Here is a 111405-nt window from a genome sequence, read left to right as displayed (position 1 = left end):
GGTTCGGCGGGCCTCCAGGCGAGCCGCTCCCCGACATTGAGGACCGTGGTGTCGTGCGGCATACGCGGGCCAATGCACTTGGGCTGAAGGCGGTTCGAGACGGGCAGCGTTCGCTATCACAGTCGGAATTTAGGTCTCTCGACGGCCTGGAAGCGGTGATCGAGCAATTGTTCGGAATTGAACGTCCGAAATCGTAACCCCATCCGGACCTTCACTTGCATCAATCCCAGTCCCGATGATGATGGTGGTAGTAGCCGCCACCACCGTAATACCCGCCACCATCAGGCACCACGATACAGCCGCTCAACAGCACGGCGACGCCGGCAATCAGCAAAAGGGTCTTCTTCATCGCGTTCACCTGCATGGGTTCAATATGAAACCCAGCATAGCGAGCGCCTGCAACACCGGCTGTAAGCGATCGTTTCCCTGATCCGCAATCCGTAACGGCGGATTATTCCGGTCACAATGACCGTAACAAATCTCCGAAGAATCCCTGAAACCGCAGACGTTTTCAGGCGGTGACGACCCTGTTTCGCCCCGTATCCTTCGCACGATACAGCGCGGCATCGGCGGCTTCGATCAATGCATCGGGCGTCGACAGATCGTCGGGCGACACGGTCGCGCAGCCGACGCTCACGCTCACGCGTCCGGCGGGGGCTGCCGGCATCGCGAGATCGAGCCGCAGCACCGCTTCGCGCGCTTCCTCGGCGACCAGCCGCGCACCGCGCGCCCCCGTGTTCGGCAGCACGATCGCGAACTCCTCGCCGCCGTAACGCGCGACCATGTCCGCTGGCCGCCGCACCGCGCCGGCCAGCGCATTCGCGACCGCGATCAGGCACGCGTCGCCCTTCACGTGGCCGAACGCGTCGTTGTACGCCTTGAAGCGATCGACGTCGACCATCAGCAGCGACAGCGGTTCGCCTTGCCGTCGTGCCTGCAGAAACAGCATGTGGAAATGATCGTTGAAGTGCATGCGGTTGAATGCGCCCGTCAGGCCGTCGCGTGCGGACGAACGGATCAGTGTCGCGTGTGCCTCGAACAGCCGCTGGTACAGCATCGTCACTTCCCACGCGAGCACGCACACGAGCACGCCCGGCGTGAACATGCTGAACACGCGCGCGAGGTACCAGCCAACCGTGAAGCGATGGGTGCTCATCAGGTTCAGCGTCGTGTCGGTGAGGCACGCGAGCACCGCGATCGCGAGCCACAGGTCGAGCGTCGTACGCAGCCGGCCGGTGGCCAGCACGGCCACGAGCGCCAGCGCATTGAGCAGCCACACGATCAGCGCGACGGCGTTGACGGGCAGCACGGCCGCGTCGCCCGGCGGATGAAACGCGGGCGGCAGCGACACGTTCAGCGCGAACAGGCACAGCAGCCCGGCGACGACCGCCGGCCCGCCGATCAGCACGACCGTCCACCAGCGTGTCTGCTGCGCGCCGATCGGGGCGCGCGCCAGCCGCTCGCGCGCGAGCAGCGCGACCATCACGAAACCGGGGAAGCCGGCATGCCAGAAGATCCACATCCACGCGGCGCTTTGCGGTTGCGCGCCGAACAGCCCGTGTGGCGCGAACACGCCGGGAAAGGTGAGCAGCTGCAATGCGACGGCGAGCGCGGTAAACGCGTAGGCGCCGCCGAGCGCGCCGAGCACCGGCTGGCGCGTCACGGTGAACTGCGCGCCGAGAAAGAACGCCGCGATGCTCGCGGTGGTGAACACGGTGAGCGCGCACATCGGCATGAACGGCTCGACGGCCGGCAGCTCGACGTTCGCGTGCGGCGCGGCGATCCCGAGCGCGAGCACGATGACGAGCGCCGTCAGGGCGCCGAACCAGAGCTGACGGCGTGTCGTGTGCTGGATCAGGATGCCTTCCATGGAGTTCCCCGGGCACGTAGGCGGAAACACCCGGTCTTGCGCCGGGCGACAGGCAACCGGCCGCTGCGCGACCGGTGCGGCCTGATCCTATCGCGTTATGGGTGCGCGCTCAAACCCCGAGGCCGGGACCGAAGTTGCCGGCGACCCACTGGGTGACGGCATTCACGTCCGCGTAGTCCTGCTCGGGCAGGCCGTCGAGCATCGACAGCACTTCGTTGCTGGCGCCGGCGTCGCGCGCGGCATCGACGATCGCATCCTTGTTGGCCGGGTAGTGGACGGCCGCCAGCACGTCGGCGATCTGCAGGTCGATCGTTTCGCTGGGAATGTCGTGCGGAGGTTGGGCGGGCTGGTCGTTCACGGCGGCGTCTCGCGGAGTGAGCGGATCAAGTGGGAATCGGATCGAGGCGAAATTCGGGGGCTTAACAGGGCACGTCACGCGTTCACATGCCAGGGCGGCCGGGCCGGCACGCCCCGCGGATGAACGGCAATCGACTCAATGCCCGCGTCGCACGCGGCGCCACGGATGCTTCCAGTCGATGTGCGGTGCGTTTTCGTCGCGCGGATGCTGGCGCCGATGTTCCTGCCAAAGTTCGTCGGAAAACAGCGCCGCGACGATCACGAGCGGCAGCACGAGGAATATTCCGAGTATGACTTGCTCGAACACGATAGCCTCCTTGCGGTGGCAGGAACCCTTGCTCCCATTCTAGGCTCTGAACTTCGCCCGCGTTCAATTTCTTACAGTGCGAAACAGGCCCGGATGCGGCCTTGCCGCACGTGCGCCGGCATCAAAAAGGACATGAACATGCAACTCCAGAACGATACCAACACGCTCGCGCTGCGGCCCCTGGAACGCCAGGACCTGCGCTTCGTCCACGAGCTGAACAACGACGCAAAGATCATGCGCTACTGGTTCGAGGAGCCGTACGAAACCTTCTCGGAACTGTCACAACTGTACGACCGCCACGTGCACGACCAGCGCGAGCGCCGTTTCGTCGCGGTCGATGCGCAAGACGAACTGGTCGGCCTCGTCGAGCTGATCGAGCTCGACTACATCCATCGCCGCGGCGAATTCCAGATCATCATCGCGCCGCAACGCCAGGGGCGCGGCTATGCGGGCCAGGCGACGCGTCTTGCGATCGAGTACGCGTTCAAGGTGCTGAACATGCGCAAGCTGTACCTGATCGTCGATACGTCGAATGCGGCGGCGATTCACGTGTATGAGAAATGCGGATTCCAGCACGAGGCCGAATTGAAGGAAGAATTTTTCGGAAACGGCGCGTATCACAACGCTTATCGCATGTGCATTTTTCAGCGCGATTATTTCGAACGCCAGCAAGCTACCCAGAATAAGGCAGGGTAAACACGCTGGCCAAATGCGCTTGCGGCGGGGCTTTCGCGGGCGCTGAAACCATGCGGCGAAGTACGGATAAATACGGATGCGCTTATACCTGGCATTTTTCTTGTATCAGGTAAATGCGATTCCGCGTTGCGGTAAAGTCGAATCGTTTCGGATGACTTTATGTGCGGCGCATCAAAATGATCCGGATAGCGAAATGGATTATCCAAACCGTTCAATCGCCGCATTGTAACTTTGATGAAAGTCTTGCTGAGTAACGCTTTCCGCCCGGCGGCGCGAGCCTGTTCGTCGGGCGGTGCGCGTCGTCGTGTTTACGCAGGGTGAGAAAAACAGGCTGCGCACGGGGTGCGACAATCCGCCGCTATTGCGGTCGCACAACAAATGTGCTTGCTATCGCTTGCCGGTCTTCTAAAGTGAAAAACGCGGGTTCACGATCACCTTTAAACACATAGCTAACCCAAGCCTGGTGCCCGCAAGCCTGGAGACAGAACATGATGAAACGTACCGGTATCCTTTTTGCCCTCGTCGGCGCATTTTGCGCGGTGTCGATTGCCCAAGCCGGCGGCGATTCGGCCGTCAAGCCGAAGCAGGAAATCCAGTTGACGAAGAACGCATGGGGCTGCCTGTCGAAAGACAATCTGGACTCCGTACTGAGTCACGAGCGTGACGGCAAGTCGCAGGCGAAGCAGCAATACTTCGACGATTACCGGTGCCTGTCGGTGCCGGAAGGCCAGCGCTTCCGCGTGGTGTCGGTCGACCAGGGCGACGTGCAGTTCGTCAGCGCCGACAACAGCGACCAGCAGGGTCTCTGGACCGATTCGCGCTTCGTCAAGCAGTAACCGCTCATTCATCGCGCCGTCACACGACGCGCGAGCGCGCCGGCCAGATGAGCCGGCGGCGCGAACCGAACACGGCCCGGCCCATGCCGGGCCGTTGCGCTGTGGGTAGTGCATGACACGCGCCGGACGGCCCGCATTCGGTATCATCACGGCCCGACCGAACCGAATGCCCGCCCGGGCCGACTCCGCATGGCGCTGAAATCCACGATCTACAAAGCCGAACTGCAAATCGCCGACATGGATCGGCATTACTACGCCGATCACGCGCTGACGGTGGCGCGCCATCCGTCCGAAACCGACGACCGGATGATGGTGCGCATCGTCGCGTTCGCGCTGTTCGCGCACGAGCGGCTCGAATTCTGCAAGGGGCTGTCGGACGTCGACGAGCCCGACCTGTGGCAGAAGGACCTGACCGGCGCGATCGACGTCTGGATCGAAGCCGGCCAGCCCGACGAGCGGCGCATCTCGAAGGCGGCCGGCCGCGCCGGGCAGGTCACGGTGATCGCATATGGCGGCAAGACGTCGGATATCTGGTGGCAGGGCGTGCGCAGCAAGGTCGAGCGGCTGCGCAACGTGCAGGTGCTGTCGCTGAACGACGGTGTCGCGGCCGCGCTCGGGAAACTCGCGGAGCGCACGATGCGCCTGCAATGCACGGTGCAGGACGGCGCCGCGTGGATCTCGAGCGCCGACCACGATCCGGTGGCGGTCGAGTGGACGGTGCTGAAGGCGCGCGCGGACGCGTGACGGCCCGCGTGCCGGCCGCGTTCAGCCGATCGCGGCCGGCGGCCCCTTGAATTCGAGCATGTTGCCTTCCGGGTCGAACAGGTAGATCGACGGCCCGTAGCCGCCGGCGCCGTAGCGCTCCGCGGGCGCGCCCGGCCGCGCGCCATGCGTGGCGAAATGGGCGGCCAACGCGTCGGGATCGAACGGCTCGACGCGCAGGCACAGGTGATCGAGATTGCGTCCCGTGCCGGGCGGGCCGCTGTCGGGACGGTCGATCGGGCCGCCGACCGACAGCAGGTCGATCAGCGCGTCGCCGGCGCGCAGTTGCACGAGGCCCAGATCGGGCTGTTCCTTCTCCACATGGCAGCCGACGGCGTCGCAGTAAAAGCGCGTCATCGTGGCCATGTCGGTCACGCGCAGCACGATGTGATCGATCGCGCGGATGGTCGGTTTCATGGGCAAGGCTCTCCTTCGCAGTCCACGAGCATCGAGTGTAGACGCATCGCGCCTGCGCCGCCGGCCGGAACGCGGCACAATCGGCGGACGAAAAAAAGCCCGTTCACGCAGAGCGGAACGGGCTTAATCCATATCAGGAGGAGACATGGAGGAGACAGTTCCAACTATACACACGGCGATGGTGCGACGCAATATTCCGAATGCAAAAAAACGTCAGGACGGCGATTTGTCGCATCCGCACTGCAGCAAAATGGTGACGGGACAATGACGAAAACCGCGCCGGAACAGCCGGCGCGCGCGGTTTGTCGGGTTTATTTTCAGTCGATTCGCCCCCGATTATCGGGCCCGAATCACAGAGCAAGATTCAGGGCGCGACGGCACGTGCCGATGTCTAGAGTAGGCACCATCTACACTAGAGAGTGCGAGGTTCAGATGAAAACCGCCTATCCGACCGATGATGCCCGCTGGGGCGCCGTCACCGAGCGCGATCCGCATGCGGACGGCGCGTTCTTCTACGCCGTAAGCACGACCGGCGTGTTCTGCCGCCCGACCTGCGCGTCGCGGCTGCCGCGTCGCGAAAATGTGTCCTTCTACGCCGATACGGCCGCCGCGCGTGCGGCTGGCTTCCGGCCCTGCAAGCGCTGCCAGCCGGAAGGGCTGCCGCGCGAGCTCGAGATCGTCAACCGCGCGTGCGCGGTGCTCGACGCGCAGGCCGAACGGCTCACGCTGCAGCAACTGAGCGACGCCGTGCACGTGAGCCCGTTTCACCTTCAGCGGCTCTTCAAGCGCGTGGTCGGCGTGTCGCCGCGGCAGTACCAGGCCGCGCAGCGCGGCGCCGCGCTGCGGCAGGCGCTGCAAAGCGGGCAGCCGGTCACGCAGGCGGGCGTCGACGCGGGCTTCAACTCGCCGTCGCGGCTCTATGCGTCGGTGCCGCGCGAGCTCGGGATGGCGCCGTCGGCGTTTCGCCGGCAGGGCGCGGGGCTGCGGATCGACTATGCGACCGCATCGACGTCGCTCGGCACCGTGCTCGTCGCCGCGACCGGGCTGGGCATCTGCCGGATCGCGTTCGGCGACGAGCCGGCCGCGCTCGTCGGCGAGTTGAAGGATGCGTTCGCGCGTGCCGAACTGGTCGAAGCGTCGACACGGCTTGAGCCGTTCGTCGCGCAAATCCGCGCGTATCTGGATGGCACACGGCACGCGTTCGACCTGCCGCTCGACATCGCGCCGACCGCATTCCAGCAGCGCGTGTGGGAGGCGCTGACGCATATTCCGTACGGCGAAACGCGCAGCTACTCGGAGATTGCCGAGGCGCTGGGTGCGCCGCGCGCGGTGCGCGCCGTCGCGTCCGCGTGTGCGTCGAATCCGGTCGCGCTCGCGATCCCGTGCCACCGGGTCGTACAGAAGGGTGGCGCGCTTTCCGGGTATCGTTGGGGCGTGCGCCGCAAGGCGACGCTGCTCGCTTCCGAAGCGCGTCATGTGCACGACGATCAAACCGAATCCGTTGCGGAGGGCAGCGCAGTTTGAGCATCGCAAAAACAACCATCACTTCCATCGTGAACGGCGGCCATGTGCCGCCGTCCGCGCAAATGGAGCTGCGCTTCAATGCGCCTTACGACTGGGCGCGCGTGCTGCGCTTTTTCAGCGGGCGCGCGATTCCGGGTGTCGAGCAGGTGGCGGACGGCGTGTATCGCCGCATCGTCGACCTGCACGGCGATGCCGGCCGGCTCACGGTCGCGAAACATCCGCGCAAGCACTGCCTGGTCGCGACGGTAGAAGGCGCGGTCGCACGTCATGTCGATGATGCGTTCGCCATGCGCGTCGCGACGATGTTCGACCTCGGCGCCGATCCGGCCGCCATCGGCAGCGGGCTCGCGCGCGATCCATGGTTCGCTCCGCTCGTCGAGGCCGCGCCAGGGCTGCGAGTGCCGGGCGCGTGGTCGGGATTCGAGCTGGCCGTGCGGGCGATCGTCGGCCAGCAGGTGAGCGTGAAGGCCGCGACGACGATCGTCGGCCGGCTCGTCGAACGGGCCGGCGAGCGTGTGGTTCAGGAGGACGACGGCATGCCCGCGTGGCGTTTCCCGACGCCCGATGCGCTGGGCGCCTGCGATCTCGACAAGATCGGGATGCCGGGCAAGCGGGTGGCGGCACTGACGGGCGTGGCGCGCGCGGTGGCGGCTGGCGACGTGCCGGTCGATCGCGAGCACGCCGATCTCGCGACGCTGCGCAGTGCGTGGCTCGATCTGCCCGGCATCGGCCCGTGGACCGTCGAATACATCGCGATGCGCGCATGGCGCGATCCGGACGCCTGGCCGGCCTCCGATCTCGTGCTGATGCAGTCGATCGCCGCACGCGATCCGGCGCTCGACCGGCTCGCGACCCAGAAGCACCGCACCGAAGGCTGGCGGCCGTGGCGCGCGTACGCGGCGCTGCACTTGTGGAATGAGGTGGCCGACCGGGCGGGCGGCGCGCGCGGCGGGTGATCGCGGTGGCCTGCGGCCGGGTGCGACCTGGCGAGGCCGCGATGCAACCCGTTGCGCAGGTCATGCCGACCTGCGTAGGCTGACCGCCGGACACCGGACACCGGACACCGGACACCGGACACCGGACACCGGACACCGGACACCGGACACCGGACACCGGACACCGGCCGTCACGGCAATTCCGCGCATCCGTCGTCGGCCGGATGTGGGGCGCGCGATGCCCACTTACCGCGCTTTCCGCGATCGGTTCAGCGGCAGGGTTGCACCTGCCGCCACCCGTTCGCGCATCACGTTCCGTCAGACGAATTCGCGTAACCGGCGTGCCCGTTGGCGCCGCATGGAACCGGTCGCAGAGGTGGCGACCGCCGCGACCGGCCCGTCCGGCGGCCCGCTCCGGCCCGCGCACCGTGCCCGGCGCCACCTCAAGCGCGTGTTTCGGCGAGATGTTAAAGTGCCCGCTACCAACGAAGCGACCAACAATCCAGCCGGCCGCGCGCGGCGTTCTGCGCGCGGCCGTCACGCACTTGCGTCTCCATGTCGAACACCATGACTCACCGCCAGTCCGAACTGCTGCTGAATCGCCTCGACGCGCTGAGCTCGGGCCCGACGCGGCAGCATCTGCCCGACGGCCTGCGCGGCATCGAAAAGGAAAGCCTGCGCGTGACGCGCGACGGGATGATCGCATTCACGCCGCATCCGCGCGCGCTCGGTTCGGCGCTCACGCACCCGTCGCTGACGACCGACTACTCCGAAGCGCTGATCGAGCTGATCACGCCCGCGGAAGGCGACGCCGCGATCACGCTCGAACGCCTCGACGATCTGCATCGCTACGTCTATGCGTCGCTCGGCGACGAGATCCTGTGGAACGACTCGATGCCCGGCCTGCTGCCGGCCGACGACCAGATCCCGATCGCCAACTACGGTACGTCGAACATCGGCCGCCTGAAGACGGTGTACCGGCGCGGCCTCGCGTATCGCTACGGCCGCACGATGCAGTGCATTGCCGGCATCCACTACAACTACTCGCTGCACGAGGAAGTGTGGCGGCGCCTGCACGCGGAAGAAGGTTCGACGGCCACGCTCGTCGATTACCAGTCGGAGCGCTATCTCGCGCAGATCCGCAACTTCCGCCGCCGCAACTGGCTGCTGATGTACCTGTTCGGCGCGTCGCCCGCGCTCGACACGAAGTTCCTGCGCGGCAAGCCGCACAGGCTCGACGCGTTCGATGCCGATACGCTGTACCTGCCGCATGCGACGAGCCTGCGGATGAGCGATCTCGGCTACTCGAACACGACCGCCCAGGCCGCGCTGCACGTCGACTACAACACGCTGCCCGGCTATCTCGACGCGCTGTCGAAAGCCGTGAGCGAGCCGTATCCGGCGTATGAGGCGATCGGCACGCATCGCGACGGCGAGTGGATCCAGATCAACACGAACGTGCTGCAGATCGAGAACGAGTTCTACTCGACGATCCGGCCGAAGCGCGTCACGTATTCGGGCGAGCGGCCGCTGCATGCGCTCGCGTCGCGCGGCGTGCAGTACATCGAGGTGCGCTGTCTCGACATCGATCCGTTCGAGCCGACCGGCATCGCACTGGAAACCGCGCGCTTCATCGATGCCTTCCTGCTCGCGTGCGCGCTCGACGAGAGCCCGGCGCTCGACTGCCCCGCGTACAAGGAAGCAAACGCGAACTTCGGCAGCGTGACGATGGAAGGACGCAAGCCGGGGCTCACGCTGCAGCGCGACGGCCAGCCGGTCACGCTGCAGGCATGGGCGGACGACCTGATGGCCGATATCGAAACCGTCGGGCGCCGTCTCGACGAGATCCGCGGCGGCGACGAGCATGTGCGCGCAATCGCCGCGCAACGCGAGAAGCTCGCCGATCCGGAGCGCACGCCGTCCGCGCGCGTGCTGCGCACGATGCGCGAGCGCGGCCAGTCGTTCCTCGGGTTCGCGCTGGCGCAGAGCGAAGCGCATGCCGCGCATTTCCGCGCGAATCCGCCGTCGGCGGAGACGCTGCGCACCGAGCAGGCGCTCGCCGCGAAATCGCTGGCCGAGCAGGCCGAGCTCGAAGCGAAGGAGGCCGGATCGTTCGACGCGTTCGTCGCGGCCTACCGCGCCTACACGCTGAACCGCTTCAGCGTGTGATGTCTGCGCACGTGCATCGCGCCGGTCGGCGCGGTGCGCGATGCGTCTCTCCGTCGCCGGTCAGCGCGCACCGTGGTGCGCTCGATCCGGTTGAATCTGCCGTCAGTGATGCGCGTACGTGCCGCGGTCGATCGCGTGCGGCAGCGCCGGCTTGCCCGATGCCACGTTTGCCCCGCCTGCGCTGCCGTAGCCGGTGTCCTCGCCGCGCGCCTGCGCGGCGCGGCGCATGATCGCCTGCATGTGGTCCGGAAAGTCGGGACTGCTCGCGAGGCTCGTCCGGTAGCCGGCGGCCTGCAGTTCCACCAGTTCCTGGCGAACCTCGGCACGCGTCAGCGTCGACGCGGCCTGCGCGTGAGCGGCGACGGCCGCGCCGATCAGCACACAGGCGCACGCCGCCCGTTTCATCGTCTTCATCGTGTTCACTCCGTGAGGTTCCGGTGCCGCGCCTGCCATGGCCGGCGCGGGCGGAATCGATGCGACCAGTCTAGGCTTCGGACGCCAAACGAAACATCCCGGCCGCAGTCAGGCACCTTTGCCGCATGTGCAACATTGCGCGGGAGAGCCGCTCGTGGCGGGCTTTCTGTCGAATACGACAGCAGGCTGCCTGCTCCCGGTCAGCGGGCGGCGGCGCAGGCGTATCGGGTCGGCACGGATCGGGCTTGTCCTCCTTGTAGAAGCGCCGCGCGCCTCCTAACCTCTTTTAAGCGACTGATCGGTTGGCCGTGCAACGTCGTTGCGTGCGCAAGCGCCTGATCGTTGTCGTGACCGCAGGACATCGCCTTGTACCGAACCCGGGGCATCCCGTTGCCAGCTCGGGTCGTCAGCGCAAGGCATGGGACCCGAGTAAGCGCTAAAGCGCCAACTCGGGTCGACATCTGGAGACACGATGAACCCCACCGACGCCCTACCGCCCGGCATCGTCTTCGCACAGCCGCTGACGCCGGTCGCCAACTCTCTGCTGCTGTCCTTCCTCGTCGCCGCGATCCCGATCGCGGTCGCGCTGATCGCACTCGGCGTGCTGCGCCGCCCCGCGTGGCAGGCGTCGCTCGCCGGACTCGTCGCGGGCCTCGCGGTCGCGATCGGCGCATGGGGCATGCCGGCCGGGCTCGCGTTCGACGCGGTCGGCGCGGGCATGGCGCTCGCGGTCGTGCCGGTGATGTGGATCGTCTTCAACGCGCTGCTGCTGTACAACATCGCGGTGAAGTCGGGCCGCTTCGACCAGTTCCGGCAGTGGATGCTCGACAACCTGCCCGACGATCGCCGCCTCGTGCTGCTCGTCGTCGCGTTCTCGTTCGGCTGCCTGCTCGAAGGGATCTCGGGATTCGGCACGCCGGTCGCGATCACGAGCGCCCTCCTGATCGCGCTCGGCTTCCCCGCGCTCGAAGCGCTCACCTACACGCTGCTGTTCAACACGGCGCCGGTTGCGTTCGGCGCGCTCGGCGTGCCGATCACCGTGCTCGGCGCGGTCACGTCGCTGCCGCCCGCGACGCTCGCGCAGATGGTCGGCCGCCAGTTGCCGTTCTTCGCGCTGCTGCTGCCGTTCTACGTGGTCGGCGCGTATGGCGGGCTGCGCTCGATCTCGAAGCTGTGGCCCGCGCTGCTCGTGTCGGGCGGCAGCTTCGCGATCGCGCAGTTCGTCACGTCGAATTTCCTCGGCTACCAGCTCACCGACGTGCTGTCGTCGCTCACGTCGCTGATCGTCACGATCGGCTTCCTGCAGGTGTGGAAGCCGCAGCCCGATCCGCAATACGCGCTCGCGCGCAGCGTGCCGGCAACGGCCGGCGCCGCGCGTGCGGGCTTCGGCGGCTGGCTGCCGTGGCTCGTCGTGTCGGTGGTCGTGATCGTGTGGGTGCACGCGAACGTCGCGGCGGTCGGCGACGTGAAGATCAAGTGGCCGGGCCTGCACAACGCGGTGTTCGTGTCGCTGTATCACAAGCCGTATGCGGCGATCTGGGACTTCCAGCCGCTCGGCACGGGCACCGCGATCCTGCTCTCGGCGATCATCACGGCCGCGCTGACGCGCACCGGCGTGGGCGATTTCTTCGATTGCGTGGTCAAGACCTGGCGGCAGACGTGGATCGCGATCGTCACGGTGATGATGATCGTCGGGCTCGCGTACCTGCTGAACTACTCGGGGATCAGCTACACGCTCGGCACCGGCGTCGCGTCGACCGGCGCGCTGTTCCCGCTGGTGTCCGCGTCGCTCGGCTGGATCGCCGTGTTCCTGTCCGGCAGCGACACGTCGGGCAATGCGCTGTTCGGCAACCTGCAGGTGGTCGCCGCGCGGCAGCTCGGCCTCGATCCGGTGCTGATGGCCGCGACCAACTCGTCGGGCGGCGTAATGGGCAAGATGATCTCGCCGCAGAACATCGCGACGGGTGTATCGACGACGGACCTGAAAGGACAGGAAGGTGTCGTGTTCGCGCGCACCTTCTGGCACAGCGTGATTCTCACGCTGTTGCTCGGTGTGCTGGTGTTCATGCAGCAGCACGTGCTGACGTGGATGATTCCGGCGCTGCCGAAGTGAGGTGAGCGCGACGACAGAAGGAAGGCACGAGGAAAAAGCGAGGGAAGGCGCGAGAAAAGCGCCAGTAGTGTGCGGAACCGGCGAACGCGCGGCAGTTCAGCGTGCGTTCGCCCGCCGCGCCGTTCGTCCTGCTTCATCCGTTCCGGCCGCGTCGTCACCGGCGGGCAGGATGCACGCGAGGAACGCGTCGATCGCCGGGCTCTGGCGGCGCGCCTTCAGGTAGTACACGTATTCGTCGATCGTCGTGTCGACGCCGCGCAGCGCGATCACGCGCAAATCCGGATGACGTTCGGCCTCGCCGAGCGGAAACAGGCTGCCGCCCACGCCGTGCAGGATCGCCTCGCGGATCGCTTCGCGGCTGCCGATCTCGGCCACCGAGACGGCCGCGACACCGGCCGCGTCGAGAATCGTCTCCGTGCAGCGGCGTGTGACCGAGCCTTCCTCGCGAATCAGCAGCCGCACGTCGGCGAGTTGCGCCGGATCGATCGCGTCGAAGCGCGCGAGCGGATGATTGCGATGCACGACGAGCACGAGCGGGTCGGTCGAGATCACCTTGCGTTCGAGGCCGTCGGCATCGTTGCGCTGCGACGAGACGGCGAGATCGATGCGGAATTCCTGCAGCGCCTGCAGGATCTCCTCGGAGTTGCCGATCCGGCACGTGAGCGCGATCGACGGATGCGCGTTCGAGAAGCGGCCGACCGCGTCCATGATGTAGTACGGCCCCGTCGCGCCGATCCGCAGGTGGCCTTCGAACAGGCCGCCGACGTTGCGCAGCATGATGTCGGCCTGCGCCTCGAGCGCGATCATCTTTTCGACGAGCGGCAGCAGCTCGATGCCCGTCTCGGTGACCTCGAGCTTGCGGCCGCTGCGGTAGAACAGCTCGACGCCGTACACCTGCTCGACCTGCCGGATCTGTGCGGCGATCGTCGGCTGGCTCACGCCCAGGTGGCGCGCGGCGCGCGTGATGCTGCCCTGCCGGACGGTCGCGTGGAACGCCTTCAGCTGATCGAACACGACTCGGCTTCTCCCCTCTGTATCGCGCGTCAGCGTAGCGCACGCGTATGTCGGCCGGATGAAAGACGCGTCGTGCGCCGCTTCGAAAAAATTCCTGGGGGTAACCCAAAGAAACCTGCGGTAACCGGTCACGGCCGGGACACGCCGATGCGGGGTAATAACGGCAACGCACCACCGCCGGCCCCGCTCGACCGGCGCCCCACTCCTACCGACAACAGGGTTCTCTTCATGTCCTCGAACAATCGACGCGATTTCCTGCGCCTCGCCGCGCAGTCGGCCGGCGCGATGGCCGCCTACGCGGGCTTCCCGCCCGCGATCCGCAATGCGCTGGCGATGCCGGCCGCCTATCGCACGGGCACGATCCGCGACGTCGAACACGTCGTGATCTTCATGCAGGAAAACCGTTCGTTCGACCATTATTTCGGCGGGCTGCGCGGCGTGCGCGGCTTCAACGACCCGCGCCCGCACCTGCTGCCGAGCGGTGCGCCGGTGTGGCAGCAGCCGCCGGCTTCGGTGTTCACGAAGAACTACCATTCGCGCGGCCTCGATCCGTCGGCGCCGTACGTGCTGCCGTTCTACCTCGATCCGAAGCAGACGACCGAATTCCAGCCGGGCACCAACCACGGCTGGAGCAGCGGCCACCTGTCCTGGAACAACGGCCAGTGGGACCAGTGGGTGAACCAGAAGCAGGACGTGCTGACGATGGGCTACCTGAAGCGCCAGGATCTCACGTACCACTACGCATTGGCCGACGCGTTCACGATCTGCGATTCGTACTTCTGCTCCGCGCATGCCGACACCGCGCCGAACCGCATCTACCTGTGGACCGGCACGGTCGACCCGCGCAACATCTACGGCAACCCGCCGAACGGCCCGGGCATCGGCGAGCGCGACGATGTGAACGGCTACACGTGGACGACCTACGCGGAACGCCTCGAGAACGCGAAGATCAGCTGGAAGGTGTACCAGGGCGGCACGGGTATCCCGGGCGACCCGACCGACAACTACACCGACAACTCGCTGATGTTCTTCAAGCGCTTCCAGGTGAAGGAAGGCGCGAGCGGCCCGCTGGTCGACAAGGGCGCGTCGGACCACACGCTCGCCGAGCTGAAGGCCGACGTGCAGGCGAACCGGCTGCCGCAGGTGTCGTGGATCGTATCGCCGTACAAGTACAGCGAGCACCCGCAGGCATCGCCGACGGACGGCGCGTTCTACATCAACATGGTGCTCGAGGCGCTCACGTCGAACCCGGAAGTGTGGGCGAAGACGGTGTTCATCCTGAACTACGACGAGAACGACGGGCTGTTCGACCACGTCGTGCCGCCGGTGCCGCCGGTCACGAGCGGCGTGGGCGGCCAGGGCATCGTGTCGTCGAACCTGCTGTCGAATCTCGGCGACGAGTTGCTCGACCTGAACAAGTACCCGGGCGAAATGAGCCCGCTCGTGCCGGGCGCCGACCCGGGCGGCATCCAGCCGATCGGCCTCGGGCCGCGCGTGCCGCTGATCATCATCTCGCCGTGGACGAAGGGCGGCTGGGTGTGCTCGGAGACGTTCGACCATACGTCGGTACTGCGTTTCCTCGAAGCGCGCTTCGGCGTGAAGGAGCCGAACATCAGCGCATGGCGCCGGTCGATCTGCGGCGACCTGACGTCGGCCTTCGACTTCTCCGCGCGCCCCGACACGCGCACGGTCAGCTTCACGGTGCCGCAGCACATCGCGACGGCCGGCCAGGCGTACCAGGTGCCCGCGCAGCAGTCGATGCCGACGCAGGAGCCCGGCACGCGTCCGGCACGTGCACTGCCGTACGAGCTGTTCGTGCACAGCCGCGTGAGCGGGCACGACGACAGCGTGTCGCTCGACTTCGCGAACACCGGTGACGCAGGCGCCGCGTTCTACGTGTACGACCGCCGCAACCCGACGACGCCCCCGCGCCGCTATGCGGTGTCCGCGCACGACCGCTTCGTCGACACGTGGAACACGTCGGCCGCGCGCGGCGACTACCATCTCGCGGCGTATGGCCCGAACGGCTATCTGTGCGAGTTCCAGGGCAACACGCGGCTCGCGGCGGACGGCCGCCACGCGAACCCCGAAGCGCGGATCGGCTACGACGTGCGCAACCGGCACGTGTACCTGCAACTGCGCAACAGCGGGCGCGCGACGTGCCGCGTGACGGTCGACAACGCGTATAGCCACAAGCATGCGCGGACCTACACGCTGGAGCCGGGCGAGCGCATCGAGGATCACTTCGAGCTGTCGTCGAGCCACGGCTGGTACGATCTGACGCTCACCGCGACGACGCTGCGCGGTGGCGACGACAAGGTCGTGCGCCGCTTCGCGGGCCACGTCGAGACGGGCCGGCCGAGCCAAAGCGATCCGGGGCCGGTGAAGCACCCGACGGCCTGACGGCCGACAAGTGTCACGCAAGGCGGGCGAAGTCGGCCCGCCGCGCGAGCGCTGCCTGCCGGTCGCGCTTCGGAGGCATTCCGGCAGGCGGAATTGGTTTTTGGAAACTGAAAACTGTTGACAATGTGTCGGGCTGAGGGTATACAAGGATCATTCGCCGATATGGCGCCCTCGTTTTCTACCGCAGCCCTGCTGCCTGCCCGACCATGACAGCCCCGAACGCGCTCAGCGCCATCGAACTCCTGCAAAGCCAGTCGCTCGCGATGATCGTCCAGGACATGCTCGAGCGCGCGATCGTCTCCGGCGAATACGCTCCTGGCGAGAAGCTCAACGAAGTCGAGATCGCGACCAAGCTGAACGTGTCGCGCGGTCCCGTGCGCGAAGCATTCCGCGCGCTCGAACAGGCCGGCCTGCTGCGCAACGAGAAGAACCGCGGCGTGACGGTGCGCGTCGTGCCGCTGCGCGAAGCCGAGGAGATCTACGAAGTGCGCGCGATGCTCGACGAGTCGGTCGCGCGCGCGCTCGCGAAGCGCATCTCGCCCGACACGCTGAAGGTGCTGAAGGGCATCATCCAGTCGATGAAGGATGCCGCGAAGACGCACGACGTCACGCGCTATACCGAGCTGAACGTGCAGTTCCACGACGCGATGGTCGTCGGCGTGGGCAATACGCACCTCACCGATACCTACCGCCGGCTCGTGCGCCAGCTCGGCCTGCTGCGCCAGGCCGCGATCGAGGCCGAGGAGGACGCGATCGCCGTGTCCGCGGCCGAGCACGACAAGATCGTGCAGGCGCTCGCGGGCGGCGACGAGGAGCAGGCCGTGGCGCTCGTGCGCGAGCACTTGTCGCACGGTCTCGAGCGCATGCGCCGCACGCATGAGCAGGGGCTGCCCTCGACGGGCAAGTCGGCGCGGGAGAAGCCCGTGCGCGCGTAAGTGCGCGGCAACGCCTGCGGGGGTTGCCGCGAAATGGTTGCCGCACGACAGCAAAGGGACGCTTCGCAGCGTCCCTTTTTCATTGCAGCTTCGGGTCATTCAAGTCCCGCAAGTCAACGCATCGTCACTCCTTGTCGGCCTTCCCGGCCGCGCTCGCGAATTTCGCGAGCCACCTGTCGACAACTGCCGGCGGCCGGCTCTCGTCCTCCGCGCGCTCCTTGCGCCGGATCGCATTGCGCACGACGTGCGCGCCGACATAGCGGATCGGCTCCGGCGGGAAATGACCCAGCGGGCCGCGCACGATCGGGCTGCGCGTCCATGCGTTGTCGAGGCCGAGCACGAGCGACGACAGGATCTGCCCGCCCATGTAGGTCGGCCCCACGCCGTTGCCCGAGTAGCCGAAGCCGTAGAACACGTTCGGCGCGTCGTCGAGGCGGCCGAAGAACGGGAAGCCGGTGACGGAGCGATCCGACGGCCCGTTCCAGCACGCGGTGACCGGCACGCCCGCGAGCGACGGAAAGAACTCGCGCAGGCTCTGCGTGAGTTGCGCCTCGTACGGCGAGCGCCGGTCGAACACGGGTGCGATGCGGCTGCGCCACGAGAACGTGTTGCCGCCCTTGCCGAGCATCAGCCGCCCGTCGGCGGTGGTGCGGTAGTAGTAGACGAAGATCCGCGAATCGAGCACCGACACGCCGTCCACGAGCCCGGTCTTTTCGAGCAGCTCGGGGCATTTCTCGGTGATGACCATGTCGCTCGACACGACCGCGATCGTCCGTTCGAACTGCGGGAAGCGGCTCGCCATCCACGCGTTGATCGCGAACACGAGCTTGCCCGCGCGCACGGTGCCGGACGGCGTGCGCACGACGGCCGGCTGCCCGGGCGTGAAGTCGAGCATCGGCGTGCGCTCGTAGATCCGGATGCCCATCGCGAGCGCGACGCGGCGCAGCCCGCGCACGAGCTTGCCGGGATGCACGGTCGCGGCGATCGGCGAGTAGACGCCGTCGAGATTGCGGGCGGACCCCGAGCGGCGCGCGACTTCGGCAGGCGGCAGCGGTTCGTAGCTGTGGATGCCGCACGCGGCGAGCGCGTCGAGCACCGGCGCGAGCGTGCCGACCTGCGCACGCGACGTCGCGGTGTACAGCGTGCCGTCGAGCCGCAGCTCGGCATCGATGGCGTGCGCGCGGCAGAAATCGGCGATGTGCTGCACGGCCGCTTCGGAGGCCTTCACGAGCCGGATCGCCTCGGCTTCGCCGAACAGCCGCCGCAGCGTCAGGAACTTCGCGGACCACGTGAGCAGGCAGCCGCCGTTGCGGCCGCTCGCGCCGGCGCCGCACAGGTCGGCCTCGACGATCGCGATGTCGAGCGCGGGGTTCTGCTGCTTTGCCTGGATCGCGGTCCAGAGCCCGGTGAAGCCGCCGCCGACGATGCACACGTCGGCCTGCGTCGCACCTTGCAGCGCGGGGGCGAGATCGCCGTCGTTGAACAGCGCTTGTTCGATCCAGAAGGGTCGCATGGGAGGGTTCGTCGAAAAGGGGCGCGCCGCGCGCGGCCCGAAAAAATGACGGCCGCCGCATGCGAACGTGCATGCGGCGGGTTACATCACGTCACGTCACGCTGCCGCTTCCGCCGACACGCGACGCACGCCCATCGCCTTCAGCGTGTCGGCGATCGCGGCGACGGCGCCCGGAATGCCGGCTTCGCCGAAGTGGCCGATGCAGCCGACCCGGAACGTCTCGACCTCGGTCAGCTTGCCCGGATACAGGATGTAGCCGCGCTGCTTGACCTCCTGGTAGAACCGCTTGAAATCGTAGTTCGGATCGTCCGGCGCGTGGAACGTGACGATGATCGGCGCCTGGATCGCCGGATCGAGGAACGGCCGGAAGCCGAGCGCGAGCATCCCGTCGATCAGCGCGCGATAGTTGCGCTGGTAGCGGCCGCCGCGTGCCGCGAGCCCGCCTTCGTCGACGTATTGCGCGACGGCGGCGTCGAGTGCCGCGACCACGTGCGTCGGCGGCGTGAAGCGCCACTGCGTCGTGCGCTGCATGTAGACCCACTGGTCGTACAGGTCCATCGCGAGCGAGTGGCTGTTGCCTTCGCAGCGTTCGAGCGCACTGCGCTTCGCGATCACGAAGCCGAGCCCCGGCACGCCTTCGAGGCATTTGCCGGATGCGGCGATCACCGCGTCGAACGGCGTCGTGCGTGCATCGATGTCGATCGCGCCGAACGAGCTCATCGCGTCGACGATCAGCGCGCGGCCGTGCTTCGCGACGACCTGCGCGATGTCGTGCAGCGGGTTCAGCACGCCGGCGCCCGTTTCGCAGTGCACGAGCGCGACGTGCGTGATGGTCGGATCTTCGGCGAGCGCGCGCTCGACGTCGGCCGGATCGACGCGGCGATCCTCGCTGTAGTCGATCGTCGTCAGCTGGCGGCCGAGCACGCGGCAGATCTTCGCGATGCGCTGGCAGTACGCGCCGTTGTTCGGCACGAGCACGTGGCCGTCACGCGGCACGAGCGTGCCGAGGGCCGCTTCGACCGAGAACGTGCCGCTGCCTTGCAGCGGCACGCATTCGTGCGTGCCTTCGCCGTGCACGATCTGCAGCAGGCGTTCGCGCAAGCGCGCGGTGATCGCGTTGAAGTCGCTGTCCCACGATCCCCAGTCGCGCAGCATTGCGTCGCGCGTGGTGTCGGAGGTCGTCAGGGGGCCAGGGGTGAGCAGGATGGGCTGGGCGGCGAGCGTCATGGTGTCTCCTTGATGAAGTCGGGACGTCACGTGAATACGGTCAAAGAATCAACGGCGATGCGGATTGCGCCAGGCCTGCGTACGGCGCAACAGTCGATGCGAGATGCATGCGAACAGCACGCACGCGAACGACGAGGTTGCGAGCACGAGCGTGGCCATCGCGGCGGCCGGGCCCATCTGGCCCGCGTCGTCGAGGTTCAGGATCGCGACCGATGCGGGCTGCGTGTCGGGCGAGTAGAGGAACGCGACGGCCGAGACCGTCGTCATCCCGTTGACGAACAGGTAGCGGGCGATCAGCAGGATCGCCGGCAGGCACACGGGTACGGTCACGCGCACGAAGGTCTTGTAGAACGGCACCTTCAGCGACGCGGACACGGCCTCGAACTCGCTGTCGATCTGCCGGAGCGCGGTGACGGCGGTCAGGTGGCTCGACGCGTAGTAGTGCACCACCGTGACGATCGCGAGCAGCCACAGCGACCCGTACAGCCCGTTCAGCGGATTGCCGGGCGCGTTGAACAGGAAGATGTAGCTGATGCCGAGCACGAGCCCCGGCACGCCCATCGGCAGGATCGCGCACAGCGCGATGAAGCCGCGCAGCCAGCGCGCGCCGCGTGTCTTCTCGATCAGGTAGGCGCCGCCGAACACGACGATCGTGCCGCCGAGCGCCACGGTCGCGGCCATCCGCAGGCTGTTCTTGTACGCGTCGAAGATGCCGGCGCCGATCAGCCCCATCTCGTAGTGCTGCAGCCCGAGCGTCATTTGGTACGGCCAGAACTTCACGAACGACGCGAACACCGAGATGCCGACCACCGCGATGAAGAACGCGCACACGATGCCGCAGTATGCGAGCATCGCGGCGTCGAAGCCGCGCGACGACTTCGGCTGGTACGGCGTCGAGCGCGCGCCGAGCTGCGACTGCTGGCGGCGACGGATGAAGAAGTCGACGCCGAACGCGACGAGCGCCGGGCACAGCAGCATCAGGCTCACGACCGCGCTGCGGTTGAAATCCTGCAGGCCGATGATCAGCTTGTAGATGTCGGTCGACAGCACGTTGTACGAACCGCCGATCACGACCGGCACGCCGAAGTCGTTGATGCACATCGTGAACGCCACCATCGTCGCGCTGATCAAGCCGTACTTCGCACCCGGCAGCGTGATCGTGAAGAACTTGCGGATGCGGCTCGTGCCCATCGCGTCGGCGGCCTCGTAGAGCCGGCCGTCGGCCAGCGACAGCGCGGTGACGAGGATCATCAGCACGTGCGGGAACGACGCATACACCATGCTCAGCACGATGCCCGGCAGCCCGTAGATCGAATGGCCGTGCAGCAGCGGCTTGAGCAGCCCCGCGTTGCCGAACCAGTAGATGAACGACACCGCGGACAGCAGCGTCGGCGCGAGCAGCGGCAGCAGCGCGATCGTGCGCGCCGCGTTCTTCAGCGGCATGCACGAGCGGGTCAGTGCGTAAGCGAACGTGAACGCCATCGGCACGACGATCGACGTGACGAGGGCGCCGACCGTCAGCGAATGCAGCATCGAGCGCAGCACGCCGCTGTCCTCGAGATACGCGACGAAGTTGTGCGCGCCGACGAAGCGTCCGTCCGCATCGACGAAGCATTTCTGCACGACGAGCGCGAGCGGCAGCAGCAGGAACATCGACATCAGCGCGGCCATCGCGACGAGCGCGAGCTGCGCGATGCGGTCGTGCCAGTGCGTGATCTGCCGCACGTCGGCGGGGGCGGAGGCGCTGCGGCGGCGCTCGGTCAGGACGGTGCTCATTGCAGTCGCTCCTTCGCGCTCGGGAACACGCGGACATGCTCGCGATCGAGCGCGAGGTCGATGCGCGCGCCGGCCTGCACGCCGGTGCGGTCGACATCGTGATACGACAGATCGGCGACGATCTCCTGGCCGTCGAGCCCGTCGATCCGGAAGCTCACGCGGCAGAACGCGCCGAGGAATTCGAGCTTCTCGACGCGGCCGGCCAGCACGTTGTCGGCCGTCTCGCCCGGCACGCGGATGCGCAGGTCCTCGGGCCGCACGTAGACCGACACCGCCGCGCCTTGCGCCGGGCGTGCCGTGCCATGGCGACAGTCGAGGCCGACCGCGCCCGCGCGCAGCGTGCCGTCCTGCGCGACTTCGGCGGGAATCGTGTTGACGCGGCCGATGAAGTCCGCGACGAACGGCGACGCCGGCTGCCGGTAGATTTCGAGCGGCGTGCCGATCTGCTCGATCACGCCGTGGTTCATCACGACGATGCGGTCGGCCATCGACAGCGCTTCTTCCTGATCGTGCGTGACCATGATCGTCGTCACGCCGAGCCGCTGCTGCAGCGCGCGGATCTCCTGGCGCAGCCGCACGCGCACCCGCGCGTCGAGTGCCGACAGCGGCTCGTCGAGCAGCAGCAGGCCGGGGGAGGTGGCGAGCGCGCGTGCCAGCGCGATGCGCTGCTGCTGGCCGCCGGACAGCTGGCCCGGATGCTTGCGATGGCTGTCGGGCAGGCCGACCAGCGCGAGCAGCGTATGCACGCGCTCGTGGATCGCGTCGCGCTTCATCTTGCGGTTCACGAGCCCGTACGCGACGTTGTCGTACACGGTGAGGTTCGGGAACAGCGCGTACGACTGGAACACGATCCCGTAGTCGCGCAGTTGCGGCGGCAGCCGCGAGATGTCGCGGCCGTCCTGCATGATGTGGCCGGCGTTCTGCGTCTCGAGCCCCGCGATGATCCGCAGCAGCGTGGTCTTCCCGCAGCCGGACGGCCCCAGGAAGCAGATCATTTCGCCCTTCATCACGCTCAGGTTGATGTCGGTGAGAACCTGCGTGTCGTTGTACCGCTTCTCGATGCGTTCTACGCTCAGATAAGGTGCCATGCGCGCCTCCATGCTGGGGCGGCCCGGGGGCCGGATTCGACGATGGAAAGGGTGGCGCGGGGCGGCGCGCGGCGCGGCCCCGCGGCGGGTCGCGACGTTACTGCTGCGCTTTCGCGCCGTAGCGCTTCTGCCATGTATCGAGAATCGACTGGCGGTTCTTCGCCGACCATACGAAGTCGTTCTTCACGAGCAGGTCCGAGTAGTTGTCGGGGATGCCGGCGAGCTTGCGCGCGACTCCCGGGTACGCGACGATCGCCCACCAGCGCGCGGTGATCTGGTTCGCCTCCTTGCTCGCCATGAAGTCGGCGAGCTTCTTCGCGGCGTCGGGCTGCTTCGTCGTCTTCATGATCGCGGTGCCTTCCATGTCCCAGCCGAGCCCTTCCTTCGGGAACACGAGATCGATCGGCGCGCCCTGCGACTGCAGTTCGTGGCCGCGGAACTCGAACGAGATGCCGATCGGGAATTCGCCGGTGCCGGCGAGCGTGCACGGCTTCGAGCCCGAGTGCACGTACTGCGCGACGTTCTTGTCGAGCGCGTCCATGAATTTCCAGCCTTTGTCGTCGCCGAAGGTCTGCAGCCACGCGGTCACGTCGAGGTAGCCGGTGCCGGACGAAACCGGGCTCGGCATCACGATCGCGCCTTTATAGACGGGCTTCGTCAGGTCTTCCCACGACGTCGGCTTCGGAATCCCCTTCGCCTGCGCGGCGACGCGGTTGTAGCAGATCGTCGCGCCCCATACGTCCATGCCGACCCAGTGCGGCGGCGTGTTTGCGTCGCTGTACTTGCGCGTGAGCTGGTCGAAGTCCTTCGGCGTGTAGGGCATCAGCATGCCCTGCAGGTCGAGCAGCGTGAGGCTCGACGCGGCGAGGCCGAGCACGACGTCCGCGCGCGGGTTGTTCTTCTCCGCGAGCAGCTTCGCGGTGACCGAGCCGGTCGAGTCGCGCACCCAGCGGATCTCGATATCGGGGTTCGCTTTCTCGAACGCGTCCTTGTAGGGCTTCATCGCCTCGTCTTCCAGCGCGGTGTAGACGAGCAGCGACGTCTTCGCGTGCGCCGCCTGCACCGCGCCGAGCGCGACCGCTGCGGCCAGCGCGAAGCGGGCCGCGCCCGCCGCCCATGCGTTCAAACGCTTGTTTACCGGCACTTCGTTCATCTTCAGACCCCTTGACTGTGGCGCCGCGGCACGCGGCGGATGAGTGGAGACCAGCCCTCTTGCTGCACCGTTGTTTTGCTTTCTGTTCTCTGCATGTTGTTGACAATCTACAAATCATCAATTTTAATGTCAAGCATGGAAAACACCTCCCTTCGGCGCGGCGCGGGCGCCGACGGCTCACCCCTTCGACCTGAAAGGAATGAACGTCATGAATGAAACGCCTGTATCCGTGGAAGTGAACGGCCGCCGCTACAACTGGATGAGCCGGCCCGTGGTGGTCGTCTGCGTCGATGGCTGCGCATACGAATATCTGGAAGAAGCGGCCGAGGCCGGCGTCGCGCCGTTCCTGCGCACGCTGCTGAAGCCGGGCACGGCGCTCAAGGGCGAGTGCGTGGTGCCGAGCTTCACGAACCCGAACAACCTGTCGATCGTGACAGGCGTGCCGCCGGCGGTGCATGGGATAAGCGGCAACTACTTCTACGATCGCGACACCGGCGCCGAAGTGCTGATGAACGATCCGAAGTACCTGGTCGCACCGACGGTGCTCGCGACCTTCGCGGAGCAGGGTGCGAAAGTCGCGGTCGTCACTGCGAAGGACAAGCTGCGCCGCCTGCTCGGCAAGGGGCTGAAGGGCATCTGCTTCTCGTCGGAAAAGGCCGATGAGGCGAGCATCGAGGAAAACGGCATCGACAACGTGCTCGAGCTGGTCGGCAAGCCGGTGCCGAGCGTGTACAGCGCGGATCTCTCGGAATTCGTGTTCGCGGCCGGCGTGCGCCTGCTCGAGACGCGCCCGATCGACCTGATGTACCTGTCGACCACCGACTACGTGCAGCACAAGTGCGCGCCCGGCACGGAAGGCGCGAACGCGTTCTACGCAATGATGGACACCTACCTGCAGCGTCTCGACGCGCTCGGCGCGATCGTCGCGATCACGGCCGACCACGGAATGAATGCGAAGCACGACGACGAAACCGGCGAGCCGAACGTGATCTACCTGCAGGAGCTGTTCGACGAGTGGCTCGGCGAGGATGCGGCGCGCGTGATCCTGCCGATCACCGATCCGTACGTCGTGCACCACGGCGCGCTCGGCTCGTTCGCGACCGTCTACGTGCCGGCGACGGCCGACGCCGAAGCGCTGCGCGCACGGCTCGCCGCGGTCGACGGCATCGAGGTCGTGCTCACGGGCGCCGAGGGTTGCGCGCGCTTCGAGCTGCCGCCGGCGCGGATGGGCGACCTGATCGTGATCTCGAAGCAGGACGTCGTGCTCGGCACGCGCCGCATCAAGCACGACCTGTCGGGTCTCGACGTGCCGCTGCGCTCGCACGGCGGGATCTCGGAGCAGATCGTGCCGCTGATCTTCAGCAAGCCGGTCGCCGGCGACGTCTCGGGCCGCGCGCGGCTGCGCAACTTCGACATCATCGACATCGCGCTCAACCATCTGCAGTGATGCGCACGCATCCGTAAGGGGACACACTCATGAACGCCATTGCAGCATCGACGGACGTCCGCGAGATTCGTCGCGAAGCACTGCGAATCGATGGGGAACGGATTCATCGGGACGCGGTAATCGAAGTGCGCAACCCGTACGACGGCGCGCTGGTCGGCACCGTGCCGAAGGCGACGCTGGACGACGTGCGGCGCGCGTTTGCCGCCGCACGTGCCTACCGGCCGACGCTGACGCGCCACGATCGCGCGGCGATCCTGCGCCGCGCGGCCGACATCGTGCGCTCGCGCACTGCCGAGATCGCGGCGCTGATCACGGCCGAGGCCGGCTTGTGCATCAAGGATTCGACGTACGAAGCCGGCCGCGTGGCCGACGTGCTGACGTTCGGTGCCGGGGAAGTGCTGAAGGACGACGGGCAGATCTTCTCGTGCGACCTGACACCGCACGGCAAGAAGCGCCGCGTGTACACGCAGCGCGACCCGCTGCTCGGCGTGATCTCGGCGATCACGCCGTTCAATCACCCGATGAATCAGGTCGCGCACAAGATCGTGCCGTCGGTGGCCACCAACAACCGGATCGTCGTGAAGCCGTCGGAGAAGGTGCCGCTGTCGTGCTACCTGTTCGCGGACATCCTGTACGAAGCGGGCCTGCCGCCGCAGATGCTGCAAGTGCTCACCGGCGACCCGAAGGAGATTGCCGACGAGCTGATCACGAACCCGGCGATCGATCTCATCACGTTCACGGGCGGCGTATCGATCGGCAAGTCGATTGCGTCGCGGATGGGCTACCGGCGCGCGGTGCTGGAACTCGGCGGCAACGATCCGATCATCGTGATGGAAGACGCCGATCTCGACGAAGCGAGCACGCTCGCGGTGTCGGGTTCGTATAAAAACTCGGGGCAGCGCTGCACGGCGATCAAGCGGATGCTCGTGCACGAGTCGGTGGCCGATCGCTTCACGGAACTGGTGGTCGAGAAAACGAAGGCGTGGTCGTACGGCAATCCGTCCGATCCGTCGGTGGACATGGGCACGGTGATCGACGAAGCGGCCGCGAAGTTCTGCGAGCAGCAGGTGAATGACGCGATCGCACGCGGTGCGCGGCTGCTGGTCGGCAACGTCCGCAGCGGCGCGCTGTATTCGCCGACGGTGATCGATCGCGTGACACCCGACATGCCGCTCGTGAAGTACGAAACCTTCGGCCCCGTGTCACCGATCATGCGCTTTCGCGACATCGACGACGCGATCCGGATGTCGAACAGCACCGACTATGCGCTGTCGTCGTCGGTCTGCACGAACCGCTTCGACCACATCACGCGCTTCATCACCGAGCTGGAAGTCGGCAGCGTGAATGTGCGCGAGGTGCCGGGCTACCGGCTCGAGCTGACGCCGTTCGGCGGCGTGAAGGATTCGGGGCTCGGTTACAAGGAAGGCGTGCAGGAAGCGATGAAGAGCTTCACGAATACGAAGACGTATTCGCTGCCGTGGTAAGTGACGTGTAAGCCGCGCGCACCGGTTTCGCGGCCGGTGCGCGCGTTATTCTATCGGCTCATATCGATAGCCGATTTGCGTTTTTGCCGCGCATCGACGCGTCGGTAGAATTCGCGGACCTCTCGAACGGCATGCGTGTGCCGCGGGATCATTCCCTCCAATCATTCGGGGTCCGCACCATGAAATTCCTTCGCTCCATCCTGGTCGTCGCCATGCTGCAGGCCATTTCGGTCACGAGCGCACTCGCCGCCGACGACCTGTCGCAGATCAAGTCGTCCGGCGTGTTCCGGGTCGGGACCGAAGGCACGTACGCGCCGTTCACGTACCACGACGAAACCGGCAAGCTGACGGGCTTCGACGTCGACATCGCGACCGCGATCGCGCAGCGCCTCGGCGTGAAGCCGCAGTTCGTCGAAGGCAAGTGGGACGGGCTGATCGCCGGCCTCGACGTGAACCGCTACGACGCGGTCGTCAACGAAGTGTCGATCACCGACGCGCGCAAGGCGAAATACGATTTCTCGACGCCGTACATCACGTCGCGCGCGGTGCTGATCGTGCGCGCCGACAACACGACGATCCGCTCGTTCGACGACCTCAAGGGCAAGAAATCCGCGAACACGCTGACCAGCAATTTCGGCAAGCTCGCGGCCGCGCACGGCGCGGACGTCGTGCCCGTGCAGGGCTTCAACGAATCGATCGACCTGCTGAGCTCGGGGCGCGTCGATGCGACGATCAACGATTCGCTGTCGTACCTCGATTTCCGCAAGCACAAGCCGGACGCGAAACTGAAGATCGCGGCGACCGACACGGGCGGCGCGAGCGACGCATCGGGCGTGCTGCTGCGCAAGGGCAGCCCCGCGCTGGTGGCCGCGATCGACAAGGCGCTCGCGGACATCAAGGCCGACGGCACCTACGCGAAGATCTCGCAGAAGTATTTCGGCCGCGACGTGTCGCAACCGTGACGCGAGGCTGAACGATGCCGGCCTGGCTTCACCTGATGGCGGAATCGCTGCGGCCCCTGCTCGTCGCGGGGCTCGTGTTCACGGTACCGCTCACGCTCGCGTCGTTCGCGATCGGCCTGTTGCTCGCCTTCGGCGCGGCGCTCACGCGGCTGTTCGGGCCGCGCTGGGCGCAGGCCGCCGTGCGTTTCTACATCTGGCTGTTTCGCGGTTCGCCGCTGCTCGTGCAGCTGTTCGTGATCTTCTACGGTTTGCCGAGCGTCGGCATCGTGCTCGATCCGCTGACGGCCGCGGTGATCGGCTTCTCGCTGAACGTCGGCGCGTACAACGCCGAGGTGATCCGCGGCGTGATCGAATCGATTCCGAAGGGGCAGTGGGAAGCCGCGTACTCGATGGCGATGACGCGCCCGCAGGCGCTGCGCCGCGCGATCCTGCCGCAGGCCGCGCGCGTTGCGCTGCCGGCGCTGTCGAATTCATTCATTTCGCTCGTGAAGGACACGTCGCTCGCGGCCGTGCTGACCGTGCCGGAGATCTTCCAGGCCGCGCAGCGGATCGCGGCCGTGACCTACGAGCCGATGATTCTCTATACGGAAGCCGCGCTGGTCTATCTGCTGCTCAGTTCGGTGCTGTCCACGCTGCAGCGTCGCCTCGAAATCCGCTTCGGCCGTCATGCGCTGTTCCAGGCGGAACTGCGATGATCAGGCTCGAACGCATCGACAAGTCGTTCGGCACGCATCGTGTGCTGCAGGGAATCGACCTCGCATTGCAGCCCGGCAGCGTGACGGCGCTGATCGGGCCGTCCGGCAGCGGCAAGAGCACGCTGCTGCGTTGCGTGAACCTGCTCGAGGTGCCCGAGGCGGGCACGCTGACGGTCGGCGACGCCCGCATCGACTTTTCGCCGGCGCAGCGGCCGGCGCGCGACGCCGTGTTCGCGGTGCGCCGCCAGACCGGCATGGTGTTCCAGAACTTCCAGCTGTTTCCGCACCTGAGTGTCGTGCAGAACGTGATGGAAGGGCTCGTCACCGTGCAGCGCTGGCCGCGCGAGCGAGCCCGCGAACGCGCGCTCGCGCTGCTCGAGAAGGTCGGCATCGCGGACAAGGCCGACGCGTGGCCCGGCACGCTGTCGGGCGGCCAGCAGCAACGCGTCGCGATCGCGCGTGCGCTCGCACCGTCGCCGCAGGTGCTGTTGTGCGACGAGCCGACGTCGGCGCTCGATCCGGAACTGTCCGTCGAAGTGGTCGAGGTGCTGCGCCAGCTCGCACGGGAAGGCACGACGATGCTGATGGCGACGCACGACCTGCGCCTGGCCGCGTCGATTGCACACGACGCGGTGTTTCTCGCGGAAGGCCGTATCGTCGAAGCCGGTGCGTCGCGCGACCTGTTCGGCGACCCGCGCGATCCGCGCACCGCGAAGTTCATCTCGACGCTCGCGCAGGGCGTGCCGGTGTTCTGACGCAGCACGCGACATGCGACATGCGCGACAGCGGGCGTCAATCTTGCCCGGATGCGTCGAGCACCGCCGCGACGATCGCCTCCGGCGCATCTTCCTGCACCAGGTGGCCCGCGCGCGGCACCCTGATCAGCCGGCCGTTCGCGATGCGATCGGCGAGCGCCTGCCCCTGTTCGAGCGGAATCCACGCGTCGTCCTCGCCCCACACGATACGCACCGGAAAGTCCGGCGGCGCGTAACGCGCCTCGGCTTCCTCGATGTAGCGCTGGCGCATCTGCGCGATCTGGCGATAGAAGGCGGCCTGACCGTCGGGCGTGAGCCACGGTGCGCGGTAGATCGACAGCGCGTCGTCGCTCAGCGGCCGCGCGACGGCATTGCCGAGATACGCCGACACGAGCGCGTGATGCGCATACGCAGGCAGTCCGGTGAATGCGGCTTCGTGCTGCGCGACATGACGCACGAACGGCGAACCCTGCGGTGCGATTGCGACCGGATTCACGAGCGTGAGATCCGCGTAGGCGACGCCGTCGAGGAAGTGCGCGCGCAGCACGGTTGCGCCGCCGTAGTCGTGAGCAAGTACGCGGGGGCGTGAGATGTTCCACTCGTCGAGCAGCGCGCCGAACAGCCGGTTCTGGCGGCCGAGCGACACGTCCGCGTCCGGCATGTCGGACTGACCGTAACCGAGCAGGTCGTAGAAGAACACGCGATGACGCCGCGCGAGCCACGGTGCGATCCGGCGCCACACCTGCGACGAAAACGGCGTGCCGTGCACGAGCACGAGCGGCGGGCCTTCGCCGATCGTTCCCCAGGCAATCCGGTGGCCTTCGAAAATGAAGCGATTGGCGAGTTCGAGCATCGGCATCTCCGTGCTAACCTGTTTTGGTTGTTAACAGGTTACTCCGGATTGCCTGGATGTGAAACCGATAGGTGAAAATAAATGGTTACTCGACACGAGCCCGCGCGGGCCGCGCACGCATGGGGTTCAGGCGATTTCGTCGGCGGCCATCCGGCGCTCGATTTCCTCAACACGGTGGCCGATACGGGCAAGACGCGCGACGCGGACAAGCTCGTCGACTGGCCGGCCGTGCATGCGTGGGCGGAGCGATCGGGGCTGCTGGCGCCGGCCGATCTGGCGCTGCTGCTGCGTCATGCGCGGCAGGACGACGCGGACGCGCTGGCGGCGCTGCATCGCTTTCGCGAGGATGCCTACACGGCGATCTCGCACCTGACGGCCGGAGGCGGCGGCACGGCCGGCGCGCGCGCGGCGGACCGGCTCGCCGTCGCGATTCGCGAGGCGATCGGGCGCAGCGCGTTCGATGCGGTCGACGGCCGGTTCGCGTGGCGGCCCGACGCGCGCGCCGCGTCGCGCTGGGTCGACGCGGCCGCACTCGGCTTCGAGCAACTGCTGCGCAGCGACGATTTCGCACGGGTGAGGCAGTGCGGCCGGTGCACGTGGTTCTTCGTCGATCGCGGCCGTGGCGTCGGGCGCCGCTGGTGCGACATGCGCACGTGCGGGAACCGCGCGAAGGTGGAGGCGTTCAGGGAGCGGTGACGCGCGCGCCGTACCGGTTGTCGTGGCAGGCGATGCGCGGCCGGCGCGCGAGCGTCATGGGGCGACTTCGTGCGACCGATGGTCCGGCCACAGCGTCGCGGCGACGAACAGCCCGGCCGCGAGGAACGGCGCCCCGATTGCGAGCAGGATGGCCGTGAGGCCCCAGCGATCCCAGAAGCGGTCGACGACCGCGCGCTCGGGGGTGACGGGGTCGTACAGCACGTTGACCGCTTCGCCTTCCTGCAGGCCCGGATGCGACGCCGCCGCGCCCTGGGCGAACGTGATCTGGCGTCCGCTGTCGGTCGTGAAGGCGACGATCGCCGAATACAGCGACGTGCGCGAGCGGGCTGACCGTGCATTTTTTGCGATCTCGACGACGTGGCCGGTCGAGCGCGCGTAGTGGTGGGCGATCTGCCACTGACGCAGGCCGGCCGCACCGGCACCCGCAATGAAGCCCGTGCCGATCGTGATCGGAATCAGCACGATCGCGATATCCCAGCGGCGTCGCGCCTGCTTGCGCTCGGCGCGGGTGGGCGGCGCATCGGATTGCATGCGGTGGCGCTTGCCGGCGATCAGCAGGGCGCCGATCGCGAACGACGCGACGGCGAGCAGCGCCGCCACCGCCGCCGGAAACCAGCGTTGCGCGAAGTCGTCGATCAGCGCGGGGCGCTCGGGATGGACGGGATCGAGCAGGACGTCGACGTTCTCGCCGATGTCGTAGGCGGGGATGGTCGACGCGGTATTGCCGGCGACCTCGCGGCGCTGGCCGTCGTTCGCGAGATACGCGACGATCGGCCGGTACGCGCGCATCGCGTCGCTGTCCTGCACGATACGGACGACCGTGCCCGGCGTGCGCACGAGGTGGCCGGTCGCCTGGCCGGCCGTGACGGCGATTACGCCTGCCAGTACGAGCAGTACGACGCCGAGCGCCAGCGCGACGAGCGCGTCCTTACCCGGCATGGCCGGATCCGGTTCGTGCGTCGCACTGCGGATGCCGGTGTGATCTTGGGAACGGCGTGTCCCGACGGACTCGCCGATATCGGCGCAACCAGGCCCTCTGAATGGTCGCGTCTCGGTTACATGCTTCCATGTCTGACGTCCCATGTTCTCTCAGTGCCGGCGGGCAAACGGCAGTGCCTGCGCCGGTCGTGTGATATTTGTCGGACGATTCTAGCGGAAACGATGCGGAGCGGGCGTGTGGTGGCGTACTGCGACAGGGCGCGCGCTGCGCGTGCGACGGCGGAAAAGGAAAAAGCCCGGTTAGCTTTCGCTAACCGGGCTTCGGAATTCCTGGTGGGGCGTGAGTGACTCGAACACTCGACCTACGGATTAAGAGTCCGCTGCTCTACCAACTGAGCTAACGCCCCCAACAGAAGAAAGATTATGCATGGGTATTTGAGGTCTTGCAAGCCCTTTCTGCAAATTTCCTGAAAATATTTCGTCACCGCTACGGCAGGTGCCGGCCCGATCACGAGCGATCGCAGTTTCCGCGCTCCCGGTATGATGACGCCACACGTGTTGCGCGACGGTCGCGCAACGCTTTCTGGGCTTTCGAAGATGGACGAAAACGCAGTCCGCGAATTGCTGGATCGCTTGCTGGCCCCCTGGGTCCGCTCGCTCGGTCTGGTCCCCGTGTCGATCGGCGACGACAGCGTCACGCTGCGCCTGCCGTTTTCCGGCGAATTCCGCCATTCGGGCGGCATCATCTGCGGCCAGGTGTTCACGGCGGCCGCCGACACCGCGATGGTGGTCGCGATCTCGGTCGCGCTCGGCGAGTTCCGGCCGATGACCACCGTATCGCTGAACACGAACTTCATGCGGCCCGTGCGCAAGGGCGACGTGCTCGTCACCGCGCGCGTGCTGCGGATGGGCCGCAATCTCGTATTCGGCGAAGTCGAGCTGTTCGACGAGGACGGCAAGATGGCCGTTCACGCGACGTCGACCTACGCGCTCGTCAGCTGAGCGGCGCGATGTTCGACCAGATCGTCTTTGCGGGCGGCGGCAATCGCTGCTGGTGGCAGGCCGGCTTCTGGGACGTCGCCCAGCCGGCGCTCGGCCTGCGCCCGCGCGTGATCACCGGCATCTCGGCCGGCGCGGCGACCGCGTGCATGCTGTATACGCGCGACGCCGCCTGGGTGATGCGCTATTACGAAGAGGCGCTGCGCCACAACCGGAAGAACGCGTACTGGGGCAACCTGTTCGGGCGCGAGCCCGTGTTTCCGCATTACCGGATTTACCGTCAGGCGCTGCTCGACATCTACGGCGAGCCGTTCGCGAAGCTGGCCGCGGCGCCGGAGATCCGCATCGGCGTGTCGCACGTGCCGCGCTGGCTCGGCGCGCGCAGCGCGGTGGCCGCTGGCCTCGTCGCGTACAACATCGAGAAGTACGTGCGCAAGACGCTGCACCCGACGCTCGGGCGCTCGCTCGGCTTTCGGCCGGAATTCGTGCGCGCGCAGGCCTGCACGCGCGTCGACGATCTCGCCGACCTGATCCTGCAGTCGTCCTGCACGCCACCGTTCACGCCGGTGCTGCGCCGCAGCGGCCGGCCCGTGCTCGACGGCGGGATGGTCGACAACGTGCCGGTCGACGCGCTCGACCCGACGCCCGGCGACGTGCTGGTGCTCGTCACGCGGCTGTACCCGCGCCCGCAGATGTTCACGGTCGCGCACGGCGAGCAGCGGCGGCTGTACGTGCAGCCGTCGAGCAAGGTGCCGATTTCGAGTTGGGATTACACGAGCCCGTCGCAGATGCGGCATGCGTACGACCTCGGGCGGCGCGACGGCGAGCATTTCCTCACGCGCGTCGGCGCGATGACAGGCGGCCGCGTGGCCGCCTGAAGACGGGAAGCAGGAAGCGGAGCCGCGCGGCAGGCGCGGCCCGCAGCGCTCAGCGCACGCGGCGCGGCGTCAGGGCTTCCGGGTTGACGACGCTCGACATGTCGCCCTGGTCGAACGCCAGGATGTTCCGGAATGCCGCGCTGAAGTAGAGCTCGTAGCTTTCGCGCTCGACGTAGCCGATGTGCGGCGTGCAGATCACGTTTTCCATCCGCAGCAGGCTGTAGCCCTGCAGGATCGGCTCGCTCTCGAACACGTCGATCGCGACCATTCCCGGACGGTTGTGCGACAGCGCGTTGACCAATGCATTTTCCTCGAGCAGTTCGGCGCGGCTCGTGTTGACGAGCAGCGACGTCGGCTTCATCCGCATCAGGTCTTCCTGCTTCACGATCCCGCGCGTGTCGTCATGCATGCGCAGGTGCAGCGACAGCACGTCGCTCTGCTCGAACAGCGCTTCGCGGCTTTCGGCGGCCGTATAGCCGTCGGCGCGCGCGGCCTCGAGCGAATGCTCGCGGCCCCAGATCAGCACGTTCATCCCGAACGCCTTGCCGTAGCCGGCGACGAGCCGGCCGATCTTGCCGTAGCCCCAGATGCCGAGCGTCTGGCCGCGCAGCACCTGGCCGAGGCCGAAGTTCGGCGGCATTGCCGACGTCTTCAGGCCCGACTGTTGCCACGCGCCTTGCTTCAGGTTCGCGACGTATTGCGGAATGCGGCGCTGGGCGGCCATCACGAGCGCCCAGGTCAGTTCGGCGGGGGCAATCGGCGAGCCCGTGCCTTCGAGCACGGCGATGCCGCGGTCGGTACACGCGTCGAGATCGATGTGGCTCGAAATGCGGCCGGTCTGGCTGATCATGCGCAGGTTCGGCAGCTTGGCGAGCAGTTGCGACGAAATCGGGGTCCGTTCGCGAATCAGCACGAGCGCCTCGACTTCCGCCAGACGGCTGGCGAGTTGTCCCAATCCGCGCACCGTATTGTTGAAGACCTTCACGTCGTGGTCGGCAAGCATCTCGAAGCAGTTCAGCTTGCGGACGGCGTCCTGGTAGTCGTCGAGGATGGCAATTTTCATGGTGAGCGGGTGTCGCGCGTTGAAAGCGGCGGTGGCGGCGGCGCACGTCGCGCACCCGTCCCGCCCGGCCGGGGCCGACATGATGCTACGTCGGCCGCCTTCATGGTGTCTTTTTAACAGGTTGTTACGCTCCGCCGCAATTGGCGGCGGCCTGACCCGGCGCCGCTTGCGCGACGGGTGGAAGGGTGCGCTGTTGTGTCGCATCAAATACGTCCTTCCTGATTCGGCCACTTACTCGACGAGGTTCACCCAATTGTTGCTTTAATCAGAATAATTGGATCATCTATCCGCAGAAGGCGAGGATTTTTGACTATTTTTATCGTCAACCGGGGCCTTGTTGAGCAACTCTGCATCATTTCCGCTGTCGTAGGAGAATTACGCATTTGCTTCATCTTTTTGAAGTTGTAACAGCGGCAGGAGTCGTTTATGGATCATTTGCAGTCGATGCGCGTGTTCGTCAAGGTTGCAGATCTCGGCAGTTTTGCGCGGGCCGCGAGTGCAATGGATATCTCCAACGCGGTCGCGACGCGTCACGTCGCCGATCTGGAAGGCCGGCTCGGCACGCGTTTGCTGAACCGCACCACGCGCAGCCTTTCCCTGACGGAGTCGGGCCAGGTCTATCTGGAGCGTGCTCGCCAGATCCTCGATGAGCTCGAGGACGTCGAGCAGATGGTCGTTGCGCGCAATCACGAGCCGGTCGGAACGTTGCGCATCGTTGCGCCGGTCGTGTTCGGCCTGCACAACCTCGCGCCCGTGTTGCAGTCGTACACGGAGAATTTCCCGAAAGTGGTGCCGGATCTCACGCTGGTCGACCGGCAGGTCGATCTCGTCGAGGAAGGCTTCGACGTCGGCATCGTCGTCACGCGCCAGATGCGCAGCGCGAGCATCGTCACGCGGCGCCTGACCACCGGCTGCATGACCGTGTGCGCGACGCCGAGCTATCTGGAGAAGCACGGCGTGCCGACCCATCCGGAGCATCTCGCCGAGCACCCGAGCCTCAGCCTGCCGACCGAATACTGGGGTGACGAGCGTGTGTTCACGGGGCCGGACGGCGAAGTGCGCGTGCGCCCGACCAACGTGATCGTCGCGAACAACACCGCGATGCTGCGCCAGTTCGCGCTGCTCGGGATGGGGGTCGCGATCCTGCCGAGCTACCTGATCGGCGGCGATATCGCGCGCGGCGCGCTCGTGCGGCTGCTGCCGGATTTCCGGCTGCCGCAGGTCGAGATCAACATCGCTTACCCGAGCCGGCGCCATCTGCCCGCGAAGGTGCGCACGTTCATCGACCACCTCGTCGAACATTTCAGCCACTCGACCGACGCGACGATGGGCGAGCAGTGGGCCGCGCAGAGTTCGGCGCTCGCGCCGATCGGTGTCGAGACGCGTGCCGAGCAGCCGGAAGCGGCCGACCCGAACCTGTCGCCGCGCCTGCCGCGTTCGCCGCGCACGCGCGTTGCGGCGCCGTCGCCGCTGTAACGGCGCGACGGCCTGGCGGCTTGGTAGCGGTTGCCGCCGGCACAAAGAAAAACGCGGATCGAGCAATCGATCCGCGTTTTTTTATGGCTGCCTGCCCGAGTTCGGCATGGCCGGGGGAGCCCGGCCGCCAGGCCGTTAAGAGCCCGTCTTGCGCGCCGTCGTTTTGCGGGCGGCGGTCTTGCGCGCCGGTGCCGGTTTCTCTTCGGCGCCTTCCGTCACGGTTTCGGCATCCTTCGTCGCCGATTTTGCCGTCTTCTTCGCGGCAGCGGCCTTCGGCTCCTTCTTCTCGAACTCGAAGCCGATCTTGCCGTCCGGCTGCTTCACGAGGAAGGCCTTGAAGTTGCGGCCCGTGCGCGACGACTTGAAGTTCGGCAGCAGATCCGTGCGGCCGTCGGCCAGCAGCTTGCCCATCTGCTCGCGCGTGATTTCCTGCTGCAGGATCACCTTGCCCGAGCGGAAGTCGCAGGTCTTCGGGTTAGCCACCGAGTGCTCGCACACGTAGCTCATCCCGTGCTCGAACACGCGGCCCTTGCACTTCGGGCACGCGCCGACCGGCTCCTGTGCGGAAAAGTCGGGCGCTTCGCCTTCCTCACCGCCGGTGTCCTGGCCGAAATCGAACTCGAGCTTGTAGTTCTTCGTCTCGTCGTCGAAGGACAGCTTGAGGATCGCCGAGAACGGGCGGCCCATCTTGCTGCGGAAGCCGGACAGCGGGCCGATCGTCTTCTCGCGCAGCAGCTCCTCGACTTCCGCGATCTCGAACTGCCGGCTGCCCGGGATCTTCGAGATCGAGAACTCGCACTTCGTGCACGCGAAGCGGCGGTAGTTTTCCTTCACCTGGCCGCCGCAGTTCGGGCACGGCGTCTCGAGCGTCGCGTAATCGCCGGGGATCGTGTCCGAATCGTATTCCTTCGCGCGCTTCACGATCTGCTGCGTCATGCGGGCGATTTCCTGCATGAACGCTTCGCGCCCGAGGTTGCCGCGCTCCATCTGCGACAGCTTGTATTCCCATTCGCCGGTGAGCTCGGGCGCGGTGAGTTCCTTCACACCGAGCCCGCGCAGCAGCGTCATCAGCTGGAATGCCTTCGCGGTCGGGATCAGTTCGCGGCCTTCGCGCACGAGGTACTTCTCGCCGAGCAGGCCTTCAATGATCGCCGCGCGCGTGGCCGGCGTGCCGAGGCCCTTCGCGGCCATCGCCTCGCGCAGTTCGTCGTCCTCGACGAGCTTGCCCGCGCCTTCCATCGCGGACAGCAGCGTCGCTTCCGAGTAGCGTGCGGGCGGCTTCGTGACGAGCGCGACGGCGGCGATTTCGTCCGTCTTCACCTTCTCGTCCTTCTGCACCGGCACGAGGTTCGCATCCGCGCCTTCGGCGTCGCGGCCGTACACCTGCAGCCAGCCCGGCTCGACGAGCACCTTGCCTTCAGTCTTGAAGTGATGGCCGGCGACTTCGGTGATCCGCGTCGTAACGCGGAATTCGGCGGCCGGGAAGAACACGGCGAGGAAGCGCTTCACGACCATGTCGTACAGCTTCTGCTCCGGCTCGGACAGCGACTTCGGCGCCTGCAGCGTCGGGATAATTGCAAAGTGGTCGCTGATCTTCGAGTTGTCGAAGATCCGCTTGTTCGGCTTCACCCAGCCCTTGTCGAGCACCTGCTTCGCATGCGGCAGGTAGTTGTTGCTCTCCTTGAGCATCTCGAGCGTGGACTCGACCGTCGACAGGTAGTCTTCCGGCAGCGCGCGCGCGTCGGTACGCGGGTAGGTCAGCACCTTGTGCTTTTCATACAGCGCCTGCGCGAGGCCGAGCGTGTTCTTCGCGGAGAAGCCGAAGCGGCTGTTCGCTTCACGCTGCAGGCTCGTCAGGTCGAACAGCAGCGGCGACAGCTGCGTCGACGGCTTCGATTCCTCGGAGACCGTGCCGACCTGGTCGCGACACGCGGCGACGATCGTCTCGGCAGCCGGCAGGCTCCACAGGCGGGAGTCGCGCTTCTCCGGATCGAATTCGTCGCGCTTGAATTTCGGGTCGTACCACTTGCCTTCGTAGAAGCCGCCCGCGCACGCGAATTCGGCCTTCACTTCCCAGTAGTCGCGCGGGACGAAACGGCGGATTTTCTCTTCGCGTTCGACGACGATCGACAACGTTGGCGTCTGAACGCGGCCAACTGTCGTCAGGAAGAAGCCGCCGCCCTTGCTGTTGAACGCGGTCATCGCGCGGGTGCCGTTGATCCCGACGAGCCAGTCGGCTTCCGAGCGGCAGCGTGCGGCGTCGGCGAGCGGCAGCATGTCGGCGTCGCTGCGCAGGTTTGCGAAGCCGTCGCGGATCGCCTGCGGGGTCATCGACTGCAGCCACAGGCGCTGGACCGGCTGTTTCGCCTTCGCGTGCTGCGCGATCAGGCGGAAAATCAGCTCGCCCTCGCGCCCCGCGTCACATGCGTTGATCAGGCGGTCGACGTCCTTGCGCTTCAACAGCTTGGTGAGCACCTTGAGGCGCGACTCGCTTTTTGCGATCGGGTTCAGGTCGAAATGCGGGGGGATGACGGGCAGATGCGCGAAGCTCCATTTCCCGCGCTTGACCTCGTACTCTTCCGGGGCGGCGATTTCCAGCAGGTGGCCGACAGCGGACGAAAGGACGAAATCGTCGCTTTCGTAATACTCGTCATGCTTGGTAAAGCCGCCCAAAGCGCGTGCGATGTCGTTCGCGACAGAAGGCTTTTCCGCAATGATCAGTGCTTTGGACATGACAGGTGTGTGTTGGTAGACCGGGTTCGCCGGTTGTGGGTCCCTTTTACGACCGCTTTATAGCACACGCCGCAGCAATGGCGGCTCGGCGTGCAAAAAGCGGCCCATCATAGAGGGGGGCCGCAGCGGCGGCAAGCGCCCGGCGCGACGGGGCGCGCAAATGTGCGCTAAACCACCGGGCCGCCTCGCGAAGTCAGGCTTCGACGGCCAGGATATTGCGCAATTTCGGTGCGTGCGGCGCACCGGGTACTGCGCTTAGGTCGGACAGCATCCGCTCGACGATCGCCGCATGCGGCAGCACCGTGCCGAAGAAGCGGGCGGTGTGGGTATCTTCGATCAGGATGGTCGGGAAGTTCTCGACGTCGAGATCGTCGAGCTGGTCGGCATGCGTTTCGATGTCGATCCAGGCGAAGCAGGCGTCCGGATGCGCGTCGGCGAGCTGGTCGAAGGCCGTCCGGTAGTCGCGGCACGTGCCGCACCACTCGGCGCACAGGCAGGCGACGAGCAACGTGCCGGGATCGGCGAGGCGCTCGGCGATCCGATCCGCATCGGTGTCGAGATTCAGCGCGGGCATGGGTTTCCTTGAGTATCGTCGGCGGCCTGGCCGCCCCTATGCGGGGGAATGTAGCACGCCGTCCACGGGCGGGGTGCGCGCTGCGTCAAGCCGCGCGAAGCGTCCGCCGGGGAGGCTGGCGACGCGGCCGACCAGTTCCAGCGCCAGCAGCGCGCGGTGCAGCACGTCGTCAGGCAGGCCGCTGTGCTCGGCGAGCCATTCGTAGGTGACGGGGCCGTATCCCAATGCGGCAAGGACGGCCTGCTCGGCGGGGGGGGCGGGCAGCGGTGGCGCCGGCGCCGGTGCGTCGTCTCGGGCGGACGCGGTGGCCGGAACGGCATCGCCATGTTGGATCACACCGGCAGCGGCACGCCGAGTGGCGGTTTCGGTTTCGCGAAGGTCGCCGGTACCCCTGCACGGATGCCCGGAACACGCCGCACCGCCCGCCGTGCCGGCTTTCGATTCTCCCAGCCCGTATTCCTCGAGTACATCGAGCGGCGCCGCCGTGAGCTTCGCGCCGTCGCGGATCAATGCGTGGCAGCCCTGCGCGAGCGGCGCATGGATCGAGCCCGGCATCGCGAACACATCGCGCCCCAGTTCGTTCGCGAGCCGCGCGGTGATCAGCGAGCCGGAGCGCGGCGCGGCCTCGACGACGAGCGCGCCGACCGCGAGCGCGGCGATCAGCCGGTTGCGCTGCGGGAAGTGGGCGGCGCGGGCCGGCGTGCCGAGCGGCCATTCCGACACGATCGCGCCGTGCGCGGCGATCTCGTGGGCGAGTGCGCGGTGCCGCGCCGGGTAGACGAGATCGGCGCCGGTCGCGATCACCGCGACCGTGCCCGACCGGCCGTCGAGCCCGCCACGATGTGCGGCGGCGTCGATTCCGAGCGCGAGGCCCGACACGATCGGCAGCCCGGCGTCGGACAGTTCGCGTGCGAAGTGCGTTGCGTCGGCGAGCCCCTGCGGCGTGGCGTGACGACTGCCGACCACGGCGAGACTGCGCGCATGCAGCAGGTCGAGCCGGCCCTTTACATATAGCAGCAGTGGCGGATCGTGCAGGTCGCGCAGCCGCGGCGGGTAGGCCGGATCGTTGAGCGTGACGAGCGCATTGCCTGGCGCGTCGAGCCACGCGAGCGCTGCGTCGGTGCGCGCGTCGAGATCGCCGCGCTCGCTTGCGCGCACGGCCAGGGCGGCGGCGGCGCTGGTCACGGCGGTGATGGCGTGATCGGGCGCACGCAGCAGCGCGTCCGGCGAGCCGAACGCATCGAGCAATGCCTGCAGTGCGGCGGGGGCGAGGCCGGGCGCATGCGCGAGCTGCAGCCATGCGCGCACGGCGGAGGTGGTCAGCGCGTGCGGCGACATGAGGCGCCCCTCGAATGCGGCGGCCAGCGGACCGCGTGGCGCCATGATAAAATTTTCATCATCCGAAATACTCGACAGGGCCGCGCGCGCAGGCGCCCGGCCAATTGCAGGAGGCGTGATCCGCGGCATTGATTCGCCGCGCGTCCGCCTCATCTTCATTGCATCCCGGCGGCAGCGCCAGCCGGCCGGATGGCCGATGCGGCACGCCGCTCCACCGAATACCGAACGCCATGGCTTTACTCAATATTCTTCATTACCCCGACAAGCGGCTGCACAAGGTCGCGAAGCCCGTCGACAAGGTCGACGACCGGATCCGCAAGCTCGTCGCCGACATGGCCGAGACCATGTATGCGGCGCCGGGCATTGGCCTTGCCGCCACGCAGGTCGACGTGCACGAGCGCGTGATCGTGATCGACGTCTCCGAGGAGAAGAACGAGCTGCGCGCGTTCATCAACCCGGAGATCGTGTGGTCGAGCGATGCAAAGCAGATCTATGAAGAGGGCTGCCTGTCGGTGCCCGGCATCTACGACGAAGTCGAGCGTCCCGATCATGTGCGCGTGCGTGCGCTCAACGAGCAGGGCGAGACCTTCGAACTCGATTGCGAGGGCCTGCTGGCCGTGTGCGTCCAGCACGAGATGGATCACCTGATGGGCCGCGTGTTCGTCGAATACCTGTCGCCGCTCAAGCAGACGCGCATCAAGACGAAGATGAAGAAACTCGAACGCGCGATGTAACGCGCGTTCGCCCAGCCCGACCCCGAACGCTGTCATGACCCATACGTTGCGCGTAGTTTTTGCCGGCACGCCGGAATTCGCCGCGGCTGCCCTCGCCGCGATCCACGAGGCCGGTTTTCCGGTGCCGCTCGTGCTCACCCAGCCCGATCGCCCCGCCGGGCGCGGGATGAAACTGCAGGCGAGCGCGGTGAAGCGCTACGCCGTCGAGCACGGGATGCCCGTCGCGCAACCGCCGTCGCTGCGCCGGGCGGGCAAGTACCCGGCCGAGGCGGCCGACGCGATCGAGCTGCTGCGCTCGACGCCGCATGACGTGATGGTGGTTGCCGCATACGGCCTGCTGCTGCCGCAGGAAGTGCTCGACATTCCGCGCGGCGGCTGCATCAACATTCACGCGTCGCTGCTGCCGCGCTGGCGCGGCGCCGCGCCGATCCACCGCGCGATCGAGGCCGGCGACGCCGAGACGGGCGTCACGCTGATGCAGATGGACATCGGCCTCGACACCGGCGCGATGATCGAGGAAGCGCGCATCGCGATCGCGCCCGACGAGACCACCGCGACGCTGCACGACCGGCTCGCCGCCGAAGGCGCGCGACTGATCGTCGACGCGCTCGTGCAGCTCGAGCGCGGCGGCGTGCTGCCGGCGACGCCGCAACCGGCCGACGGCGTGACCTATGCGGAAAAGATCGGCAAGCACGAAGCGGCACTCGACTGGCGCAAGCCGGCCGACGTGCTTGCGCGCCAGGTGCGTGCGTTCGATCCGTTCCCGGGCGGCGTCGCGACGCTCGACGGCGCGGCGATCAAGCTGTGGGCAGCCGAGCCGGTGGCGGCGCGCGGCGACGCGGCGCCCGGCACGATCGTCGAAGCCGCGCCGGAAGGCGTGGTCGTCGCGTGCGGCAGTGGTGCGCTGCGCGTCACGCAGTTGCAGAAGCCGGGCGGCAAGCGGCTGCCCGCGCGCGAATTCCTGGCCGGCTCGCCGCTCGCCGCGGGCCAGCGTTTCGCGCTGACCGACGTTGCCTGACGCGGCCTGACCGCCATTCGACACGGCCTGCCGGGCGTGCGCAATCGGCCGGATGGTCGAGTCGCGCGGCGCGGCAGGCGCGCGTAGAATTTCCCTGCGCTCCCCGGTTTCGAGGTTTTCATGTTCGGCATCACCCATTTCGGCTTCTTCGTGCTGGCAGTCTTCCTGCTGAACGTCACGCCCGGCCCCGATACGGCCTATATCGTCGGCCGCAGCGTCGCGCAGGGCCGCGGCGCGGGGCTGATGTCGGCGCTGGGCATTTCGGCCGGCTGCTGCGTTCACGCGCTCGCCTGCGCATTCGGCCTGACCGCGCTGCTCGCGGCGTCGGCTGCCGCATTCACGGTGATCAAGCTGGTCGGCGCCGCCTACCTGATCTACCTGGGCGTGCGGATGATCATCGCGAAGCAGGCGGCCGAGCCGTCGGGCACGGCGGCCACGCAAGCCGCGAAGCCGCTGCGCCAGCTGTTCATGCAGGGCTTCTGGACCAACGTGCTGAACCCGAAGGTCGTGCTGTTCTTCGTATCGTTCTTCCCGCAGTTCGTGTCGGCCGACAGCCCGCACAAGGCATGGGCGTTCCTGACCCTCGGCGGCGTGTTCGTCGTGATGAGCACGGTGTGGACCAGCCTCGTCGCGTGGGTCGCGGGCAGTGTCACGGCGCGCTTCTCCGGCAAGCCGGGCGTCAAGAAGTGGCTTGACCGCACGGTCGGCAGCGCTTTCGTCGGCCTCGGTCTTCGTCTTGCAACATCGCAACGGTGAGATTGAATTTTTCCGGCAAGACCTTATCTAACAAAACGCTTACAATTTTCCGCCGCGCCCTTTTGATGCGCGGCGTGTCCCCTGACGGATAAGGAGTGGGTATGTTCAATTGGGTCAAAACGGCGATGCTGATGGCCGCGATCACGGCCCTGTTCATCGTGATCGGCGGGATGATCGGCGGCTCGCGGGGCATGACGATCGCGCTGCTGTTCGCGCTCGGCATGAATTTCTTCTCTTACTGGTTCTCGGACAAGATGGTGCTGCGCATGTACAACGCGCAGGAAGTCGACGAGAACACGGCGCCGCAGTTCTACCGGATGGTGCGCGAACTGGCCACGCGCGCGAACCTGCCGATGCCGCGCGTCTACCTGATCAACGAGGACGCGCCGAACGCGTTCGCAACGGGCCGCAACCCCGAGCACGCGGCAGTCGCCGCGACGACGGGCATCCTGCGCGTGCTGTCGGAGCGCGAGATGCGCGGCGTGATGGCGCACGAGCTCGCGCACGTGAAGCACCGCGACATCCTGATCTCGACGATCACCGCGACGATGGCGGGCGCGATTTCAGCCATCGCGAACTTCGCGATGTTCTTCGGCGGGCGTGACGAGAATGGCCGGCCGGCCAACCCGATCGCGGGTATCGCGGTCGCGCTGCTCGCACCGATCGCAGGCGCGCTGATCCAGATGGCGATTTCGCGGGCACGCGAGTTCGAGGCCGACCGCGGCGGCGCGCAGATTTCCGGCGATCCGCAATCGCTCGCGACCGCGCTCGACAAGATCCATCGCTATGCGGCGGGCATCCCGTTCCAGGCGGCAGAGCAGCATCCGGCCACCGCGCAGATGATGATCATGAACCCGCTGCACGGTGGCGGCCTGCAGAATCTGTTCTCGACGCACCCGGCCACCGAGGAGCGCATCGCGCGCCTGATGGAGATGGCGCGTACCGGCCGCTTCGACTAAGCCACGGCACACCGTGCGGCAGTTGCCGCGCGGGAGCCGTCACACCACCCCGCACGCTCCGCGCTGCGGGGTGTTTCATTTGCGCGTGCCGTAAAGGGGCCAAAGGGCCTGCCGCATCGCACGCTACAATGCCCGGTTTGGGATGGCAGGGCCCACGGGCGCCGCGATCCCGCCGTTTGCCGCATTGGCTTGCTGTGCCCGCTGGCCGCGTTTGTTTGCCGAATTTGCTCCGATGACACGAACCCGTTCTACCGCTCCGTCTTCTTCCGGCCGCCCGGCGCGCCTGTCCGCGCTGCATCTCGCGCCCGATTCGCTCGGCTTCGCGCTCGATGCGGCCGCGCAGGCGGTCGATGCGGTGCGGCGCGGCACCGCGCTGCCGGCGGCGCTGTCGGCGGTATTCGCGCAGATGCCGTCCGGTGCGCAGGCGCTCGCGCGCGGGGCGACGCAGGACGTCGCTTACCGGACGATGCGCCGCCTCGGTAGCGCGGACTGGTTGATCGGCCGGCTCATCAGCAAGGCGCCGCCCGCCTACGTGCACGCGGTGCTCGCCGGTGCGTTCGCGCTGCTGCTCGACCCGGCGGAAGAGGCCGCGTATCCGGCGTTCACGGTGGTCGATCAGGCCGTGACCGTGATCGGCGCCCGCCGCGAATGCGCGTTCGCGAAGGGGATGGTCAACGCGGTGCTGCGCCGTTTCCTGCGCGAGCGCGACGCGCTCGTCGCGGCGCTGCAGGACGACGTCGTCGCGCGCTGGAACTACCGCGCGTGGTGGGTCGCTTCGGTGAAGCGCGCGTGGCCCGACGCATGGCAGGCGATCCTCGCGGCCGGCGAGCGGCAAGGGCCGCTGACGCTGCGCGTGAACGCGCGCCGCGCGAGCGTCGACGCGTATCTCGATACGCTGCGCGAGAACGGGATCGAGGCGACCGCGATCGGCCGGCATGCGGTGCGGCTTGCATCGGCGCTGCCGGTCGATCGCATTCCGGGGTTTGCCGACGGCGTCGTGTCGGTGCAGGACGCCGGCGCGCAGCTCGCAGCCGAATGGCTCGGTGCGCGCGACGGCATGCGCGTGCTCGACGCATGCGCGGCGCCCGGCGGCAAGACCGGCCATATTCTCGAGCTGGCCGATGCGGAAGTCGTCGCGCTGGAAAGCGACGCCGCGCGCGCGGCACGGATCGGCGAGAACCTCGTGCGGCTGTCGCTCGAAGCGGACGTGCGTGTCGGCGATGCGGGTGCCCCCGACGCCTGGTACGACGGGCGCCCGTTCGACCGCATCCTCGCCGACGTGCCGTGCTCGGCGTCCGGCATCGTGCGTCGGCACCCCGACATTCGCTGGCTGCGCCGCGAGGCCGACATCCCGGCGCTCGTCGCGGAACAGCGCCGCATCCTGGCGGCGTTGTGGCCGCTCGTGAAGGCGGGCGGTGAACTGCTTTACGTGACCTGTTCGGTCTTCCCCGAGGAAGGGGAATGGCAGGCCCGCTGGTTTGAAGCGGCCTGTGAAGATGCGGTACGATTGGACGCCCCCGGCCAACTGCTGCCGGGCGGAGTGCAGGGAGGGGCGGCCGCCGGCGCACTCGACCAGAACACCGATCACGACGGATTTTTCTACGCGCGGTTTCAGAAACGGTGACGATCAAACACCTTTTTCCACTTCGGCTCGCGGCGGTCCTGATGGTCGCGTTGACGCTGTGCCTGGCTGTCGTCCGGCCGGCGCATGCCGAGTCGATCGCCGTGCAGCGCGCGTCGCTCCAGTCCGACGGAAGCGGCTGGGCGCTCGACGCACGCTTCGATTTCGAGCTGAACCCGAACCTCGAGGATGCCGTCAACAAGGGCATTCCGCTTTATTTCACGACCGACTTCGAGTTGAGCCGGGCGCGCTGGTACTGGTTCGACGAGCAGCCGGTGGCGGTGACGCAGACGATCCGCCTGTCGTTCCAGCCGCTCACGCGCGAATATCGCGTGTCGACGGGCGGCCTGCAGCTCGGTTTCCCGTCGCTGAAGGATGCGCTCGCGGTGGTCCGTCACATCACGTCGTGGCATGTGATCGACCGCAACCAGGTGCGCGCCGGTGAAACCTACACGGCATCGGTGCGGATGCAGCTCGATACGGCGCTGATGCCGAAGCCGTTCCAGGTCGATGCCGTGAACAACCGCGACTGGACGCTCGGGTCCGACTGGAAGCGCTTCAACTTCACGGTGACCGAACGTGCTAAATAAAGTGCGCCGCGCGGCCAGCGGGAAGAGCCTCCTCATTCGCGTGATCGTCTCGACCGTCGCGCTCACCGCGCTGCTGCTGCTCGTGCTGCTCGCGGCCGCGAGCGCGAACACCGAATTCTTCGACCGCTACTACTCGTGGCTGTACGCGACGAACATCGTCGTCGCGCTCGTGTTCCTGCTCGTGGTGCTCGGGCTGATCGGGATGATCGTCGTGCGCCTGAGGAAGGGCAAGTTCGGCACGCGGCTGCTCGCGAAGCTCGCGGTGTTCTTCGCGCTCGTCGGCGTGGTGCCGGGCGGGATCATCTACATCGTGTCGTACCAGTTCGTGTCGCGCAGTATCGAGTCGTGGTTCGACGTGAACGTCGAGACGGCGCTGACGGCCGGCCTGAACCTCGGCCGCGGGATGCTCGATGCTTCGCTGTCCGATCTGCAGACGAAGGCGCGGCTGATGTCCGACCAGCTCGCGAGCGTCGATGTGAACACCAACGGCACGACGCTCACGCTGCTGCGGTTGCGCGACCAGTTCGGCGTGCAGGACGCGACGATCGTCGAGCCGAGCCGCGGCGGCTCGGGTGCGGCACCCGACCTGCATATCGTCGCGCAGGCGTCGGGCAATTTCGCGGCACTGATTCCGGACGACCTGCCGACGCCGCTGATGCTGAACCAGGCGCGCGAACACGGCGCGTACGCGGCGATCGAGGGTGAAGTCGACGGCGACCCGCGCGCGCACGGCGCGAAGGGCGCGCTGCGGTTGCGCGTCGTGCGGCCGATTCCCGATGCATCGACGTCGTTGCTGCAGCCGGCGGAACGCTTCCTGCAGCTCACGCAGCCGGTGCCGCCGACGCTTGCCCACAACGCGGACGCCGTGCAGCGCGCGTATCGCGAGTACCAGGAAAAGTCGCTCGGCCGCACGGGGCTGCGCAAGATGTATATCGGCACGCTGACGCTGGCGCTGTTCCTCGCGACCTTCATCGCGATGATGCTCGCGCTCGCGCTCGGCCAGCAGCTCGCGCGGCCGCTGTTCCTGCTCGCGCAGGGCACGAAGGAGGTCACCGAAGGCGACTACACGCCGAAGCGCGAGATCAAGACGCGCGACGAGCTGGGCTTCCTCACGCAGTCGTTCAATGCGATGACGCGTCAGTTGTCCGAGGCGCGGCTCGCGGTCGAGAAAAACCGCGTCGCGCTCGAGCATTCGAAGACGTATCTCGAGAGCATCCTCGCTAACCTGACGGCCGGCGTGTTCGTGCTCGACCGGCAGTTCCGGCTGACGACGGCCAATCGCGGCGCCGAGCGGATTTTCCGGCAGCCGTTCAACGCGCTGATCGGCACGACGCTCGACCGGATCGGCGTGGCCGCCGGGTTCGGCGCGATGGTGCGCAAGGCGTTCGCCGATCGCGAGGCGGCGTCCGACGGCGGCAGCGGCGATCGCGGCCACTGGCAGCAGCAGTTCGCGATCGAGGTGCCGGGCGAAGCCGATCCGCTGACGTTGCTCGTGCGCGGCACGCGCCTCGTGTCGACGGTCGAGGGGCAGGCCGACGATCCGCAGACGTCCGGTTACGTCGTCGTGTTCGACGACATCTCCGACGTGATTTCCGCGCAGCGTTCGGTCGCGTGGGGCGAGGTCGCGCGCCGGCTCGCGCACGAGATCAAGAATCCGCTGACGCCGATTCAGCTGTCGGCGGAGCGGCTGCAGATGAAGCTGTCCGACAAGCTCGCCCCGCCCGATGCCGATGTGCTCAAGCGCGGCGCGACGATGATCGTCAATCAGGTCGCCGCGATGAAGCGAATGGTCGACGATTTCCGCGAGTACGCGCGCACGCCGCCCGCGGTGCTCTCGAACCTGCAGTTGAACGAACTGGCGAGCGAGGTGCTCGGGCTGTACGGGGTGGGCGAAGGCAAGAGCGCGATCGTCGCCGAGCTCGCGCCGTCGCTGCCGGTGATACGCGGTGATGCGACGCAACTGCGCCAGGTGATTCACAACCTGCTGCAGAATGCGCAGGATTCGGTCGCGGAGTCGGCGCATCCGCGTGTGTTGATCGAAACCAAGACAGTAGAATATGGCGATCCCGACGCCGAGGGCAAAACGCGCGTCGCGGTACGTCTTACCGTGTCCGACAACGGGCCCGGTTTTCCGGCGCGCATCCTGACTCGCGCGTTCGAGCCTTATGTGACGACGAAGGCGAAGGGCACGGGTCTGGGGTTGGCCACGGTCAAGAAGATCGTCGATGAGCACGGTGCGCGGATCGATTTGCGCAATCGCATGCACGGCGAGACCGTCGAGGGTGCGCAGGTGTCGATCCTGTTCCTGCAGATGGCGAGTGATGCGCCAGGCGCCGAATCGGGCGTGCAGGACGGGACGGCCCCCGCCAAGACAAAAGCAAGTGAGCAGACAAAGGCAGCGTAAATGGCAACCATCCTGGTGGTAGATGATGAAATGGGCATCCGGGAATTGCTCTCGGAGATCCTCAGCGATGAAGGACACGTCGTCGAGGCGGCGGAGAACGCGCAGGCCGCGCGGGAATACCGGTTGAATCAGGCGCCCGATCTCGTGCTGCTCGATATCTGGATGCCCGATACCGACGGCGTGACGTTGCTCAAGGAGTGGGCGGCGCAGGGGCTGCTGACGATGCCCGTGATCATGATGTCCGGGCACGCGACGATCGATACGGCCGTCGAGGCGACGAAGATCGGCGCGCTCGATTTCCTCGAGAAACCCATCGCGCTGCAGAAGCTGCTGAAGTCCGTCGAGCACGGTCTCGCACGCGGTGCGGCGCCGGTGTCCGCGAACGCGGCGGCGAAGGCCGGTGCGGGGCAGGCGGCGGGGCCCGCGGCCGTTGCGTCCGCGGCTGCGCTGCCGACGCTCGGCGACGACATGGCTTCGGCACTCGGCCTCGCGGGCCAGACGGCCGCGATCCCGTTCGACATCCCGTTGCGCGAAGCGCGCGATGCGTTCGAGCGCGCGTACTTCGAATATCACCTCGCGCGCGAAAACGGCAGCATGACGCGCGTCGCGGAGAAGACGGGCCTCGAGCGCACGCACCTGTATCGCAAGCTCAAGCAGCTCGGTGTCGAGCTCGGCAAGAAGCCGTCCGAAGGCGCCGTATAAAATATTTCGTGAAAGTACTTGATCAAGTAACGAAGGGTGGATATACTTTCTCTTCTTCGTTGGCCCGGTAGCTCAGTTGGTAGAGCAGCGGATTGAAAATCCGCGTGTCGTTGGTTCGATTCCGACCCAGGCCACCAGAATTAAAACCCCAAGAATCGGAAGATTCTTGGGGTTTTTCGTTTGTGGTGGGGTTTGCGTGACCAGTGGCGTGGGATGATGTGCCCGGCAGTGTTCATGAGGGCATGATAAAATCCTTGTCCGCTCAATAACTTAGCGCATCGCTTCATGCGCACGGCAGGCTGCCAGCGTGGCGCCGCCGTGGCGCGCGGCAACGATGCCGCGCGATGGGCGGTATAAGCGCTCCGCCGCGTTCGCGGCCAATTGCGCTGCCTATACTGGTCGAGCCGGCCCAGGCCGGCACGCGTCGGGCCGCCCGGCGGCAGCCGGCCCCGGGGCGCAGCGCGACGCGAGCCTACACATTCACGGAGTATCACGGTGATTCGGACAGACGCTAAAGACGGCGCGCTCGTGTTGTTTTCCGGCGGGCAGGACTCGGCCACGTGCGTGGCATGGGCCCTCGAACGCTATCAGACGGTCGAGACGCTCGGCTTCGATTACGGCCAGCGCCACCGCGTCGAGCTCGAATGTCGCGAAGGCGTGCGCGAAGCGCTGAAGCGTGACTTTCCCGCCTGGTCGGGCCGGCTTGGCGACGATCACATGATCGACCTGTCGGTGCTCGGTGCGATCAGCGATACCGCGATGACGCGCACGATCGAGATCGAGACGGCGGCGAACGGCCTGCCGAACACGTTCGTGCCGGGCCGCAACCTGATGTTCATGACGATCGCCGCGGCGATCGCCTATCGCCGCGGGCTGCGTGTGCTGGTCGGCGGGATGTGCGAGACGGATTTCTCGGGCTATCCCGACTGCCGCGACGACACGATGAAGGCGCTGCAGGTCGCGCTGAACCTCGGGATGGATACGCGCGTCGTGCTCGAGACGCCGCTGATGTGGCTCGACAAGGCGCAAACCTGGCAGCTCGCCGAACAGCTCGGCGGCGAAGCGCTCGTCGAACTGATCCGCGTCGAGACGCACACGTGCTACGTGGGCGAGCGCGCGGAACTGCACGACTGGGGCTTCGGCTGTGGCGAATGCCCGGCCTGCAAGCTGCGCAAGCGCGGCTACGAGGCCTACCTGAAGGGCGAGCGGGTGACCGAAGCGCCGCTGTGATGCAGCGGCCACGGCAGCGCCTGGTGATTAACGGATTCTGATCGACAACGAGCGGCGCGAGCCGGACGAAGGACGATGACTTACGCGGTCAAGGAAATTTTCTACACGTTGCAGGGCGAGGGCGCGAACGCGGGCCGGCCGGCCGTGTTTTGCCGGTTCGCCGGCTGCAACCTGTGGTCGGGCCGCGAAGAGGATCGTGCGGAGGCCGTGTGCCGCTTCTGCGATACCGACTTCGTCGGCACCGACGGCGAGAACGGCGGCAAGTTCAAGGATGCCGAAGCGCTCGTTGCGACGATCGCCGGCTTGTGGCCGGAGGGCGAGGCGCACCGCTTCGTCGTCTGCACGGGCGGCGAGCCGATGCTGCAGCTCGACCAGCCGCTCGTCGACGCGCTGCACGCGGCCGGCTTCGAGATCGCGATCGAGACCAACGGCTCGCTGCCGGTGCTCGAATCGATCGACTGGATCTGCGTGAGCCCGAAGGCCGACGCGCCGCTCGTCGTCACGAAGGGCAACGAGCTGAAGGTCGTGATCCCGCAGGACAACCAGCGGCTGGCCGACTACGCGAAGCTCGACTTCGAGTATTACCTCGTCCAGCCGATGGACGGCCCGTCGCGCGACCTCAATACGAAGCTCGCGATCGACTGGTGCAAGCGTCATCCGCAGTGGCGGCTGTCCATGCAGACCCATAAATATCTGAACATTCCCTGAGCCCCGGCTTTTGACATCGTGCTGATTACCCGAAAACTCGAATTCGACGCGGGCCACCGCATTCCCGACCACCGCAGCCAGTGCCGGAACCTGCATGGCCATCGCTATGTGCTCGAAGTCACGCTGCGCGGCGATCTCGTCGATACCGAGGGGGCGCCCGACCGCGGCATGGTGATGGATTTCGCCGACGTGAAGGCGCTCGCGATGGAGCACCTGGTCGGCAAGTGGGACCACGCGTTCCTGGTCTATGCGCGCGACGACGTCGTGCGCTCGTTCCTCGAGCAGATGGCCGACCACAAGACGGTCGTGATCGACCGGATTCCGACCGTCGAGAACCTCGCGGCGATCGCGTTCGACATCCTCGCGAACGTGTACGACGCGCACTACGGCGTGAACCTGCGGCTCGAGCGCGTGCGCCTGTACGAAACGCCGAACTGCTGGGCCGACGTCGAGCGCCAGCCCGGCCGCTGATCCCGCCTTCCCGGCCGCCCCGCCAGCCGGCGCGGGCTGCCTGACGCCGCACCCCGCAGCCCCGTCCCGCCTCGCTCCCCGTCCGTTCCCACATTTCGCGTAACGCCGCGCTATGATCGTTGCGTGGCGCCGAAAAACGCTGCCGTGCGCGGTCGTTCAGCCGGCGCTGTCAGATCGGCCGCCCATGGCCGACCAACGTTCCAGGGCCCGGTCCTGGCGCTGCCGTGCTTCGCTGCCCGGTGTGTCGCGCTCCGCTTTGCCCGTTGCTTGTCCCGTTCGATTGCCGTTCCGTCCAGGAGGCCGTATCGATGAGCACGCTCACCAATTCCCTCAAACAACGCCTGCGCGACGGCGACGAGCCGCTGTACGGCCTGTGGCTGTCGCTCGGCAGCGACTCGGCCGCGGAAGCGCTCGCGCATGCCGGCTACGACTGGCTCTGCATCGACATGGAGCACGCGCCGAACGACAGCCGCGATGTTGCATCGCAGCTGCGTGCGATCGCCGCCGCCCATCTGCCGAGCGAGCCCGTCGTGCGCGTGCCGGCGCGTGAGCCGTGGCTCGTGAAGCGCGCGCTCGATGCGGGCGCACGCACGCTGATGTTTCCCTGCATCGAGACGCTCGACGACGCCGCGCACGCGGTGCGGCTCACGCGCTATCCGTCGCCCGATTCGCCGGACGGGCTGCGCGGCGTCGCCGGCATGGTGCGCGCGGCGGCGTTCGGCATGCGTCGCGACTACGTGCAGACGGCGAATGCGCAGGTCGCGGTGATCGTGCAGATCGAATCGGCGCGCGGCGTCGACGAAGTCGAGCGGATTGCGGCGCTGCCCGGCATCGATTGCCTGTTCGTCGGCCCGGCCGATCTTGCGGCGAGCCTCGGGCACCTTGGCGACATCCGTCACCCGGACGTCGAAACCGCGATGGCGCGCGTGCTCGCGGCCGGCCGGCAGGCGGGCGTCGCGGTGGGGATCTTCGCGGGCGATACGGCTGCCGCGCGCCAGTATCGCGAGGCCGGCTACCGGATGATCACGGTGTCGGCCGACGTCAGCTGGTTGTTGCGCGCCACGCGGCAGGCGCTGCAGGAGGTGCGGTCATGAGCGGTGGCGATGGCGCGTGCCGTGGGCGCGCGCAGGGTGGGTTAGGGAGGCGCCGGCAGGTCGGCGCGGTGTTCGGCCTGTGGATCGTGTGGATCGCGGCCGCCGCGCAGGGCGCGCCGCAAGCGAAGCCCGATCCGTCGCACGAGACGCAGTCGGCGGTCGCCGACTATAACGCCGGCGACTTTCGTGCGGCGCTGGTGCAGTTCCACGACGCGGCCGAGCGCGGCGACCGTCTCGCGCAATTCAACTACGCGATGATGCTGCTGACGGGCGAAGGCGTGACCGCGAACGTCGACGAAGGGCTGCGCTGGCTGAAGCGCGCGGCCGACGCGAACATGTCGCATGCGCAGTACGTATACGGCCGGATGTTCGACGACGGCGAGTTCGTCGCACGCGATCCGGCCGAAGCGCACCGCTGGTTCCTGCGAGCGGCGAAGCAGGGGCACGTGCAGGCCGAGCTGTCGCTCGCGAACCAGTTCCTCGACGGGCGCGGAACGCCGCGCGACAACCGGCAGGCGTTCACGTGGTACAAGCAGGCCGCCGACGCGGGCGAGCCGACCGCGCAGTACGTGACCGCATCGTTCTACGAGCGCGGCGGCGACGGTGTCGCGCAGAACCTCAACATCGCGCGGGCGTATTACGCGGCGGCGGCCGCGCAGGGCGACGAGACGGCCGGGCTGAAATTCAAGGAGCTGAGTGCGCGGCTGAAGGCGCAGGGGCCGGCATCGGGCGCCGGCGCGGAGCCGGGCGGGGCGCACGCGCCGCCGCCGTGAGCGGGAGCGGCGCTGCGAAGGGCCGCCGTGTTCGCCATGCACAGTGGAAAAAAACGGCGCCGAGGCGCCGTTTTTCCTGATGCGGTGCGTGCCGCGCGGTCAGCTCTTCATCAACCGCCGCTGCCGCCCGACGCTCATGATCATCCCGATCGCGATGCCGAGCGTCGTGAGCGCGGTGCCGCCATAACTCATGAATGGCAGCGGCACGCCGACGACCGGCAGCACGCCGCTCACCATCCCGATGTTGACGAACGCATAGACGAAGAACGCGAGCGTGAGCGAGCCCGCGAGCAGGCGGCCGAACAGCGTCGCGCCCTGCGCGGCGATATAGAGGCCGCGCGCGATCAGCGCCATGTACAGCGTCAGCAGCACGAGCCCGCCGACGAGCCCCCATTCCTCGGAGAACACCGCGAAGATGAAGTCGGTGTGCTTCTCCGGAATGAATTCGAGGTGCGCCTGCGTGCCTTTCAGGTAGCCCTTGCCGAGCACGCCGCCCGAGCCGATCGCGATCACGGCCTGGATCGTGTGGAAGCCCTTGCCAAGCGGATCGGAAGTCGGGTCGAGCAGCGTACACACGCGGTGCTTCTGGTAATCGTGCATCAGCGGCCACTGCACTTCGGGCTGGCAGATGCGCTCTTCGAACACGGCGATCGAGCCGACCGCGATCACGCCCGCGACGAGCACCGGCACGATCAGCTTGAACGACAGGCCGGCGAGATAGATCACGAAGAAACCGGCCGCGAACACGAGCAGGCCCGTGCCGAGGTCGGGCTGCTTCGCGATCAGCCCGACCGGTACCAGCAGGATCCCGAACGCGACGATGAAGTCGTACCAGCGCAGCCCGCCCTCACGGCGCTGGTAGTACCACGCGAGCATCAGCGGTGTCGCGATCTTGAGGATTTCCGACGGCTGGATCACGACGCCGACATTCAGCCAGCGCTTCGCGCCCTTCTTGGTCATCCCGAACAGCGCGACCGCAATCAATAGCGCGACCCCGAACGTGTAGAGCGGGACCGCGAAGCGCATCAGCGTCGTGGGCGGGATGTTGGCGATCACCCACATCAGCACGAACGTCAGCAGGATGTTGCGCAACTGGTCCTCGACGCGGCCCGGCATGTCGATCGCCGCGCTGTACAGCGTGACGATGCCGACGCACAGCAGCAGGAACACGATGAGGGCGAGCGGGCGGTCGAAGCCCGCGAACATCTGCTTGATCTTGTCGAGCCAGGCGCGCTTGTCGAATTGCATGCCTTTCTCCGTTAATGAGCGGTGCCGGCGTCCGCCGCCTTCGCGGGGGCCGTTGCACGGTGATTGTCGTCGCGCGGCGTGGCGACGAGCGGCTGCGCATCGCTGGCGGGCCGGCGTGGCCGGTGCGGGCGCCGGATCGGCGGCAGGCTTGCGGCCCGCGGCGCAGCGGCACTGGCGTTGGCCGGCGGGGCAGCGCTGGCGCTGGCGGCAGCCGCTGCTTCGGAGGCGGCCGCGGCCGATGCCGCTTCCGCCGCGCTGGCCGCGCTCGGCACGACCGGCTGCGGCAGCGCGGTGAAGCCGGCCGCGACGGCAGCCGGCTTGTTCGCGTCGCCGATCACCGGCGCATTGATGGGTTCGGTCGCCGACGCCGCGGCAGCCACGGCCGCGGCCTCGTTCTGCGGGTTCTGGCGGTCGACGAGGAAGAAGTCGAGCACGCGGCGCGCGATCGGGCCGGCGGCCTGCGCACCCCAGCCGCCGTTCTCGACAACCAGCGCGACGGCGATCTGCGGATGGTCGACCGGCGCGTACGCGATGAACAGCGCGTGGTCGCGCAGGTGCTCGGCGAGCAGGTGGCCCTTGTAGTTGGAGCCTTGCAGCGAGAACACCTGCGCGGTACCGGTCTTGCCGGCGGCGAGGTACGGCGCGCCGCGGAACACCTTGTACGCGGTGCCGGACGGGTTCTCGATCACGTTCTCCATCCCGCGCTTCACGACGTCGATGTCGGCCTGCTTGAGCGGGATCGTTTCGCTTTCCTTCGGCACGGTCAGGCGGCGCCCGCGCGTGATCGGATCCTCGACTTCCTTCACGAGGTGAGGCTTCATCACGACGCCGTTGTTCGCGAGCGTCGCGGTCGCGTGCGCGAGCTGCAGGATCGTGAACGAGTTGTAGCCCTGGCCGATCCCGAGGCTGATCGTCTCGCCGTCGAACCACTTCTGCTGCGCGGCCTTCTTGAACGCCTTCTTCTTCCAGTCGGTCGACGGCAGGATCCCGCGCGCCTCGCCCTGGATGTCGATCCCGGTGATCTGGCCGAAGCCGAACGGCTTCATGAAGTTCGCGATCGAGTTCACGCCGAGATCGCGCGCGAGCATGTAGAAGTAGGTGTCGTTCGACACCATGATCGCCTTGTTCATGTCGACCCAGCCCTGGCCCGAACGCACGTCGTTGCGGAACGTGTGGCCGCCGAACGTGAAGTAGCCGGGATCCTGGAAGCCCCAGCCCGGCGTGCGCTTGCCGAGCGTCAGGCCGGCGAGCGCCATGAACGGCTTGTACGTCGAGCCGGGCGGGTAGGTGCCGTGCAGCGGGCGATTCAGGAGCGGCTTGTCGGTCGAGTTGTTCAGTTCGTCCCAGGTCTGCTGGTCGATGCCGTCGACGAACGAGTTCGGGTCGAAGCTCGGCGACGACACGAACGCGAGCACGTCGCCCGTCTTCGGCTCGATCGCGACCAGCGCGCCGCGCTTGCCGGCGAACGCCTGCTCGGCCACCTGCTGCAGCCCGATGTCGAGCGACAGCACGAGGTTGTTGCCGGGCGTCGCCTGCGTGCGCGACAGCGTGCGCACCGGCCGGCCGCCGGCCGTCACCTCGACTTCCTCGAAGCCCGTCAGCCCGTGCAGCTCGGTCTCGTAGCTCTGCTCGACGCCGATCTTGCCGATGTAGTCGGTGCCCTTGTAGTTGTTCGCGTCGCGGCGCGGATCGTAGTTTTCCTGATCGCTGTCGTTGTCGTCGCTCATCGCGTCGATGCGATCCTGGTCGCGCTTCGAGATCCGGCCGATGTAGCCGATCACGTGCGCGGCCGTCGTGCCGAGCGGATATTGCCGGAACAGCCGTGCGCGCACGTCGACGCCGGGGAAGCGGAAGCGCTGCGCGGTGAAGCGCGCGACTTCGGCGTCGGTGAGGCGGGTGCGGATCGGCAGGCTCTCGAAGTTCTTCGAGTCTTCCTGCAGCTTCTTGAAGCGGCGGCGGTCGCGCGCGTCGATCGGGATGATCTCGGACAGCTTGTCGATCGTGTTGTCGAGCGTGTCGTCGAGCTTCGACGGCGTGATCTCGAGCGTGTACGCCGAATAGTTCTTCGCGAGGATCACGCCGTTGCGGTCGGTGATGATCCCGCGGTTCGGCACGATCGGCGCGACGGAGATGCGGTTTTCCTCGGCCTGCAGCGCGTATTTGCCGTGCTGCATCAACTGCAGGTAGAAGAAGCGGCTCGCGAGCAGCCCGAAGCAGACGAACACGAACACGCCCGCCGCCGCGACGCGCAGGCGGAACTTCGAGAGCTGCTGTTGGGTGTCGTTGAATTCGGTCATGCGGCTAGGGTCTATCTGGCACGCGCACGCCGAGCGGGCGCGGGCGAGGTGCCGCCCCGGAACGCGGCGCGCGGCGGGCGTGGAGGCGGCGGGTATTCAAGGCAGGCCCCTGGCTCAGATGGGGCGCGTATCGTCCGGATCGACCGGGCGGCGTTGCGGCATCAGCAGCAGGTGGCTCGCGATCGGCCACAGCGCGGCTTCGACGAAGCCGTCGACCAGGTAGCGCCAGCCCGGGAACGCGGCGCCCATCACGAGGCGGATCAGGAACGGCACGAGCTGCGCGACGACCAAGAGCGGCGTGACGTACAGCACCTGCACGCCGATCGGCATCCACAGCACGCGGCGGTGGATCGTGATCGCGCCGTACGACAGCAGCGTATAGGCGAGCGCATGCTCGCCGAGCAGCCCCGCGTCATGCACGTCCATCAGGATGCCGAGCGCGAACGCGACGCCCATCCCGACCTTGCGCGGCTGGTGGATGTTCCAGAACAGCAGCACGAGCGCGACGAAGTCGGGCACGCCGGGCAGGCGGCCCCACGGCATCAGGTTCAGCAGGAACGCGGCGGCGAGGCTGAAGACGATGAAGTACGGATTGACCGGCTGCAGGATGTATTGCGGGCGATTCATCGCTGGGCTCCTGATTGCCCGGCGCCGGGCTTCGCGGGCGTGGCGGCGGGCTTGGCCGGCGCCGCAGGCTTCGCGCCGGGCTGGGCCGCGGCGGCCGGCTTCGCGTTCGCGTCAGCCTTGTCGGCCTTTTCGCTCTTCTCGCCCTTCGCGGCGGCTTTCGCGCCTTTCTTGCCCTTCGTGTTCTTGTCGGCGGCCGGATCGGGCTCGGCCGGGCGCGGCGGGATGTCGTTCTGGTAATGCAGCACGAGCATTTGGCGCGCGCCGCGCACGGCGGCGATCGGCGCGCAGGTCACGCGCGCGAACGCCGTATCGGCGAGCTTGTCGACGCGCACGACCTTCGCGACCGGCAGGCCGGGCGGATAGACGCCGTCGAGGCCGCTCGTGACGAGCTCGTCGCCGACGACGAGATCCGCGCTGGTCGGCACGAAGCGCAAATCGAGCGAATCGCCCTTCGGCGTGCCGTAGATCACGCTGCGCAGGCCGGTGCGCAGCACCTGCACGGGAATCGCGAGATCGCGGTCGGTGACCAGCGTGACTTCGGACTGCAGCGGGAACACGCGCGTGACCTGGCCGACCACGCCGTTTTCGCTCACGACGGGCGCGCCGTTCTGGATGCCCTGCTGCGAACCCTGGCCGATCACGATCTTCTGCGTGAACGGATCGCTCGTGTCGTACTGGATCTCGGCCGGCGTCGATTGCGTCGCGATGTGCTGGCGCAGTTCGAGCACCGCGCGCAGGTGCGCGTTCTCCTGCGTGAGCACGGCGGCCTGGTTGGCTTGCGTGGACAGCTGCAGGTTGCGCTTGCGGAGGTCGTCGTTCTCGTGGCGCAGCGATGCGCCGGTGACGGCGATGTCGGCCGCGCCCATGAACAGGTCGCGCGGGACGAGCGCGGCGCGCTGCAGCGGATAGAGCACGGTGCCGAGCACGCCGCGGACGATTTCGAGCGTGCTGAAGCGCGCGTCCGAGACGAGGAGCGCGATGGCGAGGGCAACGAAGAAGATGAGCCGCGCGAGCGCGGGCGGACCTTGCTTGAAGAGGGGCGGCGGACTGTATTCCATGGTCGGCGCCGGGCGCGAATGATCGGTTAAATGATGCTCAGACGCGCAAACGGCGCGGCGGTTCGTTCTAAACGAGCGAGCCGGCCACGCCGCGGTTGCGTCATGTCAGGGAACTGCCTGGACGATCACTCGTACGAGAAGATGCTGCCCAGCTTGTCCATGCGCTCGAGCGCCATGCCCGAACCGCGTACGACGCAGGTGAGCGGATCTTCCGCGACGAGCACCGGCAGGCCGGTTTCTTCCGCGAGCAGGCGATCGAGGTCGCGCAGCAGTGCGCCGCCGCCCGTCAGCATCATCCCGCGTTCGGCGATGTCGGCGCCGAGTTCCGGCGGCGTCTGTTCGAGCGCGATCTTCACCGACGATACGATCTGGTTCAGCGGATCGGTCAGCGCTTCGAGGATTTCGTTGCTGGAGATCGTGAAGCTGCGCGGAATGCCTTCCGACAGGTTGCGGCCCTTCACTTCCATTTCCTTGACTTCGGAGCCCGGGAACGCGGAGCCGATTTCCTTCTTGATCGCCTCGGCGGTCTGTTCGCCGATCAGCATCCCGTAGTTGCGGCGGATGTAGTTGACGATCGCCTCGTCGAACTTGTCGCCGCCGACGCGCACCGAACCCTTGTACACGATGCCGCCGAGCGAGATCACGCCGACTTCCGTCGTGCCGCCGCCGATGTCGACGACCATCGAGCCGGTGGCTTCCGACACCGGCAGGCCCGCGCCGATCGCAGCGGCCATCGGCTCTTCGATCAGGTAGACCTGCGAGGCGCCGGCGCCGTGCGCGGCTTCCTTGATCGCGCGGCGCTCGACCTGGGTCGAGCCGCACGGCACGCAGATGATGATGCGCGGCGACGGCGAGAACATGCGCGACTCGTGGGCCGTCTTGATGAACTGCTTGATCATCTGCTCGGTGACGGTGAAGTCGGCGATCACGCCGTCCTTCATCGGGCGGATCGCCTCGATGTTGCCCGGCACCTTGCCGAGCATCTGCTTGGCTTCCTTGCCGACTGCCTGGATGGTCTTCTTGCCGTTGGGGCCGCCTTCCTGGCGGATCGACACGACGGAGGGCTCATCGAGCACGATGCCCTTGCCGCGCATGTAGATCAGGGTGTTTGCGGTGCCGAGGTCGATCGCGAGATCGTTGGAGAAGTAGCTGCGCAAAAAACCGAACATTCAGAATCCTGTTTCGCTCTGGGCCGGCCCTGCATAGCGAGCGCTGAGGGCGGCAGCGGAAAAAATAACAGCCTCGGGAAGCGTGGCGGAAGCGGCCGCCGCGGCGCACGAAGCTGCGAGTGATGTCTACCGGGGATCGCACGATGCACGCACGGCCTGCCGAAGCGGGGCGAAACGGTGCGGGAAAAGGCTGCCGGGTTTGGGTCGAACGCGTAATGATACCTTATAATTTCACGGTATTTGAATCGAAACGGGCGGTATTTTTGCCGCTTCGGCCCCGATTTTTGAGGGTGGGATCGCACCCTCCAACCCCCCGCCGCAGCGCTGCTTTCGATGCGCTGCGCAGCCTTGTTTTTCCGGTGATCGCATGGCCCTGACCCTGACCGATGTGAAACGCATCGCGCACCTGGCGCGACTCGAAATGGCCGACGCCGACGCCGAGCACATGCTCGGCCAGCTCAATGAACTCTTCGGCCTCGTCGAGCAGATGCAGGCGGTCGACACCGCCGGCATCGCGCCGCTCGCCCACCCGATCGAACAGATCCAGGCAGTCGCGCAGCGCCTGCGCGACGACGCCGTGACGGAAGTCGTCAATCGCGACGACAACCAGCGTCCGGCGCCGGCCGTCCAGGACGGCCTCTATCTCGTGCCGAAGGTGATCGAGTAAGCATTCGATGACAAGCGCGCCGCCGCTGCTGCGCCGCGCGCCACCCAGAATTCCCAGGAAAACCACTCAATGCACGCAAAAAGCCTGACCGAACTGCGCGCCGCGCTTGCCGCCAAGGAATGCTCGGCCGTCGAGCTCGCGCAGCTCTACCTGAAACGGATCGAAGCCGCGCGCGACCTGAACGCGTTCGTCCACGTCGACGCCGATCTCACCCTCGCGCAGGCGAAAGCCGCCGATGCCGAGCTCGCGCGCGGCGCGGGCGGCGCGCTCACCGGCCTGCCGATCGCGCACAAGGATGTCTTCGTCACGCGCGGCTGGCGCTCGACCGCCGGCTCGAAGATGCTCGCGAATTACGAGAGCCCCTTCGACGCGACCGTCGTCGCCCGCCTGCAGGCGGCCGGCATGGTCACGCTCGGCAAGACCAACATGGACGAGTTCGCGATGGGCTCGTCCAACGAGAATTCGGCGTTCGGCGCGGTGAAGAACCCGTGGGACACGAACGCGGTGCCGGGCGGCAGCTCGGGCGGCAGCTCGGCCGCGGTGGCCGCGCGCCTCGCGCCGGCCGCGACCGGCACCGACACCGGCGGCTCGATCCGCCAGCCCGCGTCGTTCGCGGGCGTGACGGGCATCAAGCCGACCTACGGCCGCGTGTCGCGCTACGGGATGATCGCGTTCGCGTCGTCGCTCGACCAGGGCGGCCCGATGGCGCAGAGCGCGTCCGACTGCGCGCTGCTGCTGAACGGAATGGCCGGCTTCGACGAGCGCGACTCGACGAGCCTCGAGCGCGACGACGAGGATTTCACGCGCCACCTCGGCCAGCCGTGGGCCGCCGGCAACGACGCGGGCAAGCCGCTCGCGGGCCTGCGCATCGGCCTGCCGAACGAGTATTTCGGCGACGGCCTCGCCGACGACGTGCGCGCGGCGATCGACGCAGCACTGAAGCAATATGAAGCGCTCGGCGCGACGCTCGTGCCCGTGTCGCTGCCGAAGACGGAACTGTCGATCCCCGTGTACTACGTGATCGCGCCGGCGGAAGCGTCGTCGAACCTGTCGCGTTTCGACGGCGTGCGCTTCGGCCACCGCGCCGCGCAGTACGGCGACCTGCTCGACATGTACAAGAAGTCGCGCGCGGAAGGCTTCGGGCCTGAAGTGAAGCGCCGGATCCTGGTCGGCACGTACGTGCTGTCGCACGGCTACTACGACGCGTACTACCTGCAGGCGCAGAAGATTCGCCGCATCATCGCGAACGATTTCCAGGAAGCGTTCAAGTCCTGCGACGTGATCATGGGCCCGGCGTCGCCGACGGTCGCATGGGATCTCGGCTCGAAGGGCGACGATCCGGTGCAGATGTATCTCGCGGATATCTACACGCTGTCGGTGAGCCTCGCCGGCCTGCCCGGCATGAGCGTGCCGTGCGGCTTCGGCGCGGGCGCGAATGCGAAGCGCCCGGTCGGCCTGCAGATCATCGGCAACTATTTCAACGAAGCCCGGATGCTGCAGGTCGCCGACGCGTTCCAGCGCGCGACCGACTGGCACAAGCAAGTTCCGGCAGGGGTGTAAGCATATGGCTACTCAATGGGAAGTCGTCATCGGTCTCGAGACGCACGCGCAACTGTCGACCGTCTCGAAGATTTTCTCGGGCGCATCGACGCAGTTCGGCGCCGAGCCGAACACGCAGGCCTGCCCGGTCGACCTGGCGCTGCCGGGCGTGCTGCCGGTGCTGAACCGCGGCGCGGTCGAACGCGCGATCCGCTTTGGCCTCGCGATCGGCTCGACCATCGCGCCGCGCAGCATCTTCGCGCGCAAGAATTATTTCTACCCCGATCTGCCGAAGGGCTATCAGATCAGCCAGTACGAGATTCCGGTCGTGCAGGGCGGCCGGATCACGATTCAGGTGCCCGCCAACGAGAAGGCCGGCAAGGAAGCGTATGAGAAGACCGTCAACCTGACCCGCGCGCACCTCGAGGAAGACGCAGGCAAGTCGCTGCACGAAGACTTCGCCGGGATGACCGGGATCGACCTGAACCGCGCGGGCACGCCGCTGCTCGAGATCGTCACCGAGCCGGAAATGCGCAGCGCGGCCGAGGCCGTGGCCTACGCGAAGGCGCTGCACGGGCTCGTCGTGTGGCTCGGTATCTGCGACGGCAACATGCAGGAAGGCTCGTTCCGCTGCGACGCGAACGTGTCGGTGCGCCCGGTCGGCCAGGAGAAGTTCGGCACGCGTGCGGAAATCAAGAACCTGAACTCGTTCCGGTTCCTCGAGGAAGCGATCAACTACGAAGTGCGTCGCCAGATCGAGCTGATCGAGGACGGCGGCGAAGTCGTGCAGGAAACGCGCCTCTACGATCCGGACAAGCGCGAGACGCGTTCGATGCGCAGCAAGGAAGACGCGCACGACTACCGCTACTTCCCCGACCCCGACCTGATGCCGCTCGTGATCGGCCAGGACTGGATCGAGCGCGTGCAGTCCGGGATGCCCGAGCTGCCGGCCGCGATGCAGCAGCGTTTCGCCGACGAATACGGCGTGTCCGCGTACGACGCAGGCGTGCTGACGTCGAGCAAGGCGATGGCCGCGTACTTCGAGGCCGTGGTCGCGAAGGCCGGCACCGCGAATGCGAAGATTGCCGCGAACTGGCTGATGGGCGACGTTTCGTCGCAGCTGAACCGCGACGGCATCGAAATCGACGCGATTCCGGTCTCGGCCGCGCAGCTCGCACTCGTGCTGCAGCGCATCGCCGACGGCACGATCTCGAACAAGATCGCGAAGGAAATCTTCGCGACGATCTGGGACGAGAAGGCCGACGACGAAGGGGCGGCCGACCGCATCATCGACGCGAAGGGGCTGAAGCAGATCTCCGACACCGGCGCGCTGGAAGCGATCATCGACGAAGTGCTCGCGGCGAACGCGAAGTCGGTCGAGGAATTCCGCGCGGGCAAGGAAAAGGCGTTCAACGCGCTGATCGGCCAGGCAATGAAGGCGACGAAGGGCAAGGCCAATCCGCAGCAGGTCAACGAACTGCTGAAGAAGAAGCTCGGCTGAGCATGACCGCGCGCCTGACCCGCGCATGACGACGGGCCGCCCCGAACCGGATCGGGGCGGCCCGTTGCGTTTGGTGGATGCGTTATCGTATGCACCACAGCGTCCAACGGAGGAACGAATGGCGAAACAACCGTCGCTCGACGATTTCCGCGTGCCGTACTGCACGCGCGAGAAGGAAGCCGCAGCATTCAAGCTCGATGCGTTCGACCCGGCCGCGAAGCCGTTCTCGTCCGGTTCGAAGGACGACGACCGCGCACGGCTGTCGGCCGTGTCGACCGAGCTCGACGTGCAGCAGGAGCGCCTGCACACGCAGCAGAAGAAGCGCGTGCTGCTCGTGCTGCAGGGGATGGATACCAGCGGCAAGGACGGCACCGTGCGCGCGGTGTTCCGCGAGGTCGATCCGCTCGGCCTGCGCGTCGTGCCGTTCAAGGCGCCCACGCCGATCGAGGCCGCGCACGACTTCCTGTGGCGCGTGCATGCGCAGGTGCCGGCCGCGGGCGAGCTCGCGATCTTCAACCGCAGCCACTACGAAGACGTGCTCGTGCCGCGCGTGCTCGACCTGATCGACACGAAGGAATGCGAGCGCCGCTACCGGCAGATCCGCGATTTCGAGACGATGCTGGTCGAGAACGGCACGACGATCATCAAGTGCTTCCTGCACATCTCGAAAGACGAGCAGCGCGCGCGGCTGCAGGCGCGTATCGACGATCCGACCAAGCACTGGAAGTTCGACATCTCCGATCTCGACGCGCGCAAGCACTGGGACGCGTACCAGTCCGCCTACCGCGACGCGCTCGCCGCGACGTCCGCCGAGCATGCGCCGTGGTACGTGATCCCGGCGAACTCGAAGACGCACCGCAACGTGATGATCGCCGAGCTGCTGCTGCGCACGATGACCGACATGAAGCTGGAATTCCCGCCGCCGAAGCCCGAACTCGAAGGCGTGAAGATCCGCTAAGCTGCCCCCCTGAAAAACATCGAACTGAACGGAATCCGACATGATGCGAGTGATTACCGCCAACCTGAACGGCATCCGCTCCGCCGCGAAGAAGGGCTTCTTCGAGTGGCTCGGCGAACAGAACGCCGATTGCGTGTGCGTACAGGAAATCAAGGTCTCGGCCGACGACCTGCCCAGTGAATTCGTCGAACCGCACGGCTTCAAGAGCTATTTCCACCACGCCGAGAAGAAGGGCTACAGCGGCGCGGGCGTGTACAGCCGCCGCGAGCCCGATGACGTGATCATCGGCTTCGGCAGCAGCGAATTCGATGCCGAAGGGCGCTATGTCGAGGCGCGCTACGGCAAGCTGTCGGTCGTGTCGGTGTACGTGCCGTCCGGCTCGAGCGGCGAAGAGCGCCAGCAGGCGAAGTACCGCTTCATGGACGAGTTCATGCCGCACCTCGCCGCGCTGAAGAAGAAGCGCGAGGTGATCCTGTGCGGCGACGTGAACATCGTCCACAAGGAAATCGACATCAAGAACTGGAAGAGCAACCAGAAGAATTCGGGCTGCCTGCCGGAAGAGCGCGAGTGGCTCACGAAGCTGTTCGACGATGTCGGCTATGTCGACGTGTTCCGCACGCTCGATCAGCGCCCGGAGCAGTACACGTGGTGGAGCAACCGCGGCCAGGCGTATGCGAAGAACGTCGGGTGGCGGATCGATTACCAGATCGCGACGCCGGGTATCGCCGGCACCGCGAAAAGCACGTCGATCTTCAAGGACATCAAGTTCAGCGACCATGCGCCGCTGACGGTGGACTACGACTACAAGAAGTGATGTTCCGCGAGTGACGTTCCGCGCTGCGCCGCGCGCGCAGCAGCCGGAGGCGAAAACGGGCCGCATGTCGAACATGCGGCCCGTTTCGTTTGGAGCGGCGATCGTGCGTGTCGCCTTCGGCGCTTACTGCTTGAGCGACGCCATGTCGATCACGAACCGGTACTTCACGTCGCTCTTCAGCATCCGCTCGTAGGCCGCATTGATCTGCTGCATCGGAATCGTTTCGATATCCGACGTGATCCCGTGCTCCGCGCAGAAGTCGAGCATCTCCTGCGTTTCCGCGATCCCGCCGATCAGCGAGCCGGCGAGGCGGCGGCGCTTGAAGATCAGGTTGAACACCTGCGGCGACGGATGGTCGTGCTCCGGCGCGCCGACCAGCGTCATCGTGCCGTCGCGCTTCAGCAGGTGCAGGAACGGGTTCAGGTCATGCTGCGCGGCGACCGTGTTCAGGATGAAGTCGAAGCTGTTCAGGTGCGCGTTCATCTGCGCCTCGTCCTTCGAGATCACGACTTCGTGCGCGCCGAGCCGCTTGCCGTCCTCGATCTTCGACGGCGACGTGGTGAACAGCACGACGTGCGCCCCCATCGCGCGCGCCAGCTTCACGCCCATGTGGCCGAGGCCGCCGAGCCCGACGATACCGACCTTCTTGCCGGCGCCGACGTTCCACTGCCGCAGCGGCGAGTAGGTCGTGATCCCCGCGCACAGCAGCGGCGCGGCGCCGGCCGGGTCGAGCGTCTCGGGCACGCGCAGCACGAACGCCTCGTCGACGACGAGCTGCGTCGAATAGCCGCCGAACGTGATGTCGCCCGTCACGCGATCCTGGCCGTTGTAGGTGCCGACGAAGCCGTTTTCGCAATATTGCTCGAGGCCTTCTTCGCAGCTCGCGCAGGTGCGGCACGAATCGACGAGGCAGCCGACGCCGACCAGCTCGCCGACCTTGAAGCGCGTCACATCCGGGCCGGTCGCGGTCACGCGGCCGACGATTTCATGGCCCGGCACGACCGGATAGATCGTGTTGCGCCATTCGTTGCGGGCCTGGTGCAGGTCCGAGTGGCAGACGCCGCAGTAGAGGACGTCGATCTGGACGTCGAGGTCGCGCAGCGCGCGACGCTGGAATTCGAACGGGGCGAGCGGCGAGCGCGAATCGGTCGCCGCGTAGGCATAGGTAGTGCTCATGCGATGGGCTCCTTGTCCGGAAAGCATCCGGCGAAACAGACTGCCGTCGCATCATGTGGCGATGCGGCGAGGCAGGACGTCATCGTAAGGAGCGCGGCGCCGCAGTGAAATACCCGAAGGTCTGGAAGATTTGCCTATTCCTCTCGAACTGCATGCAAACAGCCGTCAAAACACGTTCAAGGTGCTACATTGCGAGCCAGATTCTCTTGCCGGACAGGACCACGCAGATGAGCTTCGAGCCCCTTTTCACCGACACGGGCGATCGTGTGCAGCGCCGCATGGTCGAGCTGCATACGCGCCTCGCGCCGAACGAGGGCGACACGCTCGCGGCACTCGACGGCGTGCGCTTCATCCGCGTGAGCCGTCCGGCGCCGCGCATGCCCGTGTTGTACGAGCCGAGCATCGTCGTCGTGTGCCAGGGGCGCAAGCTCGGCTATCTCGGCGAGCGTTCGTTCGTGTACGACGCGCAGCAGTATCTCGTGCTGTCGGTGCCGCTGCCGTTCGAATGCGAGACCTTCGCGAGCCAGGACGAGCCGTTTCTCGCGATCTCGATCCGCGTCGATCTCGCGGTGATCGCCGAGCTCGCGATCCTGCTCGACGAGACGCTCGGTGCGCCCGTCAGCGAGCCGCTCGGCGTGGATTCGACGCCGCTCGACGCGCCGCTGGCGGATGCCGTGCTGCGACTGCTCGAAGCGCTCGCGTCGCCGCACGACACGCGCGTGCTGGGCCCCGCGATCATGCGCGAGATCGCGTATCGGGTGCTGACGGGCGAGCAGGGCGACGCGATCCGCGCGGCGCTCGTCCAGCAGCATCACTTCGGCCGCATCGCGAAGGCGCTGCGGCGCATCCATGCGGACCTGAAGGCCGATCTCGACGTCGAGACGCTCGCGCGCGAGGCGGGCATGAGCCTCGCGGTGTTCCACGCGCAGTTCAAGCACGTGACGGCGACGTCGCCGATGCAGTACGTGAAGGCCGCGCGGCTGCACCAGGCGCGGCTGATGATGGTGCAGGACGGCGTCGGCGCCGGTGCGGCGGCCTCGCGTGTCGGCTATGCGAGCGCGTCGCAGTTCAGCCGCGAGTTCAAACGGCTGTTCGGCCGCAGCCCGGGTGACGAGGTGCGCTGGATGCGCGAAAGCGGCGCGCGGCCGGTCGCGGCGGAGGTGGATGGGTAGGGCGGCGTCGCGAGCGGCCGCGCGGGTCGCTCAGCGCCGCACGACCTTGCGCCGCTGCGCGCTGATGCCCGCGTAGTCGGGCAGTGTGTCGACGCGCTTGCCCACGGCCTTCGCGTACAGCGGCATGAGATCCGGCAGGCGGTTCAGCAGGTCCTGACGGCGGGCGGTGCTGTACGGGTGCGTATAGATGAAGCCCGTCGCCTTGTTGCCGCGTGTCGCGACCGCGAGCTTGTCCCACAACGTGATCGCCGCGCGCGGATCGAAGCCCGCACGGGCGGCGATGTCGCCGCCGATCACGTCGGCTTCGGTCTCGTCGGTCGGGTCGTAGTGGAGCGATTGCAGGCGCTCGCCGAGGTTCAGCGCCTGCGGCAGCGGCTCGCCGACGCCGAACAGTGGCGGCAGCGCAGCCGCGCGCAGCGACGTCTGCGAGGTCGCGCTGAAGTTGCTGCGCGCGTGTTCGCGCAGCGCATGCGCGATGCCGTGCGCGAGCAGTACGCCGAGCTCGTCGTCGTTCAGGCGGACGCGGTCGAGCAGGCCGCCGTACACGAGCACCTTGCCGCCCGGCAGGCAGGTCAGGCGAATGTCGCGCGAGCGGATCACGTTGACGTCCCACGCCCAGCTCTTCACGCGGTCGTTCCATTTCACCGAATACGGCGCGAGCTTCGCGACGATCGCGCGCAGGCGCTTCACGCGCGGCTGGTTCGCCGGCAGCAGGCGGTTGCTGTCGGCGGCCGCCTGCACGATCTGCGCGTATTCGTTCGCGGTGAGCTGCTCGAGCAGCGGCGACGGGATCAGCGTGCGGAAGGCAATGGCGTCGCCGTAGCGGACCTGCTGCGATGTCTGCGCATACGCCTTCGTCGATGCGGCGGCGCCGGTCGGCTGCGCGGGTTCGGCGGTGGGCGGCTGAGCAGGGGCGGCGGGCGTTGAATTCGCCGACGGTGAAGCAGCGGCCGGCGCGGAGCCTGCGGCGGTGTCGGTCGCATGGGCGAACCCCGCGGCGAGCGCCGCGGCGCCGACGCTCAACGAAGCCGCAACGCGCGCGAGGCGGTGCAGGCCGTTACTGCGCACGGCTGGCCTCGCCATTGCGGGCGGTCCCGTTCCACGGCGCGATCTTGAACAGCAGCAGCATGCCGGGAATCGCGAGCGCGGTGCACACGATGAAGTAGTCGAACCAGCCGATCTTCGCGACGATGAAGCCGCTCGCGGCCGACGCGAGCGTGCGCGGCACCGACGCGAGACTCGTGAACAGCGCGAACTGCGTGGCCGTATAGCGCGGGTCGGTCGTGCTCGCGATGTACGCGACGAACGCGGCCATCGTCAGGCCGGTGGTGAAGGTTTCGACGCCGTAGACGAGCGCGAGCGCGACCGTCATCGGGCTGAATTGCGGGGTGACCGCAATGCCGAACACCGACAGCACCGACGCGATCGCATGGCTCGTCGATACGGTGAAGTCGTAGAGCACCGCGAGCACGGGCGAGCCGGGGCCGAGCTGCGCGAGCCACGCGAAGCCGAGCGTCGACACCATCTGCAGCGCGCCGAAGATCCACAGCCCGCGGCCGATGCCGATCTTCACGAGCCAGACGCCGCCGATGATGCCGCCGGCGACGCTCGCGACGAGCGCGGTGGTCTTCGCGACGATGCCGATCTCGGTGCGCGAGAAGCCGATGTCGAGGAAGAACGACGTCGACAGCGTGGTGGCCATCGTGTCGCCGATCTTGAACAGGAAGATGAACGCGATGACGAGCAGCGCGCCGGCCCAGCCGTCGCGCTGGATGAATTCGCGGAACGGCAGCACGATCGCGTCGCGCAGGTTGCGCGGCGGCGCGCCGATCACTTCGGGCTCGCGCACCACGAGCGTCATCAGGATGCCAGGCAGCATGAACGCGCCGGTGAGCGCGAACACGACGTCCCACGGCAGGTGGTCGGACAGGATCAGCGCCAGCGAGCCGGGAATCAGCGCGGCGAGCTTGTACGCATTCACGTGGATCGCGTTGCCGAGGCCCTGCTCGGTGTCGCGCAGCAATTCGCGGCGGTACGCATCGATCACGATGTCGGCGCTTGCGCCGAAGAACGCGACGAGCGTGGTGAGCGCGGCGACCGTCCAGATCGAGTCGCGCGGCGACACGAAGCCGAGCGCGGCGATCGCGCCCGCGACCAGCAGCTGCGTGAGCAGCAGCCAGCCGCGCCGGCGGCCCGGCCGCCAGCCGGGCAGGCGCGGGACGTAGCGGTCCATCAGCGGCGCCCACAGGAACTTCCACGTGTACGGGAACTGGATCAGCGCGAACAGGCCGATTTCCTTCAGGTTCACGCCCTCGGAGCGCAGCCAGGCCTGCACGAGGTAGACGAGCGTGAAGAGGGGCAGACCCGACGTGAAACCGAGGAACACGCAGATCAGCATGTGCGTGTTCAGGTAGGCGCGCCAGCCGGGGTGATCCTCGTGAGCGGTGAGTGCGGGCGCCTCGTGTGGCGTTTTCGACATGGACTGGAACTGGATAGCGTTGACTGATTGCGGCGGCAGCGCAGGCGGCGGCGCGGGTCGTGCAGCGGCGCGGCCGCACGTGCGTGCGGGCGCGCCGACGGCGTCCGTCAACGGCTCCCCGGCTCAGCTGCGCTTGACGCGGTAGACAGCAAGACTACCACGCCAGTTCGCTCCCCATCGAATCGGTTGGCCTTCGTGCAGCACCACGCGGTCGAGGATCGTCACGCCGACTTCGGGCGCGAGCGCCTCGAAATCCTCGATCGTCAGCACCCGGACGTTCGGCGTGTTGTGCCACTGGTAAGGCAGCGACTTCGACACCGGCATCCGGCCGTTGAGCACCGACAGCCGGTGCGGCCAGTAGCCGAAATTCGGGAACGATACGATGCATTCGCGCCCGACCCGCGCGGTTTCGCGCAGGATCGCGGCCGTCTGGTGGATCGTCTGCAACGTCTGCGACAGGATCGCGATGTCGAAGCTGTGGTCCTCGAACAGGCGCAGGCCGTCTTCCAGGTTCTGCTGGATCACGTTGATGCCGTTCTTCGCGCTCGCGAGCACGCCCGCGTCGTTCAGCTCGATCCCGTAGCCGGTCACGTCCAGTTCTTCCATCAGCAGCGCGAGCAGCGAGCCGTCGCCGCAACCGAGGTCGAGCACCGTCGAGCGCGGTTCGACCCAGCGCGCGATCGTGCGGAAGTCCGCGCGCGCGGACAGGGAATTCAGCGCTTGCTGGTTCATGCGCCCACCTCGTTGGCGATTCGTTCGTAATACGCGCGGATCAGGTTGTGATAGCGCGCGTCGTCGAGCAGGAACGCGTCGTGGCCGTGCGGCGCATCGATTTCCGCGTAGCTGACCGTGCGTTTGTTGTCGAGCAGCGCCTTCACGATCTCGCGCGAGCGGGCCGGCGCGAAACGCCAGTCGGTCGAGAAGCTCGCGATCAGGTATTTCGCCTGCGTGTGCGCGAGCGCGGCCGTCAGGTTGCCGTCGAACGCCTTCGCCGGATCGAAGTAGTCGAGGGCGCGCGTGATCAGCAGGTAGGTGTTCGCGTCGAAGTAGTCGGCGAACTTGTCTCCCTGGTAGCGCAGGTACGACTCGACCTCGAACTCGACGTCGAAGCTGAAGTTGTACGCGTCGAGCGCGCCGTCGGCGCGGCGCAGCGCACGGCCGAATTTCTCGGCCATGTCGTCGTCGGACAGGTACGTGATGTGGCCGATCATCCGCGCGACGCGCAGGCCGCGCTTCGGCTTCACGCCATGCGCGTAGTAGTCGCCGCCGTGGAAATCGGGATCGGACAGGATCGCCGAGCGCGCGACCTCGTTGAACGCGATGTTCTGCGCGGACAGCTTCGGCGTCGACGCGATGTCGATGCAGTGCGCGACGCGCTCCGGATACATCAGGCTCCACGCGAGCGCCTGCATCCCGCCGAGGCTGCCGCCCATCACCGCGGCGAAGCGCTCGATGCCGAAGGCATCCGCGACGCGCGCCTGCGCGTGCACCCAGTCCTCGACGGTGACGACCGGAAAGCTTGCGCCGTACGGCTTGCCGGTGGACGGGTCGACGCTCATCGGGCCGGTCGAGCCGAAGCACGAGCCGAGGTTGTTCACGCCGATCACGAAGAAGCGGTTGGTGTCGAGCGGCTTGCCCGGGCCGACCATGTTGTCCCACCAGCCGGTGCTGCGCGGATCGTCCGCGTAGACGCCGGCGACGTGGTGCGACGCGTTGAGCGCGTGGCAGACGAGCACCGCGTTCGAGCGCGCGGCGTTGAGTTCGCCGTACGTCTCGACGACGAGCTGATAGTTGCCGAGCACGCTGCCGCTTTGCAAGCGCAGCGGTTCGGCGAAGTGCATGGTCTGTGGAGCGACGATGCCGATCGATTCCATTCGTTCCGCCTTATGACTGGGCAGCTAAATGGTGTCGGCGATGCGCGGAGTCGGAGATGCGCGGCTGACGACCTCTTTAGCCGCATTTGTAGTGAACCGCCGGGACGAGGACGAATCGAGGCCCTGGCTGGTTCGCGCGCCCGCAATCGAGTCAGCAAATCGGCGCGTGTCTGGCTGCCGCCCGAGGGGCGACAGTCGGCAAAGTATAGCGGAAATCGCGGCGCGCGGATTCGGGCGCGGAGGCGGGGCCGCCGCGCCCGCGTCATCTCACTGCAGGATCAGCCGCAGATGCGCGTCGGCCTGCTCGCCCGGCGGTTTCTGGAACCCGCCCTTCGCGAAGCGGTGCCATCGGCCGATCACGTAGCTGACGAGCAGGCTCGCGCGGGCAGCCGGATCGTAGTCGGCCGGCAGCACGAACGGCAGCGCGCCGTCCTGCGGCGTGTTCGCCTCGGTGCGCGCGACGCGCAGGCATTGCTTGACGGTCGCCTCGATGCGGTCGAGCAGCTGGTTCACGCGCTCGGTGAGCCGCTCGTCCTCGCCGACCAGCGCCTCGCCGGTCAGCACGCGTGTCATGCCGGGGTTCTTCGCGGCGAAATTGAGCATCGTCAGTGCGATCGTGCGTGCCTGTTGCACGCCGTTCGGCTCTTTCGCGACGATCTGGTTGACGAGCCCGAAGAGGGCCTGCTCGATGAACTCGATCAGCCCTTCGTACATCTTCGCCTTGCTGGTGAAATGCCGGTACAGCGCGGCTTCCGACACGTCGAGCCGGGCCGCGAGCGCGGCGGTCGTGATCTTCTCGGGCTTGGGCGCCTCGAGCATCGTCGCGAGTGTCTGCAGGATCATCACGCGGCGCTCGCCCGGTTTCGGGCGCGCGCGGGTGGGTGTGGCCTGGTCTTCCTTTACGGCTTGGTCCTGCGGGTAAGTCGGCTGCATTTTTGTCGCCCCGATCGTGTGCCCAGTCGCAGCGATTTTAACGAACGAATGCGCTGGTCGACATAGTGGGGGCGTCCGGTAACCGGCAGATGGTCCGGCAGGTGCCCCGTGATCCATACCGTGCCGATGCCGAGACGCTTGTAGCGCTTCAGGTGGCCGCGCGTATCCTCGACGAGGATCGTGTCGGCCATGCGTGCGTTCGCGGCACGCAGCGTCCGGCGCAGCATCGTGTGATCGGGCTTCGCGCGCCACGTGCGCCGGTCGCGCATGTGCTCGATCGCGATCACGCGCTCGAACAGCCGCTCGATGCGCAGCTCGCGCAGCACCGCGCGCGCATAGTTCTCCGGCGCGTTGGTCAGGATCAGCTTGCGGCCCGGCAGCGCGGCGACGATGCGCGCGAGGCCGCGCTCGGCGCGCACCATCGCCGGCAGGTCGGAAAACGTGTGGACGACGCGCAGGAAGTCGTGCGGGTCGATCGGATGATGGCGCGTGAGGCCGAGGAGCGCGGCGCCGTAGCGCTCGGTGTAGCCGGTGCGCAGGCGGTCGGCTTCGGCGCGCTCGACCTGCAGCGCGTCGATGATGTACTGCGTCATCGCGCGGTTGATCTCGGGAAAGATCGCGTGCGATGCGTGGTGAAGGGTGTTGTCGAGATCGAACAGCCACACCGGCGCGCCGGCGCGGGGCCGGCTGCGCGACACGCGCCGGCGCCGCAGCGGGGCCGGCAAGTCGGGTGTGGCGGTCTTGCTGCGCTTGCTCAATGCGAGCGGATCATCGTGCCGAACGGCTGCTCGGTCAGGATTTCCAGCAGTACCGAGTGCTCGATCCGGCCGTCGACGATGTGCACCGACTTCACGCCGCTCTTCGCGGCGTCGAGCGCCGACGAGATCTTCGGCAGCATGCCACCGGAGATCGTGCCGTCTTCGAACAGCGCATCGATCTCGCGTGCGGACAGGTCGGTCAGCAGGTTGCCGTCCTTGTCCATCACGCCCGGGATGTTGGTCATCATCAGCAGCTTCTCGGCGTTCAGCACCGTGGCGAGCTTGCCCGCGACGAGGTCGGCGTTGATGTTGTAGGAGAGGCCATCTTCACCGAAGCCGATCGGCGAGATCACCGGGATGAACGCGTCGTCCTGCAGCGCCTTCACGACGGCCGGGTTGATCGCCTCGACTTCGCCGACCTGGCCGATGTCGATGTACTGGCCCGGGTTGTCGCGGTCCGGCATCAGCAGCTTGCGCGCATGGATCAGGCCGCCGTCCTTGCCCGTCAGGCCCACCGCGTGGCCGCCGAAGTGGTTGATCAGCATCACGATGTCCTGCTGCACTTCGCCGCCCAGCACCCATTCGACGACTTCCATCGTCTCTTCGTCGGTGACGCGCATGCCCTGGATGAAGGTGCCGGCCTTGCCGATCTTCTTCAGTGCGTGATCGATCTGCGGACCGCCGCCGTGGACGATCACCGGATTGATGCCGACCAGTTTCAGCAGGATCACGTCGCGCGCGAAGCCTTGCTTGAGCCGCTCTTCCGTCATCGCGTTGCCGCCGTATTTGATGACCACGGTCTTGCCGTGATAACGGCGAATGTACGGCAGTGCCTCGGCGAGGATTTCTGCTTTCAGCGTGGGGGCGATCTGCGAGAGGTCGATGGGCTCGGACATGGCGGCGGCTCTGGCTGGGAACGGTTGAAACACGGCGAATTGTACAGGAGTGGCGCAGCGCAGCATCGGGTTTTTGGACGGGCCGGAACACCGGTGGCGCGGCCCGGGCACCGCGCGCGGCGGCCCGCCGGCTATGGCGCGGCGCGATGTGCGCCGCGCGACGGGCAGCGCTGCGCGGGCGTCGGCGGAGGGGCGGTTCGCGAGCGTTCGCGATGGCCCTCGGCCGAACGGCCGGCGTGCAAAATCCGTTCGCCGCGCTATGCTTGTCGCGTAGGGCGGCTTCCCGCCCGCTCGAGCGCTCAGCCATGACCGATCTTGCCGTCGACGCCCGTTCCGCCCCGCGCCGTGCACGGTGCCCGCACTGCGGGCGCAGCTTCGACTGCGGCGCCCGCACGCAGCCGTTCGAGTGCTGGTGCGCGTCGATGCCGGTCTTGCCCGGCGGTACGCCGCCCGCGGCCGGCGCCCGCTGCCGCTGCCCCGAGTGCCTGGCCAACGAGATCGCGCAGCGGATGGCCGGCGCGGCCGGCTGACGGCATCGGCCGCTCACGGGGCGTCCCGTTCAATGCGCTCCGATCCGGCCCCGCTAGAGGCGCCGCCCGCTAAACGGGTAAACTGCTCGGATGCAACGAATCACCACCACCGGGCGCGTCAACCTCAGTCACCTGTTCTGGCTCCGCAATCTCGCGATCATCGGCCAGCTCGTGACGATCGGCGTCGTGCAGACCTATTTCGGCGTGCATCTGCCGTTGCCGGCGATGCTGATGGTCATTGCGCTCGAAATCGTTTTCAACGCGCTGACCTGGGTGCGCGTGCTGCGTGCGCGGCCCGAGACCAATTTCGAGCTGCTCGGCCAATTGTGGGTCGACCTCGGCGCGCTGTCAGCGCTGCTGTTCCTGTCGGGCGGCACGACCAATCCGTTCGTGTCGCTGTACCTGCCTTCGCTCGCGATCGCGGCGGCCGTGCTGCCGTGGCACCTGATGATCTGGCTCGCGGCGTTCGCGGTCGCGTGCTACGCGGCGCTCGGCTTCGACTCGGTGCCGCTCAACATGGACAATCCCGCGAACCTGTTCGACTACTACCGTACCGGGATGTGGGCGAACTTCATGGTCAGCGTCGGGCTGATCGCGTGGTTCGTCGCGCGCATGTCGAATGCGCTGCGCCAGCGCGACGCGGCGCTCGGCGAGGCGCAACAGCACCTGCTGCGCGACGAGCGGGCGGTCGCGCTCGGCGTGCAGGCCGCCACCGTCGCGCACGAAATGGGCACGCCGCTGTCGACGATCGCGATGCTCGCCGAAGAGCTGCGCGACGCGGCCCGCGACGATCCGGGGCTGGCCCGCTACGAGGCCGACCTGAAGGTGCTCGAGGAACAGATGACGCTCTGCACGTCGGCGCTCGCGCGCCTGCGCAGCCGCGCGAGCGCGCCCGCGAGCCGCCAGCCGGTGGACGACTGGCTCGACACGTTCGTCGAGCACTGGCGCCTGCGGCATCCGCACGTGCAGTTCGAATTGCTCGGCGCGCGCCCGGCGGGCGTCGCGCTCGACGACACGGTCGCGGCCGGCCAGATCCTGACGATCCTGCTCGACAACGCCGCGCGCGCGAGCCCGCGGCGCGTGACGTTGGCCGCGAAGGTCGCGCACGCCGGCACGGCCGACGAGATCGAATTCGAGGTATGCGACGACGGGCCCGGCATTCCGGCCTCACTGCGCGAATCGCTCGGCGCGATGCCGGTCGACAGCACGCAGGGCGGGCACGGGGTCGGCCTGTATCTCGCGTTCAGCGCGGCCGCGCGGCTCGGCGGCGAGATCGAACTGTCCGATGTCGTGCCGCGCGCGGCGGGCGGCAACGGACGGGCCGGCAGTGCGGCGAATGGTCACGCCGCGGCGGGATCGGCACCGCGCGCGGGCCAGCGCGTCGCCGAACGGACAAGCGGCACGCCGCCGGACAGCCGCCCGGCCGGTACGACCGCCGCGCGCGGCACGCGGGCCGTGCTGCGGCTGCCGGTCGTGCGCGTCGCGGCATCGGCCGCCTCAACCAACACGTAGACGGAGAAACCACATGAGCGAGAACAATTTCCTGGTGATCGACGACAACGAGGTGTTCGCGGGCACGCTCGCGCGCGGCCTCGAGCGGCGCGGTTACGCGGTCCAGCAGGCGCACGACAAGGAGGCGGCGCTGCGGCTCGCCGCGGGCGGCAAGTTCCAGTTCATCACCGTCGACCTGCATCTCGGCGAGGATTCGGGCCTGAGCCTGATCGCACCGCTGTGCGACCTGCAGCCCGACGCGCGGATCCTGGTGCTGACGGGCTACGCGAGCATCGCGACCGCCGTGCAGGCGGTGAAGGAAGGCGCCGACAACTATCTCGCGAAGCCCGCGAACGTCGAGTCGATCCTGGCCGCGCTGCAGACCAACGCGACCGAAGTGCAGGCCGACGAAGCGTTGGAGAATCCGGTCGTGCTGTCGGTCGACCGGCTCGAATGGGAGCACATCCAGCGCGTGCTGGCCGAGAACAACAACAATATTTCGGCGACCGCGCGTGCGCTGAACATGCACCGCCGCACGCTGCAGCGCAAGCTCGCGAAGAAGCCGGTGCGGCAGTAAGCGGGACGCGTCAGACGGGCGAGCGCGAGGCCCGCGACAGGCAGGCGACGATCTCGCGTTTCAGCAGGCGCGCGATGAGCGTCGAGTAGATGAGGTTCGCGAGAAACGGCGCGAACCCGCCGATCACGAGCGGAACGGCCAGTGGCCACGGCTTTGCCGATACGCCGGTCGCGATGGACTGGATGCCGACGCTGAACGCCACGCTGGCGAGCGCGATACCCGCCAGCGTACCGAGCCATGCGAGTACGAACGCGACGTTGTAGCGCCGCAGCGACTCCCGCCTGATCCGGCGCATGAGCGACAGGATGTCGGCGCGCGTGAGCGTGAGCAGGGCCGGCACGATTCGGCCGGCGATGGACGGATAGATGGTCATTCGGAGGCGGTGACGAATGCGTCCGTTCGTAGTCAGAGGAGTCCAGATTATAGGGACGCACCGAAACGCTTGCCATCAGCCTCGCTCCGGGGGCAGTCCGTGCGCCGTATCGCATGGCGATAAAAAAACGGGCGACCCCGTCAGGGGCCGCCCGTTTTTCGTCCGACGCCGCGCGCGTTACAGCACGTAGCGCGACAGGTCTTCGTCCTGCGACACTTCGCCGAGTGCGCGGTCGACATACTTCGCGTCGATCGTCACGCGCTCGCCGGCGTGGTTGCCGGCCGAGAACGACACTTCCTCGAGCAGCTTCTCGATCACCGTGTACAGCCGGCGCGCACCGATGTTCTCGGTCTTCTCGTTGACCGAATAGGCAATCTCCGCGAGGCGGCGGATGCCGTCGTCGGCGAATTCGAGCTGTACGTCTTCGGTCGCGAGCAGCGCCTGGTACTGCTTGACGAGGCTTGCGTCGGTCGCGATGAGGATCGCTTCGAAATCGTTCACCGACAGCGAGTCGAGCTCGACGCGGATCGGGAAGCGGCCCTGCAGTTCCGGAATCAGGTCGCTAGGCTTCGCGAGGTGGAACGCGCCGCTCGCGATGAACAGGATGTGATCGGTCTTCACCATCCCGTACTTCGTGTTGACCGTCGTGCCTTCGACGAGCGGCAGCAGGTCGCGCTGCACGCCCTGGCGCGACACTTCACCGCCGCTGCCTTCGTTGTTGCGCGACGTGATCTTGTCGATCTCGTCGAGGAACACGATGCCGTTCTGCTCGACGTTCTGCACGGCCTTCGTCTTCACTTCCTCGTCGTTGAGCATCTTCGCCGCTTCCTCGTCGGTCAGCAGCTTCAGCGCTTCCTTGATCTTCACCTTGCGGCGCTGCTTCTTGCCGCTGCCGAGGTTCGAGAACATCGAGCGGATCTGCTCGGTCATCTCTTCCATCCCCGGCGGCGCCATGATGTCCATGCCGGCCGACGGCTGCTCGAGGTCGAGCTCGACTTCCTTGTCGTCGAGCTGGCCTTCGCGCAGGCGCTTGCGGAACGTCTGACGCGTCACGTTGTTGTCGTCGTTCGCGTGCTCGGCGTTGCCGCCGAAGCCCACTGCGCGCGGTTGCGGCAGCAGGATGTCGAGGATGCGGTCTTCCGCCTGGTCGGTCGCCTTGCTGCGCACCTTGCGCATCTCGGTTTCACGCGTCTGCTTGACCGAGATCTCGATCAGGTCGCGCACGATGCTGTCGACGTCGCGGCCGACGTAGCCGACTTCGGTGAACTTGGTCGCTTCGATCTTGATGAACGGCGCGTCGGCGAGCTTCGCGAGGCGGCGTGCGATTTCGGTCTTGCCGACACCCGTCGGCCCGATCATCAGGATGTTCTTCGGCGTGATTTCCTGGCGCAGCGGGTCGGCGACCTGCTGGCGGCGCCAGCGGTTGCGCAGCGCGACCGCGACGGCCTTCTTCGCCTTCGCCTGGCCGATGATGTGCTTGTCGAGTTCCGAGACGATCTCGGCAGGGGTCATGGTGCTCATGGTGCGGTCCTTACTCGATCGTTTCGATGATGCGGTTGTGGTTCGTGTAGATGCACATGTCGCCGGCGATCTCGAGCGACTTCTCGACGATCTCGCGCGGCGACAGCTCGGTGTTCTCCGCGAGCGCGCGGGCTGCCGCCTGCGCATACGCACCACCCGAGCCGATCGCGCAGATGCCTTCCTCGGGGTCGAGCACGTCGCCGTTGCCGGTGATGACGAGCGTGGTGGTGGCGTCGGCCGTGATCAGCATCGCCTCGAGGCGGCGCAGCATCCGGTCGGTGCGCCAGTCTTTCGCGAGCTCGACGGCCGCACGGGTCAGGTTGCCCTGGTGCTTCTCGAGCTTCGCCTCGAAGCGGTCGAGCAGCGAGAACGCATCGGCGGTGCCGCCCGCGAATCCGACCAGCACCTGGTTGTTGTAGATCCGCCGCACTTTCCGCGCGCCACCCTTCATGACGATGTTGCCGAGGGTTACCTGGCCGTCGCCGCCGAGCGCGACCTTGTCGCCGCGCCGGACCGAAACGATGGTCGTGCCGTGAAATTGCTCCATCTGCGTTCCTTGAGAAAAACGGGGAAGAGTCGGGGGCGCGAGGCGCCGCCGCGTAACTCGCAGTGCGCCGGGAAGCGGCCCGGCGCGCGTCCGTTTCATTTTAGGGCGGGCGCCGGGATATCAAGAGGCGGGTGGGGCAAATCGGCGGCTGGCGGGGAACCGGTGCCGGAAAAACAAAAAGCGCGCGGCAGGCCGCGCGCTTTCGGGAAGCAGCGTGTCTGAGCGGAACGCCGCTCGATCAGTCGCCGAACAGCTTCTGGCGCAACTCGCGGCGCTCTTGCGCCTCGAGCGACAGCGTGGCGGTCGGACGCGCGAGCAGGCGCGGAATGCCGATCGGCTCGCCGGTTTCCTCGCACCAGCCGTAATCGCCGGAATCGATGCGGGCGAGCGACTGCTGAACCTTCTTGAGGAGCTTGCGTTCGCGATCGCGCGTACGCAGTTCGAGCGCGTGCTCTTCCTCGATCGTCGCGCGATCGGCGGGGTCGGGCACGATCACCGTCTCGCGCAGGTTCTCGGTCGTCTGGCCTGCATTCTTGAGGATGTCCGCCTGCAACTGTTCGAGCCGATTTTTGAAGAAGGCGAGCTGATCCTCATTCATGTAATCCTTGTCGCTCATCTTCAGGATTTCGGCTTCGGTCAAGAGTTTCTTCGTCATCTGCTTGCTTCTTCAATGTGCGGCAAATCGATAGATATTGCCTGCACTTTGGGATTACCCGCAACCGCGCTTGCAATCATTTGCGATTTGCCGCCGCGGGGCCGAAAGCCTCTGGAAAACCGGTTCTCAAATACCAGGATAGGCCTGGCGCGGAGTTGCGCGCGCTGCGAACCGGTGTGCTGCGCGGCACATCGCATCGGCCGCGGCCGGGAGGCGGATTGGCGATCCGGCGCGGTTGCGATGCCCGGAAAACTGGTTCAGCAAGAACCGGGCCTGTTTGTTGCCGTACTCCAGCGGGCTCGTATTGTAACTGAATCGCAAGCGGGCGCCGTATCGGGTCGATCCCCGTCGGCTGCGCCAATATCTAGAAAATATAACGCGCAAATCGCGAAAAAGCGATGACGGCGAAACCCTGCCCAAAAAGGGCGCCTCCCGGCCGCCGCAGCCGCCTGCGCGGCGGCCTCGCGGCGGCATGTGCGGCGGGTTGCCCGCGCGCGTCAGGCGAGGCAGGCGTCGAGGCCGTCGGTGATCAGGTCCTGCGGCAGATCGACGCCGATGAACACCATCTTGTTCGTCTTCTTCTCGACCGGCAGCCACTTCGACGCGAGGTCGCTGCCCATCATCTGATGCACGCCCTGGAACACGACCTTGCGATCGACGCCCTTCATGTACAGCACGCCCTTGTAGCGCAGCATCCGCTCGCCGTAGATCTGCAGGATGCCGCCGAGGAAGTCTTCCAGCTTGTTCGGGTCGAACGGGCGGTCGTTGCGGTACACGAACGACTTGATCTTGTCGTCGTGGTGCGCGTGGTGGTGATGGTGGTGGCCATGGTCGTGATCGTGCGCGCATTGACCGTGATCGTGGTCGCAACTGGCGTGATCGTGATCATGGTCGTGATCGTGGTGGTGATGCGCGTGATCGTCCTCGGCGAGGAAGTCGGGGTCGATCTCGAGCTTCGCGTTCAGGTTGAAGCCGCGCAGGTCGAAGATTTCCTTGATGTCCGCTTCGCCGAAGTTCACGACCTTGATCGCGGCCTTCGGGTTCATGTGCATCAGGCGGTGCTTGAGGCCGGCCACCGTCTGGTCGTCGACCAGGTCCGACTTCGTGATGAACAGGCGATCGGCGAAGCCGACCTGGCGCTGCACGACTTCGTGCTCGTCGAGCTGCGCGTTCGCATGCTTCGCGTCGACCAGCGTGATGACCGCGTCGAGCAGGAAATCGTCGGCGATTTCGCTGTCGATGAAGAAGGTTTGCGCGACCGGGCCCGGATTCGCGAGGCCGGTCGTTTCGATCACGATGCGGTCGAAGTCGAGCTTGCCTTCGCGCTTCTTCGCGGCGAGCTCGCCGAGCGTGCGTGCGAGGTCGCCGCGGATCGTGCAGCAGATGCAGCCGTTGCTCATCTGGATGATCTGCTCGTTCGAATCCTGGATGAGGATTTCGTTGTCGATGTTCTCTTCGCCGAACTCGTTCTCGATCACGGCGATCTTCATGCCGTGCTGTTCGTTCAGGATGCGCTTGAGCAGCGTCGTCTTGCCGCTGCCGAGGAAGCCGGTGAGGATGGTGACGGGAGTGGCCATGTCAATCGCCTGTGGTTCGTGAATCGGGGTCAAAACCAGGATGTGCATCGCGCCCGGGGCTTTGCCAGCCGGGGCGCACAACCATCCATTGAAACATACCTGTCAAGCCCTCGCCCGTCGTCCGAACGACAGGCGGGAGCGCGGATCCGCCGGGCGCCAGGGCGCGGCCGGCGAACGGTTACGCGCGTAGATCGGGGCGATCAGACGATTTGCAACAGCAGGCCCTTCAGATATTCACCTTCCGGGAAGGCCGCGAGCAGCGGGTGATCGACGCCCGCGCCGAGGCGTTTCAGGATGCGCGCGTCCACCTTCGCGTCGGCGGCCGCGCCCGCGACGATCTTCTGGAACAGGTCCATGTCGATCGCGCCGGAGCACGAGTACGTGAACAGCAGGCCGCCCGGACGCAGCAGCTTGAAGCCGCTCAGGTTGATGTCCTTGTACGCGCGCGCCGCGCGATCGACGCTGTCGCGCGTCGGCGCGAACTTCGGCGGATCGAGCACGATCAGGTCGAAACGCTCGCCTTCATCGACGAGGCGCCGCAGCGTCTTGAATGCGTCGGCGTCGAGCCAGGTCGCGCGTTCGGCGTCGAAGCCGTTGGCGACGACGTTCTGCTGCGCGAGCGCGAGCGCATCGCCCGACGAGTCGATCGACACGACGCGCTTCGCGCCGCCCTTGAGCGCCGCGAGCGAGAAGCCGCCCGTGTAGCAGAAGCAGTTCAGCACGTCGCGACCGGCCGCGTACTGCGCCACCAGCGCGCGGTTGTCGCGCTGGTCGACGTAGAAGCCCGTCTTGTGGCCGTTCGGCACGTCGACGTGATAACGCACGCCGTTTTCGTTCGAGATCAGTGTCGCGGGCGGCGCATCGCCGGCCAGCACGCCGGTCGTCTGTTCGAGCCCTTCCTTGTCGCGGATCGACACGTCCGAGCGCTCGTAGACGTTCGGGCAGTCCGTGGCGCCGACGAGCGCCTTCACGATCGCGTCCTTCCACGCCTCGACGCCCGCGGCCATGAACTGGCAGACGAGCTGGCCGCGCGGGGCGGCGCCGGCTTCGGCGGTGTCCGCGACGTAGTAGTCGACGATCAGCCCCGGCAGCCCGTCGGCTTCGCCGAACACGAGCCGCACCGCGCCCGTGCCCGACACCATCGTCGTGCGGTGCGCGACCGCGCGCTGCACGCGGCGCTTGAAGAACGCGTGGTCGATCGGCTCGTTCTCGTCGAAGCTCCACACGCGCACGCGGATCTGCGATTGCGGGCTGTACGCGCCGCGCGCGAGGAAGCGGCCGTCGTGCGCGCGCACGATCACGGTCGCGCCGGGCGCGGGCTTGCCGTCGACGCGGTCGATCGCATTGGCGTAGATCCACGGATGGCGGCGCAGCAGCGATTTTTCCTTGGACGGCTTGAGGGTGACGGTTTGCATGATGAGATCGAAATGGGCCGTGCGCGACGCCGACCGTGGCCGGTCGCCGCGCGCGGCGGGTAACACGGGACGCGCGTCAGTCGCGCTTCTTCGCGCGCGGGTGCGCACTGTCGTAAATCTTCGCGAGATGCTGGAAGTCGAGCGATGTATAGACCTGCGTCGCGGAGACGCTCGCGTGGCCGAGCAGCTCCTGCACCGCGCGCAGGTCGCCGCTCGACTGCAGCACGTGCGTCGCGAACGAGTGGCGCAGCACGTGCGGATGGACGTTGGCGGGGATGCCCGCGGTGAGCGCCGCGCGCTTCACGCGCTCGCGCACGACGCCCGGCGACATCCGGTTGCCGCGCACGGACACGAACAGCGGATGCGGATCGTGCTTCACGAATTCGCCGCGTACCGCGAGCCACGCGTTCAGCGCATCGATCGCCTTGCGGCCGACCGGCACCTTGCGCTCCTTGTTGCCCTTGCCGCGCACGGTGACTTCGGCTTCGGCGAGGTCGAGCCAGCCGGTCGAGCGGTAGCCGTCGGCCTGCGTGTACATCACGTCGAGCCCGATCAACTCGGCGAGGCGCAGCCCCGACGAATAGAACAGCTCGAGAATCGCGTGATCGCGAATGCCTTCGGTCGTGTTGGCAAGCGGCGCGTCCATCAATACGGAAGCATCGTCGACCGACAGCGCCTTCGGCAAGGTCTTCGCGCGTTTCGGCGCGCGCACCGCGGCGACCGGGTTCGCGGGCATCTCGACGCGCTGCGCGAGCCAGCGGTAGAACGCGCGCCACGCGGACAGCCGGTGCGAGATCGACCGGGCGGACAGCCCGCCCGAATGTGCGCGCGCGACCGCGCCGCGCATGTCGGCGGCCGTCAGCGCTTCGAGCGGCCGGCCGTTCGCGAGCCTCTTCAGCTCGTCGAGTTCGTGCGTGTAGCCGCGCAGCGTGTGTTCCGACAGCTGCCTGACGTGCTTCAGGTTCGACAGGTAGGCGGCGATCGGATCGTCTGTCATCGCGTGCGGCAGGATCAGTGCGGCAGCAGGCGCGTGAGCGCGGCGCTCGCGAGCGTCGCGATCTGCGCGAGGAAGTCGGTGGCCATCCCGTCGTGGAAGCGGCGCGGGTCGGGCGAGCCGAGCACGAGCAGGCCGAACGCGGGCGCATCGTTGCCCGCGAGCGGCGCACGCAGCGCGAGCAGCGCGACCGACGCGGCCGAGCCGTCGCCGGCGGAAGACGCGGCTTCCGCGCTTTCCGCCGCATGCGCGGCCGGGGCGGCGATCGCGGGCGCGAGCCACTGCGCGGCCTCGAAGCCCGTGTTCGCACCGCAGTACGGCGTCGACAGCCCGTTCGTGAACAGGCGCACTTCCTCGCCGACCTGGCGCGCGAAGTCGGCCTGCGAGTAGGTGTCGGCGACATCCCACACGCGCAGCGCCGTCTGCGGCACGTCGAAGACTTCGGCGATGCCGTCGGCGATCGTGCGCGGCAGCGCATACGGATCGCGTTCCGCGATCACGCGTGCCGTCCAGCGGCTGAACTTCGCGGACAGGCTGTCGTTCTCGTGGCCGTAGCGCACGAGCTCGGCGAGCCGGCGCTCGAGATGCTTGTTCTTGTCGCGCAGCATCTCCATCTGCCGCTCCTGCAGCGAGATCGCGGCCTTGCCGTGCGGGTTCGCGAGGCGGATCGTCGCGAGCAATTCGGCGTGCTGCGCGAAGAATTCGGGGTTGGCGAGCAGGTAGTCGGCGACTTCGCGATCGTTCATGTGGCTGGGGCGTTCAGTTATCAAGGACGTTGCAGGGTCAGACGTTCAGGTCGATCTCGCCTTCGAACACGGTCGTGGCGGGGCCGGCCATCATCAGCGCGGCGGCTTCGTCGCGCGCGCCGTCCCAGCTGATCGTCAGCGTGCCGCCGTGCGTGTGCACGGTCACCGGCGAATCGAGCAGGCCGCGCCGGATACCGGCCGCGACCGCCGCGCACGCGCCGGTGCCGCACGCGAGCGTCTCGCCCGCCGCGCGTTCGTACACGCGCAGCTTTACTTCGCTGCGCGACACGATCTGCATGAAGCCGGCGTTCACGCGCTCCGGGAAGCGCGCGTGGTGCTCGATCAGCGGGCCTTCCTCGAGCACCGGATACGCCTCGGTGTCGTCGACGACCTGCACCGCGTGCGGGTTGCCCATCGTCACCGTCGAGATCCAGCGCGTCGCACCGCCGACGTCGAGCGGCCACAGCGTGTCGCGACCCTCGGTCCGGCCGTCGAGGCCCGCTGCGTCGAACGGCACCTGCGCCGGCGTGAACACGGGCGCACCCATGTCGACGACGACTTCGCCGTTGTCCTGCATCGTCAGCGTGATCAGGCCCTTCATCACCTGCACGCGCACGCTGCGCTTGTCGGTCAGGCCGCGGTCGCTGACGAATTTCACGAAGCAGCGCGCGCCGTTGCCGCAGTGTTCGACCTCGCCGCCGTCGCAATTGAAGATCCGGTACTTGAAATCGACGCCGTCGACGGTCGGTTTCTCGACGAGCAGCAGCTGGTCGGCGCCGATGCCGAAGTGGCGGTTGGCGAGCGCACGCACCTGCGCTTCGGTGAGCGGCGGCAATGCGCGCGAATAACCGTCGAGCACGACGAAGTCGTTGCCCGCGCCGTGCATCTTGGTGAACGAGAGTTTCACTGGGTCCGGATTTCCATGGCGAACAAGGCGGTCAGCGCGGCGCGCGTGACGCCGCGCCATGCCGGGCGGCCTCGTTCGTCGTGCTGATCTCAACCGCAAATGATACATGCAGCCGACAGGGGGCGTCCTGCGCGGGCGGAGGCGGGTGGGGGCGAAATGGGGTACATCTGCCGATCGGTCGACTGGTCGCGTGTGCGACAGGCGGGCAGATTGATGCGGTGTGACGGGCCTGTCGTGGTGCCAGCAGGGTTCGGCGAAAACACGGGATGGCGCGGACGCGTACTTTCGTACAGGTCAAATTGACAACGCAATCAAGCGATTCGTATAGTGTGGCTATACGCATGGGCCATGCTGTCGACATCGTGACTCGAATCTGGGAGATCCATGATCAAGTCGTGGCAGCACAAGGGGCTGGAAGCGTGTTTCACGAACGGGAACAAGGCGGGCATCCGGCCCGACCATGCGCCAAGGTTACGGCGCCAGCTTGCACGTCTCGACGTCGCGAGCCGGCCGCTCGACATGAACGTGCCGGGCTGGCGGTTTCACGGCCTTGCCCGGGGACTGGACGGCCGTTTCGCGGTGAGCGCGAGCAGCAACTGGCGTCTGACGTTCAGCTTCGAGGGTGCCGACGCTGTTCCGGTCGATTACCAGGACTACCACTGAGGTGATTCAAGCGATGACTCGCATCTTCAATCCGCCGCATCCAGGCGAATCGCTGCGCGACGACGTGTTGCCGGCATTCGGCCTGACCGTCACCGAGGCCGCGGCGCAACTCGGCGTCACGCGTGCGGCGTTGTCGCGCATTCTGCATGGTCATGCGGGGATCTCGCCGGAAATGGCGTTGCGCATCGAGGCGTGGCTTGGCGAGGAAAACGGCGGTCGCGCGGATCTGTGGCTCGCCCAGCAATCCGCTTACGACTTGTGGCAGGCGCGCGCGAAAGGCGTGCCCAAGGTGGCGAGAGCGCGGGCACGCACGTGACCGCGCTCTCATGAGCATGGCTCAGTACAGGCTCGGCTCGCCGTTCGGGCGCGTCTTGAAGCGCTTGTGGACCCAATAGTATTGCTCGGGCAGCAGCGGAATCTGTTCCTCGAGGAATGCGTTCATCCGCCGCGCGTCGAGATCGTCGTCGCCGGTCGGGTAGTGATCCCACGGCTTGAATACCTTCAGACGGTAGCCCTTGTAGTTCGGCAGCACCTCGCCGATGAACGGCACGACCTGCGCGCGGCCCGTCTTCGCGAGCCGGCCGACCGCCGTCAGCGTGCAGGCGGGCACGCCGAAGAACGGCACGAACGTCGAATTGCGCAGCCCGTAGTCCATGTCGGCGCCGAGCATCACCGGCTTGCGGTCGCGCAGCCAGCGCAGCACGACGCGCGCGCTGTCCGCGCGGCCGACCATCTCGGCGTCGAAACGCCCGCGCGCCTTCTTCGCCTCTGCCTCGAGCACCGCGTTCGAGAACGGCTGGTAGAGCGACCCGCAGCGGCGATGCAGCGAACGATTCAGCCAGATCGAGCCGGCCTCGATGCCGACGAAATGCAGGCCGAGGAACAGCGTCGGCGGCAGGTCCGGATCGTCGAGGTCGACCGCGCTGTCGACCTGGATCAGCTTCGCGAGCTTTTTCTCCGAGCCGAACCACTGCACGCTGCGTTCGACGTAGCTGCGGATCGCATGGCGGAAATGCTGCCCGGCAATTTCCTCGCGGCGTTCGTCGCTCCAGTCAGGGAAGCAGAGTTTCAGATTGGTGTGTACGATGCGCTTTCGCCGGCTGGGGATCTTGTAGAGCAGCCAGCCGAGACCATCGCCGAACCGTGCGGTCAGGCCGTACGGCAACAGGGCGAGCAGTTTCAGCAAGCCAATGGCGAGGTGCGTGGCTAGACGACCTAGCATGCGAAACCTCCGTGGGACCGGCTGGCCGGCGCTTTGCGAACAGGGTGGTGAGACAGCGGAAGATGCAGCACGGGCGGCGCTCTGTGACAATTCAGGAAAGCCGCTATAATACGGGCTTCGCCGAGTTAACTGACAACTTGCGGGGCGAAGCCGGTTGGCGTCACACACGCTGCCCGGTCCTGGTAATCCGCTAAAGCGTCGCCGCTTCAGGCCCAACGAAGCTGGCTACGTGAAACCAACCGTAACCACACAGGAGCCTGAAAAAGTGGCAAACGATTATTTCTTCACGTCCGAATCCGTTTCTGAAGGCCATCCGGACAAAGTCGCGGACCAGATCTCGGACGCGATCCTCGATGCCATCCTCGAGCAGGACAAATATTCCCGCGTCGCGGCGGAAACGCTGTGCAACACGGGTCTCGTCGTGCTGGCCGGTGAAATCACCACGACGGCCAACATCGACTACATCCAGATCGCGCGCGACACGATCAAGCGCATCGGCTACGACAACACCGACTACGGCATCGACTACAAGGGTTGCGCGGTGCTCGTCGCGTACGACAAGCAGTCGCCGGACATCGCCCAGGGCGTCGATCGTGCACACGACGACAACCTCGACCAGGGCGCGGGCGACCAAGGTCTGATGTTCGGTTACGCGTGCGATGAAACGCCGGAACTGATGCCGCTGCCGATCTACCTGTCGCACCGCCTCGTCGAGCGCCAGGCCAGCCTGCGCCGCGACGGCCGCCTGCAATGGCTGCGCCCGGACGCGAAGTCGCAGGTGACGGTCCGCTACGTCGACGGCAAGCCCGATTCGATCGACACCGTCGTGCTGTCGACGCAGCACGCACCGGACATCGAGCTGCCGGCGCTGCGCGAAGCCGTGATCGAGGAAATCATCAAGCCGACGCTGCCGGCCGACCTGATCAAGGGCGACATCAAGTTCCTGGTGAACCCGACCGGCCGATTCGTGATCGGTGGCCCGCAGGGCGACTGCGGCCTGACCGGCCGCAAGATCATCGTCGATACCTACGGCGGTGCCGCACCGCACGGCGGCGGCGCGTTCTCGGGCAAGGATCCGTCGAAGGTCGACCGTTCGGCTGCATACGCAGGCCGCTACGTCGCGAAGAACATCGTCGCCGCCGGCCTCGCGTCGCGCGCGCTGATCCAGGTGTCGTACGCGATCGGCGTGGCCGAGCCGACCTCGGTGATGGTCAACACGTTCGGCACGGGCCGCGTGTCGGATGCGGTGATCACGAAGCTCGTGCGCGAGCATTTCGACCTGCGTCCGAAGGGCATCATCAAGATGCTCGACCTGCTGCGCCCGATCTACGAGAAGACCGCTGCTTACGGCCACTTCGGCCGTGAAGAGCCGGAGTTCTCGTGGGAAGCGACCGACAAGGCGCTCGCCCTGGCCGAAGCGGCCGGCGTCGAGCCGACGGCACGCGTCGCGTGAGCGTCGTTCGCCTCAAATGAAAAACCCCGGCTAGCCGGGGTTTTTTTATGCGTCCGATCGCCGCAGCGATCGGGTAACGGCGCGACGGCGATCGTCGCGCGGCGGTGCCCGCCGGCGTGCGCTCAGCGCGCGCCAAACCCGAACCAGCCGTTGCTGGCCGCGAGGCGGCGCGGGCGGTTGACGCGGCGCTGCGGGCCGAGCGTGCGGCGCAGCGCGAGCGCGCGCAGCGACGACGGCTTCTGCAGCAGCGAGCGCAGGCCGGCACGGCGCGAGAACGCCTGCGTGCTCATCATCGAGAAAAATGCGTGGAACCACGCACGGATACCGTCCAGCCGGCTATGTGCGGGCGTACGCTCGGCCAGCGCCTGCGTGCGTGCGCGGTGATGGCGCAGCGAGCGGGCAGGAGCGGGCGGCACGACGCGCTTCGCAGCGCGGCTGAGACGGGAAGTCAGACGGAATGGCATGTGAACGATGCTTCGCTTGTATGGATGGCGCCTTTGGGAGCGCACTGGTATGAACGGCCTCGGATTGCGCAACGGATCTTACCGAAACCCGTTGCGCGCCGCGCCCGCCAGAATTGACAGGCCGCGACAGGCTACAGGGGATTCATGACGGGCAAAAGTCGCGATAAACCCTTGTGCCATAACGCGTGTGCCGCATACCGCCTGTCGCTGAGGCCGGCGCCGCGCCGCACAGTTCCCTTGAGCCGGATCAAATTCGCGATTGGCATGCCCCTGCGCACGACAATGGTGCTGTTCGCGGCATCCGGCGCCGATTTACAATCGTCACATTCACACAATAAGCGTCTGGCATCCCATGTCGTCTCCATTGCAGTCGGAATCGATCCGCGCGCAAGTCGCGGAATTGCGCGAGCGCGGCTTCGTCGTCGCGCGTGGCCTCGTCAGCGACGAGCAGTGCGCGGCGCTCAGGCAGGTCGCGGAGCGCCAGTTGCGGGAGGCGGCCGAGCCGATCGAGTTCGAGGCGGACCTGCGCTATCCGGGCGCGCCCGAGTCCAAGCATGCGCCGGGCGGGCATACGGTGCGGCGGCTGCTCGACGCGTATTCGCGTGATCCGGCCTTCGCCGAGCGCGCGATCGCACCCGAAATCGGCGCGTGGATGCGCGAGTATTTCGGCGAAGAACCGGTGCTGTCGCGCGCGCATCACAACTGCATGATGACCAAGCATCCCGCGTACGGCAGCCTGACCGGCTGGCATCGCGATTTCCGCTACTGGTCGTTCGAGCGTCCGGACATGGTGTCGGTGTGGCTCGCGCTCGGGCCGGAAACGAACGAGAACGGCGCACTGTGGCTCGTACCGGGGTCGCATACGGCCGAATTCGGGCCCGAAGCGTTCGACGATGCGAAGTTCTTCCGCAGCGACCTGCCGGAAAACCGGAAGATGATCGATGCGGCCACGTGCCCGTCGCTGCAGACCGGCGACGTCGTGTTCTTCCACAGCAACACGCTGCATTCGGCCGGGCAGAACCGTTCCGAACAGGTGAAGTTCTCGCTCGTGTACACGTATCACGGCGCGAGCAACCGGCCGGTGCCCGGCACGCGCTCGGCATCGAAATCGGAAGTGCCGTTCTAGGCGCGCAGCGGGCGGCCTTCAAGGCCGCGGCGATGACGCGATGCCGCGCATCGCGGGTGCATGGAACAACGGGCGGCCTGGCCGCCCGTTTCGTTTGGAGCGCGGCCCGAGCGCATGACGCGGGCCGTGCGTGCATCGCGCGGGGCGCTCAGCGCTTGCCGCCCGGCATCGCGAGGCCGATCAGGCCGATGAACGATGCGACGGCACCGCCCACGATCAGCAGGATCGTCTTCGTCGCGGGCGAACCGGTGAAGAAGCGCGACACGTTGTCGTTGATCGAATGGAACGACTGGCCGCCGAAATACAGCAGCACGACGCCGCCGACGAGCAGCGCAACCGAGATGACCCGGGACATACCAACCTCGCAGAAACGGTGATTCGAGACGCCGCAGTGTAGGCGACGGCCGCGGCCGCGTCCATCGTCGCGCCGTCGAGCGCGTTCCGGCCGCTTTCGCTACCATAGTCGTCGTATGACTCCTTCGCCGCCGCCGCGCCGCACGCGCGGCCGGCGCGCGTCCCTTCTCCCGATGTCCTGACGGAACCGACTCATGGCCTACGAAGCAGCTTCCGAACGTTATGCAGACATGCAATACCGCACCTGCGGCAAATCCGGGCTCAAACTGCCCGCGCTGTCGCTCGGCCTGTGGCACAACTTCGGCGACACGACGCCGATCTCGACGCAGCGCGACATTCTGCGCACCGCGTTCGACCTCGGCATCAACCACTTCGATCTCGCGAACAACTACGGGCCGCCGTACGGCAGCGCGGAGACCAACTTCGGTCGGCTGCTGAAGGAAGATTTCCGGCCGTATCGCGACGAGCTGCTGATCTCGACCAAGGCCGGCTGGGACATGTGGCCGGGGCCGTACGGCAGCGGCGGCGGGTCGCGCAAGTACGTGCTCGCGAGCCTCGACCAGAGCCTGCAGCGGATGGGGCTCGACTACGTCGACATCTTCTATTCGCACCGCTTCGACGCGCACACGCCGCTCGAGGAAACGGCGGGCGCGCTCGCATCCGCCGTGCAGCAGGGCAAGGCGCTCTACATCGGCATTTCGTCGTACTCGGCGGCGAAGACGCGCGAGATGGCCGAGCTGCTCGCGCAGTACAAGGTGCCGCTGCTGATCCACCAGCCGTCGTACAACCTGCTGAATCGCTGGGTCGAAACCGAACTGCTCGGCACGCTCGACGAGATCGGCACGGGCAGCATCGCGTTCACGCCGCTCGCGCAGGGGCTGCTCACGTCGAAGTACCTGAACGGCGTGCCGGCCGACGCGCGCGTGAACAAGCCGGGCGGCGGCTCGCTGAAGCAGGATCACCTGAGCGCGGACAACCTCGACCATGTGCGCAAGCTCAACGCGATCGCCGAACGGCGCGGGCAGAGCCTCGCGCAGATGGCGCTCGCCTGGGTGTTGCGCAACGGCCGCGTGACGTCCGCGTTGATCGGCGCCAGCCGCGCGGAGCAGGTGCGTGAAAACGTCGGCGCACTGAAGAACCTCGAATTCTCGGCGGAAGAGCTCGCGGAGATCGATCGTTACGCGACGGAAGGCGGCATCAATCTGTGGGAAAAGCCGTCCACCGATCAGGCGATCTGACCGGCAGTCGATACGGCATGCGAAACATCGCGTGCCGCATCAATGGCTTGTGCGCAGCCCATCGCATCGCTGCAGTGCAGCGATGCACGTCACGCACGGGTGGTGCGCCGCTAGATCAGCGCAGGCAGGCCTTCGACGAGCAATACCGCGACGCCGACGCCGAGAATGACGCCCAGCACGCGCAGCAGGTTGTGGCGGAATTCGGTCGCGCACGGCACCGCGCCGAGAAATAGCGCTCCGGCCAGCGCCATCGGAATCAACAGGATGAAGTCGCCGATCGTGAAGTAGGTCGTCATGCGTGTCTCCAAGGTCGACCGGAGCGGGCGCATGCGCGCTTGCTCCGGCCCCATGCCGGGTGTTTCTAGTCTTGGTCCGGCCCGATTGCGAGCGGGGCGGTCAATTCGAGTATAGGCAACCGGCAGCGCTTTTCGCTATCCGAACCATTAAAAATCAGCGGAAAGCCCCGCGAATCGCGCATTTTTCCCGCAAGTTCGACGAACGCCTTGCGCGCATCTTTCTCGCGCCTTTCGATTTTTGCGGATTCGTCGTATGTTCCGGTGCGTGCCGCCGCCCCCGCGGGCGCGGCGGCACGCCCGCTCATGCGCGGTCGGGTTGCACGCGGGCGGCCGGCGCGCGGAACACGAGCGCGAGCCCCGCGATGATCGCGCCCATGCCGGCGAGCGCGAGCGGCTCGGGCCGGTTGCCGAGCCACGCGGCATCCATCAGCGTGGTGACGACGGGCACGAGATAGAACAGGCTCGTCACGTTGACGAGATCGCCGCGCTGCATCAACCGGTAGAACAGCAGTTGCGCGATCACCGAAATCACGATGCCGAGCCACAGCAGCGGGATCACGAAGGCCCAGCTCAGGTCGAACGACACCGGCCGGAACGGCACGATCGCCACGCACAGCGCGAGGCCGATCGCATTCTGCAGCGGCAGCACGTCGGCGGGCGCCGCACGTACGCGCTTTTGCAGCAGCGAGCCGGCAGTCAGCGCGACGAGCGCGGTGAGCGCGCACGCGATGCCCGCGAGTGACAGGCCGCCGTCTCCTGTGCCGCGGAACACGACGAGCGCGAGACCGGCCAGCGACAGCGCGAGCCCCGCGATGCGCACGGGCTGCCAGCGCCGCTCGACGATCGCGAGCGTGAGGATCGGCTGTACGCCGAGGATCGTCGCGAGCACGCCCGGCGCGATCCCGCGTTCGAGCGCGAGCAGGTAGAAGATCGAATAGCCGCCCATCATCAGCAAGCCGGTCAGCGCGGCCATGCGCCGTTCGCCGCGCGGCGGCAGCCAGCGCTTGCGCAGGAGGGCCAGCCCGAGCAGCACGAGCGATGCCAGTGCGAAACGTGCGGTGAGAAAGACGAACGCGGACGCGTGACGCAGCCCGAGTTCAGCGAAGATCGCGCCGCTGCTCCACAGCAGCACGAAGAGCGACGTCGCGCCATGCGCGGCGAGCGCGCGTTTGAACGAAACCATGTGAATCACCTGTCGAACGGATCGGAATGTTCCATCCGCGCGCGCAGCAGCACGCCGTGCGTCACGACGCACGAATGCGAGCCTGCGGGCGAATGGAAGACGAAACGAAAAGCCGGCTGGTCAGCCGACGCGTGCCGCCGGAGGGGGCGGCGCGGCGCCGACGAGCGGCGGGGCGACAGGAGGAGGAAGGACCGACGGATGCGCGCACGCCTGCGGCCGCGAGTCGAACTGCGGCCGGGATTGTGCGAGGACGGACGTGAGCGGATGCATCGTGTCGGAATGCGCTTGAACGCGAATGAGCATCAAAGGTAACGCAAGGCCTGCATCGGATGCAACACAAGTCGGTGGCGCATCGCACGGCGAAGGTCGGAGGGCGATGCGTGGGCAACCGTTGCTGTGCGGGCTGCGTTCGAAGCAGGGGGAAGGCGATGACGGCGTCGCGCGATTCGGCAATCGCAGTCGCGCGAAATTGCCTGGTGACCCGATACCGGATTCACGGTGCATGTGGGGCGTCCGTCACGTACGCGCCGCGGTGATGCCGGGGATTCGGCGGCCAGTCACATTCGACAGGGTATGATGGGGGTAACCGGGCGGGCAAGCGTCTACCCCGGCGCAGTGGTTGATTGGAGACATTCGACGAATTCGCGGCACTTCGCCTGCTTCTTCTTCTTTTCGTGCTTCGATAAACCGTGAACAATGGGATTACGCGCAACGCTCCGACGAGAGCGCGCGGATCGTGCATTTGCCGGCCCCCAGCGGGCCGGGTTTCAAGATTCAAGAGTGGGGAACCATCATGCATGTCGGGTCGATTGTCTGCACTACCCATATCGCGGTGCCGAAGGGCGCGCGCGGCATCGTCCAGCGCGTCCTGGGCGACATGGCCATGGTGACCTGGTACGCGGGCGTACCGGGCGAGTCCAAGGAACTCAACACCGAGCCGTTCTTTCTCGAGGACCTGATCGACACCGGCGAATCCGTACTGCCGGCCGGCGCGGCGCTTCACTAACGGGCGCTCGTCTTTCAGTCCGGCTGACGGCACAATGCGGGGCATGAAAGACGTCACTTCCGCTCCCGCTTCTCCCGCCGGCCCGCCGTTTGCCGGACTCACGCCCGAGTGCGTGCTCGACGCGCTCGACAGCGTGCTGATACCGGCCGGCCTGCGCACCGACGGGCGCCTGCTCGCGCTCAACAGCTACGAAAACCGCGTCTATCAGGTCGGTATCGAAGACGGCCCGCCGGTCGTCGCGAAGTTCTACCGTCCGGCGCGCTGGTCGGACGAAGCGATCCTCGAAGAGCACGCGTTCGTCGCCGAACTCGCCGCGCGCGAGATTCCGGCGGTGCCCGCCCGCACCTTCGACGGCCGCACGCTGCACGCGTTCGACGGCTTCCGCTTCTCGATCTTCGAGCGGCGCGGCGGTCGCGCGCCCGATCTCGATCGCAGCGACACGCTCGAATGGCTCGGCCGCTTCATCGGCCGGATCCATGCGGTCGGCGCGACGCAGCCGTATGTCGCGCGTCCCGTGCTCGACATCAGGACGTTCGGCTATGAGCCGCGCGACTACCTGCTCGCGCACGATTTCATTCCGGACGATGTGCGGCCCGCATACGAGACGGCCGTGAACCTCGCGCTCGAAGGCGTCGAGGCCGCGTTCGAGCGGGCGGGCGAGATCCGCTTGCTGCGCACGCACGGCGACTGTCATCCGAGCAACGTGCTGTGGACCGATGCCGGCCCGCACTTCGTCGACTTCGACGACAGCCGGATGGCGCCCGCGATCCAGGATCTGTGGCTGCTGCTGCCGGGCGATCGCGAAGGCGCATCGCGTGCGCTGGCGGACCTGCTGGCCGGCTATGAGGACTTCTGCGAATTCGAGCCGCGCGAGCTGCATCTCGTCGAAGCGCTGCGCACGCTGCGGCTGATCCACTACGCCGCATGGCTCGCGCGGCGCTGGGACGATCCCGCGTTTCCGGCCGCATTCCCGTGGTTCAACACGCATCGTTACTGGGAAGCGCGCGTGCTCGAGTTGCGCGAGCAGATCGGCGCGATGCAGGAAGGGCCGCTCTGGCCCGTGTGACGGCGCGCGCGGCACCCTCGCCGCGCGGCACGCCTGCGCGGGCCGCGGCGCGCTGCGCGCGGCCCGTTTTCCGTTTCGCCTAGAACTTCAGCATCAGCTTGATCAGTGCGGCGAAGCGCTTGCCGTACGGCGGCGCGAGCAGGTTGCGCGCGTTCAGGCGCGCCTGCGTGAGCACCGGCTTCATCTTCGAGAACGTCACGAAGCCGTCGTAGCCGTGATAGGCGCCCATGCCGCTCGCCCCGACCCCACCGAACGGCAAACTGCCGCATGCGATGTGCATCAGCGTTTCGTTGACCGTGACGCCGCCCGAGATCGTTTCGCGCATCACGCGGTCGATCGTGCCGCCGTCCTCGTCGAACAGGTAGAGCGCGAGCGGACGCGGGCGTGCATTCACGTAGGCGATCGCTTCGTCGAGCCGTTCGTACGGCACGAGCGGCAGCAGTGGCCCGAAGATTTCCTCCTGCATCAGTTGCGACGCGGCCGGCACCTGCGTGACCGCGCACGGCACGAAGCGGCGCGAGGCGGGATCGGATCGCGCGTCGGACAGCGGATGCAGTTGCGCGCCGGCTGCCTGCGCGTCGCTCGCGAGCTGCTGCAGCCGCGCGTAGTGGCGCGGCGACACGATCGTCGTGTAGTCGCCGTTGGCGGACAGGTCGGGATACATCTTCGCGAACCGGGCGCGCGCGCGCTCGATGAACGCGGCTTCCATGCCGCGCGGCAGCAGCACGTAGTCGGGCGCGATGCAGGTCTGGCCCGCGTTCAGCGTCTTGCCCGCGACGATCGCGTCGACCGCTGCATCGAAGCGCGCGTTCGGGCCGACGATCGCCGGCGACTTGCCGCCGAGTTCGAGCGTGACGGGCGTGAGGTTGTCGGCGGCCGCGCGCATCACGTGGCGGCCGACGTGCGTCGAGCCGGTGAACAGCAGGTGATCGAACGGCAGCCCGCTGAACGCGGCGCCCACTTCCGCATCGCCGTTCACGACCGCGACGTGGTCGCGCGTGAAGGTCTTGGCAATGAGCTGCTCGAACAGCGCCGACGTGCGCGGCGTCAGTTCGGACATTTTGATGATCGCGCGGTTGCCGGCCGCGAGCGCGCAGATCAGCGGGCCGGCCGCGAGCAGCACCGGGTAGTTCCACGGCACGACGATGCCGACCACGCCGAGCGGCTGCGGAATCACCTTCGCGCGCGCCGGGCGCAGCCACTTGTTCATCGGCTTGCGGATCGGCTTCATCCAGCGCTTGCCGTGCTTGAGCGCGTCGTCGATCTCTTCCTTCGCCATCCAGATTTCCGACAGCAGCACTTCCTGTTTCGCGCGATGACCGAAATCGGCGCTGATCGCTTCGGCGAGGGCATCCGCATGGTCGATCAGCATCGTGCGCAGCGCGCGCAGGTGCTGCACGCGCGTTTCCCATGCCGGATACGGCGCGCGCAGGTAGGCTGCGCGCTGGTCGCGCAGCAGCGCCGTCAGCGCATCCACCGACGGCTGGGCTTGCGGGGCCAGTTCGGGCAGGTCGTTCTTCATGTCGTCTCCTCCAGTTGGGCCAGGCGGGTCGGCCGGCCGTCACGCCGCACGCGCACGCTCGGCGAGCGCGGCGACGCGGATCGGGGTGGTGCGGGTCGCGCGGCACGGGGCCGGATGCGACGTGTGCTCGAAAACCGGTTGAAGCGTGCAGCGGGCGTCGCATCCGCGCGACGGTGTGTGCATCCGGAAACCGTGTCGATGCGCATGTGCAGGTAGTGCGACGCGACCGTTGCCGGGCACGCGATGCTGAGGCGCGACTACCTGCCGGCGCACCGAAGCGGGGCAGCGCGACAGGTCCGTCAAATCATGCCGCGGCGCATCGTGCCGCTGCGGCCAGCACTCATCCAAACGGTCGGCGACGACACGTGCCGTTCGATTTCGATCGACCACGCGCATGACGTTAAGCATCCCCGCGCGGGCAGCCGTTTGAAATGAAATGCGGGCTGCGCGCATCGCATCCGGATCACCCGGTCGGCACGCGGCCTGCAGAACCTGGCGCTGCATCGTCGTCACTCCCGTTTCGCAACGGATCGGCTTCTCGTGGCCGGCGCGTCGCGCCAAGCGAATCGATACATCTTAAATTTAGTTCACGCGAGCGTTTAGAGGAATCGCTCTTGAATCGGCGCGCCGCGCGCGCGACGGCCATTCCTACAATGCCCGAACATTACAAGAGGGGACGCGGTCGCTTGGCGGCCTTCCATGACACGACGGAGACGTGACATGCAATACGACTACATCATCGTCGGCGGCGGTTCGGGCGGGTCGAGCCTGGCAGGCCGTCTCGCCGATGCCTGCCCCGATGCGACGATCGCGCTGATCGAGGCCGGCTCGCATACGGAGCGCAACCTGCTCGTCAACATGCCCGTCGGCATCGCGGCGCTGGTGCCGTTCAAGCTCGGCACGAACTACGGCTACGAGACGGTGCCGCAGCCGGGCCTCGGCGGGCGGCGCGGCTACCAGCCGCGCGGGCGCGGGATGGGCGGCTCGAGCGCGATCAACGCGATGATCTACACGCGCGGCCATCCGGGCGACTACGACGAATGGGCGCAGCTCGGCGCGACCGGCTGGGGCTGGCAGGACGTGCTGCCGTATTTCCGCCGCGCGGAAGGCAACGAACGCGGTGCCGATGCGTGGCACGGCGCGGACGGCCCGCTCACGGTGTCGGATCTGCGCTTTCGCAATCCGTTCTCCGAACGATTCATCCAGGCCGCGCATGCGGCCGGCTATCCGCTGAACGACGACTTCAACGGCGCGACGCAGGAAGGCGTCGGCTTCTACCAGGTCACGCACCGCGACGGCTCGCGCTGCAGCGTCGCCCGCGCGTATATCTACGGCCACGACCGGCCGAACCTGCATGTGATCACCGATGCGACGGTGCTGCGCGTCACGTTCGACGGCAAGCGTGCGGCCGGCGTCGCGGTCGCGCGCAACGGGCGCGTCGAGACGCTCGACGCGCGCGCGGAAGTGATCCTGTCGGCCGGCGCGTTCAATTCGCCGCAACTGCTGATGTGCTCGGGGATCGGCCCGGCGGAGCAGCTGCGCCGGCACGGGATCGCGGTCGTGCAGGATGCGCCGGACGTCGGCACGAACCTGATCGACCATATTGATTTCATCATCAATACGCGCGTGAATTCATCGGAACTGGTCGGCGTGTGCCTGCGCGGGATCGCGAAGATGACACCCGCGCTCGCGCGCTATTTCTCGAGCCGCACCGGGATGATGACGAGCAACGTCGCGGAGGCCGGCGGCTTCATCAAGAGCGACCCGTCGCTCGAGCGTCCCGACCTGCAGCTGCATTTCTGCACGGCGCTCGTGGACGACCACAACCGCAAGATGCACTGGGGTTTCGGCTATTCGCTGCACGTGTGCGCGCTGCGGCCGTTCAGCCGCGGCACGGTGGCGCTCGCGAGCGGCGATGCGCGCGACGCGCCGCTGATCGATCCGCGCTTCTTCAGCGATACGCGCGATCTCGACCTGCTCGTGCGCGGCACGCAGGCGATGCGCAAGATCCTGGCGCAGGCGCCGCTCGCGTCGCAGGGCGGGCGCGAGCTGTACACGCGGGCCGACCAGAGCGAAGCGGAACTGCGCAAGACGATCGTCGAGCATGCCGACACGATCTACCACCCGGTCGGCACCTGCCGGATGGGTTCGGACGCGCGTGCAGTCGTCGATCCGCAACTGCGCGTGCGCGGCGTCGAAGGGTTGCGTGTGGTGGATGCGTCGGTGATGCCGACGCTGGTCGGCGGGAATACGAATGCGCCGTCGGTGATGATCGGCGAACGCGCGGCGGATTTCATCGTCGCCACGCGCAAGGGCGCAGTGCCGCGCGGCGAGGCAGCCGCGGCGGTGCACGGCCGCTGAGCGGCGCGCGCACGGCGGCGGCCATGCTCAGGCAAACGTATCGACGAGGCCGGCGCGGCTCACGCTCGCGGCGGCCGGTGCGGATTGCGCAGCGCCGACCGGTGCATCGCCGGCTGACGATCCGCCGCTCCCGCGCCGCGACGACTGGCCGCCGGCGAAGGTCTGCTGCTGGCTTTGCTGCTGCGAGGCGAAGCCGCCGTCGCTGACGGTCGCGCTGCCGAGCCCGAGCCCGCCCGCTTCCATGGCCTCGCGCAGCTTCGGCAGCGCGGCTTCGACCGCTTCGCGCACCTGCGCGTGCTGCGACACGAACAGCGCATGCGCGTTGTTGTCCGCGACGCGCAGCACGACCTGCAGCGGCCCGAGATCGGCCGGATTGAGCGTCAGTTCGGCGCTCTGCTGGTGCGCATTCGACAGGAACACGACCTTCTGGCTCAGCGCGTCCGTCCAGTCCGGCGTGCTGATGTGCGGCGCGAGCACGTGCGCGTTCGCGGCGGCGATTGCCCCCGCGGCCGGTGACAGCTGCAGGTTCGCCTGGGCCGCGGCCGCCGCGGTGGCGCCGGCCGCGAGCGTCGCGCTGGCGGCCGGGTCCGCCGCGTCGCTGGCTGCCGCGAGCGCGTGCTGCTCGCCCGACTGCGCGTTCGCGTTGGCCTGCAGCGCCTGCGCGGTGGCTTGCACCGGCGTTTGCTGGGTGGCGAGCGCGCCCTTCGCGTCGGCGAGCGTGCGGTCGAAGGTCGGCACCTTCGGTGTCAGCGGCGCGGCGGTGCCGGTCGATGCGGTCGCCGCGGTCGCGGTGGGTGCGGACGCCGTCGTACCGGCTGCGGGCATCGCGATCGCGCCCGCGCCGCCCGTCAGCTTGGCGAGGGCCTCCTGCAGCACGTCGCGGCTCGTCGCCGGTGCGGCCTGGGTGGCCGCGGTAACGTCCTTGGCCGCGTGATCCATCAGCGTGGCCGTGGCATCGGGTTGGCCGGACACGGCCGTCTTTTGCGCAGCGGCCGCGGCGGCAGCCGCGTCGGCCGGCATCGCGTTGTCCGTGCGCGCCTGCAGTTGCGCCTGCACGGCCGCAGCCGCCGCGAGCGCGGCGGCGTCGGGGTTGGTGGCGGCGTTCGTGGTCGTATCGTCGGTCGTGTCGTCGTCTGCGGCGGCGGACGGCTTCGTGCCGGCGGCCGGTTTCGACGAAGCCTGTTGTGTCGACGCGTCCGGCACGCCGGCATTCGACGCATCGCGACGCGTGGCGACGCTTTGCTTCAGCGTCTGCGCGAACGGCACGGCGGTCGTCGCGGTCGCGGCATCGGTGCCGGCGGCGCTGGACGCACCCGCGCCGCGGGCGGCCTTGAGTGCGGTGCCGGCGGTGTCGAGCAGCGCGCCGAGCAGGGGCAGGGGAGGCATGTCGGTTCTCTCGTTCGAATGCGGTGGTCGGTTACGACGAACGGGCCGCGTCGGCCCGCATGCGCAGGATCTTCGCGGCGTGTTCGTCGGCGTCGCGCTGTTCGCGCCGGGCGTCCCGCTTCGCTTCCTGCGCGACGCCGCGCGCCTGCAGGATTTCGAACGAGCCGACGGTGCGCTTCTTGTTTTGCCAGTTCGGGCGGGCTTCGTCGATACGGATTTCGGCCGCGGCCAGCACGTTGCGCTGCTGCGCGATCGCGGCGTCGAGCGTATCGATGAACGCCTGGAAATTGCGCCAGTTGCCGGCCGGCATCCCGTGCTGCGCGGATTGCGAGAAGCGCGCGTGGTATTCGTCGCGATAGCGCAGCAGTGCGTCGAGCTGCTCGGCGGCCGCGGTGCGGTCGCGCTGCGCGGTGCCGAGCTGCTTCGTCGCGGAGTCGAGATCTTCCTGCGCGCGGTCGAGCAGCAACTGAAGGGGAAAGCCGTGTGCCATCGGGATCAGCCTCCGTAAGCGTCGAACAGTGCATCGAGCCCGGCGAGGCTCGACGCGAACGGCGCGCATTCGCGAAAGCCCTGCTGCAGGAACGCCTCGATGCGCGGATAGAGCGCGATCGCGCGGTCGAGCTGCGCGTCGCGGCCGGGCGCGTACGCGCCGACGGCGATCAGGTCGCGATTGCGCTGGTAGCGCGACAGCATCTGCTTGAACTGCCGGACATGGTCGAGGTGCGTTTCGTCGATCAGCGCGGTCATCGCGCGGCTGATCGACGCCTCGATGTCGATCGCCGGATAGTGGCCGGCCTCGGCGAGCGCGCGCGATAGCACGACGTGGCCGTCGAGGATCGCGCGAGCCGAATCGGCGATCGGGTCCTGCTGGTCGTCGCCTTCGGTCAGCACCGTGTAGAACGCGGTGATCGAGCCGCCGCCCTCCGGCCCGTTGCCGGTGCGCTCGACGAGCGCGGGCAGCTTCGCGAACACCGACGGCGGGTAGCCCTTCGTCGCGGGCGGCTCGCCGATCGCCAGCGCGATCTCGCGCTGCGCCATCGCATAGCGCGTGAGCGAATCCATCAGCAGCAGCACGTGCTTGCCCTGGTCGCGGAAATACTCGGCGAGCGACGTCGCGTAGGCCGCGCCCTGCATCCGCAGCAGCGGCGACACGTCGGCCGGCGCCGCGACGACGACCGAGCGCGCGAGCCCGTCCTCGCCGAGGATCTGTTCGATGAATTCCTTCACTTCGCGGCCGCGTTCGCCGATCAGCCCGATCACGATCACTTCCGCGCTCGTATAGCGCGCCATCGTGCCGAGCAGTACCGACTTGCCGACGCCGGAGCCTGCGAACAGGCCCATCCGCTGCCCGCGGCCGACGGTGAGCAGCGCGTTGATCGCGCGCACGCCGACGTCGAGCACGTGGTGGATCGGTTCGCGCTCGAGCGGGTTGATCGACGGCGCCGACAGCGGCGCGTCGACCTTCGACGCGAGCGGGCCGAGGCCGTCGAGCGGGCGGCCCGATGCGTCGACGACGCGCCCGAGCATTTCCCAGCCGACCGGCAGCCGCTTCGCGCCCGCGAGCGGATCGGCGACGGGCGCGCTTTCGCGCGGCCACACGCGTGCGCCGGGCAGCACGCCCGCGACGTCGGTGGTCGGCATCAGGAACAGGCGATCGCCGGCGAAGCCGACGACTTCGGCTTCCGCGTGCGGCAGCGTGCTGCCGGGCGGCAGTTCGATCGTGCATTCGGCGCCGACCGACAGGCGCAGCCCGATCGCTTCCAGCACGAGGCCAGCCGCGCGCGTCAGGCGCCCGCAGGGCCGCAGCGGCAGCGCGCGCTGGCTGCGCGCGGCGAGCCCGTTCAAATGGGTGCGCCAGTGCGCGAGATGCGGGTTGTGCGGTGCGCGCGGCGTGGCGTCGGCCGTATCGGCCGCTGCAGCGGTGGCATGCGGGGTGGTGGGTGCGGTGTCCAGCGCGGCGTTGTGCGCGTCCGGGCCGAACGACGCGAGCGCGAGTTCGCGCTCCAGCGGTGTCATGCCGTCGTGCGCGAGCGCCTCGGGCGGCCGCGTCACCACGTGCTCACCTTGCCGATCGCGGCGGCGACGCGCTGCCAGCGCGTGGGCAGCGTCGCGTCGACCTCGCCGGTCGCGGCGTGCGCGCGGCAGCCGCCGCGCTCGATCGACGCGTCGGTGCGCACGTTCCAGCCGAGCGCATCGAGATCGTCCTGCAGATAGGCTTCGACGACGGGCAGGTCGGCCGGATTCACCGCGAGATGCGGCGCGCCGGACAGCGCGGGTTCGGCCGCGAGCACGTCGCGCACGGCGGCCACCAGCGCGGCCGGATCGTGCTTCACGTGCTGGCGCACGACCTGCTGCGCGATGTCGAGCGCGAGCTGCGCGATGTCGGCGGCCAGATCGTGCTCGACGGTCGACACGGCCTCGCGGAACGACGCGGCGAGCGCCGCGAGCTGCGCGGCCTGTTCACGCGCGTCGGCCTGGCCGGCTTCGAAACCCTGTTCGCGGCCCTGCTCGAAACCGGCCTGGTAGCCGAGCGCCTGGCCTTCGACGTGGCCGGCCGCATGGCCTTCGGCGTGCGCGGCGTCGCGCACGCGCTGCAGTTCCTCGGCGAGCGCGGCGGCGGCCGCTGCCGCGTCGTCGGGCGGCGGCGGGGGCGGCGGCGGGTCGAACGACGCCATCTCCCACCGCTGGTAGGCGGTGAGGGTGCCCGCGCGATCGCTCGCCGAATCAGACATACGCGTCTTCCGCCTTGCCGCCGATCGCGATCGCGCCGCTCTCGGCCAGGTTGCGCACGATCTGCAGGATGCGGCGCTGCTGCGTTTCGACGTCGGACACGCGCACCGGGCCGCGCGCGTCGAGATCCTCGGCGAGCAGTTCGGCCGCGCGCTGCGACATGTTCGCGAGGAACTTCTGGCGCAATGCCGGCGGCGCGCCCTTCAGTGCGATGATCAGCGTTTCCGACTCGACTTCCTTGAGGACCATCTGGATCGCGCGATCCTCGAGGTCGAGCAGGTTCTCGAACACGAACATCTGGTCGATGATCTTCTGCGCGAGTTCGGCGTCGTACTGGCGCACGCTTTCGAGCACGCCTTCCTCATGCACGCTCGTCATGAAGTTCAGGATCTCGGCCGCGGTGCGGATGCCGCCCATCGGGCTGCGCTTCAGGTTGTCGCTGCCGGACAGCAGGCCCGTCAGCACGTCGTCGAGTTCGCGTAGCGCGGCCGGCTGGATGCCGTCGAGCGTCGCGATCCGCAGGATCACGTCGTTACGCAGCCGCTCGGTGAAGCACGACGCGATTTCCGATGCCTGGTCGCGGTCGAGGTGCACGAGGATCGTCGCGATGATCTGCGGATGCTCGTTCTTGATCAGTTCGGCCACGGCGGCCGAGTCCATCCACTTCAGGCCCTCGATGCCGCTCGTGTCGCTGCCCTGCAGGATGCGGTCGATCAGCACGCCGGCCTTGTCCTCGCCGAGCGCCTTGGTCAGCACCGAGCGGATGTAGTCGCTCGAATCGAGCGACAGCGCGGTGTGTTGCTCCGCTTCCTTCGCGAATTCGTGCAGCACGTCCTCGACCTGCTCGCGCGTGACGTTCTTCAGCGCGGCCATCGCGGCGCCGATCTTCTGGACCTCGCGCGGCGCGAGGAACTTGAATACCTGCGCGGCCTCTTCCTCGCCGATCGACATCAGCAGGAGCGCGCTCTTGGTCAAGCCTTCAGCGTTCATCGGACACCCAGTTCTTCACGACGGTGGCGACGATCTTCGGATCCTGGCGGGCGATCGTGCGCGCGTAGTCGAGGTTGCGTTCGTAACGGTTCTTCTCGCTCTCGAACCCGAGCAGCAGCGAATCGGGTTCCTCGGCCTTCTCCGGCGCCGGCAGGCCGTCGAGCGCGACCGGATCTTCCGGCGCGGCGAGCGCCGGCGCGGCCGGCTCGGGCGGCGGGAACGCACGGCGCATCGCCGGGCGCACGAACATGAAGTAGAGCGCCGCCGCGGCTGCCGCGATGCCGAGCCACTTCGCCGCTTCCTTCGCCATCGCGATCATGTCCGGCTGGCGCCACCACGGCAGGTCGGCGTACGGGTCGCTCGCGGTCGAGAACGCGCTGTTCACGACGTTCACCGAGTCGCCGCGCTTCGCGTCGTAGCCCATCGCATCCTTCACGAGCTGTTCGACCTGCGCGAGCTTCGCGGGCGGCAGCGGCTGCATCGTCACGTGGCCCTTCGCATCGGCGACCGGCTGGTAGTTGACGACGACCGCGACCGACAGCCGCTTCACGCTGCCCATCGGCTGTTCGAGGTGGCGGATCGTCTTGTCGACTTCGTAGTTGGTCGTCTGGTCCTTGCGGTCGCTCACCGGCGTCGTCTGCGGCGCGTTCGCGCCGTTGCCGGCGACGATCGGTGCGGAAGCCGGCTGCGGCGGCGTGTTCGACAGCGCGCCCGGCACGCCCGACGCGCCGCCCTGCGCGAGTTCGGTCGAGCTGCTGGTCTGCTGGCTGCGGATCGCGGATTGCTGCGGATTGCCGTTCGGGCCGTAGCTTTCCGACGTCTGCTCGAGCTTCGAGAAATCGAGGTCCGCGCTGACCTGCGAGCGCGCGTTGCCCGCGCCGAAGATCGGCGCGAGGATTGCGTCGATGCGCTTCTGCGTGTTGTGCTCGACCTGCTGCACGTACTTGAGCTGGCTCGCGTCGAGGCCCGATGCCGAGGCGGTCTGGGTCAGCAGGTTGCCGTCCTGGTCGACGATCGTCACGTTCTTCGCGGGCATGTCGGGCACGCCGGACGACACCATCCGCGTGATCGCCTGGACCTGGCCCTCGTCGAGCACGCGGCCCGGGTAGAGGTCGATGAATACCGACGCGCTCGGCGCTTCCTTGTCGCGCACGAACACCGACGGCTTCGGGATCGCGAGATGGACGCGCGCGCCGCGCACCGCGTTGATCGATTCGATGGTGCGCTGCAGCTCGCCTTCGAGCGCGCGCTGGTAGTTGATCTGCTCGGCGAACTGGCTGATGCCGAATTTCTGGTTGTCCATCAGCTCGAAGCCGACCGAGCCGCCCTTCGGCAGCCCCATCGCGGCGAGCTTCAGGCGCGTTTCATGCACCTGGTTCGACGGCACGAGGATCGCGCCGCCGGCATCGGCGAACTTGTAGGGAACGTTTGCCTGCTGGAGCGCGGCAATGATCGCACCGCCGTCGCGATCCGATAGGTTGCTGTACAGCACGCGGTAGTCGGGCGCGCGGCTCCACAGCACGAGCGCGGTGATGACGGCGACCGCGAATGCGACGGCGATCAGGAACGGCAGCTTCGGGTTGCCCTTCATCCGCGAGATGCCGGGGATGCGTTCCGCGAAGCCGCCAAGCCCGAAGTCCGCGCCTGCGCCACCCACGCCTGGCAACGCGGCGGCCGCGGCGGCGCCGGGCGCCGGGCTGGCGAGGCCCGCGCGGGCGTCTGGGTTGATCAGCGAGTTGGCCTGCGAATCCATGCGTCGAGTTTCTCCGGAGCGGGACGACTGAGCTCGCTCGGACGAGCGGGCGGACAATGACACGATGCGATTATCGTGACCCGGGCCGCACTCCGATCGACCGAAAAGAGCGGGGTTTCCCCCGTACTTTCGCGGCTTTGACGCGCGGTGCGCTGCTATTCTTTTTCGGAATCCGGCATGGCGCGCGTGGTGCGGCGCCGGCGGATCTCCCGGTGCGTCCGGGTCTCTCTCTCAGTTTTGGGGACAGCATGACTGCGAACGTCAGCGGAATCGGTTCGGTGTTGCAACAGATGCAGTCGATGGCCGCGCAGGCGTCGGGCGGCGTCGCGAGCCCGACGGCGGCACTGGCCGGCTCGGGCGCGGCGACAGCCAGCACGTTCGCCAGCGCGATGAAGGCGTCGCTCGACAAGATCAGCGGCGACCAGCAGCACGCGCTCGGCGAGGCGCAGGCGTTCGAGGTCGGCGCGCCGAACGTGTCGCTGAACGACGTGATGGTCGACATGCAGAAAGCCAACATCGGCTTCCAGTTCGGGCTCCAGGTCCGCAACAAGCTAGTGAGCGCTTACAACGACATCATGCAGATGGCGGTTTGACACGGCGGCTATTCAGGGAAAGCGATCCGTGGACGGCCATCCGGCCTGAGCTGCGGGCCGGCCTTGCTGCGCCAGGCGGCACGCGCCGCTTGCCTAAAGCTTTCCAAATCCCTTCCGATAACTCCGGTGAAGGCCGCGTCGTGCGATGCACGGCGGCGGTTCCCGTATAGCCAAGGCACAACAAGGAGAAGCGCATGTTTTCCCCAGGACACGCTGGAGCCAGTGCATACGCGCGTGTCGGCGTCGAGACCGGGGTGATGGGCGCTTCCCCGCACCGGTTGATCGCGATGCTGTACCAGGGTGCGCGGCAGGCGGTTGCGCTGGCGCGCATGCATTTGCAGCAAGGCAATGTGTCCGCGCGCGGCGAAGCGATCGGCAAGGCGATCCGGATCGTCGACAGCGGGCTGAAGGCGTCGCTGAACCTCGATGCGGGCGGCGAGATCGCGGCGCGGCTGGACGCGCTGTATGCGTATATCACCCGGCGTCTGCTCGAAGCCAATGCGCAGGCGAGCGACACGATGCTGGTCGAAGTCGACGGGCTGCTCGCGACGCTCGAGGAAGCATGGACGGGGATCGCCCCGGAAGTCGCGCGGATGGCCGCACAACAGGCAGTGGAAGCATCACGATGAATCGCAAGGCCGAATACTTCGAACGTTACGAGGCGCTCGCCGCCGTGTCGGGCCGAATGCTGGGCGCTGCCCGCAGCGCCGACTGGAGCGCGTTGCCGGAGTTGCAGGCCGAATTCATGCAGCTGGTCGACGGATTGAAGGAGGCCGATCCGGGCGTCGTGCTCGACGAATCGGATCTCGGCCGCAAGCTCGACCTGATCCGCCGCATCCTGGCCGACGACGCCGCGATTCGCGATCTCGCGAGCCCGGACCTCGCGCGGCTGTCCGCGCTGTTCGAGGCGCGGCGCTCGACCAAGGTATTGACCGATCTCTACCGCGCGCGCGGGTAGGGCCCGTTTCCGGGGAAACGGGCGTGGGGCGCACGCGTCCGCTGGCGCACGCGCGCAGTTCCCGCGGACGGCACCGGCGTGCCGTGCCCGGATTCGCAACGATGTGGCTGAGATAAGCAGGCTCCGATCATGACCGGTATCGACTCCGTTGCGGCGGCCCTGCTGGCGAGCCGCCTCGACAGCCTGCTGACCGGCACCGTGTCGGCACCCGCCAGCGGCGGCGCGACCTCGCAGGTCGGCACGCCGGGCAACGGCGCGTCGTCCACGCCTTCGGCCGGCAGTCCGCCTGCCGCGCCGCCGGCTTCCACCCAGACCGCCCTGTCCGATGTCGGGCGCGTGCTCGACGCGATCTCGCGCGCGGGCGGCGACGCGACCCCGGCCGTTGTCGGGCGCGCGCCGCTGCTGGCCGACCCCACCGTGCTGCTGACCGATACGGCTGCGCCGGCCCGCGCGCCAGCCGCCGCCGATCCGGCTGCGGCCTCCACGCCGGCTTCAGCCGCTGCGTCGTCGGCTGCGGCGGTGCGCGACGCGGCTGCGACGTTGCCGGTCGCGGCGCTGCGCGCGGCGCTCGCGCAGGCCGTGAGCGAAAGCGGCCTTTTCTACGAATCTCATCTCGCGCAGTGGCTGGCCGGCCAGCGTCCGCTCGCGGCGCTGATGCGCGAGCCGCAGGCGCGCCTCGCGGCCGCGCTCGCGCCGGCCGATCCGGATGCCGCCCAGCATGGCTCGACCGATCCGCTCGACGAGCTGCTCGCGCAGCGCCCGCCAGTGCCTGCGCCCGCGCGCGCCGCCGCGCAGCCGGGCGCGCCGGCCCAGGGCGGTGCGCCGGCGCGGGATCCCGCACAGGCGTTGCCGGCAGGCGCGCGGCAAGGGGCGCCGCTGCCGCACGATACGGCCGATCTGCTCGGCGACCGGCCCGATGCGCGCTGGACGCCCGCGCGGGCCGAGCTGGCCACCGCGTCGTCCGATTCTCAGGCGCAGACGCTCGCGACCGTGCATCCGGCCGCCGTGCCGCTCGTCAGGCAGCAGCTCGACGCGCTCGCGACCGACCAGTTCCGCTGGGCGGGCGAGGCGTGGCCCGGCGCGCGGCTCGACTGGACGATCGAGCCCGACGATCCTGGCAACCGTGCGCCGCACGGCGACGGCGACACGGGAGACGGCATCGCGTGGCGCACGCGCCTCACGCTGACGTTGCCGTCGCTCGGCACGGTCGACGCGGAGCTGGTGCTGAACGGCACGCAGCTCGTCGCGCGGCTGCGGGCGAACCAGACGGGTGCCGACCGGCTCACGCGGCACGAGGCGGCGCTGCGGCAACGGCTCGAAGTGTCGGGGCTCAAGGTGGGCGGGCTGTCGATCCGCGCGGTCGACGACGGCCCGGACGGCTTCGACCTGTTTGCGGCCCAGGCGGCGGCCGCCGCGTATGCACGCGGTTCGGCGTCGACGTCGATCCTGGCCAGCGGCCCGGCGACGCGTGCGCCGGATACCGACGACGAGGTGCTGTCATGAGCATGACGTCCCGCAAGCGCGCGGCCGCGCTCGTCTACGATCCGCAGGGCGGCGATGCCGCGCCGCGCGTGGTCGCAAAGGGCTACGGCGCGCTCGCCGAGATGATCGTTGCGCGCGCGCATGATGCCGGGCTATACGTGCATACGGCGCCGGAGATGGTGTCGCTGCTGATGCAGGTCGATCTCGACGACCGGATTCCGCCGCAGCTCTACCAGGCGGTCGCGGATCTGCTCGCGTGGCTGTACTCGCTCGACCGTACCGAACCCGCGCCGGACGCCGCCGCATCGCGCTTTCCGCTGCCGCCGTTGCGCTGAACGGCGCTGCGCCGCGCGATTTCTTACGAAATGCCGCCTTGACCTTGCAAGGTCATTCTGTCGGTATTTTTCGCCTATCGATCGGCATCGTGCTGCAACGCTCGCGCTTCGCCCGCATTTCCTCGCTCGACGAGCTTGCCGCTCCGTATCCGGGCGGATTGAGCATGCAATAGATTTGTGTAATGATATCCATTCTCATTTTCATACTGCCCGGGCGGCGCGCACGCTTTGCGCGCCGCCCGTTGTTTTGAACGAATGGAATCACTCGCGTGAACGCGCCCGAAACGATCAATCCGTCCAAGACGGGGACTTCCCGCGCCGGCGTCACCGTGCTGCACCCGGCGGCCCGCCCGCTGAGCGACGACGAACTGGCCGCGCGCCGCCAGCGTTCGCGCCGCGCGACCTTCATCAAGTGGTTGCGCAAGGTGCATGGCTGGGTCGGGCTGTGGGGCGCGGTGCTCGGGCTGCTGTTCGGCGTGACGGGCGTGCTGCTCAACCACCGCGCGCCGCCGCTGAAGATTTCGACCGGCGAGCCGCAGGTCGAGGAGATGCAGATCGCGCTGCCGGATCCGGCGCCGAAGACGCCCGCCGCGATGACGAAGTGGCTGCAGCACGAACTGCATTTCGACGGCAAGCCGGGCCGCATGCGCAAGGAGCCGGCGCAGCCCGTCGCATGGGGCGACAAGCGCGTGATGCAGCCGGAGCACTGGCAGATGGGCCTGTTCGGCCCGCACCAGAACGTGCAGGCCGAATACTGGGTCGGCAACGGCTACGTCGCGGTGAAACGCACCGGCAACACGTTCCTGACGACGCTGAACAACCTGCATCGCGGCGTCGGGATGAATCTCGGCTGGGTGCTGCTGATGGACACGATCGCGGGCTCGCTGATCCTGCTGTCGCTGACCGGCGTGCTGCTGTGGACCGAGCTGAACAAGCGCCGCACGGTCGGCGTCGTGCTGGTGGTCGGTTCGGTCGCCGCGGCGCTGGCCGCCGGCCTGACCTGATCGGCGGCACGCGCCGGCCTGGCGCCGGCGCGTGCGCTTTCGTCGATTTCGTTCGCTTCCGTCCGCTTCGCCCGTCGCGGACGCCTGCCTGGCGCGACCGCGCGCCGGCGTCGCCAGCGATCAGAGGCCGCAGGCCGCGCCGCTGTTCGCCGCGATCTCGCGCGCGGCCTTCGCGCCCTCGACCTGCAGGATCGTCGGCAGCGACACGTTGTTCTTCGCGGCGGTAATCTCGGCGAGGA

General features: G+C 67.5%; 111 protein-coding genes and 2 tRNA genes (2 of these 113 cut by a window edge). 57 read left to right on the top strand and 56 right to left on the bottom strand.

Going from position 1 to position 111405, the window contains the following annotated elements; all coding sequences use genetic code 11:
* Positions 1 to 197 carry the final stretch of a hypothetical protein gene (locus CFB43_RS17415; protein ID WP_089495874.1) on the top strand. The gene continues 343 nt to the left of window position 1, outside the view, so only the last 197 of its 540 coding nucleotides appear in the window; the start codon falls outside the window, past its left edge; the stop codon is at positions 195 to 197.
* Positions 198 to 220: 23 nt separating this feature from the next.
* Here the strand turns inward: CFB43_RS17415 and CFB43_RS38850 are convergent, their stop codons facing one another.
* The 4 genes from CFB43_RS38850 to CFB43_RS38420 form a co-directional block, all read right to left on the bottom strand.
* A complete protein-coding gene (locus tag CFB43_RS38850) occupies positions 221 to 349 on the bottom strand; it encodes a hypothetical protein (protein WP_256941070.1) in 129 nt (42 codons plus the stop codon).
* Positions 350 to 511: 162 nt separating this feature from the next.
* On the bottom strand, positions 512 to 1870 hold the full coding sequence (locus tag CFB43_RS17410; RefSeq protein ID WP_089495873.1) for a GGDEF domain-containing protein: 1359 nt from the start codon (positions 1868 to 1870) through the stop codon (positions 512 to 514).
* 109 nt (positions 1871 to 1979) lie between these two features.
* Complete coding sequence (locus tag CFB43_RS17405) at positions 1980 to 2228, bottom strand: DUF2795 domain-containing protein (protein WP_089495872.1); 249 nt, start codon at positions 2226 to 2228, stop codon at positions 1980 to 1982.
* 135 nt (positions 2229 to 2363) lie between these two features.
* Positions 2364 to 2534: a hypothetical protein gene (locus CFB43_RS38420; RefSeq protein ID WP_039364617.1), complete on the bottom strand. Its 171-nt coding sequence runs from the start codon at positions 2532 to 2534 to the stop codon at positions 2364 to 2366.
* A gap of 138 nt (positions 2535 to 2672) precedes the next feature.
* Here CFB43_RS38420 and speG point away from each other — a divergent pair, with 138 nt between their 5' ends.
* The 3 genes from speG (at position 2673) to CFB43_RS17390 (ending at position 4810) form a co-directional block, all read left to right on the top strand.
* A complete protein-coding gene (gene speG, locus CFB43_RS17400) occupies positions 2673 to 3230 on the top strand; it encodes a spermidine N1-acetyltransferase (RefSeq protein WP_089426678.1) in 558 nt (185 codons plus the stop codon).
* A 488-nt stretch (positions 3231 to 3718) separates the two neighbouring features.
* Positions 3719 to 4066, top strand: a complete 348-nt coding sequence (sap1, locus tag CFB43_RS17395) for a surface attachment protein Sap1 (protein WP_011353606.1) — start codon at positions 3719 to 3721, stop codon at positions 4064 to 4066.
* Positions 4067 to 4255: 189 nt separating this feature from the next.
* Positions 4256 to 4810: a YaeQ family protein gene (locus CFB43_RS17390; RefSeq protein ID WP_039364653.1), complete on the top strand. Its 555-nt coding sequence runs from the start codon at positions 4256 to 4258 to the stop codon at positions 4808 to 4810.
* Between the two features lie 21 nt (positions 4811 to 4831).
* On the opposite strand, the gene CFB43_RS17385 is transcribed toward CFB43_RS17390, so the two are convergent.
* Positions 4832 to 5245, bottom strand: coding sequence for a VOC family protein (locus tag CFB43_RS17385; RefSeq protein WP_089495871.1), 414 nt, complete (start codon positions 5243 to 5245; stop codon positions 4832 to 4834).
* A 432-nt stretch (positions 5246 to 5677) separates the two neighbouring features.
* Here CFB43_RS17385 and ada point away from each other — a divergent pair, with 432 nt between their 5' ends.
* The 3 genes from ada to gshA all read left to right on the top strand — a co-directional run bounded on the left by ada (position 5678) and on the right by gshA (position 9873).
* Entirely contained in the window at positions 5678 to 6769 is a 1092-nt protein-coding gene (gene ada, locus CFB43_RS17375) for a bifunctional DNA-binding transcriptional regulator/O6-methylguanine-DNA methyltransferase Ada (protein ID WP_089495870.1), read from the top strand.
* Positions 6766 to 7725 (top strand): DNA-3-methyladenine glycosylase family protein, encoded by a 960-nt coding sequence (locus CFB43_RS17370; protein ID WP_089495869.1) that lies wholly within the window; start codon positions 6766 to 6768, stop codon positions 7723 to 7725. The genes ada and CFB43_RS17370 overlap by 4 nt, the downstream gene beginning before the upstream one ends.
* Positions 7726 to 8259: 534 nt before the next feature.
* Entirely contained in the window at positions 8260 to 9873 is a 1614-nt protein-coding gene (gene gshA / locus CFB43_RS17360; RefSeq protein ID WP_179254844.1) for a glutamate--cysteine ligase, read from the top strand.
* A gap of 102 nt (positions 9874 to 9975) precedes the next feature.
* Here the strand turns inward: gshA and CFB43_RS17355 are convergent, their stop codons facing one another.
* Positions 9976 to 10287: a DUF4148 domain-containing protein gene (locus tag CFB43_RS17355; RefSeq protein ID WP_089495908.1), complete on the bottom strand. Its 312-nt coding sequence runs from the start codon at positions 10285 to 10287 to the stop codon at positions 9976 to 9978.
* Positions 10288 to 10759: 472 nt separating this feature from the next.
* On the opposite strand from CFB43_RS17355, the gene CFB43_RS17345 reads away from it, so the two are divergent.
* Positions 10760 to 12400, top strand: coding sequence for an L-lactate permease (locus CFB43_RS17345; protein ID WP_089495866.1), 1641 nt, complete (start codon positions 10760 to 10762; stop codon positions 12398 to 12400).
* Positions 12401 to 12496: 96 nt separating this feature from the next.
* On the opposite strand, the gene CFB43_RS17340 is transcribed toward CFB43_RS17345, so the two are convergent.
* A complete protein-coding gene (locus CFB43_RS17340) occupies positions 12497 to 13414 on the bottom strand; it encodes a LysR family transcriptional regulator (RefSeq protein WP_089495865.1) in 918 nt (305 codons plus the stop codon).
* A 228-nt stretch (positions 13415 to 13642) separates the two neighbouring features.
* On the opposite strand from CFB43_RS17340, the gene CFB43_RS17335 reads away from it, so the two are divergent.
* Positions 13643 to 15817: a phosphocholine-specific phospholipase C gene (locus CFB43_RS17335; RefSeq protein ID WP_089495864.1), complete on the top strand. Its 2175-nt coding sequence runs from the start codon at positions 13643 to 13645 to the stop codon at positions 15815 to 15817.
* Positions 15818 to 16023: 206 nt separating this feature from the next.
* Positions 16024 to 16752: a phosphonate utilization associated transcriptional regulator gene (locus tag CFB43_RS17330; RefSeq protein ID WP_089461792.1), complete on the top strand. Its 729-nt coding sequence runs from the start codon at positions 16024 to 16026 to the stop codon at positions 16750 to 16752.
* A 124-nt stretch (positions 16753 to 16876) separates the two neighbouring features.
* On the opposite strand, the gene CFB43_RS17325 is transcribed toward CFB43_RS17330, so the two are convergent.
* The 5 genes from CFB43_RS17325 to CFB43_RS17305 all read right to left on the bottom strand — a co-directional run bounded on the left by CFB43_RS17325 (position 16877) and on the right by CFB43_RS17305 (position 23509).
* Positions 16877 to 18265, bottom strand: a complete 1389-nt coding sequence (locus tag CFB43_RS17325; RefSeq protein ID WP_089495863.1) for an FAD-dependent oxidoreductase — start codon at positions 18263 to 18265, stop codon at positions 16877 to 16879.
* A gap of 96 nt (positions 18266 to 18361) precedes the next feature.
* A complete protein-coding gene (locus tag CFB43_RS17320) occupies positions 18362 to 19492 on the bottom strand; it encodes a 2-aminoethylphosphonate--pyruvate transaminase (RefSeq protein WP_089495862.1) in 1131 nt (376 codons plus the stop codon).
* 48 nt (positions 19493 to 19540) lie between these two features.
* On the bottom strand, positions 19541 to 21268 hold the full coding sequence (locus CFB43_RS17315) for a putative 2-aminoethylphosphonate ABC transporter permease subunit (RefSeq protein WP_089495861.1): 1728 nt from the start codon (positions 21266 to 21268) through the stop codon (positions 19541 to 19543).
* Entirely contained in the window at positions 21265 to 22356 is a 1092-nt protein-coding gene (locus tag CFB43_RS17310) for a putative 2-aminoethylphosphonate ABC transporter ATP-binding protein (RefSeq protein WP_060223952.1), read from the bottom strand. Before CFB43_RS17310 ends, CFB43_RS17315 begins: the two co-directional genes overlap by 4 nt.
* Before the next feature lie 97 nt (positions 22357 to 22453).
* Positions 22454 to 23509: a putative 2-aminoethylphosphonate ABC transporter substrate-binding protein gene (locus CFB43_RS17305; RefSeq protein WP_089441287.1), complete on the bottom strand. Its 1056-nt coding sequence runs from the start codon at positions 23507 to 23509 to the stop codon at positions 22454 to 22456.
* Between the two features lie 208 nt (positions 23510 to 23717).
* On the opposite strand from CFB43_RS17305, the gene phnA reads away from it, so the two are divergent.
* The 5 genes from phnA (at position 23718) to CFB43_RS17280 (ending at position 28852) form a co-directional block, all read left to right on the top strand.
* Positions 23718 to 24956, top strand: coding sequence for a phosphonoacetate hydrolase (gene phnA / locus CFB43_RS17300; protein ID WP_047852694.1), 1239 nt, complete (start codon positions 23718 to 23720; stop codon positions 24954 to 24956).
* Between the two features lie 29 nt (positions 24957 to 24985).
* The gene (gene phnY / locus CFB43_RS17295; protein ID WP_089495860.1) at positions 24986 to 26440 is read left to right on the top strand and encodes a phosphonoacetaldehyde dehydrogenase; all 1455 of its coding nucleotides are present in this window, start codon (positions 24986 to 24988) and stop codon (positions 26438 to 26440) included.
* A 179-nt stretch (positions 26441 to 26619) separates the two neighbouring features.
* The gene (locus CFB43_RS17290; protein ID WP_089495907.1) at positions 26620 to 27402 is read left to right on the top strand and encodes an amino acid ABC transporter substrate-binding protein; all 783 of its coding nucleotides are present in this window, start codon (positions 26620 to 26622) and stop codon (positions 27400 to 27402) included.
* A gap of 14 nt (positions 27403 to 27416) precedes the next feature.
* Entirely contained in the window at positions 27417 to 28097 is a 681-nt protein-coding gene (locus CFB43_RS17285; RefSeq protein ID WP_089426605.1) for an amino acid ABC transporter permease, read from the top strand.
* The gene (locus CFB43_RS17280; RefSeq protein WP_089441285.1) at positions 28094 to 28852 is read left to right on the top strand and encodes an amino acid ABC transporter ATP-binding protein; all 759 of its coding nucleotides are present in this window, start codon (positions 28094 to 28096) and stop codon (positions 28850 to 28852) included. Before CFB43_RS17285 ends, CFB43_RS17280 begins: the two co-directional genes overlap by 4 nt.
* A gap of 37 nt (positions 28853 to 28889) precedes the next feature.
* Here CFB43_RS17280 and CFB43_RS17275 read toward each other — a convergent pair whose 3' ends face one another.
* Positions 28890 to 29705 carry an alpha/beta fold hydrolase gene (locus CFB43_RS17275; protein WP_089495859.1) on the bottom strand — a complete coding sequence of 272 codons (816 nt, stop codon included), beginning with the start codon at positions 29703 to 29705 and terminating at the stop codon, positions 28890 to 28892.
* 81 nt (positions 29706 to 29786) lie between these two features.
* Here CFB43_RS17275 and CFB43_RS17270 point away from each other — a divergent pair, with 81 nt between their 5' ends.
* Positions 29787 to 30401, top strand: coding sequence for a CGNR zinc finger domain-containing protein (locus CFB43_RS17270; RefSeq protein WP_089495858.1), 615 nt, complete (start codon positions 29787 to 29789; stop codon positions 30399 to 30401).
* A 54-nt stretch (positions 30402 to 30455) separates the two neighbouring features.
* Here the strand turns inward: CFB43_RS17270 and CFB43_RS17265 are convergent, their stop codons facing one another.
* Positions 30456 to 31505 carry a DUF3592 domain-containing protein gene (locus CFB43_RS17265; protein WP_089495857.1) on the bottom strand — a complete coding sequence of 350 codons (1050 nt, stop codon included), beginning with the start codon at positions 31503 to 31505 and terminating at the stop codon, positions 30456 to 30458.
* A 187-nt stretch (positions 31506 to 31692) separates the two neighbouring features.
* Positions 31693 to 31768, bottom strand: a tRNA-Lys gene (locus tag CFB43_RS17260).
* A 190-nt stretch (positions 31769 to 31958) separates the two neighbouring features.
* Here CFB43_RS17260 and CFB43_RS17255 point away from each other — a divergent pair.
* A complete protein-coding gene (locus tag CFB43_RS17255; RefSeq protein ID WP_059232891.1) occupies positions 31959 to 32363 on the top strand; it encodes a PaaI family thioesterase in 405 nt (134 codons plus the stop codon).
* An 8-nt stretch (positions 32364 to 32371) separates the two neighbouring features.
* On the top strand, positions 32372 to 33238 hold the full coding sequence (locus tag CFB43_RS17250) for a patatin-like phospholipase family protein (RefSeq protein ID WP_089495856.1): 867 nt from the start codon (positions 32372 to 32374) through the stop codon (positions 33236 to 33238).
* Between the two features lie 49 nt (positions 33239 to 33287).
* On the opposite strand, the gene CFB43_RS17245 is transcribed toward CFB43_RS17250, so the two are convergent.
* Positions 33288 to 34301, bottom strand: coding sequence for a D-2-hydroxyacid dehydrogenase family protein (locus CFB43_RS17245; RefSeq protein WP_089495855.1), 1014 nt, complete (start codon positions 34299 to 34301; stop codon positions 33288 to 33290).
* Between the two features lie 426 nt (positions 34302 to 34727).
* Between CFB43_RS17245 and CFB43_RS17240 the strand changes: the two genes are divergently transcribed.
* Entirely contained in the window at positions 34728 to 35777 is a 1050-nt protein-coding gene (locus CFB43_RS17240; RefSeq protein WP_089426598.1) for a LysR family transcriptional regulator, read from the top strand.
* Between the two features lie 135 nt (positions 35778 to 35912).
* Here CFB43_RS17240 and CFB43_RS17235 read toward each other — a convergent pair whose 3' ends face one another.
* The 3 genes from CFB43_RS17235 to dprA form a co-directional block, all read right to left on the bottom strand.
* Positions 35913 to 38510, bottom strand: a complete 2598-nt coding sequence (locus CFB43_RS17235) for a DNA topoisomerase III (RefSeq protein ID WP_089495854.1) — start codon at positions 38508 to 38510, stop codon at positions 35913 to 35915.
* 193 nt (positions 38511 to 38703) lie between these two features.
* Complete coding sequence (locus CFB43_RS17230; RefSeq protein ID WP_039353754.1) at positions 38704 to 39084, bottom strand: thioredoxin family protein; 381 nt, start codon at positions 39082 to 39084, stop codon at positions 38704 to 38706.
* Between the two features lie 36 nt (positions 39085 to 39120).
* A complete protein-coding gene (gene dprA / locus CFB43_RS17225; RefSeq protein WP_256990023.1) occupies positions 39121 to 40467 on the bottom strand; it encodes a DNA-processing protein DprA in 1347 nt (448 codons plus the stop codon).
* A 185-nt stretch (positions 40468 to 40652) separates the two neighbouring features.
* Between dprA and def the strand changes: the two genes are divergently transcribed.
* The 14 genes from def to CFB43_RS17155 all read left to right on the top strand — a co-directional run bounded on the left by def (position 40653) and on the right by CFB43_RS17155 (position 53482).
* Positions 40653 to 41156 (top strand): peptide deformylase, encoded by a 504-nt coding sequence (gene def / locus CFB43_RS17220; protein WP_006477461.1) that lies wholly within the window; start codon positions 40653 to 40655, stop codon positions 41154 to 41156.
* Positions 41157 to 41190: 34 nt separating this feature from the next.
* Positions 41191 to 42174, top strand: coding sequence for a methionyl-tRNA formyltransferase (gene fmt, locus CFB43_RS17215; RefSeq protein WP_089495852.1), 984 nt, complete (start codon positions 41191 to 41193; stop codon positions 42172 to 42174).
* A gap of 120 nt (positions 42175 to 42294) precedes the next feature.
* Positions 42295 to 42930, top strand: a complete 636-nt coding sequence (locus CFB43_RS17210) for a LysE family translocator (protein WP_089495851.1) — start codon at positions 42295 to 42297, stop codon at positions 42928 to 42930.
* Between the two features lie 101 nt (positions 42931 to 43031).
* A complete protein-coding gene (gene htpX / locus CFB43_RS17205; protein ID WP_011353570.1) occupies positions 43032 to 43889 on the top strand; it encodes a zinc metalloprotease HtpX in 858 nt (285 codons plus the stop codon).
* Positions 43890 to 44121: 232 nt separating this feature from the next.
* Positions 44122 to 45513, top strand: a complete 1392-nt coding sequence (rsmB, locus tag CFB43_RS17200; RefSeq protein ID WP_089495850.1) for a 16S rRNA (cytosine(967)-C(5))-methyltransferase RsmB — start codon at positions 44122 to 44124, stop codon at positions 45511 to 45513.
* Positions 45510 to 46100, top strand: a complete 591-nt coding sequence (locus CFB43_RS17195) for a DUF4390 domain-containing protein (RefSeq protein ID WP_039353770.1) — start codon at positions 45510 to 45512, stop codon at positions 46098 to 46100. Before rsmB ends, CFB43_RS17195 begins: the two co-directional genes overlap by 4 nt.
* Entirely contained in the window at positions 46090 to 48504 is a 2415-nt protein-coding gene (gene esaS / locus CFB43_RS17190) for a sensor histidine kinase EsaS (RefSeq protein ID WP_089495849.1), read from the top strand. Before CFB43_RS17195 ends, esaS begins: the two co-directional genes overlap by 11 nt.
* Positions 48505 to 49206 carry a response regulator transcription factor EsaR gene (gene esaR, locus CFB43_RS17185; RefSeq protein WP_021163978.1) on the top strand — a complete coding sequence of 234 codons (702 nt, stop codon included), beginning with the start codon at positions 48505 to 48507 and terminating at the stop codon, positions 49204 to 49206. It begins immediately after the preceding gene.
* A 61-nt stretch (positions 49207 to 49267) separates the two neighbouring features.
* Positions 49268 to 49343: transfer RNA gene (locus CFB43_RS17180), tRNA-Phe, on the top strand.
* A 358-nt stretch (positions 49344 to 49701) separates the two neighbouring features.
* Complete coding sequence (gene queC / locus CFB43_RS17175) at positions 49702 to 50436, top strand: 7-cyano-7-deazaguanine synthase QueC (protein WP_089495848.1); 735 nt, start codon at positions 49702 to 49704, stop codon at positions 50434 to 50436.
* Between the two features lie 75 nt (positions 50437 to 50511).
* Complete coding sequence (queE, locus tag CFB43_RS17170) at positions 50512 to 51144, top strand: 7-carboxy-7-deazaguanine synthase (protein WP_011353564.1); 633 nt, start codon at positions 50512 to 50514, stop codon at positions 51142 to 51144.
* 18 nt (positions 51145 to 51162) lie between these two features.
* The gene (queD, locus tag CFB43_RS17165; protein ID WP_011353563.1) at positions 51163 to 51615 is read left to right on the top strand and encodes a 6-carboxytetrahydropterin synthase QueD; all 453 of its coding nucleotides are present in this window, start codon (positions 51163 to 51165) and stop codon (positions 51613 to 51615) included.
* Between the two features lie 308 nt (positions 51616 to 51923).
* Positions 51924 to 52709 (top strand): HpcH/HpaI aldolase family protein, encoded by a 786-nt coding sequence (locus tag CFB43_RS17160; RefSeq protein ID WP_089457119.1) that lies wholly within the window; start codon positions 51924 to 51926, stop codon positions 52707 to 52709.
* Positions 52706 to 53482: a tetratricopeptide repeat protein gene (locus CFB43_RS17155; protein WP_089495847.1), complete on the top strand. Its 777-nt coding sequence runs from the start codon at positions 52706 to 52708 to the stop codon at positions 53480 to 53482. Before CFB43_RS17160 ends, CFB43_RS17155 begins: the two co-directional genes overlap by 4 nt.
* A gap of 99 nt (positions 53483 to 53581) precedes the next feature.
* Here CFB43_RS17155 and rodA read toward each other — a convergent pair whose 3' ends face one another.
* The 5 genes from rodA to CFB43_RS17130 form a co-directional block, all read right to left on the bottom strand.
* The gene (gene rodA / locus CFB43_RS17150) at positions 53582 to 54730 is read right to left on the bottom strand and encodes a rod shape-determining protein RodA (protein WP_089426588.1); all 1149 of its coding nucleotides are present in this window, start codon (positions 54728 to 54730) and stop codon (positions 53582 to 53584) included.
* Positions 54731 to 54741: 11 nt separating this feature from the next.
* Complete coding sequence (gene mrdA, locus CFB43_RS17145; protein WP_089495846.1) at positions 54742 to 57027, bottom strand: penicillin-binding protein 2; 2286 nt, start codon at positions 57025 to 57027, stop codon at positions 54742 to 54744.
* Positions 57028 to 57141: 114 nt separating this feature from the next.
* A complete protein-coding gene (gene mreD, locus CFB43_RS17140) occupies positions 57142 to 57654 on the bottom strand; it encodes a rod shape-determining protein MreD (RefSeq protein ID WP_060255153.1) in 513 nt (170 codons plus the stop codon).
* Positions 57651 to 58712 carry a rod shape-determining protein MreC gene (mreC, locus tag CFB43_RS17135; protein ID WP_089495845.1) on the bottom strand — a complete coding sequence of 354 codons (1062 nt, stop codon included), beginning with the start codon at positions 58710 to 58712 and terminating at the stop codon, positions 57651 to 57653. Before mreC ends, mreD begins: the two co-directional genes overlap by 4 nt.
* Before the next feature lie 125 nt (positions 58713 to 58837).
* Complete coding sequence (locus CFB43_RS17130) at positions 58838 to 59881, bottom strand: rod shape-determining protein (RefSeq protein ID WP_004189550.1); 1044 nt, start codon at positions 59879 to 59881, stop codon at positions 58838 to 58840.
* 367 nt (positions 59882 to 60248) lie between these two features.
* On the opposite strand from CFB43_RS17130, the gene gatC reads away from it, so the two are divergent.
* The 5 genes from gatC (at position 60249) to CFB43_RS17105 (ending at position 65360) form a co-directional block, all read left to right on the top strand.
* On the top strand, positions 60249 to 60548 hold the full coding sequence (gatC, locus tag CFB43_RS17125) for an Asp-tRNA(Asn)/Glu-tRNA(Gln) amidotransferase subunit GatC (protein ID WP_089426585.1): 300 nt from the start codon (positions 60249 to 60251) through the stop codon (positions 60546 to 60548).
* A gap of 69 nt (positions 60549 to 60617) precedes the next feature.
* Positions 60618 to 62108 (top strand): Asp-tRNA(Asn)/Glu-tRNA(Gln) amidotransferase subunit GatA, encoded by a 1491-nt coding sequence (gatA, locus tag CFB43_RS17120; protein WP_089495844.1) that lies wholly within the window; start codon positions 60618 to 60620, stop codon positions 62106 to 62108.
* Between the two features lie 4 nt (positions 62109 to 62112).
* Entirely contained in the window at positions 62113 to 63588 is a 1476-nt protein-coding gene (gatB, locus tag CFB43_RS17115) for an Asp-tRNA(Asn)/Glu-tRNA(Gln) amidotransferase subunit GatB (RefSeq protein ID WP_089495843.1), read from the top strand.
* A gap of 118 nt (positions 63589 to 63706) precedes the next feature.
* Complete coding sequence (locus tag CFB43_RS17110; protein ID WP_089495842.1) at positions 63707 to 64546, top strand: polyphosphate kinase 2 family protein; 840 nt, start codon at positions 63707 to 63709, stop codon at positions 64544 to 64546.
* A 40-nt stretch (positions 64547 to 64586) separates the two neighbouring features.
* Entirely contained in the window at positions 64587 to 65360 is a 774-nt protein-coding gene (locus CFB43_RS17105; protein ID WP_089495841.1) for an exodeoxyribonuclease III, read from the top strand.
* A 123-nt stretch (positions 65361 to 65483) separates the two neighbouring features.
* Here CFB43_RS17105 and CFB43_RS17100 read toward each other — a convergent pair whose 3' ends face one another.
* Entirely contained in the window at positions 65484 to 66536 is a 1053-nt protein-coding gene (locus CFB43_RS17100) for an NAD(P)-dependent alcohol dehydrogenase (protein WP_089495840.1), read from the bottom strand.
* 227 nt (positions 66537 to 66763) lie between these two features.
* On the opposite strand from CFB43_RS17100, the gene CFB43_RS17095 reads away from it, so the two are divergent.
* Positions 66764 to 67708, top strand: coding sequence for an AraC family transcriptional regulator (locus CFB43_RS17095; RefSeq protein ID WP_089495839.1), 945 nt, complete (start codon positions 66764 to 66766; stop codon positions 67706 to 67708).
* Positions 67709 to 67738: 30 nt separating this feature from the next.
* Here CFB43_RS17095 and CFB43_RS17090 read toward each other — a convergent pair whose 3' ends face one another.
* The 7 genes from CFB43_RS17090 to argB form a co-directional block, all read right to left on the bottom strand.
* Complete coding sequence (locus CFB43_RS17090) at positions 67739 to 68776, bottom strand: M48 family metallopeptidase (RefSeq protein ID WP_089495838.1); 1038 nt, start codon at positions 68774 to 68776, stop codon at positions 67739 to 67741.
* Entirely contained in the window at positions 68766 to 70187 is a 1422-nt protein-coding gene (locus tag CFB43_RS17085; RefSeq protein ID WP_089426578.1) for an AmpG family muropeptide MFS transporter, read from the bottom strand. Before CFB43_RS17085 ends, CFB43_RS17090 begins: the two co-directional genes overlap by 11 nt.
* 123 nt (positions 70188 to 70310) lie before the next feature.
* Positions 70311 to 70919: a methionine biosynthesis protein MetW gene (gene metW, locus CFB43_RS17080; RefSeq protein WP_006755281.1), complete on the bottom strand. Its 609-nt coding sequence runs from the start codon at positions 70917 to 70919 to the stop codon at positions 70311 to 70313.
* A complete protein-coding gene (gene metX, locus CFB43_RS17075; protein WP_089457109.1) occupies positions 70916 to 72061 on the bottom strand; it encodes a homoserine O-succinyltransferase MetX in 1146 nt (381 codons plus the stop codon). The genes metW and metX overlap by 4 nt, the downstream gene beginning before the upstream one ends.
* Before the next feature lie 267 nt (positions 72062 to 72328).
* Positions 72329 to 72994 carry a nucleoid occlusion factor SlmA gene (slmA, locus tag CFB43_RS17065; protein ID WP_089495837.1) on the bottom strand — a complete coding sequence of 222 codons (666 nt, stop codon included), beginning with the start codon at positions 72992 to 72994 and terminating at the stop codon, positions 72329 to 72331.
* Entirely contained in the window at positions 72961 to 73752 is a 792-nt protein-coding gene (locus CFB43_RS17060) for a pyrimidine 5'-nucleotidase (RefSeq protein ID WP_089495836.1), read from the bottom strand. Before CFB43_RS17060 ends, slmA begins: the two co-directional genes overlap by 34 nt.
* Positions 73749 to 74648, bottom strand: a complete 900-nt coding sequence (gene argB, locus CFB43_RS17055) for an acetylglutamate kinase (protein WP_006490510.1) — start codon at positions 74646 to 74648, stop codon at positions 73749 to 73751. The genes CFB43_RS17060 and argB overlap by 4 nt, the downstream gene beginning before the upstream one ends.
* Before the next feature lie 305 nt (positions 74649 to 74953).
* On the opposite strand from argB, the gene CFB43_RS17045 reads away from it, so the two are divergent.
* From CFB43_RS17045 to CFB43_RS17035, 3 genes are all read left to right on the top strand, one after another.
* The gene (locus CFB43_RS17045; protein WP_089495835.1) at positions 74954 to 75178 is read left to right on the top strand and encodes a cysteine-rich CWC family protein; all 225 of its coding nucleotides are present in this window, start codon (positions 74954 to 74956) and stop codon (positions 75176 to 75178) included.
* A 90-nt stretch (positions 75179 to 75268) separates the two neighbouring features.
* Positions 75269 to 76690 carry an ATP-binding protein gene (locus CFB43_RS17040; RefSeq protein WP_089495834.1) on the top strand — a complete coding sequence of 474 codons (1422 nt, stop codon included), beginning with the start codon at positions 75269 to 75271 and terminating at the stop codon, positions 76688 to 76690.
* A gap of 13 nt (positions 76691 to 76703) precedes the next feature.
* Positions 76704 to 77246, top strand: coding sequence for a response regulator transcription factor (locus tag CFB43_RS17035; protein WP_021156278.1), 543 nt, complete (start codon positions 76704 to 76706; stop codon positions 77244 to 77246).
* Between the two features lie 10 nt (positions 77247 to 77256).
* Here CFB43_RS17035 and CFB43_RS17030 read toward each other — a convergent pair whose 3' ends face one another.
* The 9 genes from CFB43_RS17030 to dapF all read right to left on the bottom strand — a co-directional run bounded on the left by CFB43_RS17030 (position 77257) and on the right by dapF (position 85981).
* Positions 77257 to 77619, bottom strand: coding sequence for a hypothetical protein (locus tag CFB43_RS17030; protein ID WP_089495833.1), 363 nt, complete (start codon positions 77617 to 77619; stop codon positions 77257 to 77259).
* A gap of 177 nt (positions 77620 to 77796) precedes the next feature.
* On the bottom strand, positions 77797 to 79140 hold the full coding sequence (gene hslU, locus CFB43_RS17025; protein WP_089495832.1) for an ATP-dependent protease ATPase subunit HslU: 1344 nt from the start codon (positions 79138 to 79140) through the stop codon (positions 77797 to 77799).
* Positions 79141 to 79150: 10 nt separating this feature from the next.
* Positions 79151 to 79687, bottom strand: coding sequence for an ATP-dependent protease subunit HslV (gene hslV, locus CFB43_RS17020; protein WP_011353540.1), 537 nt, complete (start codon positions 79685 to 79687; stop codon positions 79151 to 79153).
* Positions 79688 to 79925: 238 nt separating this feature from the next.
* Entirely contained in the window at positions 79926 to 80342 is a 417-nt protein-coding gene (gene dksA, locus CFB43_RS17015; RefSeq protein ID WP_006477498.1) for an RNA polymerase-binding protein DksA, read from the bottom strand.
* A gap of 497 nt (positions 80343 to 80839) precedes the next feature.
* Positions 80840 to 81919: a CobW family GTP-binding protein gene (locus CFB43_RS17005; RefSeq protein ID WP_089431838.1), complete on the bottom strand. Its 1080-nt coding sequence runs from the start codon at positions 81917 to 81919 to the stop codon at positions 80840 to 80842.
* Positions 81920 to 82119: 200 nt separating this feature from the next.
* Positions 82120 to 83334 (bottom strand): class I SAM-dependent rRNA methyltransferase, encoded by a 1215-nt coding sequence (locus CFB43_RS17000; protein WP_089495831.1) that lies wholly within the window; start codon positions 83332 to 83334, stop codon positions 82120 to 82122.
* Positions 83335 to 83410: 76 nt separating this feature from the next.
* On the bottom strand, positions 83411 to 84331 hold the full coding sequence (xerC, locus tag CFB43_RS16995) for a tyrosine recombinase XerC (RefSeq protein ID WP_089495830.1): 921 nt from the start codon (positions 84329 to 84331) through the stop codon (positions 83411 to 83413).
* Between the two features lie 14 nt (positions 84332 to 84345).
* Complete coding sequence (locus tag CFB43_RS16990; RefSeq protein WP_089495829.1) at positions 84346 to 85074, bottom strand: DUF484 family protein; 729 nt, start codon at positions 85072 to 85074, stop codon at positions 84346 to 84348.
* A 37-nt stretch (positions 85075 to 85111) separates the two neighbouring features.
* Entirely contained in the window at positions 85112 to 85981 is an 870-nt protein-coding gene (gene dapF, locus CFB43_RS16985; protein WP_089441252.1) for a diaminopimelate epimerase, read from the bottom strand.
* Between the two features lie 384 nt (positions 85982 to 86365).
* Between dapF and CFB43_RS16980 the strand changes: the two genes are divergently transcribed.
* Complete coding sequence (locus tag CFB43_RS16980) at positions 86366 to 86644, top strand: type II toxin-antitoxin system RelE/ParE family toxin (protein ID WP_089495828.1); 279 nt, start codon at positions 86366 to 86368, stop codon at positions 86642 to 86644.
* A gap of 13 nt (positions 86645 to 86657) precedes the next feature.
* A complete protein-coding gene (locus tag CFB43_RS16975) occupies positions 86658 to 86960 on the top strand; it encodes a HigA family addiction module antitoxin (protein WP_089457101.1) in 303 nt (100 codons plus the stop codon).
* Positions 86961 to 86981: 21 nt separating this feature from the next.
* Here CFB43_RS16975 and lpxL read toward each other — a convergent pair whose 3' ends face one another.
* The gene (lpxL, locus tag CFB43_RS16970) at positions 86982 to 87866 is read right to left on the bottom strand and encodes a lauroyl acyltransferase LpxL (protein WP_089495827.1); all 885 of its coding nucleotides are present in this window, start codon (positions 87864 to 87866) and stop codon (positions 86982 to 86984) included.
* Between the two features lie 265 nt (positions 87867 to 88131).
* On the opposite strand from lpxL, the gene metK reads away from it, so the two are divergent.
* Positions 88132 to 89319: a methionine adenosyltransferase gene (gene metK / locus CFB43_RS16965; protein ID WP_039353866.1), complete on the top strand. Its 1188-nt coding sequence runs from the start codon at positions 88132 to 88134 to the stop codon at positions 89317 to 89319.
* Positions 89320 to 89441: 122 nt separating this feature from the next.
* Here metK and CFB43_RS16960 read toward each other — a convergent pair whose 3' ends face one another.
* The gene (locus CFB43_RS16960) at positions 89442 to 89783 is read right to left on the bottom strand and encodes a hypothetical protein (protein ID WP_089426563.1); all 342 of its coding nucleotides are present in this window, start codon (positions 89781 to 89783) and stop codon (positions 89442 to 89444) included.
* A gap of 352 nt (positions 89784 to 90135) precedes the next feature.
* Here CFB43_RS16960 and CFB43_RS16955 point away from each other — a divergent pair, with 352 nt between their 5' ends.
* Complete coding sequence (locus tag CFB43_RS16955; protein WP_089495826.1) at positions 90136 to 90909, top strand: phytanoyl-CoA dioxygenase family protein; 774 nt, start codon at positions 90136 to 90138, stop codon at positions 90907 to 90909.
* Between the two features lie 148 nt (positions 90910 to 91057).
* Here CFB43_RS16955 and CFB43_RS16950 read toward each other — a convergent pair whose 3' ends face one another.
* Positions 91058 to 91264 (bottom strand): DUF3185 family protein, encoded by a 207-nt coding sequence (locus CFB43_RS16950; RefSeq protein ID WP_011353528.1) that lies wholly within the window; start codon positions 91262 to 91264, stop codon positions 91058 to 91060.
* 193 nt (positions 91265 to 91457) lie between these two features.
* Here CFB43_RS16950 and mgrA point away from each other — a divergent pair, with 193 nt between their 5' ends.
* Entirely contained in the window at positions 91458 to 92501 is a 1044-nt protein-coding gene (gene mgrA, locus CFB43_RS16945; RefSeq protein ID WP_089495825.1) for an L-glyceraldehyde 3-phosphate reductase, read from the top strand.
* A gap of 110 nt (positions 92502 to 92611) precedes the next feature.
* On the opposite strand, the gene CFB43_RS16940 is transcribed toward mgrA, so the two are convergent.
* The 3 genes from CFB43_RS16940 to CFB43_RS16930 all read right to left on the bottom strand — a co-directional run bounded on the left by CFB43_RS16940 (position 92612) and on the right by CFB43_RS16930 (position 93980).
* Entirely contained in the window at positions 92612 to 92797 is a 186-nt protein-coding gene (locus CFB43_RS16940; protein ID WP_011353526.1) for a hypothetical protein, read from the bottom strand.
* A 65-nt stretch (positions 92798 to 92862) separates the two neighbouring features.
* Positions 92863 to 93102, bottom strand: a complete 240-nt coding sequence (locus CFB43_RS16935; RefSeq protein ID WP_089495824.1) for a hypothetical protein — start codon at positions 93100 to 93102, stop codon at positions 92863 to 92865.
* The gene (locus CFB43_RS16930) at positions 93099 to 93980 is read right to left on the bottom strand and encodes a DMT family transporter (RefSeq protein WP_089426673.1); all 882 of its coding nucleotides are present in this window, start codon (positions 93978 to 93980) and stop codon (positions 93099 to 93101) included. The genes CFB43_RS16935 and CFB43_RS16930 overlap by 4 nt, the downstream gene beginning before the upstream one ends.
* A 793-nt stretch (positions 93981 to 94773) precedes the next feature.
* Between CFB43_RS16930 and CFB43_RS16920 the strand changes: the two genes are divergently transcribed.
* On the top strand, positions 94774 to 94986 hold the full coding sequence (locus CFB43_RS16920; protein WP_011353523.1) for a hypothetical protein: 213 nt from the start codon (positions 94774 to 94776) through the stop codon (positions 94984 to 94986).
* A gap of 43 nt (positions 94987 to 95029) precedes the next feature.
* A complete protein-coding gene (locus tag CFB43_RS16915) occupies positions 95030 to 96052 on the top strand; it encodes a serine/threonine protein kinase (RefSeq protein ID WP_373452551.1) in 1023 nt (340 codons plus the stop codon).
* A gap of 79 nt (positions 96053 to 96131) precedes the next feature.
* On the opposite strand, the gene CFB43_RS16910 is transcribed toward CFB43_RS16915, so the two are convergent.
* Together CFB43_RS16910 and CFB43_RS38415 are read right to left on the bottom strand one after the other, a co-directional pair.
* A complete protein-coding gene (locus CFB43_RS16910) occupies positions 96132 to 97574 on the bottom strand; it encodes a coniferyl aldehyde dehydrogenase (RefSeq protein ID WP_089495823.1) in 1443 nt (480 codons plus the stop codon).
* 39 nt (positions 97575 to 97613) lie between these two features.
* On the bottom strand, positions 97614 to 98087 hold the full coding sequence (locus CFB43_RS38415) for a hypothetical protein (protein ID WP_179254829.1): 474 nt from the start codon (positions 98085 to 98087) through the stop codon (positions 97614 to 97616).
* A 207-nt stretch (positions 98088 to 98294) separates the two neighbouring features.
* Here CFB43_RS38415 and CFB43_RS16895 point away from each other — a divergent pair, with 207 nt between their 5' ends.
* On the top strand, positions 98295 to 99935 hold the full coding sequence (locus CFB43_RS16895; RefSeq protein WP_089495822.1) for a GMC family oxidoreductase: 1641 nt from the start codon (positions 98295 to 98297) through the stop codon (positions 99933 to 99935).
* Between the two features lie 27 nt (positions 99936 to 99962).
* Here the strand turns inward: CFB43_RS16895 and CFB43_RS16890 are convergent, their stop codons facing one another.
* Genes CFB43_RS16890 through fliF form a run of 6 tightly spaced genes read right to left on the bottom strand, consistent with a single transcriptional unit; the run spans position 99963 to position 106794 of the window.
* On the bottom strand, positions 99963 to 101321 hold the full coding sequence (locus CFB43_RS16890) for a flagellar hook-length control protein FliK (protein ID WP_089495821.1): 1359 nt from the start codon (positions 101319 to 101321) through the stop codon (positions 99963 to 99965).
* A 31-nt stretch (positions 101322 to 101352) separates the two neighbouring features.
* Positions 101353 to 101811 (bottom strand): flagellar export protein FliJ, encoded by a 459-nt coding sequence (fliJ, locus tag CFB43_RS16885; RefSeq protein WP_089441243.1) that lies wholly within the window; start codon positions 101809 to 101811, stop codon positions 101353 to 101355.
* 5 nt (positions 101812 to 101816) lie between these two features.
* The gene (fliI, locus tag CFB43_RS16880; protein WP_264171072.1) at positions 101817 to 103337 is read right to left on the bottom strand and encodes a flagellar protein export ATPase FliI; all 1521 of its coding nucleotides are present in this window, start codon (positions 103335 to 103337) and stop codon (positions 101817 to 101819) included.
* Positions 103338 to 103369: 32 nt separating this feature from the next.
* On the bottom strand, positions 103370 to 104053 hold the full coding sequence (gene fliH, locus CFB43_RS16875; protein ID WP_089441241.1) for a flagellar assembly protein FliH: 684 nt from the start codon (positions 104051 to 104053) through the stop codon (positions 103370 to 103372).
* Complete coding sequence (gene fliG, locus CFB43_RS16870) at positions 104046 to 105041, bottom strand: flagellar motor switch protein FliG (protein WP_069249110.1); 996 nt, start codon at positions 105039 to 105041, stop codon at positions 104046 to 104048. Before fliG ends, fliH begins: the two co-directional genes overlap by 8 nt.
* On the bottom strand, positions 105031 to 106794 hold the full coding sequence (fliF, locus tag CFB43_RS16865; protein ID WP_089426552.1) for a flagellar basal-body MS-ring/collar protein FliF: 1764 nt from the start codon (positions 106792 to 106794) through the stop codon (positions 105031 to 105033). The genes fliG and fliF overlap by 11 nt, the downstream gene beginning before the upstream one ends.
* 248 nt (positions 106795 to 107042) lie before the next feature.
* Between fliF and fliE the strand changes: the two genes are divergently transcribed.
* From fliE to CFB43_RS16830, 7 genes are all read left to right on the top strand, one after another.
* Complete coding sequence (fliE, locus tag CFB43_RS16855; RefSeq protein WP_046544213.1) at positions 107043 to 107387, top strand: flagellar hook-basal body complex protein FliE; 345 nt, start codon at positions 107043 to 107045, stop codon at positions 107385 to 107387.
* Between the two features lie 194 nt (positions 107388 to 107581).
* Positions 107582 to 108016, top strand: a complete 435-nt coding sequence (gene fliS / locus CFB43_RS16850; protein WP_089495819.1) for a flagellar export chaperone FliS — start codon at positions 107582 to 107584, stop codon at positions 108014 to 108016.
* Positions 108013 to 108345 carry a flagellar protein FliT gene (locus tag CFB43_RS16845; protein ID WP_089426550.1) on the top strand — a complete coding sequence of 111 codons (333 nt, stop codon included), beginning with the start codon at positions 108013 to 108015 and terminating at the stop codon, positions 108343 to 108345. Before fliS ends, CFB43_RS16845 begins: the two co-directional genes overlap by 4 nt.
* Positions 108346 to 108474: 129 nt before the next feature.
* Positions 108475 to 109848: a flagellar hook-length control protein FliK gene (fliK, locus tag CFB43_RS16840; protein WP_089495818.1), complete on the top strand. Its 1374-nt coding sequence runs from the start codon at positions 108475 to 108477 to the stop codon at positions 109846 to 109848.
* The gene (locus CFB43_RS16835; RefSeq protein ID WP_089495817.1) at positions 109845 to 110162 is read left to right on the top strand and encodes an EscU/YscU/HrcU family type III secretion system export apparatus switch protein; all 318 of its coding nucleotides are present in this window, start codon (positions 109845 to 109847) and stop codon (positions 110160 to 110162) included. Before fliK ends, CFB43_RS16835 begins: the two co-directional genes overlap by 4 nt.
* A 38-nt stretch (positions 110163 to 110200) precedes the next feature.
* A complete protein-coding gene (locus CFB43_RS38845; protein ID WP_256990017.1) occupies positions 110201 to 110335 on the top strand; it encodes a hypothetical protein in 135 nt (44 codons plus the stop codon).
* A gap of 96 nt (positions 110336 to 110431) precedes the next feature.
* Positions 110432 to 111166: a PepSY-associated TM helix domain-containing protein gene (locus CFB43_RS16830; protein ID WP_089495816.1), complete on the top strand. Its 735-nt coding sequence runs from the start codon at positions 110432 to 110434 to the stop codon at positions 111164 to 111166.
* 120 nt (positions 111167 to 111286) lie between these two features.
* On the opposite strand, the gene CFB43_RS16825 is transcribed toward CFB43_RS16830, so the two are convergent.
* On the bottom strand, positions 111287 to 111405 hold the 3' end of the coding sequence (locus tag CFB43_RS16825; RefSeq protein ID WP_089495815.1) for an XdhC family protein. 907 nt of this gene lie beyond the right edge of the window; 119 of the gene's 1026 nt are visible here — the last part of the coding sequence; its start codon lies beyond the right edge, outside the window; the stop codon is at positions 111287 to 111289.

This window comes from Burkholderia sp. AU15512 (genome assembly GCF_002223325.1).
GTDB lineage: Bacteria > Pseudomonadota > Gammaproteobacteria > Burkholderiales > Burkholderiaceae > Burkholderia.
The sequence above is the reverse complement of the archived record's forward strand: the minus strand, read 5'-3'. Positions and strand labels throughout refer to the sequence as shown.

Bases quoted from the DNA above. Each gene is read 5' to 3' on its own strand.
- CFB43_RS17100 (WP_089495840.1), bottom strand. From the start codon at position 66,536: ATGAGCACTACCTATGCCTACGCGGCGACCGATTCGCGCTCGCCGCTC.
- fliH (WP_089441241.1), bottom strand. From the start codon at position 104,053: ATGTCTGATTCGGCGAGCGATCGCGCGGGCACCCTCACCGCCTACCAG.
- CFB43_RS17255 (WP_059232891.1), top strand. From the start codon at position 31,959: ATGGACGAAAACGCAGTCCGCGAATTGCTGGATCGCTTGCTGGCCCCC.
- hslV (WP_011353540.1), bottom strand. From the start codon at position 79,687: ATGGAGCAATTTCACGGCACGACCATCGTTTCGGTCCGGCGCGGCGAC.
- CFB43_RS17040 (WP_089495834.1), top strand. From the start codon at position 75,269: ATGCAACGAATCACCACCACCGGGCGCGTCAACCTCAGTCACCTGTTC.
- CFB43_RS16955 (WP_089495826.1), top strand. From the start codon at position 90,136: ATGTCGTCTCCATTGCAGTCGGAATCGATCCGCGCGCAAGTCGCGGAA.
- CFB43_RS17230 (WP_039353754.1), bottom strand. From the start codon at position 39,084: ATGCCCGCGCTGAATCTCGACACCGATGCGGATCGGATCGCCGAGCGC.
- ada (WP_089495870.1), top strand. From the start codon at position 5,678: ATGAAAACCGCCTATCCGACCGATGATGCCCGCTGGGGCGCCGTCACC.
- CFB43_RS17390 (WP_039364653.1), top strand. From the start codon at position 4,256: ATGGCGCTGAAATCCACGATCTACAAAGCCGAACTGCAAATCGCCGAC.
- CFB43_RS17355 (WP_089495908.1), bottom strand. From the start codon at position 10,287: ATGAAGACGATGAAACGGGCGGCGTGCGCCTGTGTGCTGATCGGCGCG.
- CFB43_RS16845 (WP_089426550.1), top strand. From the start codon at position 108,013: ATGAATCGCAAGGCCGAATACTTCGAACGTTACGAGGCGCTCGCCGCC.
- CFB43_RS17250 (WP_089495856.1), top strand. From the start codon at position 32,372: ATGTTCGACCAGATCGTCTTTGCGGGCGGCGGCAATCGCTGCTGGTGG.
- esaR (WP_021163978.1), top strand. From the start codon at position 48,505: ATGGCAACCATCCTGGTGGTAGATGATGAAATGGGCATCCGGGAATTG.
- CFB43_RS16915 (WP_373452551.1), top strand. From the start codon at position 95,030: ATGAAAGACGTCACTTCCGCTCCCGCTTCTCCCGCCGGCCCGCCGTTT.
- CFB43_RS17035 (WP_021156278.1), top strand. From the start codon at position 76,704: ATGAGCGAGAACAATTTCCTGGTGATCGACGACAACGAGGTGTTCGCG.
- sap1 (WP_011353606.1), top strand. From the start codon at position 3,719: ATGATGAAACGTACCGGTATCCTTTTTGCCCTCGTCGGCGCATTTTGC.
- fmt (WP_089495852.1), top strand. From the start codon at position 41,191: ATGACCCATACGTTGCGCGTAGTTTTTGCCGGCACGCCGGAATTCGCC.
- CFB43_RS17210 (WP_089495851.1), top strand. From the start codon at position 42,295: ATGTTCGGCATCACCCATTTCGGCTTCTTCGTGCTGGCAGTCTTCCTG.
- CFB43_RS16935 (WP_089495824.1), bottom strand. From the start codon at position 93,102: ATGAGCGGGCGTGCCGCCGCGCCCGCGGGGGCGGCGGCACGCACCGGA.
- CFB43_RS17330 (WP_089461792.1), top strand. From the start codon at position 16,024: ATGACAGCCCCGAACGCGCTCAGCGCCATCGAACTCCTGCAAAGCCAG.
- CFB43_RS17275 (WP_089495859.1), bottom strand. From the start codon at position 29,705: ATGCTCGAACTCGCCAATCGCTTCATTTTCGAAGGCCACCGGATTGCC.
- mreD (WP_060255153.1), bottom strand. From the start codon at position 57,654: ATGAATCGCCCGCAATACATCCTGCAGCCGGTCAATCCGTACTTCATC.
- CFB43_RS17105 (WP_089495841.1), top strand. From the start codon at position 64,587: ATGATGCGAGTGATTACCGCCAACCTGAACGGCATCCGCTCCGCCGCG.
- CFB43_RS17155 (WP_089495847.1), top strand. From the start codon at position 52,706: ATGAGCGGTGGCGATGGCGCGTGCCGTGGGCGCGCGCAGGGTGGGTTA.
- CFB43_RS16835 (WP_089495817.1), top strand. From the start codon at position 109,845: ATGAGCATGACGTCCCGCAAGCGCGCGGCCGCGCTCGTCTACGATCCG.
- CFB43_RS17410 (WP_089495873.1), bottom strand. From the start codon at position 1,870: ATGGAAGGCATCCTGATCCAGCACACGACACGCCGTCAGCTCTGGTTC.
- CFB43_RS17335 (WP_089495864.1), top strand. From the start codon at position 13,643: ATGTCCTCGAACAATCGACGCGATTTCCTGCGCCTCGCCGCGCAGTCG.
- mreC (WP_089495845.1), bottom strand. From the start codon at position 58,712: ATGGAATACAGTCCGCCGCCCCTCTTCAAGCAAGGTCCGCCCGCGCTC.
- gatC (WP_089426585.1), top strand. From the start codon at position 60,249: ATGGCCCTGACCCTGACCGATGTGAAACGCATCGCGCACCTGGCGCGA.
- CFB43_RS16930 (WP_089426673.1), bottom strand. From the start codon at position 93,980: ATGGTTTCGTTCAAACGCGCGCTCGCCGCGCATGGCGCGACGTCGCTC.
- gshA (WP_179254844.1), top strand. From the start codon at position 8,260: ATGTCGAACACCATGACTCACCGCCAGTCCGAACTGCTGCTGAATCGC.
- CFB43_RS17270 (WP_089495858.1), top strand. From the start codon at position 29,787: ATGGTTACTCGACACGAGCCCGCGCGGGCCGCGCACGCATGGGGTTCA.
- CFB43_RS17235 (WP_089495854.1), bottom strand. From the start codon at position 38,510: ATGTCCAAAGCACTGATCATTGCGGAAAAGCCTTCTGTCGCGAACGAC.
- gatA (WP_089495844.1), top strand. From the start codon at position 60,618: ATGCACGCAAAAAGCCTGACCGAACTGCGCGCCGCGCTTGCCGCCAAG.
- CFB43_RS38850 (WP_256941070.1), bottom strand. From the start codon at position 349: ATGAAGAAGACCCTTTTGCTGATTGCCGGCGTCGCCGTGCTGTTGAGC.
- fliJ (WP_089441243.1), bottom strand. From the start codon at position 101,811: ATGGCACACGGCTTTCCCCTTCAGTTGCTGCTCGACCGCGCGCAGGAA.
- gatB (WP_089495843.1), top strand. From the start codon at position 62,113: ATGGCTACTCAATGGGAAGTCGTCATCGGTCTCGAGACGCACGCGCAA.
- CFB43_RS16950 (WP_011353528.1), bottom strand. From the start codon at position 91,264: ATGTCCCGGGTCATCTCGGTTGCGCTGCTCGTCGGCGGCGTCGTGCTG.
- CFB43_RS17110 (WP_089495842.1), top strand. From the start codon at position 63,707: ATGGCGAAACAACCGTCGCTCGACGATTTCCGCGTGCCGTACTGCACG.
- CFB43_RS17240 (WP_089426598.1), top strand. From the start codon at position 34,728: ATGGATCATTTGCAGTCGATGCGCGTGTTCGTCAAGGTTGCAGATCTC.
- hslU (WP_089495832.1), bottom strand. From the start codon at position 79,140: ATGAGCACCATGACCCCTGCCGAGATCGTCTCGGAACTCGACAAGCAC.
- CFB43_RS17320 (WP_089495862.1), bottom strand. From the start codon at position 19,492: ATGACGCTCGCCGCCCAGCCCATCCTGCTCACCCCTGGCCCCCTGACG.
- fliF (WP_089426552.1), bottom strand. From the start codon at position 106,794: ATGGATTCGCAGGCCAACTCGCTGATCAACCCAGACGCCCGCGCGGGC.
- CFB43_RS17130 (WP_004189550.1), bottom strand. From the start codon at position 59,881: ATGTTCGGTTTTTTGCGCAGCTACTTCTCCAACGATCTCGCGATCGAC.
- slmA (WP_089495837.1), bottom strand. From the start codon at position 72,994: ATGCAGCCGACTTACCCGCAGGACCAAGCCGTAAAGGAAGACCAGGCC.
- phnA (WP_047852694.1), top strand. From the start codon at position 23,718: ATGAATGAAACGCCTGTATCCGTGGAAGTGAACGGCCGCCGCTACAAC.
- mrdA (WP_089495846.1), bottom strand. From the start codon at position 57,027: ATGACCGAATTCAACGACACCCAACAGCAGCTCTCGAAGTTCCGCCTG.
- metW (WP_006755281.1), bottom strand. From the start codon at position 70,919: ATGAACCAGCAAGCGCTGAATTCCCTGTCCGCGCGCGCGGACTTCCGC.
- CFB43_RS17160 (WP_089457119.1), top strand. From the start codon at position 51,924: ATGAGCACGCTCACCAATTCCCTCAAACAACGCCTGCGCGACGGCGAC.
- CFB43_RS16920 (WP_011353523.1), top strand. From the start codon at position 94,774: ATGCATGTCGGGTCGATTGTCTGCACTACCCATATCGCGGTGCCGAAG.
- queE (WP_011353564.1), top strand. From the start codon at position 50,512: ATGACTTACGCGGTCAAGGAAATTTTCTACACGTTGCAGGGCGAGGGC.
- CFB43_RS17005 (WP_089431838.1), bottom strand. From the start codon at position 81,919: ATGGCCACTCCCGTCACCATCCTCACCGGCTTCCTCGGCAGCGGCAAG.
- CFB43_RS17285 (WP_089426605.1), top strand. From the start codon at position 27,417: ATGCCGGCCTGGCTTCACCTGATGGCGGAATCGCTGCGGCCCCTGCTC.
- metX (WP_089457109.1), bottom strand. From the start codon at position 72,061: ATGGAATCGATCGGCATCGTCGCTCCACAGACCATGCACTTCGCCGAA.
- CFB43_RS16895 (WP_089495822.1), top strand. From the start codon at position 98,295: ATGCAATACGACTACATCATCGTCGGCGGCGGTTCGGGCGGGTCGAGC.
- CFB43_RS16890 (WP_089495821.1), bottom strand. From the start codon at position 101,321: ATGCCTCCCCTGCCCCTGCTCGGCGCGCTGCTCGACACCGCCGGCACC.
- CFB43_RS17290 (WP_089495907.1), top strand. From the start codon at position 26,620: ATGAAATTCCTTCGCTCCATCCTGGTCGTCGCCATGCTGCAGGCCATT.
- argB (WP_006490510.1), bottom strand. From the start codon at position 74,648: ATGTCCGAGCCCATCGACCTCTCGCAGATCGCCCCCACGCTGAAAGCA.
- fliK (WP_089495818.1), top strand. From the start codon at position 108,475: ATGACCGGTATCGACTCCGTTGCGGCGGCCCTGCTGGCGAGCCGCCTC.
- CFB43_RS17305 (WP_089441287.1), bottom strand. From the start codon at position 23,509: ATGAACGAAGTGCCGGTAAACAAGCGTTTGAACGCATGGGCGGCGGGC.
- CFB43_RS16910 (WP_089495823.1), bottom strand. From the start codon at position 97,574: ATGAAGAACGACCTGCCCGAACTGGCCCCGCAAGCCCAGCCGTCGGTG.
- mgrA (WP_089495825.1), top strand. From the start codon at position 91,458: ATGGCCTACGAAGCAGCTTCCGAACGTTATGCAGACATGCAATACCGC.
- CFB43_RS16990 (WP_089495829.1), bottom strand. From the start codon at position 85,074: ATGAACGATCGCGAAGTCGCCGACTACCTGCTCGCCAACCCCGAATTC.
- rsmB (WP_089495850.1), top strand. From the start codon at position 44,122: ATGACACGAACCCGTTCTACCGCTCCGTCTTCTTCCGGCCGCCCGGCG.
- fliE (WP_046544213.1), top strand. From the start codon at position 107,043: ATGACTGCGAACGTCAGCGGAATCGGTTCGGTGTTGCAACAGATGCAG.
- CFB43_RS17030 (WP_089495833.1), bottom strand. From the start codon at position 77,619: ATGACCATCTATCCGTCCATCGCCGGCCGAATCGTGCCGGCCCTGCTC.
- CFB43_RS17310 (WP_060223952.1), bottom strand. From the start codon at position 22,356: ATGGCACCTTATCTGAGCGTAGAACGCATCGAGAAGCGGTACAACGAC.
- dprA (WP_256990023.1), bottom strand. From the start codon at position 40,467: ATGGCGCCACGCGGTCCGCTGGCCGCCGCATTCGAGGGGCGCCTCATG.
- phnY (WP_089495860.1), top strand. From the start codon at position 24,986: ATGAACGCCATTGCAGCATCGACGGACGTCCGCGAGATTCGTCGCGAA.
- lpxL (WP_089495827.1), bottom strand. From the start codon at position 87,866: ATGCTAGGTCGTCTAGCCACGCACCTCGCCATTGGCTTGCTGAAACTG.
- CFB43_RS16960 (WP_089426563.1), bottom strand. From the start codon at position 89,783: ATGCCATTCCGTCTGACTTCCCGTCTCAGCCGCGCTGCGAAGCGCGTC.
- def (WP_006477461.1), top strand. From the start codon at position 40,653: ATGGCTTTACTCAATATTCTTCATTACCCCGACAAGCGGCTGCACAAG.
- fliI (WP_264171072.1), bottom strand. From the start codon at position 103,337: ATGACACCGCTGGAGCGCGAACTCGCGCTCGCGTCGTTCGGCCCGGAC.
- xerC (WP_089495830.1), bottom strand. From the start codon at position 84,331: ATGACAGACGATCCGATCGCCGCCTACCTGTCGAACCTGAAGCACGTC.
- CFB43_RS17385 (WP_089495871.1), bottom strand. From the start codon at position 5,245: ATGAAACCGACCATCCGCGCGATCGATCACATCGTGCTGCGCGTGACC.
- CFB43_RS17280 (WP_089441285.1), top strand. From the start codon at position 28,094: ATGATCAGGCTCGAACGCATCGACAAGTCGTTCGGCACGCATCGTGTG.
- CFB43_RS17265 (WP_089495857.1), bottom strand. From the start codon at position 31,505: ATGGGACGTCAGACATGGAAGCATGTAACCGAGACGCGACCATTCAGA.
- CFB43_RS17325 (WP_089495863.1), bottom strand. From the start codon at position 18,265: ATGCGACCCTTCTGGATCGAACAAGCGCTGTTCAACGACGGCGATCTC.
- htpX (WP_011353570.1), top strand. From the start codon at position 43,032: ATGTTCAATTGGGTCAAAACGGCGATGCTGATGGCCGCGATCACGGCC.
- dksA (WP_006477498.1), bottom strand. From the start codon at position 80,342: ATGACGAAGAAACTCTTGACCGAAGCCGAAATCCTGAAGATGAGCGAC.
- CFB43_RS17085 (WP_089426578.1), bottom strand. From the start codon at position 70,187: ATGTCGAAAACGCCACACGAGGCGCCCGCACTCACCGCTCACGAGGAT.
- CFB43_RS17095 (WP_089495839.1), top strand. From the start codon at position 66,764: ATGAGCTTCGAGCCCCTTTTCACCGACACGGGCGATCGTGTGCAGCGC.
- CFB43_RS17345 (WP_089495866.1), top strand. From the start codon at position 10,760: ATGAACCCCACCGACGCCCTACCGCCCGGCATCGTCTTCGCACAGCCG.
- CFB43_RS16940 (WP_011353526.1), bottom strand. From the start codon at position 92,797: ATGACGACCTACTTCACGATCGGCGACTTCATCCTGTTGATTCCGATG.
- CFB43_RS16975 (WP_089457101.1), top strand. From the start codon at position 86,658: ATGACTCGCATCTTCAATCCGCCGCATCCAGGCGAATCGCTGCGCGAC.
- CFB43_RS17315 (WP_089495861.1), bottom strand. From the start codon at position 21,268: ATGAGCACCGTCCTGACCGAGCGCCGCCGCAGCGCCTCCGCCCCCGCC.
- CFB43_RS17045 (WP_089495835.1), top strand. From the start codon at position 74,954: ATGACCGATCTTGCCGTCGACGCCCGTTCCGCCCCGCGCCGTGCACGG.
- CFB43_RS16980 (WP_089495828.1), top strand. From the start codon at position 86,366: ATGATCAAGTCGTGGCAGCACAAGGGGCTGGAAGCGTGTTTCACGAAC.
- CFB43_RS17000 (WP_089495831.1), bottom strand. From the start codon at position 83,334: ATGCAAACCGTCACCCTCAAGCCGTCCAAGGAAAAATCGCTGCTGCGC.
- fliS (WP_089495819.1), top strand. From the start codon at position 107,582: ATGTTTTCCCCAGGACACGCTGGAGCCAGTGCATACGCGCGTGTCGGC.
- CFB43_RS17245 (WP_089495855.1), bottom strand. From the start codon at position 34,301: ATGAAAATTGCCATCCTCGACGACTACCAGGACGCCGTCCGCAAGCTG.
- speG (WP_089426678.1), top strand. From the start codon at position 2,673: ATGCAACTCCAGAACGATACCAACACGCTCGCGCTGCGGCCCCTGGAA.
- fliG (WP_069249110.1), bottom strand. From the start codon at position 105,041: ATGAACGCTGAAGGCTTGACCAAGAGCGCGCTCCTGCTGATGTCGATC.
- rodA (WP_089426588.1), bottom strand. From the start codon at position 54,730: ATGCAATTCGACAAGCGCGCCTGGCTCGACAAGATCAAGCAGATGTTC.